At 59.3% G+C, this 112,519-nt stretch carries 110 protein-coding genes, 1 tRNA gene and 7 pseudogenes (1 of these 118 cut by a window edge); 49 read left to right on the top strand and 69 right to left on the bottom strand.

Annotated features, from left to right (window positions below; translation table 11 throughout):
• Both otsB and NDI89_RS10115 read left to right on the top strand, forming a co-directional pair.
• A protein-coding gene (gene otsB / locus NDI89_RS10120; RefSeq protein ID WP_277521435.1) for a trehalose-phosphatase crosses the window boundary here: on the top strand, window positions 1-18 show its 3' portion. It extends 792 nt beyond the left edge of the window; only the last 18 of its 810 coding nucleotides appear in the window; its start codon lies off the left edge, out of view; it ends in the stop codon at window positions 16-18.
• A 225-nt stretch (window positions 19-243) separates the two neighbouring features.
• Window positions 244-594 (top strand): winged helix-turn-helix domain-containing protein, encoded by a 351-nt coding sequence (locus NDI89_RS10115; protein ID WP_226007347.1) that lies wholly within the window; start codon window positions 244-246, stop codon window positions 592-594.
• A 168-nt stretch (window positions 595-762) separates the two neighbouring features.
• Here the strand turns inward: NDI89_RS10115 and NDI89_RS10110 are convergent, their stop codons facing one another.
• The 5 genes from NDI89_RS10110 to NDI89_RS10090 all read right to left on the bottom strand — a co-directional run bounded on the left by NDI89_RS10110 (window position 763) and on the right by NDI89_RS10090 (window position 5,630).
• Window positions 763-1,509 (bottom strand): M10 family metallopeptidase domain-containing protein, encoded by a 747-nt coding sequence (locus NDI89_RS10110; RefSeq protein WP_277521432.1) that lies wholly within the window; start codon window positions 1,507-1,509, stop codon window positions 763-765.
• 53 nt (window positions 1,510-1,562) lie between these two features.
• On the bottom strand, window positions 1,563-1,889 hold the full coding sequence (locus NDI89_RS10105) for a hypothetical protein (RefSeq protein ID WP_277521430.1): 327 nt from the start codon (window positions 1,887-1,889) through the stop codon (window positions 1,563-1,565).
• A gap of 313 nt (window positions 1,890-2,202) precedes the next feature.
• Window positions 2,203-4,317 carry a bacterio-opsin activator domain-containing protein gene (locus NDI89_RS10100; protein ID WP_277521428.1) on the bottom strand — a complete coding sequence of 705 codons (2,115 nt, stop codon included), beginning with the start codon at window positions 4,315-4,317 and terminating at the stop codon, window positions 2,203-2,205.
• Between the two features lie 143 nt (window positions 4,318-4,460).
• Window positions 4,461-4,712, bottom strand: coding sequence for an MTH865 family protein (locus tag NDI89_RS10095; protein ID WP_277521426.1), 252 nt, complete (start codon window positions 4,710-4,712; stop codon window positions 4,461-4,463).
• Window positions 4,713-4,898: 186 nt separating this feature from the next.
• Window positions 4,899-5,630 carry a hypothetical protein gene (locus NDI89_RS10090; protein ID WP_277521425.1) on the bottom strand — a complete coding sequence of 244 codons (732 nt, stop codon included), beginning with the start codon at window positions 5,628-5,630 and terminating at the stop codon, window positions 4,899-4,901.
• A 175-nt stretch (window positions 5,631-5,805) separates the two neighbouring features.
• Between NDI89_RS10090 and NDI89_RS10085 the strand changes: the two genes are divergently transcribed.
• Window positions 5,806-6,195 (top strand): CopG family transcriptional regulator, encoded by a 390-nt coding sequence (locus NDI89_RS10085; protein WP_277521423.1) that lies wholly within the window; start codon window positions 5,806-5,808, stop codon window positions 6,193-6,195.
• Between the two features lie 73 nt (window positions 6,196-6,268).
• Here the strand turns inward: NDI89_RS10085 and NDI89_RS10080 are convergent, their stop codons facing one another.
• Together NDI89_RS10080 and NDI89_RS10075 are read right to left on the bottom strand one after the other, a co-directional pair.
• Window positions 6,269-7,885: a cobyric acid synthase gene (locus NDI89_RS10080; RefSeq protein ID WP_277521421.1), complete on the bottom strand. Its 1,617-nt coding sequence runs from the start codon at window positions 7,883-7,885 to the stop codon at window positions 6,269-6,271.
• A 110-nt stretch (window positions 7,886-7,995) separates the two neighbouring features.
• Entirely contained in the window at window positions 7,996-8,574 is a 579-nt protein-coding gene (locus NDI89_RS10075; protein WP_277521419.1) for a DUF8170 family protein, read from the bottom strand.
• Window positions 8,575-8,693: 119 nt separating this feature from the next.
• Here NDI89_RS10075 and NDI89_RS10070 point away from each other — a divergent pair, with 119 nt between their 5' ends.
• Window positions 8,694-9,104 (top strand): helix-turn-helix domain-containing protein, encoded by a 411-nt coding sequence (locus NDI89_RS10070; protein WP_277521417.1) that lies wholly within the window; start codon window positions 8,694-8,696, stop codon window positions 9,102-9,104.
• A 99-nt stretch (window positions 9,105-9,203) separates the two neighbouring features.
• Here the strand turns inward: NDI89_RS10070 and NDI89_RS10065 are convergent, their stop codons facing one another.
• The 4 genes from NDI89_RS10065 to NDI89_RS10050 all read right to left on the bottom strand — a co-directional run bounded on the left by NDI89_RS10065 (window position 9,204) and on the right by NDI89_RS10050 (window position 13,043).
• Window positions 9,204-9,605: a hypothetical protein gene (locus tag NDI89_RS10065; RefSeq protein ID WP_277521415.1), complete on the bottom strand. Its 402-nt coding sequence runs from the start codon at window positions 9,603-9,605 to the stop codon at window positions 9,204-9,206.
• Window positions 9,606-9,971: 366 nt separating this feature from the next.
• Window positions 9,972-11,492, bottom strand: coding sequence for a hypothetical protein (locus NDI89_RS10060; protein WP_277521413.1), 1,521 nt, complete (start codon window positions 11,490-11,492; stop codon window positions 9,972-9,974).
• Complete coding sequence (locus NDI89_RS10055; RefSeq protein ID WP_277521412.1) at window positions 11,489-12,244, bottom strand: ABC transporter ATP-binding protein; 756 nt, start codon at window positions 12,242-12,244, stop codon at window positions 11,489-11,491. Before NDI89_RS10055 ends, NDI89_RS10060 begins: the two co-directional genes overlap by 4 nt.
• 109 nt (window positions 12,245-12,353) lie before the next feature.
• On the bottom strand, window positions 12,354-13,043 hold the full coding sequence (locus tag NDI89_RS10050) for a cob(I)yrinic acid a,c-diamide adenosyltransferase (RefSeq protein ID WP_277521411.1): 690 nt from the start codon (window positions 13,041-13,043) through the stop codon (window positions 12,354-12,356).
• Window positions 13,044-13,156: 113 nt separating this feature from the next.
• Between NDI89_RS10050 and NDI89_RS10045 the strand changes: the two genes are divergently transcribed.
• Window positions 13,157-13,504 (top strand): winged helix-turn-helix domain-containing protein, encoded by a 348-nt coding sequence (locus tag NDI89_RS10045; protein WP_277521410.1) that lies wholly within the window; start codon window positions 13,157-13,159, stop codon window positions 13,502-13,504.
• Here NDI89_RS10045 and NDI89_RS10040 read toward each other — a convergent pair.
• The 5 genes from NDI89_RS10040 to msrA all read right to left on the bottom strand — a co-directional run bounded on the left by NDI89_RS10040 (window position 13,501) and on the right by msrA (window position 18,089).
• Complete coding sequence (locus NDI89_RS10040) at window positions 13,501-14,448, bottom strand: ADP-ribosylglycohydrolase family protein (RefSeq protein WP_277521409.1); 948 nt, start codon at window positions 14,446-14,448, stop codon at window positions 13,501-13,503. The two genes, NDI89_RS10045 and NDI89_RS10040, sit on opposite strands and share 4 nt — an antisense overlap.
• A 72-nt stretch (window positions 14,449-14,520) precedes the next feature.
• A complete protein-coding gene (locus NDI89_RS10035; protein ID WP_277521408.1) occupies window positions 14,521-15,741 on the bottom strand; it encodes an FAD-dependent oxidoreductase in 1,221 nt (406 codons plus the stop codon).
• A gap of 73 nt (window positions 15,742-15,814) precedes the next feature.
• Entirely contained in the window at window positions 15,815-16,240 is a 426-nt protein-coding gene (locus NDI89_RS10030; RefSeq protein WP_277521407.1) for a CBS domain-containing protein, read from the bottom strand.
• 103 nt (window positions 16,241-16,343) lie between these two features.
• On the bottom strand, window positions 16,344-17,363 hold the full coding sequence (locus NDI89_RS10025; protein ID WP_277521832.1) for a hypothetical protein: 1,020 nt from the start codon (window positions 17,361-17,363) through the stop codon (window positions 16,344-16,346).
• A gap of 195 nt (window positions 17,364-17,558) precedes the next feature.
• Entirely contained in the window at window positions 17,559-18,089 is a 531-nt protein-coding gene (gene msrA / locus NDI89_RS10020; protein ID WP_277521406.1) for a peptide-methionine (S)-S-oxide reductase MsrA, read from the bottom strand.
• Window positions 18,090-18,206: 117 nt separating this feature from the next.
• Here msrA and NDI89_RS10015 point away from each other — a divergent pair, with 117 nt between their 5' ends.
• Window positions 18,207-18,977: an enoyl-CoA hydratase/isomerase family protein gene (locus tag NDI89_RS10015; protein ID WP_277521404.1), complete on the top strand. Its 771-nt coding sequence runs from the start codon at window positions 18,207-18,209 to the stop codon at window positions 18,975-18,977.
• A 24-nt stretch (window positions 18,978-19,001) separates the two neighbouring features.
• Here the strand turns inward: NDI89_RS10015 and NDI89_RS10010 are convergent, their stop codons facing one another.
• Window positions 19,002-19,667 (bottom strand): 2,5-diamino-6-(ribosylamino)-4(3H)-pyrimidinone 5'-phosphate reductase, encoded by a 666-nt coding sequence (locus tag NDI89_RS10010; RefSeq protein WP_277521831.1) that lies wholly within the window; start codon window positions 19,665-19,667, stop codon window positions 19,002-19,004.
• 106 nt (window positions 19,668-19,773) lie between these two features.
• Here NDI89_RS10010 and sp36 point away from each other — a divergent pair, with 106 nt between their 5' ends.
• The 3 genes from sp36 (at window position 19,774) to NDI89_RS09995 (ending at window position 22,126) form a co-directional block, all read left to right on the top strand.
• A complete protein-coding gene (sp36, locus tag NDI89_RS10005) occupies window positions 19,774-19,971 on the top strand; it encodes a Sp36 family protein (protein WP_277521403.1) in 198 nt (65 codons plus the stop codon).
• On the top strand, window positions 19,964-20,959 hold the full coding sequence (locus NDI89_RS10000) for a DUF7972 family membrane protein (protein WP_277521402.1): 996 nt from the start codon (window positions 19,964-19,966) through the stop codon (window positions 20,957-20,959). The genes sp36 and NDI89_RS10000 overlap by 8 nt, the downstream gene beginning before the upstream one ends.
• A gap of 171 nt (window positions 20,960-21,130) precedes the next feature.
• On the top strand, window positions 21,131-22,126 hold the full coding sequence (locus tag NDI89_RS09995; RefSeq protein WP_277521401.1) for a phosphate uptake regulator PhoU: 996 nt from the start codon (window positions 21,131-21,133) through the stop codon (window positions 22,124-22,126).
• Window positions 22,127-22,294: 168 nt separating this feature from the next.
• Here the strand turns inward: NDI89_RS09995 and NDI89_RS09990 are convergent, their stop codons facing one another.
• From NDI89_RS09990 to NDI89_RS09980, 3 genes are all read right to left on the bottom strand, one after another.
• Window positions 22,295-22,666 carry a 30S ribosomal protein S8e gene (locus NDI89_RS09990; protein WP_277521400.1) on the bottom strand — a complete coding sequence of 124 codons (372 nt, stop codon included), beginning with the start codon at window positions 22,664-22,666 and terminating at the stop codon, window positions 22,295-22,297.
• A 113-nt stretch (window positions 22,667-22,779) separates the two neighbouring features.
• On the bottom strand, window positions 22,780-24,216 hold the full coding sequence (locus tag NDI89_RS09985; protein ID WP_277521399.1) for an outer membrane protein assembly factor BamB family protein: 1,437 nt from the start codon (window positions 24,214-24,216) through the stop codon (window positions 22,780-22,782).
• Window positions 24,217-24,220: 4 nt separating this feature from the next.
• Window positions 24,221-26,476 (bottom strand): NADP-dependent malic enzyme, encoded by a 2,256-nt coding sequence (locus tag NDI89_RS09980; protein ID WP_277521398.1) that lies wholly within the window; start codon window positions 26,474-26,476, stop codon window positions 24,221-24,223.
• 148 nt (window positions 26,477-26,624) lie between these two features.
• Here NDI89_RS09980 and NDI89_RS09975 point away from each other — a divergent pair, with 148 nt between their 5' ends.
• The gene (locus tag NDI89_RS09975) at window positions 26,625-27,092 is read left to right on the top strand and encodes a phosphopantetheine adenylyltransferase (RefSeq protein WP_277521397.1); all 468 of its coding nucleotides are present in this window, start codon (window positions 26,625-26,627) and stop codon (window positions 27,090-27,092) included.
• 191 nt (window positions 27,093-27,283) lie between these two features.
• On the opposite strand, the gene NDI89_RS09970 is transcribed toward NDI89_RS09975, so the two are convergent.
• Window positions 27,284-27,592 carry a transcription initiation factor IIB family protein gene (locus NDI89_RS09970; protein ID WP_277521396.1) on the bottom strand — a complete coding sequence of 103 codons (309 nt, stop codon included), beginning with the start codon at window positions 27,590-27,592 and terminating at the stop codon, window positions 27,284-27,286.
• Between the two features lie 229 nt (window positions 27,593-27,821).
• Here NDI89_RS09970 and NDI89_RS09965 point away from each other — a divergent pair, with 229 nt between their 5' ends.
• The 3 genes and pseudogenes from NDI89_RS09965 to NDI89_RS09955 form a co-directional block, all read left to right on the top strand.
• On the top strand, window positions 27,822-27,995 hold the full coding sequence (locus NDI89_RS09965) for a hypothetical protein (protein WP_277521395.1): 174 nt from the start codon (window positions 27,822-27,824) through the stop codon (window positions 27,993-27,995).
• Between the two features lie 125 nt (window positions 27,996-28,120).
• Window positions 28,121-28,205 (top strand) — tRNA-Leu (locus NDI89_RS09960).
• A gap of 256 nt (window positions 28,206-28,461) precedes the next feature.
• Window positions 28,462-28,569: pseudogene (locus tag NDI89_RS09955) on the top strand (hypothetical protein); the annotation flags it as partial.
• A 126-nt stretch (window positions 28,570-28,695) separates the two neighbouring features.
• On the opposite strand, the gene NDI89_RS09950 reads toward NDI89_RS09955, so the two are convergent.
• Window positions 28,696-29,115: a GlcG/HbpS family heme-binding protein gene (locus NDI89_RS09950; protein WP_277521394.1), complete on the bottom strand. Its 420-nt coding sequence runs from the start codon at window positions 29,113-29,115 to the stop codon at window positions 28,696-28,698.
• 198 nt (window positions 29,116-29,313) lie between these two features.
• On the opposite strand from NDI89_RS09950, the gene dacZ reads away from it, so the two are divergent.
• Both dacZ and NDI89_RS09940 read left to right on the top strand, forming a co-directional pair.
• Window positions 29,314-30,126 carry a diadenylate cyclase DacZ gene (gene dacZ / locus NDI89_RS09945; protein ID WP_277521393.1) on the top strand — a complete coding sequence of 271 codons (813 nt, stop codon included), beginning with the start codon at window positions 29,314-29,316 and terminating at the stop codon, window positions 30,124-30,126.
• Between the two features lies 1 nt (window position 30,127).
• Window positions 30,128-30,895 (top strand): mechanosensitive ion channel family protein, encoded by a 768-nt coding sequence (locus tag NDI89_RS09940; RefSeq protein WP_277521392.1) that lies wholly within the window; start codon window positions 30,128-30,130, stop codon window positions 30,893-30,895.
• A gap of 38 nt (window positions 30,896-30,933) precedes the next feature.
• Here the strand turns inward: NDI89_RS09940 and NDI89_RS09935 are convergent, their stop codons facing one another.
• Window positions 30,934-31,755 (bottom strand): nucleoside phosphorylase, encoded by an 822-nt coding sequence (locus tag NDI89_RS09935; RefSeq protein ID WP_277521391.1) that lies wholly within the window; start codon window positions 31,753-31,755, stop codon window positions 30,934-30,936.
• 59 nt (window positions 31,756-31,814) lie between these two features.
• Here NDI89_RS09935 and NDI89_RS09930 point away from each other — a divergent pair, with 59 nt between their 5' ends.
• Complete coding sequence (locus NDI89_RS09930; protein WP_277521390.1) at window positions 31,815-32,249, top strand: DUF488 family protein, N3 subclade; 435 nt, start codon at window positions 31,815-31,817, stop codon at window positions 32,247-32,249.
• Window positions 32,250-32,328: 79 nt separating this feature from the next.
• Here the strand turns inward: NDI89_RS09930 and cdd are convergent, their stop codons facing one another.
• The 7 genes from cdd to NDI89_RS09895 all read right to left on the bottom strand — a co-directional run bounded on the left by cdd (window position 32,329) and on the right by NDI89_RS09895 (window position 40,013).
• Window positions 32,329-32,727, bottom strand: coding sequence for a cytidine deaminase (gene cdd, locus NDI89_RS09925; protein WP_277521389.1), 399 nt, complete (start codon window positions 32,725-32,727; stop codon window positions 32,329-32,331).
• A 70-nt stretch (window positions 32,728-32,797) separates the two neighbouring features.
• On the bottom strand, window positions 32,798-33,862 hold the full coding sequence (locus NDI89_RS09920; RefSeq protein WP_277521388.1) for an ABC transporter permease: 1,065 nt from the start codon (window positions 33,860-33,862) through the stop codon (window positions 32,798-32,800).
• Entirely contained in the window at window positions 33,855-35,090 is a 1,236-nt protein-coding gene (locus NDI89_RS09915; RefSeq protein WP_277521387.1) for an ABC transporter permease, read from the bottom strand. Before NDI89_RS09915 ends, NDI89_RS09920 begins: the two co-directional genes overlap by 8 nt.
• The gene (locus NDI89_RS09910) at window positions 35,087-36,730 is read right to left on the bottom strand and encodes an ABC transporter ATP-binding protein (RefSeq protein WP_277521386.1); all 1,644 of its coding nucleotides are present in this window, start codon (window positions 36,728-36,730) and stop codon (window positions 35,087-35,089) included. The genes NDI89_RS09915 and NDI89_RS09910 overlap by 4 nt, the downstream gene beginning before the upstream one ends.
• A gap of 4 nt (window positions 36,731-36,734) precedes the next feature.
• The gene (locus NDI89_RS09905) at window positions 36,735-37,787 is read right to left on the bottom strand and encodes a BMP family lipoprotein (RefSeq protein WP_277521385.1); all 1,053 of its coding nucleotides are present in this window, start codon (window positions 37,785-37,787) and stop codon (window positions 36,735-36,737) included.
• A gap of 112 nt (window positions 37,788-37,899) precedes the next feature.
• Window positions 37,900-39,294, bottom strand: coding sequence for a phosphohexomutase domain-containing protein (locus tag NDI89_RS09900; protein ID WP_277521384.1), 1,395 nt, complete (start codon window positions 39,292-39,294; stop codon window positions 37,900-37,902).
• Between the two features lie 80 nt (window positions 39,295-39,374).
• Window positions 39,375-40,013, bottom strand: coding sequence for a MaoC family dehydratase (locus NDI89_RS09895; RefSeq protein ID WP_277521383.1), 639 nt, complete (start codon window positions 40,011-40,013; stop codon window positions 39,375-39,377).
• A 267-nt stretch (window positions 40,014-40,280) separates the two neighbouring features.
• On the opposite strand from NDI89_RS09895, the gene NDI89_RS09890 reads away from it, so the two are divergent.
• The 5 genes from NDI89_RS09890 (at window position 40,281) to fabG (ending at window position 44,037) form a co-directional block, all read left to right on the top strand.
• Window positions 40,281-40,601: an AbrB/MazE/SpoVT family DNA-binding domain-containing protein gene (locus tag NDI89_RS09890; protein WP_277521382.1), complete on the top strand. Its 321-nt coding sequence runs from the start codon at window positions 40,281-40,283 to the stop codon at window positions 40,599-40,601.
• A complete protein-coding gene (locus NDI89_RS09885; protein WP_277521381.1) occupies window positions 40,598-41,083 on the top strand; it encodes a hypothetical protein in 486 nt (161 codons plus the stop codon). The genes NDI89_RS09890 and NDI89_RS09885 overlap by 4 nt, the downstream gene beginning before the upstream one ends.
• A 41-nt stretch (window positions 41,084-41,124) precedes the next feature.
• Window positions 41,125-41,673 (top strand): poly(R)-hydroxyalkanoic acid synthase subunit PhaE, encoded by a 549-nt coding sequence (locus NDI89_RS09880; RefSeq protein ID WP_277521380.1) that lies wholly within the window; start codon window positions 41,125-41,127, stop codon window positions 41,671-41,673.
• Entirely contained in the window at window positions 41,670-43,148 is a 1,479-nt protein-coding gene (phaC, locus tag NDI89_RS09875; protein WP_277521379.1) for a class III poly(R)-hydroxyalkanoic acid synthase subunit PhaC, read from the top strand. Before NDI89_RS09880 ends, phaC begins: the two co-directional genes overlap by 4 nt.
• Before the next feature lie 145 nt (window positions 43,149-43,293).
• Window positions 43,294-44,037 carry a 3-oxoacyl-ACP reductase FabG gene (gene fabG, locus NDI89_RS09870; RefSeq protein WP_277521378.1) on the top strand — a complete coding sequence of 248 codons (744 nt, stop codon included), beginning with the start codon at window positions 43,294-43,296 and terminating at the stop codon, window positions 44,035-44,037.
• Between the two features lie 13 nt (window positions 44,038-44,050).
• Here fabG and NDI89_RS09865 read toward each other — a convergent pair whose 3' ends face one another.
• The 5 genes from NDI89_RS09865 to NDI89_RS09845 all read right to left on the bottom strand — a co-directional run bounded on the left by NDI89_RS09865 (window position 44,051) and on the right by NDI89_RS09845 (window position 47,080).
• On the bottom strand, window positions 44,051-44,731 hold the full coding sequence (locus NDI89_RS09865) for a hypothetical protein (protein ID WP_277521377.1): 681 nt from the start codon (window positions 44,729-44,731) through the stop codon (window positions 44,051-44,053).
• A gap of 2 nt (window positions 44,732-44,733) precedes the next feature.
• Window positions 44,734-45,579, bottom strand: a complete 846-nt coding sequence (locus tag NDI89_RS09860; RefSeq protein WP_277521376.1) for a DUF4330 domain-containing protein — start codon at window positions 45,577-45,579, stop codon at window positions 44,734-44,736.
• A 97-nt stretch (window positions 45,580-45,676) separates the two neighbouring features.
• On the bottom strand, window positions 45,677-46,165 hold the full coding sequence (locus NDI89_RS09855) for a metal-dependent hydrolase (RefSeq protein WP_277521375.1): 489 nt from the start codon (window positions 46,163-46,165) through the stop codon (window positions 45,677-45,679).
• Entirely contained in the window at window positions 46,158-46,703 is a 546-nt protein-coding gene (locus tag NDI89_RS09850) for an OB-like fold-containing membrane protein (RefSeq protein WP_277521374.1), read from the bottom strand. The genes NDI89_RS09855 and NDI89_RS09850 overlap by 8 nt, the downstream gene beginning before the upstream one ends.
• A gap of 62 nt (window positions 46,704-46,765) precedes the next feature.
• Window positions 46,766-47,080 (bottom strand): VanZ family protein, encoded by a 315-nt coding sequence (locus tag NDI89_RS09845; protein ID WP_277521373.1) that lies wholly within the window; start codon window positions 47,078-47,080, stop codon window positions 46,766-46,768.
• A gap of 519 nt (window positions 47,081-47,599) precedes the next feature.
• Here NDI89_RS09845 and NDI89_RS09840 point away from each other — a divergent pair.
• From NDI89_RS09840 to NDI89_RS09825, 4 genes and pseudogenes are all read left to right on the top strand, one after another.
• Window positions 47,600-47,764, top strand: a complete 165-nt coding sequence (locus tag NDI89_RS09840) for a UPF0175 family protein (protein ID WP_277521830.1) — start codon at window positions 47,600-47,602, stop codon at window positions 47,762-47,764.
• Between the two features lie 268 nt (window positions 47,765-48,032).
• Entirely contained in the window at window positions 48,033-49,520 is a 1,488-nt protein-coding gene (locus tag NDI89_RS09835; RefSeq protein WP_277521372.1) for a sugar transferase, read from the top strand.
• Window positions 49,517-50,494: an NAD-dependent epimerase/dehydratase family protein gene (locus NDI89_RS09830; protein WP_277521371.1), complete on the top strand. Its 978-nt coding sequence runs from the start codon at window positions 49,517-49,519 to the stop codon at window positions 50,492-50,494. Before NDI89_RS09835 ends, NDI89_RS09830 begins: the two co-directional genes overlap by 4 nt.
• A 125-nt stretch (window positions 50,495-50,619) precedes the next feature.
• Window positions 50,620-50,751, top strand: a pseudogene (locus tag NDI89_RS09825) (IS6 family transposase); the annotation flags it as partial.
• 254 nt (window positions 50,752-51,005) lie between these two features.
• On the opposite strand, the gene NDI89_RS09820 reads toward NDI89_RS09825, so the two are convergent.
• The 3 genes from NDI89_RS09820 to NDI89_RS09810 all read right to left on the bottom strand — a co-directional run bounded on the left by NDI89_RS09820 (window position 51,006) and on the right by NDI89_RS09810 (window position 55,379).
• Window positions 51,006-52,802: an asparagine synthetase B family protein gene (locus tag NDI89_RS09820; RefSeq protein ID WP_277521370.1), complete on the bottom strand. Its 1,797-nt coding sequence runs from the start codon at window positions 52,800-52,802 to the stop codon at window positions 51,006-51,008.
• 318 nt (window positions 52,803-53,120) lie between these two features.
• Entirely contained in the window at window positions 53,121-54,254 is a 1,134-nt protein-coding gene (locus NDI89_RS09815) for a hypothetical protein (protein WP_277521369.1), read from the bottom strand.
• A gap of 273 nt (window positions 54,255-54,527) precedes the next feature.
• Complete coding sequence (locus NDI89_RS09810; protein WP_277521368.1) at window positions 54,528-55,379, bottom strand: glycosyltransferase; 852 nt, start codon at window positions 55,377-55,379, stop codon at window positions 54,528-54,530.
• Between the two features lie 154 nt (window positions 55,380-55,533).
• Between NDI89_RS09810 and NDI89_RS09805 the strand changes: the two genes are divergently transcribed.
• The 3 genes from NDI89_RS09805 (at window position 55,534) to NDI89_RS09795 (ending at window position 59,137) form a co-directional block, all read left to right on the top strand.
• Window positions 55,534-56,826, top strand: coding sequence for a nucleotide sugar dehydrogenase (locus NDI89_RS09805; RefSeq protein ID WP_277521367.1), 1,293 nt, complete (start codon window positions 55,534-55,536; stop codon window positions 56,824-56,826).
• Between the two features lie 133 nt (window positions 56,827-56,959).
• Window positions 56,960-58,168, top strand: a complete 1,209-nt coding sequence (locus NDI89_RS09800) for a sulfatase-like hydrolase/transferase (RefSeq protein WP_277521366.1) — start codon at window positions 56,960-56,962, stop codon at window positions 58,166-58,168.
• Between the two features lie 78 nt (window positions 58,169-58,246).
• Complete coding sequence (locus NDI89_RS09795; protein ID WP_277521365.1) at window positions 58,247-59,137, top strand: glycosyltransferase family 2 protein; 891 nt, start codon at window positions 58,247-58,249, stop codon at window positions 59,135-59,137.
• 14 nt (window positions 59,138-59,151) lie between these two features.
• Here the strand turns inward: NDI89_RS09795 and NDI89_RS09790 are convergent, their stop codons facing one another.
• Complete coding sequence (locus NDI89_RS09790) at window positions 59,152-60,291, bottom strand: hypothetical protein (protein WP_277521364.1); 1,140 nt, start codon at window positions 60,289-60,291, stop codon at window positions 59,152-59,154.
• Between the two features lie 657 nt (window positions 60,292-60,948).
• On the opposite strand from NDI89_RS09790, the gene NDI89_RS09785 reads away from it, so the two are divergent.
• From NDI89_RS09785 to NDI89_RS09775, 3 genes are all read left to right on the top strand, one after another.
• Window positions 60,949-62,010: a GDP-mannose 4,6-dehydratase gene (locus NDI89_RS09785; RefSeq protein ID WP_277521363.1), complete on the top strand. Its 1,062-nt coding sequence runs from the start codon at window positions 60,949-60,951 to the stop codon at window positions 62,008-62,010.
• The gene (locus tag NDI89_RS09780; protein WP_277521362.1) at window positions 62,007-62,972 is read left to right on the top strand and encodes a GDP-L-fucose synthase family protein; all 966 of its coding nucleotides are present in this window, start codon (window positions 62,007-62,009) and stop codon (window positions 62,970-62,972) included. The genes NDI89_RS09785 and NDI89_RS09780 overlap by 4 nt, the downstream gene beginning before the upstream one ends.
• A gap of 687 nt (window positions 62,973-63,659) precedes the next feature.
• Window positions 63,660-64,262 carry a hypothetical protein gene (locus tag NDI89_RS09775; RefSeq protein WP_277521361.1) on the top strand — a complete coding sequence of 201 codons (603 nt, stop codon included), beginning with the start codon at window positions 63,660-63,662 and terminating at the stop codon, window positions 64,260-64,262.
• 12 nt (window positions 64,263-64,274) lie between these two features.
• Here NDI89_RS09775 and NDI89_RS09770 read toward each other — a convergent pair whose 3' ends face one another.
• From NDI89_RS09770 to NDI89_RS09760, 3 genes are all read right to left on the bottom strand, one after another.
• The gene (locus tag NDI89_RS09770; RefSeq protein WP_277521360.1) at window positions 64,275-65,648 is read right to left on the bottom strand and encodes a sulfatase; all 1,374 of its coding nucleotides are present in this window, start codon (window positions 65,646-65,648) and stop codon (window positions 64,275-64,277) included.
• Between the two features lie 94 nt (window positions 65,649-65,742).
• Window positions 65,743-66,498: a CatB-related O-acetyltransferase gene (locus tag NDI89_RS09765; protein ID WP_277521359.1), complete on the bottom strand. Its 756-nt coding sequence runs from the start codon at window positions 66,496-66,498 to the stop codon at window positions 65,743-65,745.
• Between the two features lie 125 nt (window positions 66,499-66,623).
• Window positions 66,624-68,615: a CDP-glycerol glycerophosphotransferase family protein gene (locus tag NDI89_RS09760; protein ID WP_277521358.1), complete on the bottom strand. Its 1,992-nt coding sequence runs from the start codon at window positions 68,613-68,615 to the stop codon at window positions 66,624-66,626.
• Between the two features lie 334 nt (window positions 68,616-68,949).
• On the opposite strand from NDI89_RS09760, the gene NDI89_RS09755 reads away from it, so the two are divergent.
• The 6 genes from NDI89_RS09755 to NDI89_RS09730 all read left to right on the top strand — a co-directional run bounded on the left by NDI89_RS09755 (window position 68,950) and on the right by NDI89_RS09730 (window position 74,843).
• The gene (locus tag NDI89_RS09755) at window positions 68,950-70,086 is read left to right on the top strand and encodes a DegT/DnrJ/EryC1/StrS family aminotransferase (protein WP_277521357.1); all 1,137 of its coding nucleotides are present in this window, start codon (window positions 68,950-68,952) and stop codon (window positions 70,084-70,086) included.
• A 54-nt stretch (window positions 70,087-70,140) separates the two neighbouring features.
• Entirely contained in the window at window positions 70,141-71,166 is a 1,026-nt protein-coding gene (locus NDI89_RS09750; protein WP_277521356.1) for an SDR family NAD(P)-dependent oxidoreductase, read from the top strand.
• A gap of 6 nt (window positions 71,167-71,172) precedes the next feature.
• The gene (locus tag NDI89_RS09745; RefSeq protein ID WP_277521355.1) at window positions 71,173-71,871 is read left to right on the top strand and encodes an acylneuraminate cytidylyltransferase family protein; all 699 of its coding nucleotides are present in this window, start codon (window positions 71,173-71,175) and stop codon (window positions 71,869-71,871) included.
• Window positions 71,872-71,924: 53 nt separating this feature from the next.
• Window positions 71,925-73,088: a UDP-N-acetylglucosamine 2-epimerase gene (gene neuC / locus NDI89_RS09740; RefSeq protein WP_277521354.1), complete on the top strand. Its 1,164-nt coding sequence runs from the start codon at window positions 71,925-71,927 to the stop codon at window positions 73,086-73,088.
• A 184-nt stretch (window positions 73,089-73,272) separates the two neighbouring features.
• Window positions 73,273-74,220 (top strand): methionyl-tRNA formyltransferase, encoded by a 948-nt coding sequence (locus NDI89_RS09735; RefSeq protein ID WP_277521353.1) that lies wholly within the window; start codon window positions 73,273-73,275, stop codon window positions 74,218-74,220.
• Window positions 74,217-74,843: an acetyltransferase gene (locus NDI89_RS09730; RefSeq protein ID WP_277521352.1), complete on the top strand. Its 627-nt coding sequence runs from the start codon at window positions 74,217-74,219 to the stop codon at window positions 74,841-74,843. The genes NDI89_RS09735 and NDI89_RS09730 overlap by 4 nt, the downstream gene beginning before the upstream one ends.
• Window positions 74,844-74,853: 10 nt before the next feature.
• Here the strand turns inward: NDI89_RS09730 and NDI89_RS09725 are convergent, their stop codons facing one another.
• The 5 genes from NDI89_RS09725 to NDI89_RS09705 form a co-directional block, all read right to left on the bottom strand.
• Window positions 74,854-75,522 carry a PIG-L deacetylase family protein gene (locus tag NDI89_RS09725; protein WP_277521351.1) on the bottom strand — a complete coding sequence of 223 codons (669 nt, stop codon included), beginning with the start codon at window positions 75,520-75,522 and terminating at the stop codon, window positions 74,854-74,856.
• Window positions 75,522-76,583: an N-acetylneuraminate synthase gene (neuB, locus tag NDI89_RS09720; RefSeq protein ID WP_277521350.1), complete on the bottom strand. Its 1,062-nt coding sequence runs from the start codon at window positions 76,581-76,583 to the stop codon at window positions 75,522-75,524. Before neuB ends, NDI89_RS09725 begins: the two co-directional genes overlap by 1 nt.
• Window positions 76,584-76,626: 43 nt before the next feature.
• Complete coding sequence (locus tag NDI89_RS09715; protein WP_277521349.1) at window positions 76,627-78,429, bottom strand: ABC transporter ATP-binding protein; 1,803 nt, start codon at window positions 78,427-78,429, stop codon at window positions 76,627-76,629.
• An 840-nt stretch (window positions 78,430-79,269) separates the two neighbouring features.
• Window positions 79,270-81,723 (bottom strand): MFS transporter, encoded by a 2,454-nt coding sequence (locus tag NDI89_RS09710; RefSeq protein WP_277521348.1) that lies wholly within the window; start codon window positions 81,721-81,723, stop codon window positions 79,270-79,272.
• A gap of 398 nt (window positions 81,724-82,121) precedes the next feature.
• Window positions 82,122-82,367 (bottom strand): helix-turn-helix domain-containing protein, encoded by a 246-nt coding sequence (locus NDI89_RS09705; protein WP_277521347.1) that lies wholly within the window; start codon window positions 82,365-82,367, stop codon window positions 82,122-82,124.
• A gap of 158 nt (window positions 82,368-82,525) precedes the next feature.
• On the opposite strand from NDI89_RS09705, the gene NDI89_RS09700 reads away from it, so the two are divergent.
• The gene (locus NDI89_RS09700; protein WP_277521346.1) at window positions 82,526-82,876 is read left to right on the top strand and encodes a hypothetical protein; all 351 of its coding nucleotides are present in this window, start codon (window positions 82,526-82,528) and stop codon (window positions 82,874-82,876) included.
• A 99-nt stretch (window positions 82,877-82,975) separates the two neighbouring features.
• On the opposite strand, the gene NDI89_RS09695 is transcribed toward NDI89_RS09700, so the two are convergent.
• The 3 genes from NDI89_RS09695 to NDI89_RS09685 all read right to left on the bottom strand — a co-directional run bounded on the left by NDI89_RS09695 (window position 82,976) and on the right by NDI89_RS09685 (window position 84,073).
• Complete coding sequence (locus tag NDI89_RS09695) at window positions 82,976-83,416, bottom strand: M48 family metallopeptidase (protein ID WP_277521829.1); 441 nt, start codon at window positions 83,414-83,416, stop codon at window positions 82,976-82,978.
• Window positions 83,410-83,580 carry a hypothetical protein gene (locus tag NDI89_RS09690; protein ID WP_277521345.1) on the bottom strand — a complete coding sequence of 57 codons (171 nt, stop codon included), beginning with the start codon at window positions 83,578-83,580 and terminating at the stop codon, window positions 83,410-83,412. Before NDI89_RS09690 ends, NDI89_RS09695 begins: the two co-directional genes overlap by 7 nt.
• 370 nt (window positions 83,581-83,950) lie before the next feature.
• Complete coding sequence (locus tag NDI89_RS09685; RefSeq protein ID WP_277521344.1) at window positions 83,951-84,073, bottom strand: hypothetical protein; 123 nt, start codon at window positions 84,071-84,073, stop codon at window positions 83,951-83,953.
• A 1,013-nt stretch (window positions 84,074-85,086) separates the two neighbouring features.
• Here NDI89_RS09685 and NDI89_RS09680 point away from each other — a divergent pair.
• The 6 genes and pseudogenes from NDI89_RS09680 to NDI89_RS09655 all read left to right on the top strand — a co-directional run bounded on the left by NDI89_RS09680 (window position 85,087) and on the right by NDI89_RS09655 (window position 91,095).
• On the top strand, window positions 85,087-86,265 hold the full coding sequence (locus tag NDI89_RS09680) for a glycosyltransferase family 39 protein (protein ID WP_277521343.1): 1,179 nt from the start codon (window positions 85,087-85,089) through the stop codon (window positions 86,263-86,265).
• 288 nt (window positions 86,266-86,553) lie between these two features.
• Window positions 86,554-86,691, top strand: a pseudogene (locus NDI89_RS09675) (IS5/IS1182 family transposase); the annotation flags it as partial.
• Between the two features lie 432 nt (window positions 86,692-87,123).
• Complete coding sequence (locus NDI89_RS09670; protein WP_277521342.1) at window positions 87,124-87,549, top strand: hypothetical protein; 426 nt, start codon at window positions 87,124-87,126, stop codon at window positions 87,547-87,549.
• Window positions 87,550-88,013: 464 nt separating this feature from the next.
• Window positions 88,014-88,649 (top strand): IS6 family transposase, encoded by a 636-nt coding sequence (locus NDI89_RS09665; RefSeq protein ID WP_277521341.1) that lies wholly within the window; start codon window positions 88,014-88,016, stop codon window positions 88,647-88,649.
• A 125-nt stretch (window positions 88,650-88,774) separates the two neighbouring features.
• Window positions 88,775-90,088, top strand: coding sequence for a glycosyltransferase family 2 protein (locus NDI89_RS09660; protein WP_277521340.1), 1,314 nt, complete (start codon window positions 88,775-88,777; stop codon window positions 90,086-90,088).
• Window positions 90,085-91,095, top strand: coding sequence for a lysylphosphatidylglycerol synthase transmembrane domain-containing protein (locus NDI89_RS09655; RefSeq protein WP_277521338.1), 1,011 nt, complete (start codon window positions 90,085-90,087; stop codon window positions 91,093-91,095). Before NDI89_RS09660 ends, NDI89_RS09655 begins: the two co-directional genes overlap by 4 nt.
• Window positions 91,096-91,133: 38 nt before the next feature.
• Here NDI89_RS09655 and NDI89_RS09650 read toward each other — a convergent pair whose 3' ends face one another.
• From NDI89_RS09650 to NDI89_RS09580, 16 genes and pseudogenes are all read right to left on the bottom strand, one after another.
• Window positions 91,134-92,906: a carbamoyltransferase family protein gene (locus tag NDI89_RS09650; protein ID WP_277521337.1), complete on the bottom strand. Its 1,773-nt coding sequence runs from the start codon at window positions 92,904-92,906 to the stop codon at window positions 91,134-91,136.
• Between the two features lie 158 nt (window positions 92,907-93,064).
• Entirely contained in the window at window positions 93,065-93,865 is an 801-nt protein-coding gene (locus NDI89_RS09645) for a methionyl-tRNA formyltransferase (protein ID WP_277521336.1), read from the bottom strand.
• Window positions 93,858-94,700, bottom strand: coding sequence for a polysaccharide deacetylase family protein (locus tag NDI89_RS09640; RefSeq protein ID WP_277521335.1), 843 nt, complete (start codon window positions 94,698-94,700; stop codon window positions 93,858-93,860). Before NDI89_RS09640 ends, NDI89_RS09645 begins: the two co-directional genes overlap by 8 nt.
• A gap of 151 nt (window positions 94,701-94,851) precedes the next feature.
• Window positions 94,852-95,486: pseudogene (locus NDI89_RS09635) on the bottom strand (IS6 family transposase).
• A 248-nt stretch (window positions 95,487-95,734) separates the two neighbouring features.
• Window positions 95,735-96,013, bottom strand: a pseudogene (locus NDI89_RS09630) (hypothetical protein).
• Between the two features lie 137 nt (window positions 96,014-96,150).
• The gene (locus tag NDI89_RS23840) at window positions 96,151-96,333 is read right to left on the bottom strand and encodes a hypothetical protein (protein WP_307729346.1); all 183 of its coding nucleotides are present in this window, start codon (window positions 96,331-96,333) and stop codon (window positions 96,151-96,153) included.
• A gap of 8 nt (window positions 96,334-96,341) precedes the next feature.
• Window positions 96,342-97,559 carry a phage NrS-1 polymerase family protein gene (locus NDI89_RS09625; RefSeq protein ID WP_277521334.1) on the bottom strand — a complete coding sequence of 406 codons (1,218 nt, stop codon included), beginning with the start codon at window positions 97,557-97,559 and terminating at the stop codon, window positions 96,342-96,344.
• Between the two features lie 5 nt (window positions 97,560-97,564).
• Window positions 97,565-99,694, bottom strand: a complete 2,130-nt coding sequence (locus NDI89_RS09620) for a VirB4 family type IV secretion system protein (RefSeq protein WP_277521333.1) — start codon at window positions 99,692-99,694, stop codon at window positions 97,565-97,567.
• Window positions 99,691-100,575 (bottom strand): annotated as a pseudogene (locus NDI89_RS09615) (TraC-like domain-containing protein); the annotation flags it as partial. The gene NDI89_RS09620 and the pseudogene NDI89_RS09615, both read right to left, overlap by 4 nt.
• 238 nt (window positions 100,576-100,813) lie before the next feature.
• A complete protein-coding gene (locus tag NDI89_RS09610; RefSeq protein WP_277521332.1) occupies window positions 100,814-100,966 on the bottom strand; it encodes a hypothetical protein in 153 nt (50 codons plus the stop codon).
• Between the two features lie 94 nt (window positions 100,967-101,060).
• Entirely contained in the window at window positions 101,061-101,888 is an 828-nt protein-coding gene (locus tag NDI89_RS09605; RefSeq protein ID WP_277521331.1) for an undecaprenyl-diphosphate phosphatase, read from the bottom strand.
• An 82-nt stretch (window positions 101,889-101,970) separates the two neighbouring features.
• The gene (glmS, locus tag NDI89_RS09600; RefSeq protein WP_277521330.1) at window positions 101,971-103,773 is read right to left on the bottom strand and encodes a glutamine--fructose-6-phosphate transaminase (isomerizing); all 1,803 of its coding nucleotides are present in this window, start codon (window positions 103,771-103,773) and stop codon (window positions 101,971-101,973) included.
• A 2-nt stretch (window positions 103,774-103,775) separates the two neighbouring features.
• Window positions 103,776-104,957, bottom strand: a complete 1,182-nt coding sequence (locus NDI89_RS09595) for a sugar phosphate nucleotidyltransferase (RefSeq protein ID WP_277521329.1) — start codon at window positions 104,955-104,957, stop codon at window positions 103,776-103,778.
• A gap of 162 nt (window positions 104,958-105,119) precedes the next feature.
• The gene (locus NDI89_RS09590) at window positions 105,120-106,169 is read right to left on the bottom strand and encodes an NAD(P)H-dependent flavin oxidoreductase (RefSeq protein ID WP_277521328.1); all 1,050 of its coding nucleotides are present in this window, start codon (window positions 106,167-106,169) and stop codon (window positions 105,120-105,122) included.
• A complete protein-coding gene (gene moaC / locus NDI89_RS09585) occupies window positions 106,166-106,666 on the bottom strand; it encodes a cyclic pyranopterin monophosphate synthase MoaC (RefSeq protein ID WP_277521327.1) in 501 nt (166 codons plus the stop codon). The genes NDI89_RS09590 and moaC overlap by 4 nt, the downstream gene beginning before the upstream one ends.
• Window positions 106,659-108,086, bottom strand: coding sequence for an NAD(P)H-hydrate dehydratase (locus NDI89_RS09580; RefSeq protein WP_277521828.1), 1,428 nt, complete (start codon window positions 108,084-108,086; stop codon window positions 106,659-106,661). The genes moaC and NDI89_RS09580 overlap by 8 nt, the downstream gene beginning before the upstream one ends.
• 155 nt (window positions 108,087-108,241) lie before the next feature.
• Between NDI89_RS09580 and NDI89_RS09575 the strand changes: the two genes are divergently transcribed.
• Both NDI89_RS09575 and NDI89_RS09570 read left to right on the top strand, forming a co-directional pair.
• The gene (locus tag NDI89_RS09575) at window positions 108,242-108,739 is read left to right on the top strand and encodes a hypothetical protein (RefSeq protein WP_277521326.1); all 498 of its coding nucleotides are present in this window, start codon (window positions 108,242-108,244) and stop codon (window positions 108,737-108,739) included.
• A gap of 172 nt (window positions 108,740-108,911) precedes the next feature.
• Complete coding sequence (locus NDI89_RS09570; RefSeq protein WP_277521325.1) at window positions 108,912-109,049, top strand: hypothetical protein; 138 nt, start codon at window positions 108,912-108,914, stop codon at window positions 109,047-109,049.
• A gap of 177 nt (window positions 109,050-109,226) precedes the next feature.
• Here NDI89_RS09570 and NDI89_RS09565 read toward each other — a convergent pair whose 3' ends face one another.
• Entirely contained in the window at window positions 109,227-109,505 is a 279-nt protein-coding gene (locus NDI89_RS09565) for an acylphosphatase (RefSeq protein ID WP_277521324.1), read from the bottom strand.
• Window positions 109,506-109,669: 164 nt separating this feature from the next.
• On the opposite strand from NDI89_RS09565, the gene NDI89_RS09560 reads away from it, so the two are divergent.
• The gene (locus tag NDI89_RS09560) at window positions 109,670-110,680 is read left to right on the top strand and encodes an MBL fold metallo-hydrolase (RefSeq protein ID WP_277521323.1); all 1,011 of its coding nucleotides are present in this window, start codon (window positions 109,670-109,672) and stop codon (window positions 110,678-110,680) included.
• Window positions 110,680-110,928 (top strand): hypothetical protein, encoded by a 249-nt coding sequence (locus NDI89_RS09555; RefSeq protein WP_277521322.1) that lies wholly within the window; start codon window positions 110,680-110,682, stop codon window positions 110,926-110,928. Before NDI89_RS09560 ends, NDI89_RS09555 begins: the two co-directional genes overlap by 1 nt.
• 72 nt (window positions 110,929-111,000) lie before the next feature.
• On the opposite strand, the gene NDI89_RS09550 is transcribed toward NDI89_RS09555, so the two are convergent.
• Together NDI89_RS09550 and NDI89_RS09545 are read right to left on the bottom strand one after the other, a co-directional pair.
• A complete protein-coding gene (locus tag NDI89_RS09550; protein ID WP_277521321.1) occupies window positions 111,001-111,330 on the bottom strand; it encodes a DUF3784 domain-containing protein in 330 nt (109 codons plus the stop codon).
• A gap of 68 nt (window positions 111,331-111,398) precedes the next feature.
• Window positions 111,399-112,280, bottom strand: coding sequence for a DNA-3-methyladenine glycosylase family protein (locus tag NDI89_RS09545; RefSeq protein WP_277521320.1), 882 nt, complete (start codon window positions 112,278-112,280; stop codon window positions 111,399-111,401).
• 165 nt (window positions 112,281-112,445) lie between these two features.
• Here NDI89_RS09545 and NDI89_RS09540 point away from each other — a divergent pair.
• A pseudogene (locus tag NDI89_RS09540) lies at window positions 112,446-112,519 on the top strand (IS6 family transposase); the annotation flags it as partial.

Genomic DNA, 112,519 nt, shown 5'->3' with positions numbered 1-112,519 from the left:
ACCGGACTGGTCGAATGAGTCCTCAGACCGTCACGAAGCGGGATGCGAGGAACACGAAGCGCCGTATCGGGTCGGTCCGACGGGACCGTCCCGGATTCGGCGACAGTCACTCGGTCTCGTCACCAGCACTTGCCCGGACACCATTACATATCGGAGAAAGAAATAACCATAACAAACATCCTGTCTCGAGCCGAAAGTATTAGTTACCACTGGAAATATAGTCCGGTACGAGAGTGAACGAGAGTGAAACTCCGACAACCAACTGACTTCCTGATCCTCGAGGCGCTCGAGGACAAGGGCCGAAACGTCGCAACGAACCTGGCTGCACACACCGGAAAGAGCCGGAAGAACATCAATACCAGACTGCCGGTACTCGAGGATTACGGTCTCGTCAACAAGATCGGGCCCGCCGAACGGTCCGGCCTCTACGAGATCTCCTCCACGGGGAAGGCAGCGCTGGTGTACCAAGACCAGTACGACGAGGTCGACGACTTCGAGGCGCTGATCGAAGGACCGAACGCGGCTGCGGAACAGGAGGGTGACGCCCAAACCAGTTTCGCCCGCGGCGAGAACGACGACGAAGACGACGAGTAACGACGCGCCTCGACCGACTCGTCTCGACGGAAGCGAGACGAGCCCCCGTCGACTGCCGTTCGGCCGCAGCTGTGGCCGTCTGGTAGTCACAACTCTAGCGCTCTTACTGGAGACATCCGTGCGACCGCGAACCGACCACCCGCCGCTCGGCGGCGAGCGGTCTCAGTATCACAGGAGTCCGCCGTCGTACGCCGCGAGCGCGCGGCGCGCACACGACGAAAAGGCGAGACTGAGTTTTCGGTCCCGATCCTTCGATGTCGGAAGCGTCGTCCCGCAGCGAGAGCTGTCGGCACCGTACGCCGGATCCCAGGCGTAGCTACTCAGCATCGGCGTTGCGATCACGGCCCCGCCGTGGTGGAACGCGACGCCGTGTCCGTGATCCAACCCGAGCGCGTGACCGATCTCGTGGACGAGCACCTGTATCGTTCGTGCCGGCGGCGTGTTCGGCACGACCCATCGGGTGCCGCTGACAACTTCGTCGAACGCATCGAGGGACGCGATGTGGCGCGCGCCGCCGACGGATGCAACGTGAGGGATGCCGTATCCGGTCGGTGCCTCCTCCATTCCGCCGTCCGTAACTAGCAGGTTGACGTCCGATACCGGCTCGAGCTCTCGCCGGCCGAGTTCGCCCGCAGCGACGGCCATCGGCCACTCTCCGCGACTCGTCAGGCGAGCGGCGTCCTCCGTCGAGACCGAGACCGTCCCGCCGACGGAGAGGTCGAGCGTCCAGTAGCCGAGCGCGAGCGTCTCCTCGAGGTACTCGCGAATACGGTCGGCGACTCCGTCGTAGGTAGCGGCCGCCTCGGAGAACCAGATTCGAACGGCGAGCGTCTCAGCGGACCCGCGTGTCGCGTACGCGAGCGTGCTGAGCGAGGCGACCGACCCGACCGCCCCGAGAAACGCGCGCCGTCTCATGGGCTACCTGGTGTGACGGGGACCCAGTTCCTGCGGGTGAACATGGACACGCACTATCCGCGGCACGGTCCCGCTTCGGCCCGAGCGGTGTCGGTTTTCGAAACGGTCGCCCCCGTTCCCGTCGAGTTTCCCCGTCTGTCGACGACCCAGGCCTGGCTCTCGAAAACGCGGATCTCGAGCCCGGCCGGCAACTGACACGGCTCGACCGGCGCGAGCGAGAGCAGCGCCCCGTCTTCGGTCTCGACCAGCCATCTGTCCGGCCCGCGCTGTCGCAGACAGAGCGCCCACGCGCCGGTCCGAAGCCGGTGCTCGATCTGCCACTCGGTATAGTAGCGGTCGTCCGCGCCGCGGAAGATCGCTTCGAACGGCTGCGTTACCACGGTGTCCCCACCTGCGATTCAGTGACGTACTGCGGTCTCCGTCTGGTCGTCATTCTCACCTGACCGATCAGCTTTCGAGCGTATTGCCGCTGGGATTCATATAGCGCTCAGTTAAGAAAGAAGGAGAGTCACGGTATCGTGAACGACCGCTGGAAACCGGTCACAGTGGTGCGCCGGTCGAGAGATGCTGTCACTCCCTTCGGTCGAACGCACCTCGTAGCGGAGTGAGTCGGTCACGGTACGAACGTAGCGCATGAAACTCGGCGGGGAAGCGGATGGGACGATCCCCCACCCCGTTACCGTCGGCGGAAACTCAACTGTGCCCGCTTCCCTCGAAGAACTCCTCGAGGATCGCCCGAAGCCCCTTTCGAAGGTGTTGGTGCATCGTCGGCGGCGAGATATCCATCGCCTCGGCGATCTCCTCGCCGGTGCTCTCCCGCGGCCAGTCGAAGAAGCCGCCGTAGTAGGCGAGTCGAAGCGTCGTCAGCTGGCGATCGGTGAGTCGATCGAGGATCCGATTTCGGCGCTGGGCCGCCGTCCGAACCGGTCGATCGACCTCCCGTCTGGCGACGAGTTCGGTGTTCTCGTAGATGACGGTCAACGCTTCCGCGATTTCCCGGACGGCAGCGTTCTGCGACACTTCGACCAGACAGGTCCCGACACCGCTATCGACCGTGACGTCCCGAATCGTCGCGCCGTGATTCTCGAGCGTTCGAACCCCCGACTGCGCGAGGCGAATCTCGATGGTGCAGCTCTCTTCGCCGTCGTGGATGAGCCGACACTCCTCGATAGAGTCGTGGGTCCTCGCGGCCTCCAGAACCGTGTCACCGTCCAGACCGTCGACCGTCACGTACTGAAAGGTTCGCCCGTTCGCCGTGGTACCGGCCCACTCGAGCGAGCAGGTACAGTCGTACTCCTCGGAGAGATCGAACGAGAACGTATCGCCGCCGTCGATCCGGAACTCGAGTTCGACGACGGTGTCGGCGAAGAGCAGCTGCCGATTTTTCACTGCCATGATGGTGAACCCGATGGTCTCGCCGAGCAATCTGAACCCGGCCCGTTCGCGTTCGCTGAACGCGTCGTCTCGGCTCGCGAGAACGGTCAGTACACCGTATGTCGCGTCCTCGTGAGTGATCGGGGCGGCGATCGCTGATCTGACGTCGTCTTCGCTTGCGGCCCCCTGCAACGGCTCGGGAACCGTTTCGTCGTCCAGCAGTCGGTTCGTCGTCCGGATCTCACCGGTCCGTACCGCCTGCGACACCGGCCCGTCGTGGTCGATCGACTCGCGGACGCACTCGAGATAGGTTTCGGCCTCGCCGGCGCCGGTTCGGTAGGAGAGTTGCCCGTCACCCGTTCGCTCGGCGATCCACGAGCCACAGTACAGCTCGGAGTCGACGAGCTGCTCGCAGACCTCGTCTTCGATGGCGTCCCGGGCCGGTGCCTCGACGAGGGTCTCGATCACCTGTCGGACGACCGCGTTGATTCGATTGAGCGTCTCGAGTTGATCCTGTCGCGATCGGAGTTCCCGCTCGCGCTGGGCCCGTTCGGTGATGTCTCGAGCCAGCCAGACGACGGCGCGTCGACCCTGAATTCGCTGATCGAGCGGCACGACGCGCGCTTCGAATCGGCGGCTTCCCTCGGTCGTCTCGGCGTCGTACTCGACGGATCGAACGCCGTCGGTCCCGATCGCCCGATCGATGCAGTCCTGTAGTTTCGCGGCGACCGCATCGGGGAACGCGTCCTCGAGGGTGGTTCCCGGCAGGTCGTCGGGAGCCATCGAGTACAGTTCGGCCGAGTCGGGTCGAACCTTCGCCTCGAGATACGTGCCGTCCTCACCGATGACGAACGCCTCGTCCGGGAGTTCGTCGCCGAGGATCCGTTCGTTTCGACTGTCGGTCTCGTCCGACCGCTCGATGGGCTGCGATCGAACTGTCGTGACGATCCGGTCGATCGGGTCCTCGTCGCGATTCGTCGGCACGTATTCCGTCGCGTCGGCCCGGAGCGCGACCGTCGCGAGCCGTTCGCTTCCCGTTTTCGGTGCGACGATCGTCGGGACGGCCGGCGCCACGGCGTGGACGCGCTGGAGGACGGACTGTATGTCGCCGGGACAGTCGAGTTCGAGAACGACGGCGATCGGAGAAGCGAGGGCGTCCCCGGTGGGAGTTGCCGACTCTGCAGTGTCCGTCGATCGGGAACCACCGTTCGCCGCGGACGTCTCGGTACCGTCCCGATCCCCGTCGGTGACGCCCTCGGCGGCCCCGTCACCCTTCGCGTCCGCCGCGTCGAGCAGTGACTCGAGATCGGCCGGTACCGGAACCGTGCGGACGTCGTGCTCGGTCGCGTTCTCGAGTCGCGCTCGTAGATCGGTCTCCTGGTCTCGAACGTCGGTCACGACGATGATCGGTCTCGATCGATGTGTATCGTTCATCCCTATCTCTCTCTGTTTCGAGTGACTGCAGCCGGATTCATACGCGACCAGACACCGTTCTATCAAGATCGGTTGCGGAATAAAAGCTTGCTGGTCAGCGGTCCGATAGGTTCCAGCAGCGATCGTTCCCGCGGATGAATTAGTTACAGCTCACCGCGGTCACGAAGCTCCTCGAGCAGGTCGCCGACGAGCGATTCGACGTCTTCGTAGGGGAAATCACCGCCGGACGTCTTCGTGTTCAGTTCCATCGCGGTCATCGAGAAATCGCCGGACTCGAACGTCGTACTCGGCCCGTCTGGAAGCGCCGGGATGAGCTCCATCGGACCGGAGACCGGATAGTCCGCGCCCTCGAAGGCGTCGATCAGTTGCGCTCGGAGTTCGGCTTCGTCAGTCATTACGTCTCACGATTCCCGACCATGAATAATAAATCCGCAGGTGGTTCCGGTAGCCGCGCGGATCGGTAGGAGAGACGAGCGGGAGTACGTCGCTCCGGTCGGGACCGGCGTGCCGACGGATGACTGCCGGACCGACCGGACGGACCCGACGGTACCGGACGAGCGGATGCGACGAGAACCGAACGCCTAGAGCCGACGCATGAATTCGGGAAGAATGCCCCGTTCGCTCGAGTCGCCGGCTGCGGCCGGCTCCGCGCCGGGGTGTTCGACCTCCCCGTCGTCGTGGGACTCGTCGAACGGGTCGGGGTCCGAGCCACTGCCGGCCTCGTCCGAGCCGGGGCCGTTGGCCGTGGTAGCGGTGTCTGTCGCTGCGGAGTCGCTCGCCTTCGATCTCCCTTCGGCGGCCGTCTCGGATCGAGTATCGGCTTCGACGGCCGATTCGAACGCGGCTTTCGACTCGGGGCCGAAGTAATAGGGATCGCTGGGGGCCAGGTGCGCCTGTAGCCGCACGTTCGCGTAACCGGCCAGCGCGAGCGCGGGAACGAACAGCGGTTCGATTCCGAACAGCGTCGGGCCGGCCGTCAGGATGACGAGAAAGACCGACAGCGGTGAGTAGACGAAGAACGCGACGAGCCGAAAGGCGTTCCCGACGTAGCCGTCGATCACGTAGGAGTACAGGCCGTACGCACCGACGAACAGACCGAGATCCGCGTAGAGACCGACCAGCAGCCCGACGTCTCCGGCGACGAATCCGTGGATGTGAACCGCGATCGCCCCGGTCAACACCGTCGTTCGGTTGACGTAGGTCTCGTCGAGCGCCATCCCGAACACCAGCACTGCGAGCTGAATCAGGGGGGCCGCGACCCACCACGGGAGGGAACTGAAGAGCACGCCGGAATACACGTCGATTACACCCACACGTTCGAGTGAACCCAGTCCGACCTCTTTAACGTTCGTTCCGTTTCGAGACTCGATACGACGCGCCGAGCAGATCCCGACGGTCGGGCTCGAGTCACCGCATGCTTTCTCTTCCCACGGACAGGTGTGGAAACAGTAGAAACAATAATGAGTCAGTAGCAAGCACTGTCCCTACATGGCGAAAGATACCGTCAGGTATCCCGACGACGTGGTCGAAGAGATCGACACGCTCGTCGAAGACGGTATGTTCGAGAGCAAATCCGAGTTCTACCGGTTCTCCGCGGAGTACGTACTCACGCTGATCGATTCCGACCACGACGTGAAGACGTTCAACTTCGACGAGATCAAATCGGAACTCGACATCAGTGAGGAAGATCACGCGAAAGCGCTCGGGGCCGACGGCGGTACGTTCTTCCTCGACGCCGTGATCAACGTCCGCAAGTACGGGTTGCGCGGCAACTACGAGGCGGCCGAACGATTCATCGATACTCACTACGACGAGACCGACCAGGAGTGTATCATCCTCGAAGAACTGCTCGGAACCTATCGCAGCGAATCGACCTGATCGGGCCATCTCTCCTACCTCGCTTTGAACGACCACCCGCGGCTTCGGCCGTCCGAATTGCTACGTCTGCTCGTCACTCCGACACGAACGGCTCGCCGAGCGCCGCCAGATCGACGTTCTCCTCGACGAGCCGCGCCGCCCGGTCGTACGGCGTCGGCCCGGTAACACCCGTTTCTGCGGACGCTGACGACGCGTCCTCGTCCGTCGGTCGATCGACGTCCGCCGTCGCCGCGACGTGGTCCAGAAACGCCGCTCGGACGGATTCGTTGTCGAACAGGCCGTGTACGTACGTTCCGAGCACCGCTCCGCGAGCCGCACTCGAGTCCCCGAGCGGCCGACTGACGTCCTCGAGCGCCGTCGTTCGCCCGGCGTGAATCTCGTATCCCGCCGCCGGACCGTCGGCACCCGAAAGCAGCGGCGATGCGGTTTCGTCGACGGGAACCGTCGTCTGCTCGAGTCGTTTGGTCCCCTCGAAGCGGGTCTCGACCGGTAACAGACCGAGCCCGTCGACGACGTCGTCCTCGCCGGTCCCCTCGAGCGCGGCGTTGGTGATGCGCTCGCCGAGCATCTGATAGCCGCCGCAGACGCCGACGACCGGTCCGTCGAAGGCCGCGAGCGCGTCGGCGAAGCCGGCCTCGTGGAGCGCCAGGAGATCGTCGACCGTGTTCTTCGTGCCCGGGATGACGACCGCATCGGCGTCGATCCCCTCGAGCGGGTCGGTCGTCCCGTCGCCGTCGACCGGGACGTAGACGACCGAGACACCGGGTTCGTCCGCCAGCGCCTCGAGGTCCGTCGCGTTCGAGAGCCGCGGGAGCCGCGGCACGGCGATCCGAATCCGACGATCGGCCCCGACGCCGTCGTCGTCGCCGACGACGCCCCGTTCCTCGGTCCCGGGAAGCCCGACGCTGTCCTCTTCGGGGAGACCGGGGTCGTCGTAGGGGAGCACGCCCAGGATCGGGACGCCCGTCCGGGATTCGATCTCCTCGATGCCGGGCTCGAGCAGCGAGGGATCGCCGCGGAACTTCGTAATCACCGCGCCGACGATCCGATCCCGAATCTCGTCGGGGACGAGTTCGATCGTGCCGTAGAGGCTGGCGAAGGCGCCGCCGCGTTCGATATCGACCAGGAGGAGGATATCGGCGTCCGCGAAGTCGGCGGTTTCGACGTTCGCGAGGTCCCGGTCGTGCAGGTTGATCTCGCCGATACTGCCCGCGCCCTCGGCGACGATCACGTCGTTGTCGGCCGCCAGTCTGCGGTAGGATTCCTCGGCAGCCGCGAGCACTCGCTCCCAGTACTCCTCGTAGTAGGTGCCGGCGGGCACGTGGTCGTGAGCCGTCCCCTGCAGTACGAGTTGGCTCTCGCCGTCGCCCCGCGGCTTGAGCAGGACCGGGTTGCAGTCCGTCGTCGGAGTGATTCGAGCAGCTCGAGCCTGGACGAACTGGGAGACGCCGATTTCGCCCCACTGGTCGTCGGTGCCGGCGTCTCCGTCGGCGTCGTCTCCTTCCGGGTCGCCATCCTGCCGGCCGTCCGCGTCCGGCCGAACGACGACGCGAGCGTTGTTGCTCATGTTCTGGCCCTTGAACGGCGCGACCGAGACGCCTCGATCCGACAGGAGCCGACAGAGCCCAGCCGCGACCGTCGACTTGCCGACGTGACTCGCAGTTCCGGCGACGAGGAGGGTTCTGGTCATCCGCGTTGGGCGGTAGTCGTGGGGCCGAGAGTATCGTCCTATCGGTTCCGGTCGTACTCGGGTTTCGGCGAGATTCACTGTCGTTCAAATCGTCCGAACAAATCCGACCGTTACCGCAGGGAGTTCGCACAGTCACGCAGTTCCTCCTCGGTTTCCCAGACGCAGAGCCGGTTTGCATCCGAAAGCATGTCGAAAATCGCCGTTTGCATCCCACTGTACGGATTCTCGAGGTCGACGCCCGTGTCGACGTCCGCCGACACCACGTTCTCGTACGTCCGCTTGAAGACGTGCGTCTTCTCGAAGTACTCCTCTATGGCAGTGAAATAGCCCTGCTCGACGAGGAATCCGCCGCCGTCGTGTTCGGCCACACCGACGATGACGTCGGTGTAGTCGGCGAGGAGGCGAAATTTGAGGTAGGTGTTCGTCCACTCGCTTCGGATATCGACCATCAAAAACGCGTAGCTGTCTGCCCGGCGGTTGAGTCGGTCCTTGACGAGCTGGAGGCGATGAATTTCCGGGCGACCGTAGCTGCCGAGAACGAAGTACGTCCTGTCGGTCGTGAGAAGCGGTGACAGCTCCGCGACGCTGTGTTTGAGTGTTTCGTACTCCTCCGGCGTCAGCGACGACTCGTGGAGGTACGATTCGGCTTTGTCGGCGAGCTCGTCGACGGTCACCGGCCCCTCGCTCATCAGCCGAGCGGACGCAGCTTTGACCCTTCAATTTACCGACTAGGTTAGTGGATAGATCGTCCATGACCGATTCGTATTTGAGCGAAACGCTTTTGCACGTATCGGTTGAACTGACGAGTATGAGCACGCCGGATCGGACACCGACCGACCTCGAGACCGTTCGTGAGCGCTTGAACGTCGTCACTCAGGAGACGCGGTTCGCTCTCGTGCAGGACCTCCTCGGCCATCCCGAGGGACTGCCGACGCTGAAGGAACTGGACTACGTCAATCCCAGCAAGAGTCGGACGACGATTCGACAGCACCTCCAGCAACTCATCGATGCGGGGATCGTCAAGGAAGTGACGCTCCCGACGGATCGCCGCCAGAACGATCTGCCGTACAAGTTTTACGGTATCAGCGAGGATGGACGCCAGTTCCTCGAGGCACACGACCTCCTGCGAGCGAAAGAGACGCTCCGTGAAATCTACGCACGGGTGGAGACGACCGACGAAATCGAACGGTACGAGGCCGCACCGCGACCAGAGCAATAGGATCGAACCGGGATCGTAGCGTCTCAAGACCGGCTATTCTACCACTTATAATTTCCGAGCCCGGACGTCACTACGGGCAGATCGATGGACCACCAGTTATTATCGAAGCTCAGCGAGGAATGGTTGGAGCCGAAGCGTCGTCTGTTTGAGCAGGACGACGATCGCGAGGATCAGTCCAAACCCAAATGAAAGAAACGGGCCGATCACTATCCCGCCACCGCGGGGACTGAAGTACATAGCCCACGAGGCGAGAATTCCCAGCAGCATCACCATCGCGACAGCCCCAGTCAGATACGAGCGGACGAACGATTCCGCGAAAATTGCAGAAAGTAGCGAGACGAACGCAAGCGCCAGCGGAAGGAAAAAGAGCCCCCCATAGAGCTCGACCATGTCCCAGAGTTCGCTGTTAGGTGCTACACGAAAGAGGTAGCCAGTATGGAACAGGATGCCGTACCCAAGGATTAGGGTCACTAGTCCAATTTCTGCCTTCTCGAGCCACACATTTTTATTCGAGCTTACCACATTATACCTAAACATCCAAACAATAATAATGTGTGGTTGTTAAATATATCCTACGGTGAGGGGACCCAATCTACCGTCACCTGCAACTATTCCAGCCGACATCATTCTACAAATTAATACTTTGGCATGGTCGGGTTCCGTACTGTGAATTCGATATCTTCACCATTCGTCAATGCTACATTATTGTAGTGAAAATAGTCCTTTGAGAACGGCTGAAGCAGACATCATCTGGCGGTAAAACGAGTCAGAAGATCACTATCTACTCCGTCCGGTCGTCCGCTAGTTCCCTCCTAGTTACACTGAATATAAACGTTCTAGCCTCAATCAAATCGGCGTCAAAGGAGTTCAGTGGCCGTTCCGGTACCGCTGTTCCCAGCGCGGCCCGGCGCGACTCGAGAGGACGACCCCCACGAAACCGAGTCCGACTCCCGCGACCCCGAGTCCGACGGCGAGTTCCGCGGACGGCGGAACGACGACGAAGCCGGCGACGAGCGTCGGCACGAGCGCGACGGCGACGCCGAGGGTAAACGTCGCGAAGCGGACGGCGTCGAAGAGGAACTCGTTGGGATCGAAGCCGGCGATGTAGACGGTGAGGCCGTAGTAGTACAGCGCGTAGCCGGCCAGCAGGACGGCCCCGACGGCGGCGTCGACGAGCGTCGCCTCGAACCAGAGCACGGCCGCGAGGTAGGGGACGGCGACCGTCGGCGCGCCGACCAGGACGAACGCGATCCGCTTGGCTCGGAAGACGTCCGCGATCGAGACGGGGTACGTGAGGTAGGCCTCGAGCGAGTCGAACTGGGTCAGCCAGTTGTACGTCGTAAACGCGGAGAGGCCGAGGACGCCGCCGAAGAAGATCCCCGGCGCTGGCGCGATGCCGGTGATCGTGTCGACGACGCCGACGAGCGCGGCCACGAGCACGAGCAAAATGGTGACCGAGACGAACGGCTTCCAGACGCCGCCCGAGGAGCGAGCGAGGTCGAGCAGCGACTTCGTGACCAGCGGGGCGTCGTCGATGGGAAGCGCGTCACTGATCCGAGCGAACCGATCGGTCGCGGTCCGCGAGGGCCGTCCGTACGTCGGATCGTACAGCAGGAGCGACCCCGCTGCGACGACGAGGGTCCCGACCGCCAGCCCGCCGGCCGCGACCGCGGACCCGCTGATCGGCACGAGGACGCGCCGGAGCGGCTCGAGACTCCCTGTCGCCCAGCCACCGACGATGGCGAGTCCGACCACCAGCCCGATGGCCCACGGTGGCGTGCCGCGCGTGCGGACGGCGATCAGCGCGACGGTGACCGCCATTCCGAACGCGAAGACGAGACAGAGCGAGAGCCAGAACAGGCCGACCGAGACCGGCGTCGCGGCCGACAGCCCGTCGACCGCGACGCTTCCCAGCGCCATCGGCAACACGAACGCGACCGCGTAGAACAGGCCGTCTTTCAGTAAGAACGCCCCCAGCAAGCGCCGCCGCGAGAGCGGGAGCGTCGTCGACGAGGACAGCAGCAGCGACAGCCGTCCGAACACGTTCTCGAGCATGTCAGACCCCGCAAAGCCCGCAGTGCCGCTGTAGAGCCCGAAGCCGAACGCGAGGACGTGCAGCCCGCCGGCGACCGTCGCCGGCGCGGTTCCGGTTTCGACGAGCGCGACCGTCCCGCTCACGCTCAGCAGCGCGATGACGAACGGAAAGAGCGCGAACCGCCAGCCGCCGAAGAGCTGGGTGTGGAGCCGCCACTCCTCACGGAAGAGCACCGCGAGCAGCCGACGAGTCGAGAGCCCGGCACCCGATCGGGTCGCGTCCGCCGCGTTCGCTCCGTCCGCGGTACCTGTCCCAGCCGCGTTCGCTCCGTCCGTGGGATCGGCCCCGGTCATGTCTCCAGCCGCTCGAGCGTCGGCGTGTCTCGCGTCTCCTCGCGCTCGACGCGATCGAGGAACACCTCGAGCAGCGACTCGTCGTCGCCGCCGTCCTCGAGCGAGCGTTCGGTGACGAGCCGGCCGTCGGCGACGATGCCGACGCGGGTGCAGATCTCCTCGGCGACGTCGATGTTGTGCGTCGAGACGAAGACGGCGTTGTCCCCGGCCGCGTAGGAGACGAGGAACCGCTTGACCTGCTCCTGGACGAGCGGGTCGAGGTTCGCCAGCGGCTCGTCGATGAAGACCACGTCGGGTTCGTGGACGAACGCCTGCGCGATCATCACCTTCTGCTGTTGCCCACGCGAGAGATCGGTGTGGAGCGTGTCGAGCTTGCTCTCGAACCCGAGTCGGTCAGCCCACGCGGCCGTCTGCTCGGCGACCCGCTCGGGATCGAGGTCCCGCACTTCGCCGACGAACTCGAGGTACTCGCGGGGCGTGAGAAAACTCGGCGGCGATTCCTGTTCGGGGAGGATGCCGACCCGCCGGCGCGTTTCGATCGGGTCGGCGACCGGATCGGTCTCGAGGACGCGAACGTCGCCCGCATCCGGCTCGATCTGGCCGGTCAACACGCGAATCGTCGTCGTCTTGCCGGCACCGTTCGGCCCGAGAAAACCGTACAGCTCACCCCGATCGACGGTGAATTCCATTCCATCCACGGCGTCGACGGATCCGTACGACTTTCGCAGTCCGTCTACCTGAATCGCTCCCATTGAACGTGAAATCGTTCTCAGGATTTGATAATAACTGTATTGGTAGGGAAATAGTGACAGGTCCCTCGTTCCTCGTTCGCTCGAGACGGATGCCAGTCGCACCCCCTCCTCAGAACTCGGTCCCGCGCCGCGCCCGTTGCCCCTCGTCGATCGGATGTTTCATTTTCCGGACGTTCGTGATCAAATCGGCCCGGTCCTCGAGATACGCGGGTTCGGTGTGACTTCCCGATAGCACCAGCTCGAGGTCGTCGGGCTTCGCGTCGATGAGCTCGTGGACGTCACCCTCCGAGAGCAGGCCGCGATCCGCGGCGTACAGTATCTCGTCGAGAATCAGCATGTGCATTCCCGCCTCCGGCTCCGCGTCGAGATCGATCGGCTCAGCGAGGTCGGCTTCGTCCGCCGCCTCGACCAACTCGCGGGCGCGCTCGAGGCCGGCCTGCGCTTCGGCCTCGTGGTCGGCCTCCTCGCTGCCGTCTTCCATCCCGTGCCAGCCGTAGTGGCCGAGGTTCTCGTAACTGATTCCCGGCAGCGCGGCGATCGCGTTGTACTCGCCCCGAACGGCGTCGACGCTCGAGGCACCGCCCTTCATGAACTGGAGCATGTGGACGCGGTAGCCGTGGCCCGCGGCGCGCATTCCCATCCCGAGGGCGGCCGTCGTCTTCCCTTTTCCGTCGCCCCACCAGACTTGGACGAGGCCGAACTCGTCGGGAGCGGCGGGTTCGATCCGTTCGGCTTCGGGCGTCCGTCCCTGTCCGGGCGTGTTCTCGACCGTGGACTCGGGGGTCCGATCGTCGCTCATACGCGTGCCGTCGGACCGATCGCACATGTAACTGCCCCATCCGTCCGTGTTCGGTCACTGACATTCCCAACCAAACGTGTCTTGAGGCCTCGCTCCTAACGTGGCTGCACCCAATGTCCCTCGAGTTCTCCTCGTCCGACGATACGCTCTCCGTCGAGCGCGTCATCGGCGCGCTCGACGACGAGGCCTGCCGGGAGATCGTCGCCGTTCTCGAGGACCCGATGACGGTCGAGGAAGTCGCAGAGGCCACGGACCGTCCGCTCTCGACCACCTATCGCAAACTCGACCGCCTGACCGACGCCGGACTCGTGGAGGAAGCCGTCGGGATTCGCGAGGGTCGCCACCAGACATCGCGATACGTCGCCACGCTCGGCCGGCTCTCGATCGCGCTCGACGGCGACAACGAGTTGCGCGCCGATATCGACCGCGCGAGGGGTCACAGTATCTGGTCGGATCGCTAGCGGGGTTCTCGGACCGACTCGTGCTCCGTACTCGGCTCGAGGTCGACGAGTCGATCCGCGAGTTCTGCACGCTCCGCGCGTCCCTCGACGGTCGACAGCCATCGCTCTGGCAGCGCGTTCGCACCGAACCGCGCCCCGGCGACCGCACCGGCCACCGCACCGATCGTGTCCGCGTCTCCGCCCTCGCCGACCGCCCCGACGATCGCCGTCTCGAGATCCGACGCGGTCAGCGCGTGGAAAAGTGCCGTCCGTAGCGTCTCGACGGCATCGTTGGCCGGAACCAGCGACTCGGAAGTGACGCGGTCCGGGACCGGCTCGAGGCGGTCGACCAATTCGTCCGGTGCGTCCTCCGGAAGGGTGACGAGCGCGGCCGCCAGTGGCCGCTCGCTCCCCTCGAGCGCGGCGGCGATTGTCAGGGTCAGCGCGGCACAGCCGTGGACGCAGCGCGGATCCGCGTGGGTCACGCGCGAGGAATCCCGGCTCGCCCGCTGGAGCGCCTCGAGATCGTCCGCGTAGGCGATCGCCAGCGGCGCACAGCGCATTACACTGCCGTTCGTGGCCTTCTCGCCCGGCGGTTTCGCCTCCCTCGCGGCCTCGGCCGCCTCGAGCGGCGGCGCGCCCTCGGCGATCCGACGGAGCGCGTCCGTCGTCGTGCCGCCGATACCGAACGGCCGGCGGTCGTACCAGTCGACCAGCCGCGAGGCGAAGTCGTCCCGATCGAAGCCCTCGTACGCGAGGAGGCTCCGGGCGAGTCTCGTCGCGAGCTGCGTGTCGTCGGTGACTGTCCCCGGCGGCTTGCCGTGGGTGCCGTCGCCAGCGAACGACTCGAGGGTTCCATACTCCCGGTCGATTCGCTCGGCCGACCACCCCTCGACGGGACGACCGAGGGCGTCGCCACAGGACAGGCCGAGGAGAACTCCCTCGGCGCGATCCCGATCGACCATACTCGTGGTACATCGGCCGCCGTCTTCAGGACTGCCCCGACGCCGACGCTCGATCGCGTCGACCGAAGCGGACTAGCGACCGACGAGATCCGCGTCGGTCGGCCCCTGTCCATCGAACTGTCGGACGAACTCGTCGAGCCGCGCCGGTTCCGACGCGCCCGGTAGTCGCTCGTCGGCCGTGGAACACTCGACGTCCACGCCCAGCCGGTCGCAGACGAGATCCGCGGTCGCCTCGGCCATCCGCCGGTAGGTCGTCAGCTTGCCGCCGACGATACTACAGCAGTTCGCGACGCCCTCGTCGGCGTGATCGAGCAGATGGAATCCCCTCGAAATCCCCCGCCCGCCGCGGGCGGCTTCGTCGGGCTCGTACAGCGGCCGGACGCCCCACCACGTCCGAACGCGCTCGGCGTCGGCGACCGGGGGGAGCATCGACGCACACTCCCGAACCGTCTCCTCGACCTCCCAGTCGGCCCGCTCGTAGTCGTCCGGGTCGTCGACCGCCACGCTCGTCGTGCCGAGGACGACCTCGCCGTCGTGTGGAACGACGATATCGCCGTCGTCGGGCTCGCGACAGCGGTTCAAGACCGGCTCGAGGCCGTCGTGTGCCACCGACACCATGACGCCGCGGGTCGGCCGCATCTGGACGGAAACGCCCGCCATGTCACCGACCCGCCCGGCGTGCGGCCCGGTCGCGTTTACGACGAACTCCGGTCGAACGGTGTCGTCGACGTCCCCACCGAGCGCGACCGACGCGACCCGTCCGCTATCGACGGTCATCGACGTGACGGGCGCGCGGGTCAGTATTCGCGCGCCGTGATCCCGAGCGTCGGCCGCGTTGGCGGCGACGAGTCGGGACGGAACGAGGACGCCGTCCGGGACTCGCATCGCGCGGTCGACGTCGTCAGCGAGGCCCGGAACCGTCTCGCGGGCCGTCTCCCCGTCGACGACTTCGGTCGGAATTCCCACCTCCGCGCAGGCGTCGCGCTTCGCCTCGAAGTAGGCCGGATCGTCGCCGGTCAGGTGGACGAACAGTCCTCCCGTCTCCCGGATGCAAGCACCACCGATCCGACGCAGGATGCGGTTCTCCTCGAGACAGGCTCGCGCCTCCGGCCCGTCGGCTTCCGCGTACCGCGCGCCGCTGTGGAGGAGCCCGTGCGAGCGGCCCGACGTCCCCGCTGAGAGTCCGTCGCGTTCGACGAGCGTGACGTCGACGCCCCTGCGCGCGAGGTCCCTGGCGATTCCCGTCCCGGTCGCACCGCCGCCGATCACGAGGACGTCCGTTCGGCTGTCCATGGGAGGGATACGGATTCCAGACGGACGTACCTTTCACCACACGGCGGGACCGGAGAGGATGTCAGTCGGGGAGTTAGGGGCTGTAACTGGGCGACTGGGACTCGATCGTCTCGGCGACGTTCTCGAGTTCCTCGCCGATCGTCGCGACGAGATCGTCCAGCGTCGCGATCCCGGCCAGATCGCCGTCCTCGTCGACGACCGGGAACCGGCGGACGTTGTTGTCGCGGATCGCCTCCGAGATCGCGAGCGGGTCGTCGTCCTCGTGGACCGTCACCGGGTTGTCCGTCATGACCTCCTCGACCGAAACGGATCCGACGTCGTCGTGTTCGTGGATCGCGAGCGCGACGTCCCGGTCGGTGACCATCCCGACTGGCTCGTCGTCTTCCGTGACGACGATCGAGCCCACGTTCTCTTCGTCCAGCACCTCCGCGATCTCCTCGAGGTCGCTGTCCGGACTGGTCGTGACGACGTTCTGGGGGCCGAGTTTGCCGATAGACATGGTTCGTTCGAACGACTGCAGGAGCGGTATTCAATCGGAACCTTTCATACGAAACCGACGGGATCAGGCTGCCAACCGCGATCGGCTGGTGGACGACGCCTCCCTAGCGATATCCCAGCACGCGGAGCTTCTCCGTCACCTCCTCCTCGTCCATCCGAACGGACTCGATCGGCGCGTCTTCGACGACCCGCCGTCGGTCGCCCGAGTCGACGACGTGCCAGGGGACCCGTCGCAACGACTCCGTCGCCAGATACTCGAAGTGGCCGTACTTTCGGCTCGTGAACGGCAGCAGTCGCTCGCCGAGTAATTCCCCGTGATCGGCGGAGATCACGGATCGCCCGTCCAGTTCCCCAATCAATCGATCCGCGTAGGGAAGGACGATCTCGAGGTTCTCCGCGTAGGCCTGCCGCAGATCGGTGACGTCGATATCGAACGCGTCGTCCTCGACGATCTCGTAGAGCTGCACGTTCAGCGCACCGAAGCGATCGCCGCGGCCGCCGCGCGAAAGCGACGAGAGATCGCTCCGGGCCGCGATCCGCTGGTAAATCTCGAGGCCGGTTTCACCCACGAGCGGAACGTGGGGTTGCAGGAAGTGGACGATCAGCCGCTTGTGCGGGTGTCGCTCGCGGGCCTCGAGCGCCGTCTCGACGACGGTCTCCGGATCGATCACGTAGCTGTCTTCCAGGAGATCGGGATCCAGGACGTCGTCCGCGTCGACGGCCGCCGACTCCGCGACCGGCTCCGGCGGCACCGGATAGATGGCGTGAAACACGTCGTCGCCGATATCGGCGGTGAACGCGTTCCCGCTGACGTAGACGGTGTCGTGGTGCTCTCTCCCCGCGAAGTTCGCGTCGATCCATCCCGGGCTGCTCGAGCCGGCGGACAGCCGGGACTCGAGCGTCCCGTCGATCCAGTTCATATCGGCGAAGAAATCGTATCGACAGGCGTCGAGGACGACGAGCGTGTCCCAGTCCTCGTCCATGACGTCGATGCCGCTGCCGTGGCGCAACTCGAAGACCTCTCGGTGGGCCGACCAGAGGTACTTGCAGAGCTCCGTCCAGACGAGCCCCGGCTCCCGGATCCCGTTTCGAACGCTCTCCAGCGAGTACTTCGTGAACGGCATTCCCACGCTAGAATGCGGCGGGAGAATTACATATAAAACGGGGGCGGGCTGCTGCTGGCGAGAATCTCGCTCGAGTGTGCTCGAGGGGATCGATCTCGCTCGTCGAAGCACGCCCTCGGCGTGGTGGTCCGCGCTGAATCGTCGCAAGAGGCGTCACTGACTGATCTGTACCCGGTAATCGCGATGATCGACCCGCTACTGCTTCGCCGCGACGATCTCGCCGAACTTCTCCCGGACCTTCTCGACTTTCGGGGCCGCGTGCATGGTGCAGTACGCGTCGTTGGGGTTCTTCTCGAAGTAGTCCTGATGCTTCTCCTCGGCGCGGTAGAACGTCTCGAGGGCCTCCAGTTCGGTCACCACGTCGTCGTCGTACTCCCCGTCGAGGGCCTCGATGTAGGCCTCGGCCTGTGTTCGTTGCTCGTCGTCGTGGTACAGCACGATGGAGCGGTACTGCGTCCCGACGTCGGGTCCCTGTCTGTTCAGCTGGGTCGGATCGTGGGTGGCGAAGAACACCTCGAGCAGTTCGTCGTATCCGATCGCGTCGGGATCGTACTCGACCTGCACGACCTCCGCGTGGCCGGTGTTCCCGGAGCAGACTTCGCGATAGGAGGGGTCCTCGGTGTGGCCGCCGGCGTAGCCGGAGGTCACCGACGCCACGCCCTCGAGTTCCTTCATCGCCGCTTCCGTACACCAGAAACAACCGCCGCCGAACGTGGCTCGTTCCATACCCCGCTGTAGGACGCGACCGAGGAAAGATGTGACGGGTGCTCGCGTGTGGCGGCCCCGCCCTGGGACCCGAATCGCGTGCGAAACGATATGGCGATGGCTGACAAACGCCGGTGCATGTCCTGGGACACAGTCCGACTCGAGTGGGACGACGACGTCGCAACGCTGACCGTCGATCGACCCGACGCGCTCAACGCGTTGAACGTCGAGACGCTGGAAGCGATGGGCGAGGCCATCGAGGAAGCCGCCGAGGAGGAGGCTCGAACACTCGTCCTGACGGGGGCCGGCGACGCGTTCATCGCCGGCGCGGACATCAAGTATATGCGAGATCTCTCCCCCGAAGCCGCTCAGGCGTGGGGCGAACTCGGCCACGACGTGGCCGACGCGCTCGAGGCGTTCCCAGCGCCGACGATCGCGGCGGTCAACGGCTACGCGTTCGGCGGCGGCTGCGAGATGGCGATAGCCTGTGACCTCCGCGTCGCGAGCGAGTCGGCGCTGATCGGCAACACCGAGATCGACCTCGGGATCATCCCCGGCTGGGGCGCTACCCAGCGGCTGCCGCGACTGGTCGGCGACGAGACCGCCCGCAGGATGATCTTCCTCGGCGAACGCCTCGACGCCGACAGCGCCGCGGAGGCGGGCCTGTTCGGCGAGGTCGTCCCCGACGACGACCTCGAGGACGTCGTCACCGAGCTGGCCGATCGGCTGGCCGCGAAGCCGGCCTTCGCGATGCAGACTGCGAAGCAGGCGATCAACCAGGGCCACGCCGGATCGCAGGAGAGCGGCCTCGCGTACGAGAAACGCGCCTTCGCGAGCCTCTTCGGGACGCACGACCAGCGCGAGGGGATGGCGGCGTTCGTCGAGGACCGAGAGCCGGAGTTCGAGTAACGCGACCACCGAGTCGCGTTCCGGCTACCGCTCGTCGACGGCCCACGTGAGCAAGACGCCGTCGTCGAGGCGATCGACCTCCTCGAGTTCGAGCGTCGGAAACTCCGCGAGGAACCCCTCGCCGTCGGCCAGTGTCGGGGCGTCGCGACCACCGATGATTTTCGGACCGACGAAGACCCGTAGCTCGTCGACCAGTCCGGCCTCGAACAGCGAGAAAATGAGTTCGCCCCCGCCCTCGACCATGACTCGCTCGAGGCCCGCGTCCTGCAGCGCCGCGAACGCGCGCAGGAGGTCGACCCGCTCCTCGCCCGCGGTAACCAGCTCGGCGTGATCGGCGAGCGTCATCCGCCGATCGACGGGGGCGGCTTCGCTCAGACAGACGTAAGTCGCCGCCGCGTCGTCGAGGATCGCCGCGTCCGCCGGCGTTCGGCCGCTCGAGTCGACGACGACCCGCGCGGGGTTCGTTGACCGGCCGTCCGCTCGACGCTGGTCCCGGAGGTCGTCGCCCTTGACGGTCAGATGCGGATCGTCCGCGAGGACGGTTCCGACGCCGACCACGACGGCGTCGCTGGCCGCCCGAAGTCGATCGACGCGTTCGAAGTCGGCCTCGCCGCTGATCGCGATCTGTTCGCGACGGTGCGAGGACAGTTTCCCGTCCGCACTCATCGCGGCGTTGACGACGACGTGCATACCCGTGCTCTCGTCGCGCTGGTAAAGAAATCCCATGTCTCGGTATCCGGTGTGTCCTGTATTCACCCTGCAGCAGAATCATCATCGTGAGCGCCGATATCAACTCATGGGTACCGAAATGCACCAGCAATGGGAATACAAAACGCTCGAACCGCCAAAGGGGTTGACCAAGCGAGAGACGGTCGATCCGACAGACGAACTCAACCGCCTCGGTGCAGAGGGCTGGGAACTCGCAGAGACGATCAGCTACGACGGTGGCGGCACGAAACTACTGCTGTTCAAACGCCCAGTCACTCATGAGTGACCTCTCGACGGACAACACGCTCCGTGAGCGGACGGACATCAATAAGTACTGGTTCTGGTTGCTGCTCGACGCCAACCGGTGGGTCGTCGCCGGCGGGCTCGCTTTCCTGATCTTCCTCGTGTTCATGAGCTGGGGCGTCATGAAGCCGGTGTCGTTGCGGTCGACCATGCATTCGAGCGACATGGTCGAAACGGTATTCGCCGGTCTCGTCGGCGCGATCATCACCGGGACGACGCTCGTCGTGACGATCAATCAGCTCGTCCTCTCCCAGGAAATCGGCTCGCTCGGGAACCAGCGTAGTCGGATGGACGTGACGATGGATTTCCGCCAGAACACCGATAGCCTCCTCGCGATGACGACGCCCGCCGACCCAGCGGCCTACCTCCATGCGCTTATCGAAACCAGCGAACAGCGAGCAAAGACACTGCGAGACACGCTCTCCGAGACTGAAAATCAGGAGATCTACGAGAAAGTGGACGAGTACGTCACCGACTTGTTGGAGAACGCCGACAACGCACGCAACCACCTCGAAGACACGGATTTCGGCACCTTCGGCGTCTTATCGCCCGCGCTCGATTACAACTACGATCGGAAGATGCACGACGTTCGCCGGCTCGGAATGGCGTACGAAGACTCTCTCACCGACGAGGAACGAAGCGCGTTCAGAAATTTGCTCGAGGCGCTCACGATGTACGGGGTGGTTCGCGAGTACGTCAAGGACCTCTACATCCAGTGGGCGCTGGTGAAACTCTCACGAGCCATCCTGTACGCCGCAGTGATTGCACTCACCGTCGCTGGCGGGATGGTCGTCTTCGTCGACCCGACGACGTTCCCCGGCACGTTCCTCGGCATCGAGAGCGTGCTCTGGGTCGTTAGCGCCGCGTTCGCCATCTCAGCGCTACCATTTCTCCTGTTCACATCCTACATCCTGCGGCTCGCGACGCTCGCCAAACAGACTCTTTCGATGGGACCGCTCATGCTCAGCTAACCGATTACCAGACTCAATATATTACTATATAGTTCAACCATAATCGACGTATAGCTACCAAGACGTTGGTAGCACAAATACCGCAAAACTGCATTTTAGGTGGTTTAAAACGCTAATTCTCGTACTCTATAGACTAGTGTATTTATATTGTTGCGGTCAAAAGCGGTTCGTATGGAGACGCGAAAAGTGCAGGTGACTGGTGGGTCGACGTTCACCGTCTCGTTGCCGAAGACCTGGGCGACCGACAACGACGTCAGCAGCGGAACCACGGTCGAATTCTATCCCGACGGGGACGAGCTCCTCCTGACGCCCGAACGCGAGAGCCGACGCCAGGAAGGGGCGCTGGACGTCTCCGGACTCGAGGGCGAAGAGCTGATGCGGGCCGTCATGACGATGTACGTCAGCGGCTTCGACGTCATCTCGCTCGAGGCGGGCCGGATCACGACCGAGCAGCGGAGCGCGATCCGGGACGCCACCCAGCGACTCGTCGGCGTCGAAGTGCTCGAGGAGACGGGCGACAGCGTGGTCATTCAGGACCTGCTCGACTCGTCGGAGCTGTCGATCGTCAACGCCGTCACGCGCATGCGCCTGATCGCCCAGTCGATGCTCGAGGACGCGGTCACCGCGCTGATCGAGAACGACGACGCGATCGCTCGCGACGTGGTCGATCGCGACGACGACGTCGACCGGCTCTGGCTGGTCGTCTCGCGCATCTTCCGCGCGACGCTGCGGTCGCCTCGCGCGGTCGAGGAGCTCGGCGTCTCCCGCGAGGACTGCTTCGACTACCACTCCAGCGCCCGACAGCTCGAGCGGATCGCCGACCACGCCGTCAAGATCAGCAACATCGCGCTCAAACTGGACGAGTTGCCCGCCGACGTCGCCGACGCCCTCCACGGGCTCCACGGCGAGGCCGCGACGGTCTTCGAGGGGTCGATGGACGCCCTGTTCGCCGAGGACCCCGAGGAGGCGACCCGGCTCGGTCACGACGCGATCGCGGCCGTCCTCGAGATCGACCACCACACGCGACGGATCGACGACATGCTCCGCGACCTCGAGCCCGCACAGGCCCAATCGCTGGGACTGATCGTCGACTCGCTGTCCAGAAGCGCCGACTACGGCGGTAACATCGCCGAAACGGCGTTACAGAAGGCGGCACCGCGGCCCTGAATCTCGAGGGGAGGTTCGGCCGTTCGAAATCGAGAGGGGCCGACTCGCGACTCGTCTTTCGTGGGACGAGAACTCGGGGATCCCCGCTATGGCGACGACCGCGAGAGGAAATACGACGCGCTCATGGATGGCGCTGTACGGGCCGCGACGAACTGAAACGGAATTCCGTTACTCGAGAAGAACGGCGTTGACCTGACCGGTCTGGCCGGGACGGGAGGTGACGCGGGCCTGGCCCTCGCTCGTGTCGATGACCGCGCCCTTCGTGATGATGTTTCGGCGGATGTAGTTCGGGTTGGCGTCGTTCTCGACGACGTCTTCGATCTCCGCGGACACCGTTTCGTCGCCCTTGTTGACGCTCGCCACGTTGGTCGCCAGCGCTCGCGTCTTCGTCCCGTTCCCGCGGACGTCGATGGTCCGGAATCGCGGTTCGCCGACCTCCGTCTCGGTCGGCAGTCGACCGAGCTCGTCCTTGCGTCGGTTTCGAACGTTCTTCAGTCGGCCGCCGGTTCGCTTGCGCGTAGAGCGTCCCTGATCTTGCATACACACAACCAGTCCCGGCGCATATTTATATGCAACGAGACGCGCCCCGTTCGCGGGCCGACCGGTCGCGAGGTCGATGAGCGAGGGGGCCGCTCGGGTCGCATACCAGTCCGTCAGTCGTCGGGTACCAAGCAGTACGCCTGACCCATTTCCTCGAGCACCGTCTCCTCGGTATCGTCGTAGTAGTTCGAGAAGACGCCGCGCTCGGCGTAGTAGATCCGGTCCCCGCGGGGGATCGCGCCGCTAGTCACGTGGCCGCGGTTTTCGACCCGCCAGCGCCGCTCACCCGTTTCCCTGTCGAGGGCGTACAGGTGCGCGTCGTAGGAGCCGACGAGGATCGATTCGGCGGTCGCCGTGATCGATCCGATGACGCGACCGCCGACATCGGCCGACCACAGTTCCTCGCCCGTCTCGGCGTCGAGCGCGTAGACGAAGTTGTCGTCGCTCCCCATGTAGACCACTCCCGCCTCCGGATCGATCGCCGGGTTCGACATGATGACCCGCCCGGTCTCGAACGACCACTCCTCGGTGCCGTCCGCGAGGTCGAGCCGGTAGAACCGCCCGTCCCAGGAGCCGACGAACGCCGCCCCGTCGTAGGTCGGGATCGTCCCCTTGATCTGGGCACCGAGGTTGAATCGGCCGCCGGCCTTCGAGTCGCCGTCGGGACCGCCCTCGCCGCCGGCCTGAAACGACCAGGCGAACTCGAGGGAGGGAAACTCCCAGCAGTAGACCACGCCGTCGTTCGAACCGGTGACGAGCCGCCCGGTCTCGCAGTCGATCGCGGGCGAGGGATGGGGCATCCCCCAGAGGCGGTCGTCGCTCCAGGTCGGCGTCCCGGTTTCGGCGTCGACCTCCCAGAGCGCGCCGCTGTCCGGGTTCTTGTACTCCGCGAGGAGGTACAGATTACCGTCGATATAGGCCGGGCTCGAGCCGATCGCGATGGCCCCGCCGAACTCGCGGGCTCCCGTTCGCCAGCGGACGTCACCGGTGTCGACGTCGATCGCGTAGCAATCGCCGTCGTAGCCGCCGATGTAGGCGGTTTGGTCGACGATCGCCGGCGTTCCGTGAAAGCCGAGGCTCCGCGAGGCACCCGTCTCGATACCCCAGCGCTGGTCGCCCGTCGGCGTATACGCGTCGATCCGTCCGGTGTCGCTCGCGATCAGGATCGTCTCGCCGTCCGGCGTCGGCCGCGGCGTCGGCTTGGCCGCCGTGTGGCCGATCCCGTTGGTCGGGACCGACCAGTCGACGCGAACGGCTGAGGGAACGGTCTCCTCGGGGTAGTAGCCGTACCGGCGCAGGCCGCGACGAAACATGGAGATTCCGTCGTCCGCCGGGAGCGGCGCGTACTCTCCCGCGGATTCCGCGGCGGCCGCGACGGGGGAACAGTCCGGTGGCGACCGATACCGTCGCCCGGTGCAGCCGGCGAGCCCGACCGTTCCCGCGGCCCCCGCGGAGCAGAGCAGCTGTCGTCGGGTGATCCGAGTACCGCCGACTGTCTCGGCGTCGCGATCGGACTCGACGATCCGATGATCGGCGGTTCGCTCGGTCACGCGTTCACTCCTGTTGGGCGTCGACGACCGCCACGCCGGCCAGGTTCACGATGTCCTTGACCTCGTCGCCCCGCTGGAGGACGTGGACCGGCTCGTCCATCCCGACCAGCATCGGGCCGATGGCGTCCGCGCCGCCGAGTCGCTGGAGCAGCTTGTACCCGATGTTCCCCGACTCGAGGTTCGGGAAGACGAGGACGTTGGCCGGCTCCTCGAGGTCCGAAAAGCCGTACGTTCCCTGGAGGATGTCTTCGACGACGGCGGTGTCGGCCTGCATCTCGCCGTCGACGGGGAAGTCGACCTCGGGGTCGTCCTGGAGCATCGAGGCCGCCTTGCGGGGTTTGCGCGTCCCTTCGTTGTCGACGCTGCCGAAGTTCGAGTAGGAGAGCAAGGCGGCGCGCGGTTCGATGTTGAACCGGCGTGCGAGCTTGCCCGTCTGTCTGGTGACCTCGGCGAGGACCTCCTCGTCGGGGGCCTGGTTGACCGTCGCGTCCGCCACGAAGATCACGCGGTTCTTGAACGTCAGCATGTAGACGCCGGCCGCGTAGTCGACGTCGTCGTCGGTGCCGATCACCTGCAGCGGTGGTCGGAGTGCGGACGGATAGTGGTGAGAGAGCCCGGTCAGCAAGGCGTCGGCGTCGCCCTGTTCGACCATCACGCTGCCGAAGTAGTTCGAGTCGCCTTCGACGAGCTCGCCGGCCTCGCTGCGCGTGATTCCCTTGCGGGCGCGAAGCTCGTGGAGTCGCTCGGCGTACTCCTCGTAGTCGCCCACGGACGGATCGGCGACGGTCGGATCGAAGTCGAGACCGAGGTTCGCGGCCGTCCCCCTGATCTCGTCCTCGTCGCCGATCAGGATCGGCAGGGCGATCCCCTGCTCCTGGATCTGATAGGCGGCCCGGATCATCTTCTCGTTCTCGCCCTCCGCGAGGGCGACCGTCTTCGGGTCGCTCTTCGCCTTGTTGAGGACGACGCGCATCATCTCGCGGGACTTGCCCAGCCGGGCCTCGAGTTCCTCCTCGTAGGCCTCGAGATCGATCTCGGTGCGAGCGGCACCGGACTCCATCGCGGCCTCGGCGATCGCCGGCGCGACGCGGAAGAGCACGCGCGGGTCGACGGGCTTCGGAATGATGTAGTCGGGGCCGTACTGAATCGGCTCGTCGCCGTACGCCTTGACGACCGCGTCGGGGACGTCCTGGCGGGCGAGCTCGGCCAGCGCCTCGGCGCAGGCGACCTTCATCTCTTCGTTGATCTCGGTGGCGCGCACGTCGAGCGCGCCGCGGAAGATGAAGGGGAACCCGAGCACGTTGTTGACCTGATTGGGGTAGTCCGAGCGACCGGTCGCCATGATCACATCGTCGTCCCGGGCGTCCTTGGCCTCCTCGTAGCCGATCTCCGGATCGGGGTTCGCCATCGCGAAGACGATCGGGTTGTCGTTCATGGACTGGACCATCTCCTGGGAGACGATCCCGCCGATCGAGAGCCCCACGAAGACGTCCGCGCCCTCCATCGCGTCCGCGAGCCCGCCTTCGGGGACGTCGCGGGCGAACTGCTGTTTGTACTCGTTGACGTCTTCGGCCGCCGCGCGCTCCTCGGTGATGATCCCCGAGGAGTCACACATCGTGATGTTCTCCTTCTTGCAACCCAGCGAGACGTAGAACCGCGCCGTCGCGATGGCGCTCGCGCCCGCACCCGAGAACGCGATCTCGAGTTCGTCGAGCGATTTCCCCGCGACGTCGGCGGCGTTGATGAGCGCGGCACCGGAGATGATGGCGGTCCCGTGCTGGTCGTCGTGGAAGACCGGAATGTCGATCTCCTCCCGGAGTCGCTCCTCGACGGTGAAACACTCGGGCGCTTTGATGTCCTCGAGGTTGACCCCGCCGAAGGTCGGCTCCATCATCTTGACGGCCTCGACGAGCTTGTCGGGGTCCTCCTCGTCGAGCTCGATGTCGAAGACGTCGATGTCGGCGAAGCGCTTGAACAGGACGCCCTTCCCCTCCATGACGGGTTTCGACGCCTGCGCGCCGATGTCGCCGAGCCCGAGCACGGCCGACCCGTTCGAGACCACGCCGACGAGGTTCCCCTTCGCCGTGTAGCTGTAGGCCTCGGTTTCGTTCTCGTCGATCTCGAGACACGGCGCGGCGACGCCCGGCGAGTACGCGAGCGAGAGGTCACGCTGCGTATTCGTCGGTTTCGTGGTCGATATCTCTATTTTCCCCGGCGGATCGGTTCGGTGATACTCCAGTGCGTCCTCGTCTAATCCCATATCGGGGACACTGCAGGGGACTACTAAAAACAATGCGAAGGGGAGTTTCGTCGACTGTCGAAAACCGGCGGAAACGAACGCTCCGAGTCGCCGCGAAAAAATATGTTGATTCGACCGTTTTATACGCACCGCGCAACTGAACTGCGGTATGGACGTCGCGCTTGGTGGGACCTTCGACCCCGTTCACGACGGTCACCGACGGCTGTTCGAACGGGCGTTCGAACTCGGAGACGTGACAGTCGGCTTGACCAGCGACGAACTCGCGCCGAAAACACGAGACGTCGACCGGCGGGTCCGGTCGTACGACGAACGGAAAGCCGCGCTCGAGTCCGAGCTCGAATCGATCGCGGCCGACTACGACCGCGAGTTCGAGGTGCGGACGCTCGAGTCGCCGACGGGAATCGCGACGGAACCGCAGTTCGACTTCCTCGTCGTCTCCCCCGAGACGCGCGAGGGCGGCGAGCGAATCAACGAGATCCGTCGTGAGGAGGGACACGACCCGCTGGAGGTCGTCGTCGTGCCGCACGTCCGCGCCGACGACGGCGATATCATCTCGAGTACGCGGATCGTCATGGGCGAGATCGACGAGCACGGAACCGTGCTGGACGGCGACTGACCCGGCGGAGTCCGACGCCTCGATCCCCCGAGAGGGGCCGACACGAACCGCGACGGATCCCGCGATGAATCCGACGAGGAGTGCTGCCCGCGAACCGGCTGTCGAACGGCCCTTCGAGTTCGGTCACGTGTCTGGTTTGTCTCTGAGTGCAATCCGCCACTGGCCCCGTGAACGGTCGGTGTACGACACTGTTACCAGCGCGGCGGCTCGAGCCCCGCCGCCTCGAGTAACTCCTTCCACCGGGACTGGATCGAGAGCCGAGAGACGTCAGCGGCGTCGGCCACCGCGCCCTGCGTGCGGCCGTCACCGGCGACGAGCGAGCCGGCGTAGATGCTCGCCGCCAGGACCGCCTGCTTCGATCGGTCGGAATCGGGAACGTCAGCGAGAAAGAGGTCCATCGCGCACGACCGCGCCTCGGCACAGAGGTCCAGCCGATCGGCCACGGTCTCGAGGTCCTCGAGCCACGGTTCGTACTCGACCCGATCCCTGGCGCTGTGCATACGTGCGGATATCGGACCGGTCGACATAAACGTACGGTCCGGACGCTGTGCAGTGTCCCGGGACCGGGCCCGTTCCGATCACCAATACGATACTACGGAACGCAACGTACAGATACGAATACGTCGGTAAACCGGCCGTTCTCCCTGTTTTTCACTAGGAGACAACTACTAAACTGGTCGCCGACCGAAGCACGGAGACAGCCGTCGGTGGGGCGGTCCGACCCTCGCTATGAAAGAACCAACGTGCAAACTCGTCTGTACCGGCTGCGGGCTCGAGATGCCGTACCGAGACCGGGCGCTGGCCGAGCAGGCCGCAGAGCTCCACCAACTCCGCGATCCGGAGCACGTGACGTTCATCGTCCCGCCGGACTGGTCACCGGAGGAGCCAGTAAAGCGCTGTTAGTCGCCATCGGGACGTCGGCTACCGGGTCGAATCCGTCGGGCGGCGGTCCGGCGGGAATTCGATCCGGGGACGACGCCCGCCCGGACCGACAGGTACTTACTCGATTCGTGAAAACTCGGGTGTGAGCGCGGGTAGCCAAGCTAGGCCAACGGCGCAGCGCTTAGGACGCTGTCCCGTAGGGGTCCGCCGGTTCGAATCCGGTCCCGCGCATTCTCCGCGAACAACTTCGTGAGCGGAGAATGTGGTCAGCGGATTCGAACGAGGGAAGACGCGCGCAGCGAAGCGAGCACGTCTTGACGTTGTTCGAATCCGGTCCCGCGCTCTACCATCTATTTCGCGTCGTGTGGGTTCGCACCGACTAATCGTCGGCGGTGATCCATCTCTTGACAGGGTTTTGTATCGGCCGATAGAAAGAAATCGTGATTTCAGAAATCACGATTTCTGAAATCGAAAACTCCGTTCAATCTTGGATACTACACGGTTCTTGAAGCACTTCGTTGATCGGGAATCCGAGCTCAATCAACTCACGGACTGTTACGAGTCCGAGACGGCAGAGTTCGTCGTGATCTATGGACGCCATCGTCTCGGCGAAAGCGAACTCGTTCGTCGATCGAGTCGTCGACTCGAACGGGCGGGCCGAATCGACTCGACTGAGTCGACTCGAGAGTGGCCGATGCGTGTCCGAAGCGGCGGTGACGAGCTACGACACGAGTTCGTCGAATTCGTCGACACCGGTCTGTGCGACGTCCATATCCTGTTCGACGGCACCGCCGCTGACGCCGATCGTACCGACGATCTCGCCGTCTCGCCGGAGCGGGTAGCCGCCGCCGAAGATCACGATTCGGCCCTGATCAGTCGTCTGCAGTCCGTACAGCGATTCGCCGGGGGCCGACGGTTCGGCCAGTTCGTGGGTCGGCGTTTCCAGTGCGGCCGCCGTGTACGCCTTATTCCGCGAGATCTCGACCGAAGCGAGCCACGATCCGTCCATCCTGTGCTGGGCGACGAGATTCCCCTCGGGGTTGGCGACCGCGATCACCATCGGATTGTCGATCGTTTCCGCTCGCTCCTCGGCCGCGCCGATGATCGCTTTCGCCGTTTCGAGGCTGATTGAATCGTTCACGATGTATCACGGTCATCGACAGGGAAGTGTTCGCGGTCGGCGACTGCGTGTTGGGACCCGGACGAGGCGAGAGGGTCTCGCTATCGTCGACTCTGACGACCGACGGTGGCTCGTCCGTCCGGTCGAATCGACGAAATCGAAAGACGCGCGTCAGACGTCCCATAACGCTTATTCGCGCAGGACCGAGTTGTAGTATCAATGGCCGGGTTAGACGACGTGTTCGGGGACATCTTCGCGAGTGTCGATGCTGTCGTGCTCTTTTCGCCCAGTGGTTCGTACTACGAACGATTCTCCGCCGTCGATGATCTCGACGTGGTCGTCGTCGGCACGGAAAACGCCGTGGGTGCGGAGACGTTCGTCGAGTTGCCCCTCGAGTTCGAGAACATCACCGACCGGATCCGGTTCGGTCTCGAGGGGGCCCTCGAACAGGGCGTGATCGACGACGGCGACGACCTCGCCTGTGCGACGAGCGTTTTCGGCGACGGGATCGATACGGTCTCCCGCGTCCGTGCGGACGCGGAGACGCAGACGGGGATCTACGACCTGTTCGTCAAGTCCCGGGCGGACCCGGAGGTGGTCAAGTCGGTCCTCGAGCTGGCGATCGAACTGGGCAAGAAGGGCCAGAAGGGGAAGCCGGTCGGCGCGCTGTTCGTCGTCGGCGACGCCGGGAAGGTGATGAACAAGTCCCGACCGCTCTCCTACAACCCATTCGAGAAGTCTCACGTCCACGTGGGCGACCCGATCGTGAACGTCATGCTGAAGGAGTTCTCCCGGCTCGACGGCGCGTTCATCATTTCGGACGCGGGCAAGATCGTCTCCGCGTACCGCTACCTCGAGCCGTCGGCGGAGGGCGTCGACATCCCGAAAGGACTCGGCGCGCGGCACATGGCCGGCGGTGCGATCACGCGAGACACCAACGCGATTTCGATCGTGCTGTCGGAGAGCGACGGACTCGTGCGGGCGTTCAAGGCCGGTGAACTCATACTGGAGGTCGATCCGGAGGCGTACTGATATGGTACAGTGGCAGTCGTTCGTCAACGAACCGGCCGTCATAGCGGCGGCCGTGCTGGTGCTCGGCCTCGTCGTCGGCTACCTCGTCGGTCGGCTCAACGAGGAGTTGCTGTCCGCATCTGGCGTGCCGGACGCCGTCGAAGGGACGCCGTTCGAGCGGACCGCACAGTCGATCGGGACGTCGACCGTCGAGATCGTCGCCCGGCTGAGTTCGTGGTTCATCTACGGGATCGCGGTGCTCACCGCGATCCACATCGCACAGTTGCTCGATACGGACGCCTTCTGGCTTCGCGTCACGGAGTTCATCCCGCAGCTGTTTATCGCCGTTCTCGTCCTCATTCTGGGCTTCGTCGTCGCGGACAAGTCGGAACTGATCGTCAGCGAGTATCTCCGGGGCGTCAAGCTCCCCGAAGTCTCGGTCATCCCGAAGCTGGTCAAGTACTCCGTGCTGTACGTGACGTTCCTCATCGCTCTTGGCCAGGTCGGCGTTCACGTCACGGCGCTCCTGATCCTGCTGACAGTGTACGCCGTCGGCATCGTCGTCGTCGGCACCGTCGCGTTCAAGGACTTCCTCGTCTCGAGCGCGGCGGGGATCTACCTGCTGCTCAACCAGCCCTACGGGATCGGCGACGAGATCCGGATCGGCGACCAGACCGGCATCGTCCAGGAGGTGGATCTGTTCGTCACTAAAATCGAGGACGACTCCGAGGAGTACATCGTCCCGAACCGGAAGGTCTTCGAGAACGGCATCGTCCGAATCCGAGACTGAGAAGCGGTCGGTTTCGACGGCGACAGCGGAACTGTTCGCTACTCGAGCGACAACCCGGCGTGCCAGCGGTCGACGCCGGCCTCGCGTTTGACGGCGTCCATCCGGGCCAGGAGGTGCGTCGCGAGGGACGCGGTTTCGGCGGCGCGGGATTCGCCTTCGGTTCGGAACTCGCCGGTTTCGCGGTTGGCGTAGACGGTACAGACGGCACCGGCGCGGAGGCCGTACAGGGTCGCGATCGTCAGGATGGCGCTGGCCTCCATCTCGATGTTCTTGACGTTCGCCGCTTTGAGTTCCTCGACCAGTTCGTCCGCGCTGGCGGCCTCGAAGCCGTCGAAGCCGGGGCGACCCTGGCCGGCGTAGAACGAGTCCGAACTCATCGTGACGCCGGTGTGGTAGTCGTAGCCGAGTCGCTCGGCGGCGGCGATCAGCGCCGAGACGACCTCGTGATCCGCCGCGGCCGGGTAGTCCTCGCGGACGTACTCGTCGCTCGTCCCCTCCTGCCGGACCGCGCCGGTCGTGATCACGAGATCGCCGACGTCCATCTCGGACTGGATCGCCCCGCACGAACCGACCCGGATGAACGTGTCCACGCCGACTCGAGCCAGTTCCTCGACCGCGATCGCGGCCGACGGACTGCCGATGCCAGTCGAGGTGACCGAGATCGGCGTCTCGTCGTACGTCCCCGTCGCCGTCCGGTACTCGCGGTGGTGGGCCCGGATCTCGTGATCGTCCCAGAAGTCGACGATCTTCTCGAGGCGTTCGGGATTGCCCGGCAGAAGCACGGTGTCGGCCACGTCGTCCGGTCCGACCTCGAGGTGGTACTGTACGTCGTCGTTCGGATCTTCGCTGTCGCGGGTCATCGAATAGCGGGGGTTCGAGCCGGCGCGGTATATAAATGCGGGGCCTCCGTAGCGAGCGTATGGCACGGGGAACGCTCGCGGACACCTACGTCGCGGCGATTCAACACGACCTCGCCGACCTGCCGGCGGACGCGACGCGCGTCGGCGTCGTCCGGCAACCGACGTCGTGGTTTCACGCGGCCGTCGACGAGAACTCTCCCGAACTCGGCCCGCCCGCGGACCTGCTCGAGTCGATGCGCGACGCCGCGGAGGACATGAAGATGCAGGGGCTCTGCGAGGAGGGGGCCCACAACGCCGCGTGGGAGCAGGTCGGGTTCGGCGAGACGTATCGGGAGCACCTCGAGGAGTCCGACGAGGCACAGGCGGCGCTCGCGGCGCTGAAAGATCGGCTGGCCTCCGGCGAGTCGCTGGCGCTGGTCTGTTATGAAAACACCGAGAAGAAGCGGTGTCACCGGACGATCCTCCGAGAGCGACTCGAGGACGCGGAGTCGTAGCTTCCGCGGCTCTCGAGACGGCGCTCACCCCGCTTTCGAAAAAGCGTTCACCGCAGCGCGAGCACTGACCCGGCGGTCGTCACTCGAGCGTGTCCTGCGTGATCGTATTCGGCAGAAGCTCCCCGAGCGTGTACTCGGTCGGCTCCTCTCCCTCGCCTTCGTCACAGAGCACGACGAGATCGTCGTCGCAGAACTCGGTGAGGGTCTGCCGGCACATCCCGCAGGGCGTGACGCCGTCCCGACGATCGGAGCTGACGGCGAGGCGCGAGAACTCGCGGTGGCCGTTCTTGACCGCTTCGGCGACGGCGACCTCCTCGGCGTGGAGGCTGTTGCTGAAATTGGCGTTCTCGAGGTTGCAGCCGACGAAGACTTCGCCGTCGTCGGTCTCGAGCGCCGCGCCGACTCGATACTCGGAATAGGGCACGTGGGCCTCGTCCTGAACGTCGCGAGCGGCGTCGATGAGAGGGTTGTCTGTCACGGCAGGAGATAGCTCGAGCGGACGCAAGAAGGCATCGAACGGACGAAATCGCGCAGAGCGACAAAGCGACTCAGTCTTCGCCGGACTCGTAGTCCTCACCGGCGGCCTCGGGCAGTCGGGTGCGGCCGACGAACACGAGGACGACGATCACCGTCGCGTAGGGGATCGTTCGGATGAGTTCCGTCGGGATGGCGTACCCGGCGGCCTGCAGCCCGTTCTGCATCGAGTTGAGTCCCGCGAAGAGGAAGGATCCGAGCAAGGCACCGATCGGGTGGTAGTTCGCGAGCAGGTAGGTGGCGATCGCGATGAACCCGCGGCCGGCGATGTCGGTCTGGCCGCCGCCGGCGAAGGTTCCGAGCTGGCCGAGCGCGAAGCCCGCGCCGCCGAGGCCGGCGAAGACGCCCGAGAGGAGGACCGCGGCGTAGCGGACCTTCCGGACGTCGACGCCGGCCGTGTCGAGCGCCTTCGGATTCTCGCCGCTGGCGACGACCCAACGGCCGAAGCTCGTCCGGAAGAGCAGGTACCAGCCCGCCACCGCTCCGAACAGCATGAGATACACCTGCGGCGGCGTATCGAACAGCAGGTAGCCGAGGATCGGAATCTCCGACAGCACCGGGACTGTGACGGGTTTGAACGTCCCCATGGTGGTGGCGTTCGGACTCCCGAAGACGATCCGGGAGACGAACGGTGCGAGACCCAGGGCGATGAGCCAGACCGCGAGCCCGGCGATGATCTGATCGGCCTTGAACTCGATGCAAACGACAGCGAAGAGCAGCGCGAACAGGACGCTGATGAGGACGCCGACGACGAGTCCCCACCAGTGGTTCGACAGCCCCAGCGTCGTGCTCCCGGAACCGAGCCAGTAGGTGGCGACGATAGAGCTGAACCCCGAGACGATGAGCAGCCCCTCGATCCCGATGTTGATGACGCCGCTCTTCTCGGCGAAGATGCCGCCGATCGCGGCGAGTGCGATCGGTACGGCGAGCCGGAGCGTCGCCGTGTGCGTGTTCGGACTGGCGGCGATCGAGAGCAAAACCCCGGGCCACGAGTCGGGCGCGAGCAGTCCGACGACGATCCAGACGACAGTGAGCGCCGCGGCCGCCCCGGCGGTTCGCTTCGAGACCAGGTCACTCATCGACGTCACCCCCCTCACCGCCGTCCGCGCGAGCGGGCTGTGAGGTCCCCGCGGGGCGGAAACGCAGTCCGAGCATCCGGAAGAACTCCGGCATCGCGACGAAGAGGATGATGAGTCCCGACAGGATGCCGACCAGCTCCGGCGGCACGTCCGTTCCCGTCCCGATCGAGCGCGAGCCGCTCTGGAGCACCCCGAACAGGAACGCCGCCGCGCCGACGCCGACCGGACTGTTGCCGGCCAGCACCGACACGGCGATCCCGTCGAAGCCCAGCGAGGGCACGTTCTCGAGCCAGCGCCCGTGGACCATGAGCACCCAGAACGCGCCGCCGATGCCGCCAAGCGCGCCCGAGAGAGTCATACTCGCGACGGTCATGCGGCGCTCGTCGACCCCGCCGTAGGCGGCGGCCTCGGGCTGGAGGCCGCTCGTCCGGAGTTCGTAGCCGAACGAGGTTCGAGCGAACAGCCAGGCGATCCCGATCATGAGCGCGACGGCGAAGGCGAGCGCGAGCAGCGAGAAGTCCATCCGACCGCTGAACCCGATCAGGGGGAGGTTCGGAATCTCCGCGTACTCGGGGACGGGTCTCGTCTGGGGGTTGTTACTGTTCGGGTCCTGAAACTGCCAGGACAGGATCGTCGCCGTGACGCCGGTCGCGACGAAATTGAGCATGATCGTCGTGATGACCTCGTTGGCGTCGCCGTACGCCTTCAGCACCCCCGGAATAGCGCCGTAGAACCCGCCGACGACTGCGCCCGCGAACACGCCCAGCGGGATGAGAACGACCGTTCCGATGAACCCGCCGGGGACGATCGCCGCCGCGTAGACGACGGTGACGGCGGTCGCCAGCCCGCCGACGACCAGCTGTCCCTGCGTTCCGATGTTGAGCAGGCCGGCGCGGAACGCCACCGCGACTGACAGCCCCGCGAAGATCAGCAGCGTCGTCCGCTGGAGGGTCGTCGCGAGGCCGAAATTGGTGAGCTGCCAGCCCCCCTCGAGCGGGTGACCGAGCGCGCCGAGGAACAGCTCGTAGTAGACCTGCATCGGGTTATAACAGAACGTCCAGCCGGCCAGATCGAGGCCGGTCCGGCAAGTGGCGAATCCGCCGGAGACGAACACGAGCACGCCGCCGACGAGGACGGCGGCGAACAGCGCCGCGACGCTGATGAGGACTCGTTCGAGGGCCGACGCGCCGACGAGGCGATCGAGGACCTCCGCGAGTCGGTCCCTCATCGGTCGTCACCTCCGACGGAGCCGGCCGCGTCGCGCTGGTCCGGCCGCTGGCCGGCCATGAGCAAGCCGAGTTCCTCTTCGGTCACGTCCTCGGGGGTCGTGACGTCGATGAATTCGCCCTCGTAGATCACTGCCAGCCGGTCGGAGAGGGCCTGCACTTCCTCGAGGTTCGAGGAGACGAGCAGTATCGCGACGCCCTCCCGGCGAAGGTCGAGCAGGCGCTCGTGGATGAATTCGGTCGAGCCGATGTCGACCCCGCGAGTGGGGTGGGTCGCGACGACGAGCGACGGATCGCGTTCGAACTCGCGGCCGACGATGAACTTCTGTTGATTCCCGCCCGAGAGCGACTGCGCGTCGGCGTCGGCGTCCGGCGGTCGGACGTCGTAGGTCTCGATGATCTCCTCGGTGTGATCGCGAACCCCGGGCCAGTCGATCCGGCCACTGGTGGCGAACCGCGGTGAGCGCTGGCTGCCGAGGACGCCGTTTTCGACGAGGTCGAAGGGCATGACGAGCCCGCGCTCGTGGCGGTCCTCCGGAATGTAGGCCATCCCCTGTTCGATCCGCTGGCGGCGAGACCACTCCGTGATGTCCGTTCCGTCGTAGGTGATCGTGCCCTCGTCGGGCGTCTCGAGACCGGTGATCGCTTCGACAAGCTCGGCCTGTCCGTTGCCGTCGACGCCCGCGATACCGAGGATTTCGCCCGCGCGCACGTCGAGGTCGATCTCCGAAACGACCTCGATATCGCGGGCGTCCCTGACGGTGACGTCGTCGGCCGAGAGGACGACGTCGCCGGCCTCGGCCGGCTCGGATTCGGCCTCGAGGAGCACTTCCCGGCCGACCATGCGCTCGGCCAGCTCTTTTCGGCTCGTGCCGCCCGGATCGACCGTCCCGACGGACTTCCCGTCCCGGAGGACGGTGATCGCGTCGGCGGCGTGGGTCGCTTCCTCGAGTTTGTGCGTGATGAAGATGATCGTCTTCCCCTGGTCGGTGAGTTCCTCGAGGACCTCGTAGAGGCCCTCGACCTCCTGGGGCGTGAGGACGGCGGTCGGCTCGTCGAGGATGAGCACTTCGGCACCGCGGAACAGCGCCTTGAGGATCTCGACGCGCTGCTGGACGCCGACGCTGACGTCTTCGATCGTCGCGTCGGGATCGACGTCGAAGCCGTACCTGTCACAGAGGTCGCGAATCTCGCGGTCGATACGCTCGCGATCGACCGCCATGCCGAACCACTTCGTGGGTTCGTTTCCCAGCGCGATGTTCTCGGCGACCGTCATCGGGTCGACCAGCATGAAGTGCTGGTGGATCATCCCGATGCCGGCGTCGATGGCGTCTCGAGGCGAGCCGAACGACCGGTCCTCGCCGTCGACGACGACGCGGCCCTCCTCGGGCTCGTAGAGTCCGTAGAGGACGTTCATCAGCGTCGTCTTCCCGGCTCCGTTCTCGCCGAGCAGGGCGTGGACGGTTCCCCGTTCGACGCGGAGGTCGACGTCGTCGTTCGCGACGACGCCGGGGAACCGCTTGGTGATGCCATCGAGGTGGACTGCGAGGTCGCTACCCGTACTCTTTCGATCAGCAGTTCCCGCGTCCACCCCGGTCTTCGGTCCCGTCCCGTCAGTCGTTCCCGCTCCGGAATCGCTCATTCGATTACAGTTCGCTCGGGACGTCGATCTCGCCGTCGATGATCGCCTGCCGGGACTCCGCGACCTGATCCTTCACGTCCTGGGGGATCTCGTCGCCGAGTTCGTCGCCGTAGACGTTGGCGACGCCCTCTTCCTCGAGGCCGAGGGTTTCGGTCTCGCCGCCGGCGAAATTATCGTTGACGACCGACTCGATCGCGGAGTAGACCGCGGTGTCGACGCGCTTGACCATACTCGCGAGGATGACGTCGGCGAAGTCCGGGTTCGAGACCGACTGGTCGTCGTCGACGCCGATCGCGAACCGGCCTTCGTCCTGTGCCGCCTGAAAGACGCCGATCCCGGTTCGGCCGGCCGCGTGGAACACGATGTCGGCGTTCTGGTCCTGGTACATCGCTCGAGCGGCCGACTGGCCGCCCGCAGTGTCGTTGAAGCCGCCGACGTACGACGAGACGACCTCGGCGTCCTCGTTGGCGTACTCGACGCCGGCCTCGAACCCGGCCTGGAACGATTCGATCAGCGGCGATTCGACACCGCCGACGAAGCCGACCACGCTCTCGTCGGGATTCGTTTCGCCGGCTCCGGCCGCGAACTCCTGGTCCGTCAACAGGCCCGCGAGGTGGCCGACCTGGAACGAGCCCTCGGGTTCCCCGAACACGTAGCTCCGGACGTTGTCTTCCTCGACGACCGAGTCGATGATCATGAAGTTCTGCTCGGGATACTCGGGCGCGTTCCCCGAGAGGGCGTCGGCTTGGGCGAACCCGACGCAGGTGATCAGGTCGTAGTCGCCGGATTCCGCGAAGTCTCGCTGTGCTCCATCGAACTCGCTTGCGCTCCCCGGTTCGGTCTCATTGAACGAGAGGTCGAAGTCTTCGCGCGCGTTGACGACCCCCTGTCTGGCCATGTCGTTGAACGAGTCGTCGCCGAGGCCGCCGGTCGCGTACACCATTCCGACCCGTACGTCCGAGCTCCCCTCGTCGCCGAACCCGCCAACGCAGCCGGCGATGCCGGCGAGTCCAGCGGCAGCCGTACCCTGCAGAAATCGTCGTCGATCTCGTACCATAGGGCCGACTAGCGTAAACCTCCGGTATATAGTCGTCGAAAACGCTAACGGTTGCGGATATAATCGCCGCTCGTCTCGTCGTATAAAACCACCCTCCGATCCCCGGTCGGAGCTAGGCCTCCTCGGCGACTGCCGATTCGATGACCTCGCGTGCGCTCGCGACGAGCGTCTCGACGTCGTCGCTCTCGGCGTAGAGCCGGACGTACGGCTCCGTTCCGCTGGGTCGGACGAGAATCCAGGCGGCGTCCGGGAACTCCAGTCGGACGCCGTACTCGGTCCCGACGCTGGCCTCGGGGAAGGCATCGGGGAGGGCGGTCTCGAGGGCGGCCATAACGCCCGCTTTCGCGTCGTCCGGGCACTCGACGCTGACCTTTCGGTAGGGCCGTTCGGTAATGGGTTCGCGGAGCGCTTCGGTGTCACCGGCGTCGACGACGAGCGCGGCGACGACCGCGGCACTGGCGACGCCGTCGATCCAGCCGCCGAACGCGGTGTGGATGTGTTTCCACGGCTCCGCGGCGAAGACGATCTCGGTTCCCTCGGTACCCTGTGCACGTTCGCGCGCGATTCCCTCGTGAAGCGATCCCAGCCGGACGCGTTCGACGCGGCCGCCGGCCGCGCGGACCCGTTCGTCGATGCGCGCCGAGGCGTTGGGCGTGGTGACGACGACGGGATCGTCGGCGTCGCTCTCGGTCGTGTAGTGCGCCGCGACGGCGGCGAGGACCGTATCCTCGTGGATCACGTCGCCGTCGGGGCCGAGGACGACGAGCCGGTCGGCGTCGCCGTCGTGAGCGAACCCGAGGTCGAACGCACCGTCCAGCAGGAACTCGGTGAACTCCGAGAGCGTCTCCGGCGTGGGTTTGCTCTCGCGGCCGGGGAAGTGGCCGTCGACGGACGCGTTGACGGCGACGACCGTCGCGCCGAGTCGCTCGAGGACCTGCGGGGTCGCGAGCGCGCCGACGCCGTTCCCGCAGTCGACGGCGATCCGGAGGCCCGAGAGGGGGCCGCTCGAGGGGGATTCTCCCCCTCGAGCCCGCTCGCCGAACTGCTCGTGAACGTAGCCTTCGACGGCTGACCGGTACCGGTCGAGCACCGCGAGACCCTCGGAGTCGCCCCATTCGTCCCAGCGGGCGAGCCGCGACTCGTCGCTCGCGACCCGGTCGTCGATGGTCCGTTCGGCGTCGCCGTCGTACTCGACGCCGTCCGCGAAGAGTTTGATGCCGTTGTCCTCGGGCGGGTTGTGGCTCGCGGTGAGCATCACGCCCCGCCGTCCGCGCGAGGCGAACGCGAGTGCGGGCGTCGGTACCCGTCCCAGCCGACGCACGTCGGCACCGGCGCTCTCGAGCCCGGCTTCCATCGCCGCTGCGAGCGCCGGACCGGTCTCCCGGCCGTCCCGGCCGACGACGAACGTTTCTCCGGCCTCACCGGCGGCCTGTCCGACGGCGAGCGCCAGCGACGGCGAGACGTCTTCGATCGGGCCTCGGATCCCTGCGGTTCCAAAGAGAGTCATACGGGCCGATTCCGCGAGGAGCTACTTAGCGACGTTGCAACTCGTCGTGCCACCGACCGGCCGCGAGCTGACGAAAACAGTTACTCGTCGGGCATGTCGTCGATCAGGACGACGGCTTCGCCGTCGATGACGGTCGCATCGTCGTCCTCGTCGCGGACGACCGTCTCGAGGCGGTACTGGTCGTTCCCGAGGTCTTCGACGATTTCGACGCGAGCGGACACGCGGTCGCCGATTCCGACCGGGCCGCTGAACTCGAGGTCCTGAGAGAGGTAGATGGTGAGTCCGGGGAGCCGGGCCAGCGCGGAGCTGATGAGTCCGGAGACGAGCGTTCCGTGGACGATGCGTTCGCCGAAGCGGGTGTCGGACGCGAAGTCCTCGTCGAGGTGGAGACGGTTCGTGTCGCCGCTGACTGCGGCGAACGCCCGGACGTCCTCGTCGGTCAGCGCCTTCTCGAAGGTGACGGTATCGCCGACGCTGATGCGGTCCGGATCGTCGACGGTGCGATCGAACTGCCAGTCGAGATCGGAGTACTCGACCGACGGAATCGGCGGCGCGATTCGGCCGCTGTCCGTGCCGTTCTCGGTATCCACGGACGGGATCATCGCGGACACTGCCGCACGGTTCGCGGCGGTCGCGGTTCGAAGAAAGCCTCGCGTCATCGCCGACCACGCGTTCGTCATGGCCGCGAGGTTGTCTTCGCCAGCGTTCTGGTGGGACATCTACTGGCGGCTAGGCGTGGGGTGCATATGACTTCTTTGGCTTGACCAAGCCCGTTTTACCGATTCGATCATGTAGTAATTTCTCCTTAGGGCGTCCCTTCCGGCCGATTCCGGCGTTCAAATTGAACTGTCACGACCGCGGTTCAGTCGACGCCGCCGTTCATCGTACCCCGGACTCCGGTGTTATGATCCAGACGATACCAACTCATGGTATCAGATGGTATCTAGTGGAAAGGCTTATTATGTCCGGGAGCCAATGTACTGTTGATGACGGACGACTCCGACCGATCGAGCTGGTTCCCGCCTGCGATGTTCACGGAACAGATGCAGGAAGCGGGCGAACAGGTCGCCGAATCCCAGCAGGAGATGATGAAACAGTTGCTGCAGGCCACGTCGGCGAACCCGCTCGAGAACACGTCCGCCTTCGGGCCCATGAACATGGGCACGGCGACGTTCAAGGCCCGCGTCCAGAGCGGCGGTCGGATCAGCATTCCCGGACCCGAACGGGAGGCCCTCGACATCGAGGAGGGCGATATCGTCCAGACGATCGTCGTCCCCGTCAAACGCGACCGAGAAGATCAATCATGACACAGAACCCATTCACCGCAGTCTTCGACGCACAGCGCACCGCAATCGAACAGAGCCAGACCCTGACCCACGACGCCCTCGAGGCACAGCAGACCTCGATCAGCGCCTTCGCCGACGCCGTCGAGACCTCGAGCTCGCTCGTGGAGTCCAACGCAGAGCTGACCAAGGGCGCAATCCACGCCTACTTCGACGCCCTCGAGGCGTCGCTGCCCGAGGAGGCCGCCGACTTCGGCGAGCTCCGCGAGCTCGTCGACGAAGGCTTCGACTCGGCCACCGAGGCCCAGTCGCAGTCGATCGACGCCTACCTCGAAGCGCTCGAGGAGTCGGAAGTCGCCTACGAGGAGTTCGCCCGCAGCTACTCCGAGGTCGTCGACACGTCGTTCGACGCCGCCCTCGAAGCCCACGAGCAGGTCGAGGAGAACGTCGGCGCCGTCGCCGACAACGTCGAAGAGGCCGCCGACGAGTTCGACGTCTCGGCGTAACTCGGGGAACCGCTTTTCACAATCCACGTTAATTTTTACCTATGTCAGATTCACAACCCCCAGTAGAAGACTGGAACGCGTTCGCCGAGCAGTGGAACGAACAGTTCCTCGAGGCCCTCGAGGACAACATGGAAGCACAGGCCCAGTTCGTCGAGAGCTGGTCGGAAACCGTCGGCGAGGTCAGCGAGGACACCGAATTCTCCGACGGGGTCGAGGGGTACGCCCGCGCGTACGAGACGTGGATGAACGCCTCCCAGCAGATGGTCGACCGGATGAACGACCAGCTCGAGGGCGAGGACGTCGACGTCGAGGAGTTCCGCGACATCTGGCTCAACACGGCCAACGAGGCGTTCAAAGACGTCATGTCGACGACCGCGTTCGCCAAGATGACCGGCGAGACCGTCGGCGACGTCCTCGAGCTTCAGGAACAGGCCGACGAGGCGTCCCAGGAGACGCTGCGGGCCCTCGGCTTCGCGACCAAGGACGACGTCCTCGAGATCGGTGACCGCCTCGTCGAACTCGAACGCCGCCAGCACGCCGTCGAGACCAAACTCGACCGCGTCCTCGAGCACCTCGAGACCGAGCAATGAACAACCCCTTCGCAACCGCGCTGAACATGCAACGCCAGGCCTGGGAGGCGACCGCAGACCTCGCCGAGAAGACCCGTGTCGCCCCCGAGCGCACCGAAACAGTCGAGAACATCGACGTCGGGCAGACGCCCAGCGAGGTCGTCTACGAGGAGAACAAGCTCGAGCTCCTCCACTACGAGCCGATGACGGAGGAGCAACACGACATCCCCATCCTCATCGTCTACGCGCTGATCAACAAGCCCTACATCCTCGACCTCCAGCCCGACCGCTCGGTCGTCCAGACGCTGCTCGAGGCCGGCTTCGACGTCTACCTCATCGACTGGGGCGAGCCGTCCAAGCTGGACCGGTCGCTGTCCATCGACGACTACGTCAACCGGTACATCGACAACTGCGTCGACGTCGTCCGGGAGCGCTCCGGGCGAGACTCGATCAACATCCTCGGCTACTGTATGGGCGGCACGAAGTCGGCCATGTACGCGGCGCTGCATCCCGAGAAGGTCGAAAACCTGGCACTGATGGCCGCTGGCCTCTGCTTCGACGGCTCCGGCGGCGTCCTCGAACTCTGGGGCGGCGACGAGTACTACGACCCGGAAGCGGTCACCGACGCGTACGACAACGTCCCTGCGGGATTCCTGGACGTCGGCTTCGCGCTGATGGATCCCGTCGCGAACAACGTGACGAAGTACGTCCGGTTCTACGACAACATGGAGGACGAGGACTTCGTCGAGAACTTCGCCCGCATGGAGCGCTGGCTCGACGAGGGAATCGATATGGCCGGCGTCGCCTACGAGGAGTTCATCAACGACATCTACCAGGAGAACGCGCTCTACGAGAACGAGTTCCACCTGAACGGCGAGCACGTCGATCTCACGGACATCGACATGCCCGTCCTCCAGATCGTCGCCGAGTACGACCACCTCATTCCGCCGGAGGCCTCCAAACCGTTCAACGACGTCATCAGTTCCGAGGACACCGAGATCCTCGAGTTCGCGACGGGCCACATCGGGATGTCCGTCTCCTCGCGGAGCCACGAGGAACTCTGGCCGGAGGTCTGTGAGTGGTTCGAGGATCGTTCGAACGGTACCGACGTCGAGACCGGCGACGGGACGGACGCCGACACTGACCTCGACGCCGAGACGAGCGACCTTCACGGCGAGGACCGCTCGGACGAAGAGATCGTCGAACGAGGGGACGATGACGTGCAGGAAGAGCCCGCAGAGCCGGGCGAGATGAGCGTCGACGAAGACGTCGTCGAGGAAGTCGCGGGCGAGGACGCCGCGTCCGAAATCGAGTCGGCGGAAGACGATCTCACCGAGCTCACCGGCGTCGGCCAGGCCTACGCCGAGGACCTCACCGCAGCCGGGATCGACACCTTCGATCAGCTCGCCGAGGCCGACGTGGCCGACCTCGCGGCCGAGACCGGTATCGCACCGAGCCGGCTCGAGGACTGGATCGAACAGGCCCGCGAGCGCTAGTTCGGCGGAGTTTCGCTCCGGCAATCACCTCGAGATCCGCTCGAGTGGCCGGCACCGCCTCATCGCTCCGTGGGGTTATTATCTACCAACAGTGATTGATAACTAACAGGTCGTTATTTACCATCGGCCGTTGAATGTGTCACTTATGTCCATGGATGACCGCACCTGTGTAATCACGGGCTCGGCAAAAGGGATCGGTCGCGGGATCGCCGAATACCTCGGTGAAGAGGGGGCGAACGTGGTTATCAACTACCGCTCGTCGGAGGGGGCGGCACACGAGGCCGTCGAGGCCATCGAATCGTCGGGCGGCTCCGCCGTCGCGGCCAGAGCCGACGTCGCAGACCGCGCGGAGGTCGAGCACATGCGGGAGGTCTGTCACGAGGCCTTTGGCTCCTGTGACGTCCTGGTGAACAACGCCGGTATCACCGCCGACAAGCAGTTCACCGAGATGTCCCGCGAGGAGTGGGACCGCGTGATGGACGTCAACCTCGGTGGCATGTTCAACTGCACCCAGTTGTTCTACGACGACATCTGGAACGCCGACGAGGGCCGCCTGATCAACATCTCGAGCGTCGTCGGGAAACAGGGGAACTTCGGGCAGGCCAACTACGCGACCGCCAAAAGTGGTATGTTCGGGTTCACGCGAACGATCGCCCTCGAGCTCGCCAAGGGCGGCTCGACGGCCAACTGCGTCGCGCCCGGGTTCACCGCCACCGATATGCTCGCGAGCGTCCCCGAGGAGGTGCTCGACCGAATCATCGCGGGCATCCCGCTCGAGCGGCTGGCCGAGGTCGAGGACATCGCCGCAGTCGTCCGTTTCCTCGCGAGCAAAGACTCGTCGTACGTGACGGGCGAAGTGATCGACGTCAACGGCGGGATGGACCTCTGAAAAACGGGATTCGCTACTCGCGCTTGTCGCTATTTTCGGTCCGTTCTCCTTCCGTTTCGGACGGCTCCGCACTCTCGGTGCGTTCCGTCGACGGCGCGGCGGGGTCCGGGTTTCCGCTCTCTCGAGCCGGTTCGCGTCGCGAGTCCGGTGGCTCCGGCGGCTCGAACGCGGCTGCGAGCACCGATACCGGGCGACTCTCGAGGACGTCCGCGAGCGAGTGCGTCGACCGAAGGCCGGCCGCACAGAGCACCGCGACGACCAGATGGCCGACGAACAGCATCGTCGAAAGCGCTCCGGTTACCGTGAGGGCGAGCAGGGAACCGGGAACGAGAGCGAGTCCGACGGCCCCCACGGTTTGGATCGGTCGGGCTCGAAGCACCTCTGCAGTCTCGGAGGCGACAGTCGCGATCCGTGATCCGTCGTATCCGTCTCCGAGTCCGTCCAGCACTGACTCGAGGACTGGAATGATGGGTCCAACGGTGTAGGTTTCCCTGAGATCGATCACGATGACGTCCGGGTCGGGTTCGGCGGTCAGCCACCGGTAGCAATACGACGCCCGAACGGCGCTGACAACTCCGTCGCTGAGGTCACGGAGCCGACTCTCTTCGAGTGCACCCTCGACACGCTGGACTCGGTCGGGAAGCGACTCGAGGATTCTGGCGACTGTCGATCGCTCGAGTGCAGCGTCCAGCATGATCACTCGGTCTCGTCGATCGGTTCCGATTCTCCGCGACGAACGATCTCGCCGTGGAAATCATAGGTATCCGTTCGGAAGACGAGCTGAGAGCCGGTCTCGAGCGAGTTACGGCCGAACGTTCGCGTCCCGGCTCGGTTGAACGTCACGAGGTCGGCCTCGAGTTCGACGGCGACCTTCGAGGAGTTCTCCAGGTCGCTCGTCGTGACCTCGGTCACGGTCGCGACTGTTCGGCCGGCGAACCGATACTCGTCGCCTGACTCGATCGCATCGGCGGTTGTTTCCGAGACGTTCGACTCGAGAGAGACTGGCGTCCGTTCCGTCTCGAGGGATTCGCCCTCGGTCTCGAATCGCTGGACGGTGCCCGTCCGCTGGTAGTCGGCCGTGTCGATCGTCATCTCGCTGCCGATCCGGACAGACGTGTTGTCGAACCGGAACGCCGTCGTCGAGTCACCGGCCGGCGGATACTCCCCATCGATTCGGGTCCGAACGACGACGTGGCCGTTGTTCCCGCTGTTCGTCGGCGACGTGTACACATCGGTGATCGTCAAATTGTGTCCCTCGACGGCGACGGCGGCCTCGTCACCCTCCTCGATTGCCTCGATGACGTAATCGGGCTGGAGACCGAGATCGACCGTCGCGTAGCGCGTCGCGGGCTCGCTCTGGTTACCGTCCGATACCGTGTTGTTGGAATCGCCAGAATCCATCTCTGGCTCGGCCGATTCGCCGCCGAGGACACCGACAACCGCGACGCCGGCGATCAGTACGGCGACGACAAGACAAACTGCGAGCGCGTCGATGACGTTGACGACGCCGAAGAGGTTCCCCTCGTCGTCGATCAGCGGCATGGACTCCTCCCGATGTTCATGGGAGAGAAAGTCAGTTCCGGGACCATAGGTATTGTCATGTCGGCGCTCTCTCGGGGTTTCGGTTTCGGGTGAGGCCTCACTGCGTTCGAATCGCGTACCGGTCGACCGCGAGGACGAGGAGGGTGACCGAGACGGCGACTGCGAGAACTGCCGGATCGGACGAGACGTAGAGACTCGGCGTCGGATGGCGAACCCACGTGACAGGATACAGCCACGCGCCCGCCGCCCCGTCGGCGTAGGCTTTGACCCCGTCGACGAGCAGGTGTGAGAGCGCGCCCGCGAACAGGGCTGCGAACGTCCGTCGATGCCTGTCGCGAACGACCATCGCACCGATAGCCGCGAGGACGATACTGCCGCCGAGCGTGGAAATCGCATCCACATTGAACGGTATTCCGAGGGTTGCCTCGAGGGTTCCGTTCGCAACGAGCAGCGTGATCCGATTGAGATCCGGCAGGATCGAACCGATCATCGCGACGGCGATCCAGCGATCCGGTATCGGCCGGTACCAACTCGCGATCGTACAGCACGCGTAGACGAGCAGCACGTGCGAGAGGAGGTCAGCCACGCTGGCGCACCTCCGCCGGTTCGGTCTCGGGTTCAGATTCGAGTTCGGAGTCGGAGATTCTCGGCTCGAAAGCGAGCCCTCGGACGTCGAATCGCCACTGCTGGAGGAAGTAGCCCACCGCAAGTAGGAGGCCGACGACGGACGTGACGAGTTTGTACGTCGTCGCCGACGGATCACGATTGACGACGACCGTTCGATCCGCATCCATCACTGCTCCGGACTCGAGGACGCCGTACACCTGTACGACGCCGCCGGGCGCTACCTGGTCGTCGACGCCTCGGACCTCGAGCTCGGCGGCAACCTCGTCGTTGTCGTCTACGACGTGGATCGTGATCGTCTCGGCGTCGCCATTGACCGCTCGAACCTCGCCGAAGAGGAGTACGCGATCGCCGGTGAACGACTCGAGGCCCTCCTGCTGGATCTGATCGCCAGTCGGATGCGGCCAGTTGTCGTCGTACGTCGCGCCGTAGTGGACACAGAGTCCACCGAGGGCAGTGAGTAGCACGGCGGCGATCGCAACTCTCCTCGCGAGACGCATTCGTCATCGTGCTTGGACGGGGGCATCTTGATGGTATCGATGCACGGGGCGGTTCGTCGCTATCACTCACTCGAGAAGAACGGGTCGTCGTAAATTCGCTTCTCGAGACCAGGGAGAGCGAGTCCCGCGCCGGCCCCGACCGCGTTGCTCGCAGCGTCGGCCATCGAGGCGACCCGATCCGGTCGGAACAGCTGGCCGATTTCCATCAGGACGCCGTATCCGACCGTGGCGGCGAACACGAGTAGGGCCACGTGGATCACAGTTAGCTCGCGATCCGCGAGGGCGTACTCGAGACTACACGCGAGCACTGCATAGGCGATCCCGTGCCGGCGGTCGAACCACTCGAATTCGATCGGTGGGATGACCGCTACTTGCATACTGTTGTGGAAAGTGTTCGCTCCCTCGAGCGAGACCGCGATCGACGGCGGCGACGCGACGACCGACCAGTAGCAAATGAGGGTGGCTACGAGGATGGTCGGAGCCCACCGAGCGGTCGATCGAGAACGTGATACTCGAGGTGGCACCGAGAATGGACTTTCTGCTAACGGGGATAGTAAGTCAGCGACTGTCGTTCGAACAGGAACTGGTTACTCTCAGCCGACCGTCAGCATTTGCGATATCGCAGCAGGTGTCTCGCTTGCGTTCAGGGCTTCATCATGCTCGAGTTCAAAAACCGAGTTCGATCTGTTCGTCGATGTCCGTCGTGAAGGCACGACTATGGACCACTCGATCTTCCGTTGTGGATTCCGGCCTCGGAGCTGGCATCTTTGAGCCACCGAAGCACTTTGTATTAGTCGCACGGATGTTCTCCTATGGGAACGATCGAAGTTCCATCGGACGTCTACGACGCCCTCAACGTCCCGGACGACGAGCGGGACGACGTTTAACGCCATGAGCTGGCTGTTTCGCTGTACCGCGAAGGAATCCTCTCGTTCGGAAAGGCGCGAGAAATCGCGGACCTCTCTCGCCGAGAGTTCCACCAGTTGCTGGGCGACCAGCAAATAGAGCGACACTACACGAGTGACGATCTCGAAGCAAATAGAGCGACACTACACGAGTGACGATCTCGATGCCGACCTCGAGTACGCGCGACGATGACCTCGCCGCCTCGGATGCGTCTCCGCCTCTCACCCTCGCGTAGTTCTTGGACTCGAGTCGCCGCTGACTTTGGTTCCTCACACCTCCGCTTGTAACTGACTCTCGACAGATCGAGACCGGACTCCGCGACTCCATCTTGGCACGGATCGGCCGTAATCGATATATGGAGGCCTATCACCATACTGGTGCTTCCAAAGAGTATTTTACTGTGTAGACCACTCGGATTAGTCAATGCTTACTGGATGGCGATATCGGATCGCAAGCGCGACTGGGACGGCCTGTCTCGTCGTCGCTGCGGTCCTCGTCGCCAATCATCCGTTCTCGCAATCCCTCTTTACCACGGTCGTTCCGCTCTTTGATCGACTGCAGCCGATCGTCCTCGGCAGGTCGTCGCTTCGATGGGCGGTGACGCTGAGCGTCCTCACAGTCGCGGGGGCAGTCTGGCCCCTGTACAAGCCACGGCCTCGGCGCATTCTGGACACCGTCTTTTTGGTTCAAAAACGGGTCCTCGTCGGCGGGCTCGGACTGGCCACGCTCGGCTACTTCCAGTGGTCCCACCGACTCCCGCGGGCGACGCTCGTGATGTCGATCGGGTTGCTCACGGTCATCCTCCCTGCCTGGTTCCTCCTGATTCGGGCGCAACCGGCCGGTTCCGACGGCCGTACGCTGATCGTCGGCGACGACCCCGCACAGATCGACCGCGTCGCGCCAGCCGTCGACGCACCCGTAATCGGCTATCTCTGTCCGACGATCACCCAGGCTCGAAACGAGTTGCGTAACCGGATGGGGACTGAATCGGACGCGGTCGCCGACGGCGGCGTCGAGCTCCGGCACGACGACGAGCTCGAGGTGGATTCGGATCAGAAGAAGGCGATCACCGGACTCACACGGCTCGGCGGCCTCTCCCGACTCGAGGACGTGCTCGTCGAGTACGACATCGACACCGTCGTGTTGGCGTTCGGGCAAGCCGACCGTGCGGAGTTCTTCGGCGCGCTCGATGCGTGTCACGAGCATGGTGTTCAGGCGAAGGTCCACCGGGAGTACGCTGATAGTGTACTGGTTTCGGAGGGTGACGTGGGTGAGTTAGTTGATGTGGACCTCGAGCCTTGGGATCCGCTAGATCACCTGTTTAAGCGGACGTTCGACGTGGTGTTTGCGGCGACAGCCCTCTTGACGCTCGCGCCGCTGATGGCCATCATTGCGGTTGCGATCAAACTCGACAGCTCCGGGTCGGTGCTGTACAGTCAAGATCGGACGGCGGTGTTCGGCGAATCCTTTGCCGTGTACAAGTTCCGAAGTATGGTCGAGAACGCCGAATCTGAGACGGGTGCGACGATTAGTGACGAGGATGCAGGCGAGGTTGATCCACGCGTGACGCGCGTCGGCCGCATGCTCCGGCAAACCCATCTCGACGAGATTCCTCAGCTGTGGTCGATCCTCATCGGAGACATGAGCGTCGTCGGTCCCCGACCAGAACGGCCGGAGCTCGACTCCGAAATCCAACGCGACGGAGTCGACTGGGAAAAACGCTGGTTCGTGAAGCCCGGACTGACTGGATTGGCCCAGATTAACGACGTTACCGGACACGAACCCGCGACGAAGCTTCGGTATGATCTCGAGTACGTTCGTCGACAATCCTTCTGGTTTGATATAAAAATCGTTATCCGACAGGTCTGGAAAGTCTTATCCGATCTCAAAGAGTTCGCTTCTGACGAATGAATTCCCAGGACGATTTTCGACCGATCTCCGGTAACCGAATCCTCGTTACGGGGGGTGCAGGATTCATTGGGAGTACTATCGTAGAGGCACTTGTTCCAGAAAACGACGTTCGAATTCTCGACAACCTCTCGAGTGGCTCTCGGTCAAACGTACCGGACAAAGCGACGCTAATCGAGGGTGATATTCGGGATGAGACTGCCCTTGAGCGGGCGACTAACGGCGTCGACGTGATTTTTCATCAGGCGGCGTTGATCAGCGTTGAGGGGTCGGTGCGCCGTCCGAAGCTAACCCACGATGTCAACGTCACTGCGACCGTGAAACTGCTAGAGCGCGCACGTGAGGAATCTGCACGATTTGTGTTCGCTTCGAGCGCAGCCGTGTACGGCCATCCGAAATCCGTTCCGATCTCTGAGGAGGCTCCAACTGAACCCACGTCCCCGTACGGACTCTCTAAGCTCGCTGCTGAGCGATATGTACGGCTATACGCTGACTTGTATGATGTATCGACCATCTCCCTTCGATATTTCAACGTCTACGGACCGGGGCAGATGTCCGGTGATTATAGCGCCGTCATTAGCGTCTTCGCTGAACAGGCGTTGAACGGTAAGCCCATTACCGTCGAAGGGGATGGGTCGCAGACTCGAGACTTCGTGCACGTTCGAGATGTAATGGAGGCAAACTTACTGGCAGCAAGTGCTGATGTGACTGGTGTATTTAATGTTGGAACTGGCAATAGCGTATCGATTCTCGAGTTGGCGGAGACTGTGCGCAATGTCGCTGCTTCGGATCTGGAGATCGTACACGTTGAGGATCGTCCCGGGGATATCGACCAAAGCCAGGCAGATGTGTCCCGGCTCAAATCAGAACTCGGGTTCGAGCCCTCGATTTCGCTTGCGGATGGATTGGAGACCGTTGTTGGAGACACTGAATCGGAGGCATTGGAACCGTCTGGCGTCGACTCGAGTCGCTCCTAACACATGAAGATATAATGCGTTTCACAAATTGTCTGCTCGGATACCTAGGATAGGGCCCACTGTCTAGTTGAGCCAGTTTGAGAAGTGAGAAGATCGTAAATTGTGTTGGAGAGCGACTCGTAGAACTGCTCAATGGAATTCATGAGGCGAGTTTAGAAGAATTTTGGAAAAACGAACGGACGGCGACGTCCGTCAGGGCGTTCGCCGTCCGCCTCCATCAGACCGGTTATTCGCTTTGGGAGACAATAACGATTCTCGTTGAATTAGCGTTAAACGTACTCATGATCAAATGTAAGTTGTTTTATCATATCTGTCACCCTACGCGACCCGCTGACGCGTCACCGTCGTAGGGTGCTGGTGAGGAAACTGTTATCAAGATCGACGGTGAGTGAGTTTGACCCTATATTCTATTATATAAAGTAAATTACCAAAGACGCCATCAGTCTCCCAATCGAAAAGTGCTAGCCGGGGAAGTTCTGAAGTACACAGTACAGTATTATTTGTTGTATAATTATTCTACTTTGTCGCCATTACGTTCGTCAGTCAACCTCTCAATCCCGTATAGTGTGAGATAGAGGTTATTCATAATCACATTTGGCTTAGACTCTGGCAGATTTAGATTCAAAGAAACATCTAGATCTTCTATTTTTGATTCGTAGAAATCGTTTATACGGTCTCGCTCTTCGTCTGAATAGTGTCCCATTATGTCATCCTTGTACTGGATCTTACCAGTAGCATGGTAGTATCCGTACCGGATGAGATACTCGAGAGGTGTTGGAACCTGTTTGATCCATTCGCCTAAATTGAACTTGTCGATCAATTGTTTCGACTTTGCTGGATCATTTGCAACCCGGTTCCCAGAATGAAGAGGGATGTCAAGAAGCTCATCCTGAAGATATGAGATAACCTCCAACTGAAACCGTTGCTCAGAGCGGAATTCGCTTGGGAAATTATATAGTGGTTCTTGGAGGTGAAGGGTCAGAAGTGGACTAAATAGGTATGTGAACTCATTCAAGAATGTAACAAACCTTCCGGGTGAATAGTTCCGGAGTTTGTAGTGTGTATTTAATAATTCACTGCCTGTCATAGTTTCTCCGACATTGATGTCGTTTCGGGACAAAATTGCGTCGGCTAAATACTCACGAAAACCCTCTTCGTTATCAACTACACTCAAGTCAAAGTTCGCTAAGTCATCTATGAGCGCCTGAATGTTGTATTCTGATTGTTCGTCAAATTTATTCCAGGGATTACTATTCGTGAACTGAGTCCCATATCCTAACATCATAACATCTGGATATGGTGAAATGCCGCCTTCCAACTCCTCAAAAACATTTGCTGATCCTCCTCGATATGTGTAGTGGAACCCATACCGCTGGAAATTCTCCTCTCGTGACTCATCGTCAACTGATAGTGGGTCATGGTTCCAATTAATTGAATACTGGTCGAGAGAGTACTTATCGGCAATCATCATATTTATTTCCAGATCTCTATCACTCGCGTCGAAGGGGGTATGGCCCCGACCACACATCACAGTAGGTCGAACATCGTTAGCAAATAAGCCAGCCAATAGGGTTCTGGAATCCGACCCTCCAGTTAGTGTTAGACCAATATTGCAATTCGACTTTGCCACATCTGACATTACCTCATTAATCCGCGCGGCGTACTTTTCGACGGCATCATCGAATGAATCGTACGAGATTGTCTGTGATCGAACGCCAACGTTTTCGGTCGAGAGGGTATCCTCAAGAGATAATACCGTTGCGCCGTCCAGCTTGTACACATCTTCAAACGGCGTCATATTGCTTAAATTCGTCAGAAACAGCATATTCTCGAGGAGGCCATTCCTGTCCACGCTGATATTGTCCGTGCAACGCGCAATCAGATCCAGTGAGTTGCTAACAAAGAACTCACTGTCTGTTGCGTGGTAATATACGGAGTAGGTTCCGAGCGGATCCACGCGGACACGGACAGACCCTCCATCGTTCTCAATCAATGCATAGTGGCCAAACAGCTCTTCATCATGATCTGAGAGATCTCCGGCTGTCTGATATAGGTCGGCTACGGGGCCCACACCAAATTCGCCAGTAGCTAATGGTGCGCCCACTGCAGCGACCTCCCTGCCATCTTCAAGTTCTCTAAAATTATCGACAGACTTGACCCTTTTATCATATATTGCTCCCTTTACTGTCGGCTCGGAGATGACGCCATTTTCCTCGAAGCCAGCGTTCAAATTGACTTCTTTTGCAGTCTCAAATACGTCCTCGTTATTGGTCAGGAAGAATCGGCCCATGAGTTGGTCTTTTAACATCGAGAGTCCATATTAAAAGTATCGAGTTATAGACGGGTGGCACCAGATAAGGAGATCTGACCGGCAGGAAAACGATCTGAGGCGCTCATTATGAGTTGGCTATTATCCGTTGGAGAATGGTTTGAAAACAGAAGGTTCGGATGTGAAATGGAGACTGTGCCGAGAACGTGTGTCGGGAAGTGGCGTCGCTTGATCGACGAGAAATACAGTGTCAGTGGTGTCGTGATTCTCGAGTAGAAAGCGGAGAGGTAATAGCAAAAGAGAAATCTGGATTCTCAGTCGCCAACGAATCCGCCGTACTCGTCGGTGTAATCCTCTCTAATCGTCAGCGTAATACTTCTGAACTTTCTCGTCGCTAAGCACCTGATCGTCGAGAACGAATCGCACCTTCCGTGCGAACGCTTTCACTGAGTCTGGGACACCTACCACGTTATAAATAAGCGTTCCAACAATCAGTGCGAGGATGACTTGCCATCGTACACTCGCATAGAACGACCAGATACCAGTTAATCCCATATCTGCAAGCAAGTGGAACGACAGCACTGCAGCGAGAGTGAGAATTGTCCCACCACTTGCAGGCAGGTAGAAACGTTGGCTGATGTACTGGAGCAATGCGCTTCCGGAATCGGCTGTACTCGTAGCAACTGCAAGAGCCCCAATTACGAGGAACGCGCTTTGCCACACGTCACCAGTGAATACGAAAGCAGCAGGGGCGACGACGAGCATGAAGGCAGTGAAGATAGCACTCCCCCATAACGATGCTTTGAACTGGTCGTCTCGATCGGGTAGCGTCTCCATGCGCTGCCACTGCATCCCGGATGCAGTCGCCCCGAAAATGAACCCCATCGAGGCAGTAATCATGAAGCTCTGTTGATCGAGGCCCATCTCAAAGGACGGGCTGTAACCGTTCGCGAGGCCTACTACAAGAATACCGATGGCACCCACGAACTGAAGGCTCAGTTGGCCGACATCAGTAAGCACCGAACCGCGAAGACCGTACACGCCGATAATCCACGTAATTGCCAGTCCGATGGCAATGGTGGTGTATAGCGCATAGGTTTCCGTCATGAATCCCGTTGCCGGGATATCCATGTTCCCACCCAAAACCGCAAGAATGGTATTTAGATTCATGACGATTGCAAAGTACCCGATAAATCCCCACATGAGGAGCATCGGAAGGAGAGTCTTCCACCTCGAAACATTCGGGATATATCGATAGTACAGGCCAAAGAGGCCGATACTGAGGCAGTTGAATGTCACCCACACGACGAAGGGTGCGATCCCCATCGTATGGAGGACTGAAATCGCAACAGCGATCGCCGCACCCCAGCTCCATGTCGCGGCCATTGAGAGGCCTATACGCCAGGGAGCCGCTCCTTCGAGATAGTCGGCGTCGGGGCTCCGCTTGAAAACTTTTGAGAACAGTGAATTAGTGTTAGTGTCAGTACTCATAATTGAACTTCCGTGTTAGAATCCTGCATGGTGTCAAGGTAGTCGTTAACTCCCGGAATTTGTTCCAATATCAGTTCGGTATAACTTGTGTGTTTCAATATCATGTTAAGCACCTTGCTTCTGGTAGCAACTCTAAGACTAAGCTTTAGCGCAATAATAGTTGTGGGTAAAATGACCACATAGTGAAGTGTGGTCACATATATAGTATTATTTACACTATATGGATTAGAGTTTGAGGAGTGAGTAAAATCAGATTAGACGAGCGCCAAATAGTCACACTCTATCGGGGTCAGCACGGGCGAAACGCTGATATATATCGCCGCGAACGGAGTTAGGAACCAAGCGAAGCGCTGCCCTGGACGCCGCGTTGAACAGACAGCGTGGCAGTGACGAAATTCCCCACCGGTATAGATCACGTTGGAGACAAAGCTCTTTTCGGGCGTACTTCCAACCGCCGCGTCGCTTGTATAACTCGTCGCCGGCCCGTACCTTCACTAGTGGGTCTGCAACATTGGCGAAAGTCGCACCGTCCCGTAGCATGCGAGCCCACAGCCAATAATCTTCCATAGGATCCTCTGCGTTATGGTAGTTACCGGCGTTGAGGACCGCCTCGCGCCGGAACATCACTGTTACGTGGTTCATCGGATTCCGATGACGGGCGTATGCGCGGATGTCGTCGTGGTCTAGTGGGACTGTACGGACTGCCGCCACTTTTTCGGGCTTTTCCGAGAACTCCTGGATGTATCCACCGACGATGTCGACCTCAGGATGACGCCGGAGGTACAATAGCTGTGTCTCGAAGCGGTTTGAGTAGCTAATGTCGTCGGCGTCCATACGTGCAACGAACTCCGAGGAACAGTGTTCGACACCAACTCGGAGGGCATTGCCGAGACCTTGGTTCTTTGGAATTTCATGGTGATTAATAATTTCTGGCTGACATTCACACCAGTTTGTGATGACCTGCTCTATGGACTCGTTGACCGGGCCGTCTTGAACGAGTACCACCTCATCCGGGTTTCGTGTTTGTTCAATTACGCTCTTTATTGCCGAATCCAAATGAGTAGATTCGTCACCGGAGTACACCGGAAGGACAACGGAAAGAGACCCCTTAGACGTGTCATCCATCGGATTTTACCACCGGAAGATCGGGCGATGAAAATTGTCGTATCGCAGAACCCATATCAAATTAATAGATGACGACCTAAATGACTCCTTTGGAAACACCGCCAACAGTTCTAAGAAGCATCTTTTATTGGTGAGTGTGAGAAACACCCCGAAAATGGATGGATCGACGGTCGCTGTTATTGGACTTGGATACGTTGGCGCACCCGTCCTTGAGCGATGTCTAGCAGCCGAATACTCTGTTATCGGAGCAGATATCGAAGAGGACAATGTGAACGACGTCCAAGCGGGAATAAACCCACTCACGGGCGATCCGCTGCCATCACCGGCTATGGTGAGTTCTGAAGCGACGACAAGAAACCGTACGGCCGTAGAAGCTGCCAATATTATCGTCATTACGGTGCCGACGCCAGTTGATGACCGAAAACGGCCCGATTTTACCGCGTTGAAATCTGTCATGCGTGACGTCGCTGCAGGGGCACAGGGTGGCGAACTTGTTATTGTTGAATCGACGATTCCGCCCGGCACGACTGAGTCTGTTCTCAAACCGATACTCGAAGAAGAGGGCTTCGAATGTGGTGAGGATATTTACCTTGCTCACTCACCAGAGCGGATAGACCCAAACAACGAAAGCTGGCCACTTGAGGCGATTCCGCGCGTCGTCGGCGCGTGGAGCGACAAGGGGCGCAAGCAGGCGATCGAATTCTATGACACGATTCTTGAGAGCGATGTCTATCCTGCTTCGGCCATCGAGATAGCCGAGGCCTCGAAGATTCTAGAGAACACGTTCCGGGATGTGAATATCGCATTCGTCAACGAAATAGCACGAACGTTCGATAATTTCGGAATTGATATCCACGAGGTTATTGATCTCGCTGCTACCAAGCCCTATGGGTTCATGCCATTCTACCCGGGGGCAGGTGTCGGCGGCCATTGCATCCCGGTCGATCCCTATCTTTTGTTGAACGGAAATAAGTACCGGGATATCGATCAAGAGTTCCTCAGGAAGGCAAGAAGCGTTAACGAACAGATGCCGCGGTATCTGGTTGAACAGACCAAAAACCTTGCAGCTGATCTCCAACTCGGAAGCGACCGCTCAGCATTGATCCTCGGCGTATCGTTCAAATCCGATATCGAAGACGTTAGGGGTTCGCCGTATTTCCCTATACGGGACGGCCTAGTCGATGCAGGGTTCAGCGTAGAGACTTACGACCCGTGGGTCCCTGAACAGTCAACCGTTGATGCGCCTTATATAAATGCGGACCTCGTTATACTGGTCACCAGTCATGAGGTGTTCAAATCGCTTGAAATTGACCGTCTCGCAGAGGAAGGTGTAAAAGGAATTGTTGACGGACGTGATCAATTTAACAGAGAAGAAATCCTAGATTATGGAATGGCATATTTCGGTATTGGGAAGGGGAAATATCTACTAGAGAATCCTATTTCCTAGGTGCGTGAAAATTGAGAACCTTTCGCCCATTAAATCCTGAAAATTTAGCGGATAGTTCTCCAAACAAACATATGCGAGCTGTTAGGTCCTCACCACTCATAAGATATTTTACCACAGAGAAGAACGATTCAATATGGAGAAGGGAGCCACACTTTCAAGCCTCACAGAGTTATCTGCTGTAGATAACGTTGTTATATATATTTCTGACAGTCTTCGATTTGATGCAGTCCCTCAGAGGGTTTCCGACACGGGTATTTTCGCAAAGGCAGTAGCTCCAAGTACGTACACGGGATCAAGTGTTCCAAGTTTAATGACCGGAGTATATCCGGCCCAACATCGCATATGGGGGTTTGACAACCAACTTTCATCAACACCTGGCCTTCTCGATCGAAAGAATTCAGCCTATGATGTCAATGACATCTGGGATTGGCCGCTTGAAATGCTCGGGATCGATGATAGACCTACATTTGAGGAACTCAAAAAGGAGCGACGCTTAGCCGATCTCAACGAGCCGTTCGTATACGTTTTGCACGATAAAGGAGGACATCTACCGTATGGTTACCACCCAACCGAATTCGAGTCAATAAAAGAATATTTACGAGAGTTCAATGATCCGGACGAGCTCAGGAATTTATACCATAGTAGTGTAGAAAAGAGTGTAGATATGTTCAATGAGATAGTAGAAACGCTTAAAGACAGAAATATTTACCAAAACACATTAGTTATATTCACCAGCGATCACGGCGAACTATTGGGGGAGTATGGAGGCCGCTGGGGCCATGGATCACCCATGGTTCCAGAACTTGTAGAAGTCCCGATCCTATTCTGTGGCGCAGGTCTACCTACAGACGAGTCAGTTGATACACTCATCTCTGGAACCGATATCGTGCCTACATCGTTGAGTGCCTTGGGAGAAAACAAACCGGTAGCAACGGATGGCTGTGATTTGTGGAGCAGTTGGCCGGAAGAACGAGCGATCAGAAGCGATGTATGGTTAGGTTCGTCTTCGGGGAGACTGGGTGCACAGTATGTTGCAACGTCTGCTTGGGACCGAGGTGGTGGATATGTTTTCCACCGAAAACCATTACGCAGCTTCCTCAAGACAGTTGGGAGTCAATATCTTGGTGCTACAGCACCGGTTAGTCGTACGTATTCACTTGGCGGTCTACTATCGACGATGCGGCCACTAATCCAATCACCATTTAAATACAAACAGCCGAATATGTCTGTCTCAGATGTCGAAGAAATCATCCCAAATATGTTTGAGACTGGTCAATACGATCCTGAGCAAAGAGCAGAGCCGGACAAAGAGCAACTACGCAAGCTCGGTTACCTGTCATAGTATGTCACTCTATACAGGGTAGTCTTTAGATCAGTTTGTTACAAACTATAACTAATAATAAAAATTATTAAATAACGAATGAAAAAAGTAACAGTAATCATACCAGCATATAATCGCCGTTCCGATCTATCTATTGCAATTGATAGCGTGTTAAATCAGAGCTATTCAAATTTGGAGCTCATTGTAGTCGACGATGCTTCAGAAGAAGATGTCAAAGGCTTGGTCAAAAATATTGAGGATAGCCGGATTAAATATATTGCCCACGATGAAAACCAAGGTGGTGCCGCTGCACGAAACACTGGAATAAAACACGCGAATGCTGATCTCGTAGCTTTTCTTGATTCGGATGACTACTGGCTTCCAAAAAAGCTAGAGCAACAAGTCGCAGAGATGGAGCAACTACCGAGTGAATACGTAGGAACTTACTGCAATATTAGCTCTGGCCGAGATAATTGGGTTACAAAGAAAATAGGGAGACTCATTGAAAAAGATTATAGACCTGAAGGAGATAATGAAATAATTTCTGCATTAGTATTTCCAAATACAAGCCTAGGATTTGGGTCAACGTTATTAGTTAATAGGCAGACTGCCGTGGAAGTAGGTGGATTTGACGAGTCATTGGACCGCCACCAAGACATCCAATTTGGTATCTCAGTTGCTCTAGAGGGAAAATTATCAGCAATTGAAGAAACATTGGTGCATCGAGGCGACTCTGCAATACCATCTATAGAGGCAGTGAGAAATAGTAAGGAGCATCTATACGCTCTTTTTGAGGAAGAATTGAATGGAATGCCAGTCGATGTGGACTCTGCAATCATGTCCCACGAATTCCAATTGGGAAGACTACACATTTCGCATGGACATTTTATTCAAGGTTTCAACAGAATGTCTCGTGGGAGTCCTCATACGTACAAACAATACGTGAGATTAGCCTATTCGATATTCAAAGGAGTCCAAAACAAAATATAGTCTCTCGAGAGGCCTTATGGTAGATCACCCGCAAAGAATGACCGAATATGGTTAGAATAGAATTTACCAATTCTTTGAGTATTTGTTTTAGCTATCCTATTTAATTTCCCGACATCTACTTCATCTTGTTCAATCTGACCGAACAACTCGGCGAGTTCTTCGTTATCGGAATATGTGAGGCTACACTCCGGCAGCAACCAACTGAGTTCAAACCAATCCGGGACCAACAGAGGTTTGCTGTGTCGGAGTGCATGTCCAATAATTGCGCTTCCTTTGGTTCGACCATATATTTCCGTGTTGAGTGAAGATGCGGTGACTTCACTGCGGAACGGAGAACAGATGATATCGGCACTGGCTATACCACGCTCGAAATCGGTATCATCTATCCAGTTAGAGTGGGTCACAACCTCATATCCCTCCCTCCGGAGCTCACGGCAGCGGGTAATGATGTGTTCTCCGTATTCATCGCGTGGGCGACCAAGTAGTTCCAGCGAGACGCGCCCATCAGTCTGTTCAAATGCATCAAGCAAGGAATCATAGTCTCGACGATGGGATTGCACGTTACCGGGGACGACGACATGAATATCTCCTGGAGAAGGTGCTGACTCGTACTGTGCGGTGTCGAACAGTATCGGGATAGTGGATACAGAACCCGAGTATGTCGTCTCAGTCTTGATGAACTGCTTCATCGGCGGGTACTCGACCACTACGCCATCGAGTTTCCGGCGGAACAACTGTCGCGGCACGTGACAGAGGTTGACGTAGCCAAACGAACGTAGGTTTCTAATTTCTAACGTCGGGTTGAACCAGGTTCTTGAATTGAATATCCGCGCGTAGAGCTGACAATCGGGGTCGAAACCGACATAGGATAGATACCTCCCAAGCGAGTACCCGACTGTGTTGATGTACAGCAGATCAAGGTCGGCCGTTGCGAACTCCTCGACCCTATCAAGGAACGACCGGGTGGACTCATTGCTAGGTTTGAGCAGCGTCTTGAGATTTTTTGTTTCGCATCCGCGGACTCTAAGGTTCTCAAAGTTATCTTCGGTTGTACAGACGGTAAGTTCCACCTCGTCTACCGAAAATAGCTCGCACATCGCGTGGAGGATGTGACGGTGGCCCGGATCTATCCCTAGGATGCCGACCCTTGTCATGTACCCGTAGTTACCAACTGGGGTATTTGCTCCTTTTGGTTGTGCTGATGAGATAGTCTAGTCAGTCCAGCGAATTAGTACGAAATGAATTTCAGACGTATGAATGTATCTCCCATGTACTCGGTTCTGTTAGGTAACGACCAGTCAAAGCCACTATCCTGCTATCTCGATTGATACCTAGTTAATCGTATTCGAAAATCAAGAAATCAGTCGTATTGTTCGTGAACGGCTCGTCTAACGTTGTCTCGACTTCTCTGGTGGAATTTCCAAAACCGAACCCCGAGTCAATATGCATATCTGGAAGCTTCAACATAGTATCCGCGGGGTACGTGAGTTTTCACTGCCTGTGGCTAGTCGAGTCTCCGCGAGGTGATTAGAAAGATTGTATAGCTCAGATTCGAAGTTACAAGCGTGGCGTATTTTCATTTTCGAATTGATGGTAACTTCTGTCCTGCAGAGTTAATTATGATATGGAATGTTATTTTTGAATTTTGAAATTAGGTTGCTATTAATACAGAATCCGGGCCCCAAATGAGGTTTGCAGACGGCTCCAATAGAAATCAGACATTATAATAAATTGATTCAGTTTTGATAGAAACCGGTATGAGATTCTCAAGCTTTTTAACAAAGAGGGAAGGATTACTCTGATAAGCACATATGAATCTCGAGACCCAGTTGTCCGAACGAGCAGTCTTCGTTACCGGTGCCGACGGCTTCGTCGGATCCCACCTCGTTGACACGCTCGTTGAGTATGGCGCGGACGTACACGCGTTTGTTCGTGCCACATCCAGCGGCGAGCTAAACAATATTCGACATCAAGCGGATTCGATCACGGTGCATAAGGGTGACTTACGGGACAGTCATTCGGTTAGGAAAGCGCTGTCACCTCTTAAAGACACGAGTGAAGCACTCATCATCCATCTGGGCGCACAGGCACACGTCGGCGAGTCGTGGGATCGGCCGTATGAGACCGTAGACACGAATGTGCGGGGAACATTGAACTTGTTACAGGCCGTCGTCGATCTCGATCTCGACATCGCGAAATTCGACACTGCCGGTACTAGCGAGGAATACGGTAATGTAGTTGAGGAGGTCCGTGAAAACCATGAGTTCGATGATAACGGCAGAGTCATCCTCAGCGAACGGTCACCGGTCAATCCGAAGAGTGTCTACGCCACCTCAAAACTAGCAGCTGACTTCCTGACGATGAATTACTATGACGCCTATAAAATCCCGACCGTGACCACACGGATGTTCAACAACTACGGCCCACGGCAGAACCCCCGTTATATAACCGGTACGATAATCACCCAAGCGCTGGAGCGCGACATCATCGAATTGGGTAATCTCCAGCCAAAGCGGGATATGTGCTACGTCCAAGACGGAGTTAGAGGCCATCTCCACGTCGCGTTAGAAGGGAATCCCGGTGAACAATATGTCTACGGCTATGGCGAAAACATCTCTATGCGTGACTGGACAAACCTAATTCTGGAAGTAGGGGCCGAACACGGCTACTGGGAAGATCCTCAAATCGTCCAGTCCGATGACCGCTACCGGCCCGGTGACAGCGACGTGGAGGAACTACGAGTCGGCCACGAGAAACTCACCGAGAAAACTGGATGGGAACCACGGACTACGTGGCGAGAGGGGCTTAGCCGGACTATCGAATGGTACGCTCAGAATAAACAGAAATGGTACGGGAGAGTCGATTGGAGATGAGTGAGACAACGACGTTCTGGGACGACCAAACAGTGATGGTCACTGGCGGTGCAGGCTTTCTCGGAAGTCATCTCGTCAGGGAATTGCGTGCTCGAAGCACCGATGTTGACATCTTCGTCCCGCGAAGTTCGAACTATGATCTCCGTGAAAAGTCTGATGTCGTCCGTGCTTTTGAGGACTCGGGGGCAGACATAGTCATCCATTTGGCCGCAACGGTCGGAGGTATCGGCGCAAATCAAGACAACCCAGGGACATACTTTTACGACAATGCGGTAATGGGTATAGAACTACTCGAACAAGCCCGCCGTTTCGACGTTAAGAAGTTCACCATTCTAGGAACGGTTTGTTCCTATCCAAAACATGCCTCCATCCCGTTCACTGAAGACGATCTATTTGATGGTTACCCTGAGGAAACGAACGCGCCGTACGGTATCGCGAAGAAAGCGCTTCTTACACAATCAAAGGCCTATCGTAAGGAGTTCGACTTCAATAGCATTTACCTGATGCCGGTGAACCTCTATGGTCCCCGCGACGACTTCGATCTTGAAACGTCGCACGTAATTCCAGCAATAATCAAAAAGGCTATTGAAGCACGTGAGAGCGATGCTGACTCGATCACTGCTTGGGGTACCGGCGAACCAACTCGAGAGTTTCTCTACGTTTCCGACGCCGCTGATGGTATTTTGACTGCCACTGAACGTTACAATAAGAGTGAACCGATCAATCTTGGCAGCGGGATGGAGATAAATATACAAGAACTGGTAGAGATGATAACCGATCTTGTCGACTTTGATGGTAAGGTAGAATGGGATACTAGTAAACCTGACGGACAGCCACGCAGACGACTTGATGTCTCAAGAGCAAAGCGTGAGTTCGGCTGGGAAGCGAGCACTCCGTTCGAAGAAGGACTACGAAAGACAATAGAGTGGTATGAGGACCATCGGTCCAACATAGTCCAGTAGTCTGTTCGTGTCGACGACTCACAATAAGAAAAGACACCACATATGGAGCAAAATCCGTTATTGGACGTCGAATCGAATTCTCATCTGGGAGCAGTGCTGCTGGTCTGTGCCAGTATCTTACTCGTGTTCTGTCAGGTGGTGACAGCCGCGGCGGAAATCCCTATTCTAATCGGCGGATTCGGAATCATATTATGGGCACTCTCGCGGCGGTTAAATATCAGGTTCGTATGGACCCTTATCCCGTTCGCATTGTCTGCTGGTCTTGCATTTCTCAACTTTTATATAATACAAGCTTACACACCCGACGAGCGGCTTTATTACGACCTATCCATGACTACCGTCCGGTCGTGGCAGGCGTTTAATCCGAGCCCAGTGTCGAATGCGATACAGGTGATGACGTATGTAAAGTACGCTGCTGCTGTCCACCTCGTCTTCGGAAAGAGCCCGTTGATGATCGCTCTGTTCAACGCGGGATTGTGGTCGCTCGCGGTACTTATTTGGCTCCGTATGACTGCGGTTCACTTTGGGCGACGGTACATTCCTCATGTTGTGTTAACACTAAGTTTCTCGCCGGCTCTGTGGCTGTTCACCTCTAAGAATCTGCGCGAATCGCCAACAATACTGTGTCTCACGCTCTTGTTTTATGCTTATCTTTATCCCGATGAACTACGGAACAGGTATCGATACGTGATGCTTGTCATCGCCACGCTGCTGACGGCGATGCTACGCCCTGAGATAGCGATTTTCTTCTGGATCTCAGCCAGTATCGGATATGCGCTTGGCCAAGACATAAAGAAGTCTCTCGTCTCCATAGGGGTTTTAGTTGGGATAATAAGTATTCTTCCGGCGCGGCTGAACCCGCTCAGTGTCTCGACGTTAGAGAGGATACGACGGGGTCGAATGCGACATGGACTCTCCTTTCTCACCGATCTCTCCTATGATAGTTGGCTAGATGTGTTTATCTATTTGCCAGCTCGACTATTTTATTTCACTTATAGCCCCTTTCCGTGGGTTCGCGAGTATTACTCTATGTTTATTTTGACGTTTGATTCAATATACATGATTCCCGTCACTGTCGGTGCAGCAATAACGGTTCTGTCAGGAAACGTAAAATTCAACCATAGAACTGTTTTCTTTATTGTTTTTTCTATGTGTGTACTGGGGGGGTACGCGGTAGTCATTTCATTGGTCGGTGTACCTGCTAGACGTCGGATGTATGCGCTGCCGATATACATCCTTGCAGCAAAATTTGTTGCGGACCAAATCGTAACGCGAGTGACGATCGAATGAGTGACGGCGTGTTCACTCGCTGTAGCCGAGCAGTCGAAGCTGCTCTTTGCGCTCGGCGGTGATGTCTGCTTGTTCTTGCTCGTCAGAAACTGAGGCTCTTTCTAAAGTGCAACGCATATCATCAAATTCCTCAGCCAAGGCAGTGGTCTTGGTTCGTTCGCGAGAATTAAGGTTCGTCTGTTCGTTTGGGTCATCTTCCAGGTTGTAAAGTCGTGTTTGAGGTTCCCACAGGCGACGAACTAAACTCCGCGAGAAATTCGCTATACCATCTCCAGTCAACAGAGGTTTGTCAATTTTAATATATTTGTATTTCCCCTGACGAATTGCCCCAGAGTAAATACTGGAAGGTGTTATTTGAGACTCCACGAAGATAGGTCGATCAACGGCTATATCTGATTTATAGAGGGAATGCCCAGACAAGTTATTTGCTTGAATAGACTCGTCAAGTACATCCAAAACTGTTGGATAAATATCTGTTATCTGGACTGGCTGATCAATTGTTTGACCTCTTGCGTAACCGTTTGGGTATTTTACCATCATCGGAATGCGGATACATTCTTCGTATACGATATCCGTGTGACCAAAAATGGGATAGCCTGGGAACTTGCTGTGATCACCGAACGACTCTCCATGGTCGGCAATAGTGATGATGAGCGAGTCGTCGTACATTCCTTCCTCACGAAGGTACGAGATGAAATTACCGAATTGCTCATCGTTGTACCTAATCATGTCTCTATACAAGTCCTTCACATGATCCATATTTGACTTATCTATATCTTTTTCGAAAATAAAGTCGGATTTGTCGTTCCCATTATATGATGATTCTCCTCGGACGAAATAAGGTCCGTGAGTGTCGATAGACCACAATAAAAAAAACTCGTCCGCTTGCTTCCCGATCGCATCTTTAACTCTGGCATGAATATCTTCAGAGAGAGGTACAATCATATCGTCGACTCCTACTTCTTCGAGCATCTGTTTTTCCTGTTTTCCAGGGTCTTTCAGTGACTTGCGACGCCCATGGAGAGACTGATCATATTGCAATACATCTATCGAATCGAAATCACCGAAACCAAATTGTTCGCTTACGAATAAATTTGAACTAATGCAGTGAGTTTCATATCCTGCAGCAGATAATTCAGACGGTAGTGTGAACTCAAAATCAGGAAACGCATCGAGCTGGTGTATTGTTCCTGTCTCGCGAGGGTATCGACCTGTTAGTAGGCTCGCGGCCGCAGGTTTCGTCCACGTAGTGGTTGAGTAGGCGTTTTCGAATTTCGTTGCATCTTGACAGAATTCTTTTAGGTTCGGGGATGTGGTTTCAGCAGGGTTGTAACAAGATAGATAGTCAGGACGCAGTGCATCCATGACGTATAAAAACACCTTCATACGACTACTGGATACCGTTGCGTCAATATTCTTTCGGAAGTCGCTGTTCAGCGCATTTAGGGTGAAATGCCTTGTCGATCAACAGAAAATACTTTTACGCGACTATCAGTTCTTGGATTGTAGTTTCCTCTGTGAGATCTGTTTGGAAAAATTTGTTATTCCGTTGAATTCGTTCGGTTGACCAGTTCCACCACTGTAGTTCGAGTAATTCTTCACGGATCGGTTTGGGAAACCGCCAATTGATTCGCTTTGCAGGATTTCCACCGACGACGGCATACGGTTCAACGTCTGAGGCGACAACGGCACCGGCGCCGATAGTTGCACCATGGCCTACTTTCACCCCAGATAAGATAGTCGCTTTCTCACCCACCCAGACATCGTGGCCGATATCAACAGGTCCCTCAGACTTATGCCCATCACCGTTTTCAAACCTAGCTGCCAACCGAGTCCCCTGGCTCGGCAGTCGTATATTGTGGTTTCTCTCCCACACAGAGCTCATCGGACCGAACGCGCAGTAACGACCAATATTGATATTACCGTACAGATTGTTATCTCCACTGAAATAGGTGAAATCCCCAACATCTATATCTCCAGACAATATGCTATTATCGTTCCGAATCTCTACACTAGTAGATAACATAACTTTCCCTGAGACTTTGTTTCCAGGCGCTATCGAAACACTCTCCCCGAGCGATATTTCTCCAGAAAGTGATACATTTGGGGATATATCGGCTTTCTCGTCAATGTGTAGTGTAGTATTTGTTGGCGATTTGTTTATCAATTTTATCAGAAATCGAGGATATGTAGAGTACGAAGATATTTTAAGACCTAATTTCTTCCACCAACTCATATCTATAGCTAATCAGTGAGAGAGTATAAATACTTGGCCGTAGCTTTAGAGCCCCCCTTGATTGGTTAGTAAGTATTCCTGAAAGACGATAAATAATCGACGCGGGAACGGTCGCCATTAATCGGTCACTCGTCGATCGAGTCGACACGCTGTTCTATTGCTGTTGCCATTAGTTCGGTTGCCGCGCTCTGAGAATGGGCGGAAATTTCTGCGAGGAATTCCTTGCGAGCAATAGATTGGTCCGGGAGCTGCTCGCGACCAATGAGAATATTCTCGAAAAATGAATACAACTGATCCGTTGAGCTCACTCGTTCGGCAACATCGCCAAATATATCCTGGAACCTCGTCTCGCCGTCTAGAGCAACTGAAACGACTGGACGGTCAAACAGCATAGCCTCGATACCGACCGTTGAATACTTTGTTACGACGATATCTGCAGCGTTGAGACAGTGAAACGGAGACGAATCTTCGACGAATTCAACATTATCATTTTCTATCTTTTTGAGTATTTTTCTCGTCGGATCAGGGTTACCGCTTGGATGGGGTTTTACCAGAAGAATACACGAAGGGAAGTTGTTAGCCACCGAAACTAGTGTATCAACGGTTTGAATTTTCTCAACTGTACTGCAGAGTCCTGCGATATCGCTTTGATTCGCCAAAAAAATACATAGACGTTGGTCAGAATCTATACCAAGATGTGTCCGCGAATCTTCTTGAGAGTGATCACGTCTGAAGGCATTGATCCCATCGTAACGGCTGTGGCCAGCGACTACGATATCACTTGGCGTAACACCATGCTCAATATACCATTCCTTTTCCCTATCTCCATTTGCAATATAAAAGTCGAGCTTATTTTGGAAGTACGGCTGTTCCGTAACAACTCCGAGGTTATAGTGGAACGTCACTGGTTTACAGACTCTCTCGGCAACATTGTGACTGATCTTGCCGTATTCAAGTGCCCCCATTCCCCACGGCTTCAGAGCTGCTGGGCGACGTGTACCGAAATACTGCTCACTGGCCCACTGTATTACGAGTCGTCTGGGGATTCCCGGAACTACAACTGAGCGCAAATCCGGCCAGAGATGCGGAGCTAGTTCAATTCCTCGATAGGTAAAATCCGGGTTTTCAAAAAGCTGATTTTTATGACGGTATCCAGCGGCCATAACCTGAACAATTTCGAGAAGTAGTTCACCCACACGTCGGAGTGGAAACGCATCGGTTAGGTTGACAACCTCATAGCCGGAATTTCGTAGCGTTTTGGCGCCGCTTTTTGCATTCCAAGAAAGTGCGACCGGATGGACGCGCCCTCGTTCCTGAAGTTCGCTCATTACGCCGGTAATGTTGTCTATATGCTTTTCATCCGAGCTAGATAGCTGGAATGTAACTTCAGGATTGTTGACCTCGGAGCTCGAAAAACTTGACCTGTCCCACAACAAATCGATGAAGATGTAAATAGTCCGCACGAAGTCAATCACTTGTTTCGGAACTGGAAGTTTCACGGTTGTCTCTCCGATGACGACTGAACGGGTCTCAAACTCCAACATCGTCTTGAGACGATACGAAAAGGGCCGTTCTTCGATTACAGGTATTCCTTGGCTGTCCGCAACAGCAACGAGAATGTCATCCTTCCAGTCAGATTGGGGATTTCTATGTAAATAGACAGTCTTAATATTATGATCTTTAATTATTTTCTGATATGATTCAATCAGTAACAGTAATTCTTGGACCCGACCAATTTCACTTCCCTCTGGCGTTTTTTGGGTGAATAAGACTTCAGTAGAAACCCCAGCGTCGTCACCGATGTCCACGAGCCACTCGTCGATGGTTTCGGCGATATCAAGTACATCCTCTGCAACCTCGTAGAACGAGATAGCGTGTTGTAAAAATGTAGTCTCAAATTGTGTTTCCTCGTGTGCTGCAGCATGGATATCTGGGTCATTTGAACCAATTACGACATCGCTTTGGTCGTTGCTCGACTCGATTCGGTCCAAATCTTCTTGTGTGCGACAGACGCAGAGCGTCGGTCCATCGTTACGTCGAGAACCGTTAGATCGCGGCATCACCCGCTCAATGATGCCAGACAGTTTTATTAAAATATTGATAATAAAATCAATCATCGGTTGAATTCGACGAGTTTTAATTTTATAAACCTACTGAAAATGTATCCTGCTTTCGTATCTGATGCCAATCAGCGTTAATTCTCACGGCTTTTGAAAATAGCGGTGGGGAATCATCGTCGAGACAGAGGTCTATTTGAAAGACGAGCCGATCTACGAGTGACGTATTCAAATCAGCTCTGCGAGGGGATTATATCTCGAGCTGGCCTAACTGGGACGTGAGTCGAGGTAGAGAATAAGATGAGGTACATGTCTTAGCCCTAACATACAAAGACAAAGTGAACAAGACAGCGATACACCCAGTCACTATGACCCCTGAGATCCTCTCTTCAATATGGAGGTAAAACAAGAGCCGATCCCGTTGTTCGAAATCGACTGGGACCAGTCGGATATTTCGAATGCGATCGAGTCAATAACTCGAGGTAGCTATTGGGCAAAGGGTCCGTTTGTCTCTGAATTCGAATCGAGGCTTGAGAAAGTTCTCGACGTAAAGAATGCACTTGTTGTCAATTCTGGAACGACTGCACTCGTAGCTGCTCTCAAGGCACTTGGAATTGGTCGAGGTGACGAAGTGATCGTTCCGTCTTTCACGTTTATCGCAACGGCGAATGCTGTCAGACTTGTTGAGGCCGAGCCAGTGTTTGCAGATATCGAACCGAATACCTACGGTTTAGATCCGAACCATGTCCGCACGCAAATCACCGACGATACCGCGGCAATTCTTCCGGTCCACTGTTACGGGACTAGTTGTCAGATAGACGAGCTTTGTGAGATCGCCGACGAGCACGACCTCAGTCTAGTAGAGGATGCTGCCGAAGCACTTGGCGCAGAGTTTCGTGGACAGAAACTGGGGACATTCGGAGATGTAGCTGCATTGAGCTTTTGTCAAAACAAGATCGTCGCGACCGGCGAAGGGGGAGCAGTCATTACCGACGATGACGACCTCGCTCGACGCGTCCGCCTGTACCGTTCCCACGGTCGTACCTCCGAGAACTACTTCGATAGTTCGACATCTGGTCAGTACATTGACGTAGGGACGAACATCCGAATGGGTGATCTCCCTGCGGCAATTGGGTGTTCGCAAATGGACCGTCTTGATGACCTCATCACCGGTCGTCAACAAGCGGCATCACGGCTCACCGAGAGCTTTAGAGAAATTCAAGGGTTGCAACCACATACACCGATGGAAGAGGCAACTCATGTTTATCAATTGTACACAATCGAACTCGAGAGTAGGATCAATAGATCCAACGTGATAGACACACTCGCAGAACATGAAATCGCCTCCAAGATTTACTGGGACCCAGCCATTCATGAGACCTCGTATTACAGGAAATCCAAAACGAAGATTCCTACTTTACCCGTCACTGAAGATATTTCGCGACGGGTCCTCTCTCTACCGATGCACCCGAACCTATCGCCATATGAAATTGCCAGAATTGTCGATGCAGTCACGGAAGCAGTCCACTAGCTCGAAGAGAGATACTCCGAAAAGGGTTTACTCATATAGTATAGCTAAACGTCTATGACCTCTCTCACTGGAAAGCAGGTTCTCATTACTGGAGGGTGTGGATCTATCGGCTCACACCTTGTTCATGAAGTTCTCTCCGAAGACCCCGAAGTGGTCAGGGTGCTCGACACAAATGAAAAAGGACTATTTGACCTTCAAAAATCTCTCGCAGACGAAGCTCCAGTTCGGTATCTTCTAGGAGATGTACGCGACCAGAATCGACTCAAACTTGCGATGGAAAACATCGATGTCGTCTTTCACGCTGCCGCATTGAAACACGTCACGTTGAATGAGTATAATCCATTCGAGACGGTACAAACGAACGTTGAGGGCACCCAGAACGTAATTCAGGCAGCTCTTGATGAAGAGATCGAATCGTTCGTCGCCGTGAGTACCGACAAAGCGTCGAATCCGACGTCAGTCATGGGAGCAACGAAGTTACTGTCAGAACGGCTCGTCATCGCGGCGAACACTTACAAAGGCGAACGCGAAACACGGTTTGGTTGTGTTCGATTTGGAAACGTGTTGGCATCCAGCGGGTCGGTTGTTCCACTGTTCATGGACCAGATTCGGTCGGGCGGCCCAGTAACGGTGACAAATCCGGAGATGACTCGGTTTATTATGCCAATCAGCGAAGCAGCGGAGCTGGTTCTTGACGCTCACGAACGGATGACGAGCGGAGAAGTGTTCGTTCTAAAGATGCCGGCACTCCAGATCGGAACACTCGCTAGAGCGATGATAGAGGAATATGCACCTAAATACGGCTATAACAACTCAGATATTGAAATCGACATAATCGGAGCGCGTCCAGGGGAACGTGTCCACGAAAAACTGATCTCCACTGATGAAAGTTCAGGAACTAGAGAATTAGACGATATGTTCGTGATCCTTCCCCAAATAGACGCAGCTGGATATGACGCTGTTAATTATACTGACGCTGAACAAGTAAGTGGGGAATACACCTCCGCTGATACGACACTGCTCTCAGAGAATGAAATCATCGACCTCATTGAATCTGTCGAGGGCTTTCCTGAGGAGTGATTGAGGATGGCTCACCAGACTCTCGCTATTATTCCTGCTCGCGGTGGATCGAAACGTGTTCCGCGCAAGAACGTTCGTGAGGTGGCTGGAAAACCACTTATTGCACATACGATCGAGGATGCTTCCTCTGCGAGTCGAATCGATCGTACTATCGTTTCGACCGATGATGAGAAAATAGCGAAGGTGGCCGAGGAGCACGGGGCAGATGTTCCGTTCATTCGACCCGAGGAACTCGCGACTGACACAGCAACGTTATCAGACACCGTTACTCATGCGGTCAACAATTCACAACAAGAGGGACCCAAATATGACCGGATTTGTATACTTCAGGTCACTTCGCCCCTTCGAACTCCAGAAGACATTGATGGAACACTTGCTAAGCTTGACGAGACCGAAGCCGATTCGTGTCTTACTATCTCCGAGTACGTTACACCGCCCCAATGGGCCGTGGCAAGAGGCGAGAACGAGTCGTTATACGAATTCTTCGACTTCGATATACTCTGGACTGACGAGCCAGCTCGAACCCAGGACATACCGGAGTTTTATCATCCAAACGGTGCTGTGTTCGCAACATCTATTGAGGCTTGGGAAACGTACAAATCATTCTACACACCGCACACAGTTGGCTACGAGATGCCGCCAGAACGGTCGTTCGACGTCGATGAACCCTGGGAGCTTGAGCTCGTCCGCTGCCTTCTTGAGTAGCGACCCCAATACTAAGTGAGGGAATTAATATAGACATAAACTACTCATCCTGTATGACTAGCACCCAAAGAAAAGTTCTCGTTTTAACTGGGACAAGAGCTGAGTACGGTCTCCTGCGGTCTTCGATGGAAGCAATACAAAATCACGACAAACTCACTCTTTCTATTGTCGCGACAGGGATGCATCTCTCCCCTCAGCACGGCATGACCGTGGAAGAGATTCGTCAAGACGGATTTTCGGTTGATCGCGAGGTTCTGATGCAACTCTCTGGAGACTCCGGAACCGCGATGGCAAAATCTCTAGGAATTGGGACTGCAAGTCTTGCCGACGCGTTCGAAAGTCTTGATCCTGATATCGTGCTTCTGTTAGGTGACCGCGACGAAGCGCTTGCAGGAGCACTTGCGGCATCTCATATGAACATTCCTGTAGCCCACGTGCATGGTGGAGACTCAATGCATGGCGCAGTGATTGACGATAGTATCAGACATGCGATTACGAAGTTTGCACACATCCACTTCCCAGCCTCGGAACGGAGTGCTCGCCGGATCAAAAAACTTGGCGAAGAGGAGTGGTGTATAACGGTTGCGGGCGCGCCGGGATTAGACGACATACTTACCGGGAGGTACAAACAACCCGAAGCGGTCTATGAGCAATACGATCTTGAAACCGACCGAAAACTGGTTCTTGTCGTTCAGCATCCAGTGACGACACAGTCAAATCAAGCGGGTGAACAGATGGCATCAACCCTTGATGCCGTTGAGTCGGTTGACGCACAGGTCGTCTTGATTTATCCCAACTCCGATGCTGGCGGTGATCGGATGATCGCCGAGATTGAATCACGGACCCTCGGTACGGACGTGTTGACGTTCCAGAGCCTTCCACGACGGGATTTTCTTGGAATTATGGCTGCCGCGGACGCGATGGTTGGTAACTCCTCCAGCGGTATTATCGAATCGCCGTCGTTTGACTTGCCGGTCGTAGATATCGGACCTCGGCAGGACGGTCGCGAGCGATCAGAAAACACCGTATCGGTGCCGCATGAGACCGACGAGATACGAGAGGCAGTCAAGTATTGCCTAACCGACGAAATATTCCGCAAACAAGTTATAAACTGTGAGAACCCTTACGACTACGGCGGCTCAGGGACCAGAATATGCGAACGACTTGCCGACATCCAGATTGACGATTCGCTTCTCAGGAAGCGTCTGACCTACTGATACCTCTGCAGGTTTTAATTGACAGAAATCATATCATGTGTTATTCTTTAGCCACACCTAAGTTATACCCAATAGTATGATGGGTTTACCGCGTATTGCGGTGACTAACTCAACTGGCTGCGTGTCAGGGGACATTCCACTATATTTCACTATACCTTTAGTAGGAGGCCGCACTATAGAGAATATGCGAATCGTCTTCGTGACACACAACAAGTTGGGATTAGCATGTTTGGAAGAATTAGCCAAACTCGGTGCCAACATTAAGACGGTGTACACACAACCCCAACGAGAGGAACTCTCTGATCAGATCAATTTCAAGTCCTTTACCAATGAACACGGTATCCCACTCCACCGAGTGGAAACGGTAAACGACCCAAAAACGGTCGAGGAGATCAAATCTTACGAGCCCGACCTGCTATTCGTCGTCGGGTGGTCGCGACTCGTTGATACTGAGGTGCTTGCAATCCCTTCAGTCACAGCGTTAGGAATGCATCCGGCACCGCTCCCACGAGGTCGTGGGCGGGCTCCGATCGCTTGGTCAATCATTAAAGGATTGGATACTACAGCACTGTCGTTCTTCCATCTTGTTGAGGAGGCGGATGCGGGTGACATTGTCGGACAAGAACCGATTCCGATTGAAACCGAAGACGATGCCACGACCCTATATGAGAAAGTCATTGACGCTGGGCGGGAACTAATAAGAAAATACTATCCCAAGTTCACGGCAGGCGAGGTACCGCGGACGCCACAAAATAAAGAGGCGGCTACTTGGTGGCCGAAAAGAGACCCGCAGCAAGGGCTGATCGACTGGACCAGACCACCCGAGGAACTATACAATTGGATTAGGGGACTGACCCGGCCATATCCGGGAGCCTTTTCTTATTTAGAGGGGCAAAAAATCACGATTTGGTCAGCTAACCCGCCATCGGGGGATCGCAGTTTTGTCCGTCCTGGTGAAATCGCGTATTGTGAGGGTGGCGCACTGGGCGTCGGTGCTTGGGAGGGGATCATCGAACTTACTGAACTGGAAATCTCAGACCGAGGCCCTATGTCCCCTGAAGCACTCCTCTCAAACACTGATTTCGAAGTTGGAGATAGTTTTACTAACATCCGTAACCGACTCAATAAATGAGTATGAAAGTGATTTATTGCGCCGGGGAGCAGGGGCGAGTTGTGTTAGATATACTCCATTCAACTGGCAATTATGAGGAAGTTGTCTTCGCTGACGACGAAGAACGATTGCATGGCACAGAAATTAATCAAACAGAAGTCATTGGAGGACTGGACGCAGTAGCAGAAATGGGTCGTGACGCGCAGGTTCTCGTTGCTTTTGGTGACCAGCAGACGACTCGTATAAAACTCGCTGAAAAACTTGCCGCCGAAGGATTTGGCTTTTTCAATGCAGTTCATGAGTCTGCGACGGTCTCGGACACAGCTAGTATTGGTACTGGAACTATGATCAATGGTCAGTCCTATGTTGGACCTAGTAGCGAACTCAACGATCACGTTCTCGTCGACAGCTGTGTCAGTATATCACACGATTCGAAAGTGAAAAAAGGAGGTACAGTCACACCGGGAGTAACGCTGGCTGGCGGAGTTGAACTGGGATCGGATGTCTACGTCGGTCCCGGAGCGACGGTACTTGAAGAAGTGACTGTAGGAAAGGGTGCAATAATCGGAGCAGGGTCAGTTGTAACAGAAGATATCCCAGCAGAGACTACTGTTATTGGCTCACCTGCGAAACCTCTCAAATAGTATCAGTGCGTTATCGGTACATCCGAAGCACATCGAATGCTTCGGCGAACTCGAAGCCACTACTTGCCCCGCGTGCACGTGCGATCGCGCGAAGCGCCTCTGGAGAACGTGGATGAGGATACTCCCGGATCTCAGTTTTATAAGCGTTGAAAGCATCAATTTTGCACTCTATCTGGTCAGAAATATCGACGAACATATTGGGTTCAAACCCGTCTAAATCCGGAGAGAAATCCGTTGATGATGGTGTCTCATATGAGAGAACCGTCGAAACGCCTGAACCTGGTCGGGTCGCGACTAGCGTTGAGTCGTGAACGGCGACGTGATCTCGGTTGACTTCGCGCCGTGAGTGCGTGTAGACAACATCTGGATTGATGTCTGCACAAACCGACTCAATAGTTTCGTTGATATCGACATGGGCAATATCGCTTAGTCTCATGTCGGGCAATCCGCCAAAGTGGACTGCTGACGCCCCAAGCCGGTCAGCACAAGTGTGTGCATGTTCGCGTTTCTCCACAATCAAATCGGGGTCGTCGTACTGCTGTGTGGAGCCCTCCGAGACAATAAGGATGTGTACATCATCATCTGCATTGCTGTGCTTCGCAATTGCTCCACCGGCCCCAAGCACTTCGTCATCGGGATGTGCACCAATGACTAGTACCGTGTTATCGTTCCCGAACATTAGTCATCCTCCTTCGATTCGATGTCGATATTTGCAGTAGTAAGCGGGTCACCAGCGTCAATTACATCTGTTGTTCGTCGTCCGAGAACTGAGTCATACTGCTGCGGGGATAGACCTACCGCTGGGCGCATTATGTCGATGTGAGCCTTGGTGATCCGCGTGTCAGCCGGGATATCTGTAGCAGCGTACAACCCCTTACGGATCTGCTCAAGATTTTCCAGTTCGTTAGCGGTCGGTTCCTTAGTTGGACCCCCTCGGGCAGCCGAGGCCTGCTTAACCAGAGCAACAGCGCGGCAAAGTTCATCGGGCTCGAGTGACGCTTCGTGATCTGGACCGGGAAGTGTCGAATCAACAGTGAAATGTTTCTCCACAATACACGCGCCGGCAGCGACAGCCAACGCAGTAGTTTCCGGCATCGTTGTGTGATCAGAGAACCCGACCGGTAATGGAAACTCTTCACTCATCGTTTCCATCGCACGGAGATTTACGTCCGTAATCGGTGTTGGATACGCTGAGGTACAGTGAAGAAACGATATGTCTATATCAGAACTGACCGACCTGACCGCATTATGCGCCTTTCGTACTTCACTCATCGTTCCCATTCCCGTACTCACAACCATTGGCAAACCATACTCTGCAATGTGAGTCAAGAGTGGGTGGTTATCCAGTTCACCGGATCCAATTTTGAACGCACTAACACCGAGATCAGCTAGCATGTCTGCACTCTCTGGATCGAAGGGTGTAGAGAGAAACGTAATATCTTGCTCGGAGCAGTAGTCGAATAATTTTCTGTGTTTTGCTCTGTCAATCTCGTATTGTTTTAACATCTCGTGCTGATCCGTTTCGCCGGTAGCTGATTCTTGATACCTCGCAGTTGACGCATCTGGAGTTACCAGCCGATCTGCGCTAAACGTCTGGAACTTCACTGCATCTGCTCCAGCATCCGCTGCGACATCGATCAATTTCTTGGCCCTGTCTAGTGAGCCGTTGTGGTTGACTCCGGCTTCAGCAATAAAAAACGGATCATGATTGGAGCCGATACAAGTTCCATCAATCTTCATGGACTACCTATATGATGGAGGTATTTAGAATTCTTTCTCTCTATCATCGAGATTGAATCGCGTACAAATCGGAATACTGCCCCCCGTCATCGATCAGCTCACCGTGCGTTCCCGTCTCGACGATTTTACCCTCATCGACAGTATAGATCCGATCTGCATTTTCGACAGTCGACAGTCGGTGAGCGATCGCGATCATTGCGTAATCGCGATCCATGTCCTCGATCGCAGCCTGCACTTCCTGCTCGAGGTTCGAGTCCAGATCGCTCGTTGCCTCATCCAAGACCAACAGATCAGCATCTTGCAATAGTGCCCGGGCAAGCGCGACACGTTGCTTTTGTCCGCCAGAGAGACGGGTCCCATCGTCACCGAGCTTCGTCTCGTAGCCGTCCGGCAAGTGGTCGAAGAACTCGTCGACTTTCGAAATCTCACAGGCACGATCCAGTTCCGCTTGCGTCACGTCCCGGTTCCCAATCGTGAGGTTGTACTCGAGGGTGTCGTTAAAAATAAACGGATTCTGTCGAACGACAGCGATCCGTTCACGCCATTCATCGATATCCATCTCATCGATCGGAACATCGTTCGCCCTGATCTCGCCATCGTCGAGTTCGTAGAGCCGCGCCAACACAGAGACGATTGTCGATTTACCGGCCCCCGACTGGCCGACGAAGGCGACGAACTCTCCTTTTTTAACCTCGAAGTCAATCCCGTTCAAAATCTCCTCCTCTTCATCGTAGGAGAAGTGGACGTTATCGAACTCAACGTGGTCGACAACGTCGGGTACGTCTCGAGTGGGGTCGTTCGGCTCTTCTCGAGACTCAAGGTCGTCGATAAATTCTTGTGTCCGAACCAGGTGCGGGAGATCGTTTTCAACATTGTAGAGTAGACTGTTTATTTGGCTTACTTTCGGCCCCAGCTGGAACATCGCAAAGAGGAACATACCGAGGGAACTGATCGAGAGATTCGCGAACGTCAATGCGAGATAAATAAGCACGAATACCGAGACAGCGACGCCGAGATTGTAGAAATTATTGATCGCGGCCTCGTTGCGTCGAAGCGTAATTCGTGCACTAGTGAACTGGTCGATCGCGTCGAGAAAATCCTGTCGAAGCTCGTCCGCTAATCCGAAGATACGGACGTCTCGAATTCCCTGTGTTCCCGCTTGTGCGGCCTCTTGGCGCTGTTCGTTGGCGTCGGCAACGATATCCCCGACTTCGTAACCTGGTTCCACGACGCGACGAAGGAAGACTGTTAAAAATCCGAGCACACCTCCTGCAAAGATGGTGAGGAAGGGTGAGATTATGAAGGCGATCAGTAGGTATATCACCGAGAGAAAGACATTCTCGAAGAGTTGTACGACACGCTGAATGACCCGGCCCGCATAGTTGGTCTGTGTGACGATTGCATTCAGAATATCGTCAGATCCCTCCTCGTCGAAGTAGGCGACACGCGCGTCAAGTGCGCTATCGTATGCCCGAATCTGGAGGTCGCGAATGTAGTAGGTTCGGAGGGCCTCACGGAACCAGGCAACGACGAAACTCGTTGTATATCGAACCGTCATGACGGTTGCAACACCAACGACAACGTAACCGAGTGTGAACGGAATCCCGAGAAGATCGTAGGCAGTCACGAACACACGCATTAGCCCCTCTGCTTCAGTTGTGGGATCGTCCAGTTGGACGATCTCAATAATTGGTACAATGAAACTCAACCCGACTCCCTCGAGGACTGCTGCAGCAAGACCCAAAACAACGATCAGAACGGTGAATTTCGGATTGAACCGTGCGACATCGAGCAATGCATCGATCTTTTCTCGCCGCGAGACATCTTCAGATTCAGTAGAGGACATATCGATAGCTGACTACACGATACTCGCCAACAGACTGTTATAATCTCGTCGGTACGAGAATTGTTGAACGCTTAGGGAAGCGTTCCCTGGTGTGATTTAGTACCATCACTTCTGACTGCTAATAGAATTATGTGATGAGATACGAACAGGATTTCCTGGCTTGTTGGAACTGGCCAATCAAACAACCGCCGGTGGGACTGAAAAAGGCGACTGGCTCGATCTGTGAGACGACCCAAGCACCGCAACGGAGTGAGATGCGAAGCCAGCGAGGGGTCGAAGATCCCTCGAACAGTCGGCGCGAAGCGCCGACGACTTCGAGCCAGACGGGGCTTTCTGGAGTGTAATCGACACGAGGAACCTACCAGTAAGACCAACTCTATCGATCGTCCTCAAGCCCACTGGCATCGAGCTCACCGTCAAGATACGCATTACCTGACTCGGTGAGAACATAGAACCCTCGAGATGGACGATCAACTAGCCCGTACGAAGCGAGCATCCGACATCGAGTACCGATGTAGTCGTTGTTCCGCTCGATTTCGTCCGCAATAGATTTCGGTGTGCCAGCACCGTGGGTTTCGAGATACTCGAGGATCTCATCGTCGGCCCGCGTCATCCACTCGGCTCGCTTTCGCATCTGTAGAGCACTGCTGAAGGGAGTTGCATCAAAGCATGCTATAGCACATTTTCAACCACCTATTCCATCACTATAGATATGCGAAGCATAGTTTTATGCTAGATGAAATTATAATATCGTTCTGCGGGACGGAAAACGGATCCAAGAACAAGGACCTTCTCGAGTTGTGGATCGCTGGCAACAGTGAGTGTAACCTCCGTGGACCATTACTCTTCGAGCGCCACCGACTGCCCGTTCAACACGTCCGCCTCCTCCACGGTCGCCGTCCGATCGCCGACCGTGTACTCGCCGGCGTAGGGGACCCTGACCGTGGCTCGGCCGTTGGCGCCCACCGCAACCACCCGCTCGTAGGTGAACGTCTCACCCGACACGGACACCTCGGTGGTGACGGTGACGTTCTCTCCAGCCGATCCACGTACCGGGACTTTCGCCCCGGGAACCACTGCGAACGCCACCGCATCGTCCGCGATCGAAATCGCCTGATAGTGTGCGAGGCCGTCAGTTCCGTTCCCGCCTGCGCCGTACTCCTCGAGCAACAGGGCCTGCGCGCTGTCGGCGGGGACGTCTCCCTCGGTGGCGGTTACGACGACGTATCCCCTTCGATTGCCGAGTTTGTTATACCAGCCGTCCGGCTCGGTACTCGTCCGGAACTCGTCGTAATTGCTCTGCGCATATCCATACCTCCGGGATTCACCGTTCACCAAGTGATTGTACATCCGATTGTCGCCCCACTCGCTGAGCACGTAGTTCCCGGGATAGCTCCGGTTCGCCGATTCGTTGTGGTCGTCGATCGCACTCACTGCCTGGACCTGTCCATCACTGTAGGTCGTGTCAGCCGTCAATCCGGGCACGTAGATGAGACTCAGCCCGAATACGAGGAGCCCGACCCCGAGCACGTAGCCGACTTTTCGGCCGTCAGGGATCGAAATCGCGGGCTCGAGGTTCCCGCCACCGTCTGTCGCAACCGACGCACCACCTCGAGACCCACCCTCGAGGGACGACTCCGAGTCACGGAACGGAACCGGCGTCCGGGCCAGATCGACGACTGCGAGCAAATGCACCAGCCCGAATCCGGTGAGGACGGCCAGCGGGATCGCGAGCTGACCGGCGAAGCGGACCTGAATCCCGGCCAGCACGAGCAGATACCCGGTATACGTCCCGACGAGCAACCAGCCGGGTTCGTACCGACGGAACGCGACCCACGCGACCCAGCCGAGCACAACGAGCCCGAGATAGAATCCCATCCCGAGCTGGTACATCGGCCCGAAGAAGACGGCGTACTCCGTAGCGAACAGCGAGGCCGTCTCGGTGGCCCCTTCGCGGAAAAACAGGTCGTCGACGCGGGTCATCGCTTCCGCCCAGTCCTCTGGCTGGAGCCGCTGGAAGGCGTAGAGACCGCCGGCTCCAACGAGGGCTTCGAGCGCGAGCAACCCACCGAGATGAGCGTCGAGCCGCCGCCACAGTTCGCCGAGCGCGACCACGGCGATCGACCCGCCGAGTACAAGCGCCGGCGTGGTCGAAACGAACTCGGCGTGCCAGCCCCAGCGGTGGTGGAGGGCCAGCGAGAGCGCACTCCCGAGTACCAGACCAGCGAGCAGCGGCAGATTCGCACGCGCCGGCGAGACGCCAGCTCGAGCGTCCACCGCAACCCGGAGCGCGACGTACGCCGCGAGCGGGATCAGCAACAACGGCGAGCCGCCCCAACTGTGTATTCCGGCCGCGACTGAGAGGCCGAAGACGACGGCGACTGCCCACGTTGCAGACGACTGGAGGTGTTCCCGAACGGCTGCGGCCTCGCTCAGTCCACCCTCGAGTCGCCGCTGTAAATCGACGGCGAGCCACGTCAGCGTCAGGAGCGTGATCCCGAGCCAGAGGTACTGGTGGAGCTGATGATCGATGAATCCGAGCCCGGTGTAGACGGCGTGAATCGGCGTCACTGCGAAGACGAGGACCGACGCGATCCCGACGCGAACGTCTCGAGTGAGCAAGACGGTACACTTGTAGACGACAACGCCGAGTACGACCGAGGCGACGACTGGGAGCCACGCCGCGACCGTATCGGCGGCGGCCTGCCCGCCCCCGAGGAGTTCGGCGAGGAACCAATTGGTCGCGTGTGCGAGCGGTCGCGTCCCGAAGAGCCCACCCGACGACTCCGTGAGAACACCGACGTCCGTCGGTCCCGACGATTTCGCGAGCAGGTCTTCCATCCAGTACCGGAAGTAGTAGGGATCGTTCCCCGGAGAGACCACGTAGCCCTGCTGGAACACCGACCGAAAGGCCGTCATCCGAGCCGCTGCGACTACCAGTAGGGCTCCCAGAAGTGCCGTGAAAGTCCGGAGATCGACGCCGTTCCAGAACTGATCGAAATCGATCGCGGGCCCGGTATCGTCCACGGGGGCCTCGAGATCCTCGCCTGTTAGCACCGATTCGACGACTGCTGGCTCCGCGACCTGATACGCACCGTCGACCTTCGTGACGATGCCACGCGAGACGAGTTCCCCGAACGTTCCCGAATCGAGATCGACGTCGTCGAAGGTCCATGTCTTATGTTCAGCGTCAACCTCCAAGACGACCTCGAGCACGCAGTCGCCGTCATCCCGTTCCTCAAGGAACAATGTCGTCGCGTCTGCGATATCGCCCGAGTCGCCGTCAGTAGACATCGTCCGTCACGTAAGTGCAGGGAATTATCATGCTTTCGTTCCGAACAGGTAATCACCCTGCAAACCACATTTTGTCTGTGATCTATGAATCAGTATTTCCTATAGATCACGATGTATTTCCTTCATAATTGGTCCTGTGGAGTCGTCTTCTGTTTAGACAGATATAGAAAGTGAAAATACAAATTGCTTTGTTAACACAACTACATTATAGGGAATACATCGACTGCGATATTGATCACCAGCTCCTGTCAGATGAGGCGGCTGGCGAGAATCCAGTGAAAGACCTCCTGGTTCACCTACTGTGCCTAGCACTTTCAGTTCAATAGGACTTCTTGATTCCAGCGCGTCGCTGAGACTATTTTTGTACTACCGTTTAACGGGATCAAATTCGTCGACCCTTACTCTACTTCTTCGCGTGGATCGTCCACGAGTTCATAGAGTCCCTCATACACTTTGACCGCGTTGCCGTGTTCCACGAGCCGGCCGAGACGGTCACGAACATACTGCAAGCTATATCCAGTCTCTTCAGCGACAAAAGGCGCAGTGACACGCCCCTCATTCAGCATATCAAGCAACTTCTCGTCGGCCGGCCCGAGATCTTCTTCGTCAAGCATTGAATCTCGGTTGGTAGTTATCACGCTCATGTCTAAATGGACGATGGCCTTGTATTTGACCCTTACTCCACAAACCATAGGTCCTAAGGGTTAAGTGGTGGCGGCACATACTGTCGAATGAGCACGGGACGCCTCAGAGAATCTGAGGCCGGTGTTACAGCACCGACCCCGTGCTGGAGCAACCAGCAATGTCAACTACGACTACTACACACGAAACGATTTCGGATGCACAACAGGACGACATCGTCCTCAAGCAATCAGGAAGCTACTACGTCTATCTCGGAACAGACGGCAAGGGATACCACCATCATGTCGATGAGGCCACGAACACCGTCTACGTGACACCAGGCCACGCTGAGCGATTCCTTCCCGACAATGCAGGACTGTACTGGTTTCGCGTTCGCGGTGACCTCGATCACATAGAAGACATCGAGCAAGACAAGGACCGCAAAATGGAATCTCGAGCCCATATAAAGAGCGACCGATCGGAGTTGGTGGCCGGCGTGATCGTCACGACGATCGTCCCGGCTCGGGGTTGATTTTGCACACCCCGACTCGAAATCGGTGTGCAAAATCCGGGATCAGATTTTGTCGACGTTCGACCCCTGGAGGACATGGGACAGAGCAGATTGCAACCCTTAGAGATCTTCGTGAGAGAAGATGAGTTTGGTACTGCTCTCTTCCAGCCACTCGGCATGTTCTTCGTAGCTGGGGTCATGTTCAGCGACGAATGACCAGAATGCGCTTGTATGACTCTGTTCCCGCAGGTGAGCGAGTTCGTGGATAACGATGTAGTCAATCACATCTGGTGGGGCCATCATCAGCCGACAATTGAGACCGAGTGCCCCCGTCGTTGAGCAACTGCCCCGTTTGGTGCGTTGATTTCGAACCTCGATTTCCTCGTACTCGATGTCCATCTCAGCCACATAATGGTCCGCTTGTTCCTCGAATATCTGGCGGGCTTTCCGTTGATAGAGTGTCTCGAGACCGCGCTTCACCGACGTTTGCTCGACATGATGCTCGGCAAGGCAGAACCCGCCGTCAGTAACTTCTGAGCTGGGTCGCTGTTCGACTACGATTTCATGAGGTCGTCCATATAAGGAAACGTCTCCCCGACTTCGAAGCGACGGTCAGGAACCTGCTCACGATACCTTTCGTATTTCTGTTTCTTCTCGAGGACCCATGCTGCGTTCTCGACGGGTAGCGTTTCGGGATTGTCCGACGAATCGTCTGGAAGCACCACCCTCACACCACGGATATCGACGTCGATCCGCGGCTCGGTAGCTTCCTTACTCCGGCAGACCTCATAGCTAACTGAATCATCGAGCAGGTCGACTTCGCCGGTAAGCGTTTCAGCATGATTTTCGAGCAGATAGCCACGGACGGCGTCGATGAACTGATCATCATCGCTAATCAGTACGCCAAGATCATACTCGACGACCAGAGTGTCCAGTAGAATACGCTCGATCTCACTGACAGTGCGCTGGTTCGTTTTCCACCCCAGGTAGTCACGATCGACTCGTTCGTCAAACGCTTCAACGATGTCCTCGGCGTTTCGATAGTGTCGGGAGTTTCCTCGGTCAAGTGTGTGTAGATGGCGAACTCAGCCTTGTTCATCCCCGCTCTTCAGTCTCACTTTCGACTTGGAGGAGGTCCTCTTTGGCTCGCTTGAGGGCCTCGAGCGCCTCTGGATCGGTTCGATTGCCCTGTTGCCAATCTTCGACAATATCAGTCACATGCTCGCTCAGGCGTTTGCACCTGGGGTTCTGATCCATCAGCCGGTGGGGTGATCCTGTGTCGCATGAGCGACCTGTGAGGCCTTCACGACGGGTTTTCGACCCCATCGACGTCTTCCAGATATTCTTCACCGAGCCTATAGGTGGGGAAAATCTCGTTTTATCTCGCCAATGTCGACGTGTTCTGCGAGGATATTGCGAGTCTTCTCGCGCATCTGTTCTTCGGGATCGTCCGTACCGCCAGACGTGCACTTGAATCCGACGTGAATCCGACTCAGCCGCTTGTACTCGTTCTGTATCCCCTCGGTGATGAACCGGCCGTCGGGAGCCACCGACTCGTAGAGGTTTTGCAGACGGCCGAAATGCTGCTTGAACTCACGGCGTTCCGGGTGAGTGCTGATACGCTCAATTGCCTCACTGGTAGCATGGGAATTGCCGCTCGCCCTGGTTATCCAGATTATTGTGTTATCGTATGTCTTATCCGATTGGCATCAACTACGAGAAGCCTCACAATTTCTCGTTCTGACTGTCTTCTAGTATATACCCGCGACTGACCGGTGGCAGTCTCAACTGGAGGAGATTAGAATTCGGATGGGTGATGACCTGATAGAAACAACAAGTATAATTATATAAGTTGTCCGGTTAGTATTTGAGGAATCGCCGCTGTTGATTGAGAGTTTTCATTGGACTTGGGCTTTTTATTTGCAATCTTCTCTTGTTGATGATTATGCGAACCTTGTTGAGGAGTCTGGTCTGTAAGAGCAAGCCCAGGGGATCTCCTGATGTTTGACCAAAAATAGCAGACTTGATCAGACAGGCGGCAAAGTAACCGTTCTCTGAGAGCGCTGTCTCATAGCTACACTCCAGATAGAGTGTCAGATAGGACGTTTCAAGCTAAGCATCGGTCAACTCTCAAGCATTGATATCCAAAAGTATAAAATAAATATCACCTCAGAGTGAGGTGCGACTATTCAGCCGAAGTTATAAATAGCACATCGCAAAAAGCAAATGTAGTGGTGGAACCCATTCGAAACCGATACGTATCAACTATCATAGCCCATGCTAGTGTTTTTATCATCGCACTCGTGATTAATCTCGTCCATTGGCTCGTTCCATCTATAAGAAACGGGTCGTTAGTATACTTTACACCACCGGACACCTCAAAATATCTGAGCATTTGCCAGACCGGTCCGGAGCACTTGGGTACACTGATCTATAAAATCGGGTTTCTGGTGCCGTTTTGTCTAACCGAAATACTCCCGGGTCATGTCGGGCCGGCGTGGGTTGCTGTCCAAATTCTGCTGGTGTCACTCGCCTCGGTATTGGTGTTCGATACAGCACGGCGAGTCTTTGACTTGCGGACGGCACTCGTAGCTGGACTGTCGTTTGCACTGCTGTATGATACGTTTCGATGGACGCGGACGGTCCTGTCTGATATCCTGTTCGTATTCATCCTTACGCTAGCTCTGTGGGCGCTTGTACGGTTCCAGCAGAACCCGACACGACGCACTCGACTGGCCGTCTACGGAGCGTGTCTTTGGCTCGCAGTAACGCGCCCGTTCGGTGCGCCGATTGTCGCCGGTTGGTTGTTGTACGATATGGTTTCGTTCGGCCGTTACGAGCGGTTCGATCTCGTCCCGAGTCGGCGTCTCAGTGTTGGCCTGTTTTTGCTGCTCGGTGCCGTCGTCCTGTTGAGTGTCGAAAACTGGTTCCCACTTGTCCGGGGACTGTACGCGCAAGGAGCGGTGTTCAGCCCCCCACAAAACGCTCCCTATCCAATTCAGCATGAGTACGCCGTCGTGGAGTCGTCGTCCAGTCTCATGTTTATTCTACGGAATTTCGAACATATAGTCATCATCACGTTCCTCCGAGTTGGTGCATTCTTTATTCCAGTTATAGAGGGTGCCTTCCAGAGTGAGTGGAAAGTCTGGAACACGATGTGGCTGACGGTGTTGCTCGTCGGCAGCGTGGTCGGTTGTCTCCGTCTCTACCGACAGCGAATCGTGTTGTTCCAGATGTGGGTGACGCCGCTCGTAATGATCGTAGCAGTCTGTGCGGTGACGTTCGTTGATGCCAGCTTCAGATACCGAGCACCGGCCGGGCCGGTGTTTGCGTTATTGTTCAGTTACAGCGTCAGCGGCGAACAACTGGCCGCGGTGGCAAACCGTCTCCCAGGAGTCGAGACGGACTAACGCCGAGATTTACGCTGCCTTAGAGCTGGCACGAGCGAAGCGCCGGTACATAATACTGTGGATCGCGCTGTGCAGCAGTTGGAGCGGCGTCTGCGACGCTACATTCAGTACTTCACAAAGTCTGTTAGTTGAGAGATATGCTTACTGAAGTGTGTACAAACACTGGAGATTATCGTTGGTCTCCACCTGCGGCCCTACTACGGTGACATAGACGAGACAGATGAGCTATACTACAATGAAGAGCATGCTATAGAAGCCTCCCGTGGAAGGCCACAGGGTTTGGAAATTGTGTCTAGCAGTACCAACGCCCTGTAAGACGTAGCTTCGGTAGACAACTTCCTGAATGTCGCGGCTACCGAGACAATACCGCTGTTTGAGCATCTCTTCTTCGAGTTTCTACTTGATTACGACGTGTTCGCCCCCGCCCTCGGCGTTATCTCTCGGTTCTCATCTTAAGTGAAGACAGATGGAGTCTCACCGTTTCTCCGTGTAGAATCACGAAAAACTCGCTTATTTCATTCTTCCTGAGTTGTATCTCGCAATTCAGCAGTCCCTCAAACAATCCAATTGACGAATTGATCGACTATCCGAAGCTAAAGTAATAATAGTTGCCTCCAAGGGTAACTTCATTCTGGTGGACGACAGCAGATTTCACATCGAGATATGTGACATATATTTAATAGTCCCGGTCGACGAGTTGATAGTCGGCAGAGGTGCGTTCGGGGCGGAAAATCTAGTACTTACGATATTATTCTGTTCGTTCCGTCCCGTGGCGGAATCGATACTGGCGTGGATTCTCTTCCAGGTCCTGTTGTCGTCAGTAACGACGGTCGTCGTCTTCTACACCGTGAGACAGGTGTGGGGACGGCCGGAAATCTCATCGCGGGGGGGACGCTGGCCATCTTCTACGAGGTGTTTCGGTTCACCCAGTGGGTGATGTCCAAGACGACGTTCACGTTTGCGCTGGCAGTCGTGTTGTTCGTGCTGACGTACAACTACACCCATTCCGACAGGCAGTACCGGTGGCTGGCTTGGGCGGCAGTGGTGTGGATGACAATCACACGTCCTGTCGGACCGCTCATCCTCTTTCTGTGGCTGGTTCACGACGTGGTCCGGTCCGACGCTCCCAGGCGGGTACTCGTCATTGCCAGCCGGAGGCGTGCAATCGCTGTTTTCCTCATCACCGTTGCTGTCTGGGCGTACTCCAGTCAGTGTGCTGGGAATTCGGCCATCAGAACCGTGTGGGAACAGGGAGTATCTACTCAGGTGGGACAAGGAGCCTAGCCTTACGACCCCCGCCCCGGCGGACAGCATCTGGATGTTTGCGCTCGTGAATGCCGACCACCTTGTCCTCCACGTAATCGTCAAGATAAGGGTGTTTTTCCTCCCGTTTATCACGACTCACTGTCTGATCGGGTCAGACATACCTTCGCGTTCCTCAACATCTTCGTCACGTGTCGGTGTTCCTGCTGAGCGGGTACGCGGCGGCCAAGCTCAGCCGGGCGGACGACGGGCTCTTTGCAATCTGGCTGACACCGCTGGCCGGTATGCTGTTCGTGACAGTAGTCACTTTCGTCCCGGACAACATGCGCTACCGGGCGCCCTGGCAAGCGTCTTCACGCTCTTGTTTGCCTACGCGCTTGTCGGGCACGGTATCGTTTCGACGGTACTTAAGTGTTTCACGCCCCGTCTCGGGCGCTGTTCAGATTAGAGTTTGAAGGAACGAGGCGGTGGAATTCGCGGTGTCCATGCCCGAATTCAGCCGCCTCACGCTACCTAGTAGCAACATTCAGTTAGAATTTGTGGAGCGCGAGCAGACACCGCGCGAGCTGATGCGGCTCAGTATCCACCTCCATCTCGCCGGTCTCTCGCTTTCGGATACTGTTCATGTCTTAGAGAGGTTTGGTGTCGACCGTGCTCGGTCAACCGTCCATAATTGGATACAAAAAGCAGAGTTACAGCCCGAGAGCGACAAATCACCGGATCACGTGGCGGTTGATGAGACTGCGATCCAGCTCACTGACGATCGGTACTGGCTGTTTGCAGCGGTTGATCCAGAGACAAACGAATTCCTCCACGTTCGGCTGTTTCCGACGAGAAATACAGGGCTTACGGGAATCTTCCTCGACGAACTAAGCAAGAAACATGACGTCGATGACGCTGTGTTTCTCGTCGATTCTGCAGATTGGCTGAAAGCCGCGCTCCACCGCCGTGGCTACGAGTATCAGTACGAACGCCACGGTCAACGTAACAGCATCGAACGTGTCTTCAAGGAAGTAAAACGACGAACGTACCAGTTTGGAAATTGCTTCAGAAACGCCGATCCAGAAACGGCCGAAACATGGCTGCAGAGTCTCGCGTACTGCTGGAACAAGCTAATCTGAACAATGCCCCCGTCTCGAGGGGCTTGGAATCAAGGTCGGCGAGTCCGTTCAGCGACCTCACAGGCCGCCGGGGCGTCACGGTCTGATAATCACGCTTTTGTAGTACAGTATTAATACTCGAGCAAATGCAGGCTTCAGATGACGTCGGCGACGTCCCCGACGGTGCTGCAACCGACCAACCGGCCGTCGGAATAGTCGTGGGACGGGACACCGTCGATTCGGTCCTCGGGGTCACGGTCCGGGCGCGAACCCGGGGATACGACGTGCTGGTGGTCCCGCCACTGGGCGCGGACAGTTCTCTCGTCGATGCAGCGGTCGATGCCGGCGCCGAAGTGGTCGTGACGACGGAAGAGAAGTCGTCGTTGACCGGTCCACGCGAACGACTCGGCTCGGCTGCCCGGGAGCGGGGGTACCCAGGGATGGTCTTTGTCGATCCTGTTCAGTCGGTCCCGGACATCGAAGAGAGCGTGGCCCGAGCGAGGGAGAGCGACGAGTACGCTGTCAACGCCGTTCCGGGAGCGTCGCTGGCCCGGGATGGCGTCCTCGTCGGCATCCCCGCGTACAACGAGGCGGAAGTCATTGGAACGGTCGTTCGAGAGGCGGCCGAACACACCGACGGGGTCCTCGTAGTCGACGACGGGAGCGACGACGAAACGGCCCGGCGTGCCCGAGAAGCCGGCGCCTTCGTTGTATCACACGGAACCAACAGGGGCTACGGGGCAGCACTGAAACGGATCTTCGACCTCGCGGACCGGTGGCAGGTCAACAGCCTCGTTCTCATCGACGGCGATGGTCAACACGACCCGGGCGACATCCCGGCACTGCTGGGGCGTCTCGATAGCGAGGCATGTAACGTGGTGATCGGGAGTCGGTTCGGCGGTGAGAGTCGTCACTCCGTTCCGCTGTTGCGCCGCATCGGCCTGGGCGTGATCAACACGCTGACGAACGTCGTCTTGCGGACGTTCAACGGTCAGCGGTGGCTCTCCGACACGCAGAGCGGGTTTCGAGCGTACGACCGCACCGCGGTCGAACTCCTCGCGAACGAGTACAGCCTCGGCGACGGCATGGAAATAAGCATCGACTCCCTGTTTCACGTCTCAAAGGCGCACATGACCCTCGAGGAATTGCCGACCAAGATCGATTACGACGTCGATAGCGCGAGCACTCACCACCCGGTCATCCATGGGACCGGGCTCGTGAACAACCTGCTTCGTATCATCGAAACCGAGCGGCCGATTACGTTCGTCGGACTGCCGGGATCGCTCTCACTGTTAGTGGGTCTCAGTTTCGGATACTGGACTGTCTTCGACTACATCCGGACCCCCGACTTCGCGCTCGGTCTTTCGGTGACTGCCACCTTCTTTACGCTCCTGGGCGTGTTCATGGTGTTTACGAGTATTATCCTCCACGCACTGAACAGCCAGCGAGCGAGGCGATGACTTCCGAAGACGCAGGGTCGACCGGAGAGCGCTCGCTCGTCGAACGGATTCCGCTACGACGCCTCGGCGGTCTGGCAGTCGGGGTCGGACTTGTTACGATCCTGGTCGTCGTGGCCGACCCCGGAGCAGTCGCCCGAGAGCTCGCCACCACCCAGATTCGCTGGTATCTCTTGGGCGGCGCCTGTTTTCTCGGCGGATACCTGCCGGCGACGCTGCGCTGGAACCATCTTCAGCGAACGGCGGGATACCCGTCGGACAACATGGTCGCCTTCGAAGTGCTCGCGGTCTCTTACGCTCTGAATCAGTTGCTGCCGGTAAACGCCGGTGACGTCACGCGGACGGCGCTCGTCGACAGATACTACGAGGTGAGGAGCCACTCCGAGCTCGCGGGGCTGGTCGTCGTCGAGCGAGCGGTCGACCTCTGTGTCGTCCTGGGACTGCTCGGCGCCGGATCCATCGCCGTTGCGTCGGAACTCGTGCCAGTGAAAACGTTCGCCACCGGAGCGGTCCTCATCGGTGGTCTGGCGGTTGCACTTGCCGGTCTCCGCTGGCGAGCCGGGACCGGCCCCGATTTTGCTGGGTGGCTGGAATCAGTCGAGTGGGTCCCGTCGGCCGTCGCGGGGCCGGTCGACGAGTTCACGGCCGCCGTCGGCCGGCCTCCGGTCCGGATGCTCGGAGTCGTGAGCATCCTCGGCGTAGTCCGCTGGCTGTTTGTTGTCGTCGGGTTTCTCCTGCTAGGACGCGCCGTCGGGACGTCGGTCGGCCCGGCGCTGGCCGGCGCATTGGTCGGCGGCATGAGTCTCACGTCGGTGCTTCCGCTGACGCCCGGTGGTGTCGGCCCGGGGGAGACCATCGGCGTCAGCGTCCTGGTCGTAGGCGGCGTTGACGAACCGGCTGCCGTCGTCCTCGTGTTCCTCCAGCGCAGTTTCGGCCTTCTCTGGATGGCACCGCTGGGTGTCCTCGTGTATCTGGTCCGTGCTGTCAGTGGTCACCCGGATCGTCGGTAGACTTTCCAGTAGACGACTCGCGGGGACGAGGACGGCCCCTATCGGTCGATGGATTCCTTGCGGACTACGTAGTCACCGAGACAGAGGACGTCCATCCCGCAGGACAGGAACGTATCGATGGCCGTTCCCGGGTCGCGGTTGATCGGGTCGCCGGCCAGGTTGTAGGAGGTGTTGAGAACCGCCGGGATGCCCGTCTCGGCCTCGAACCGGGTCAGGAGGTCATAGTAGCGCTCGTTCGTGTCCGGTGTCACCGTCTGTGGTCTGGCGGTGGCATCCACGTGACAGGCTGCCGGAATCTCTCCTGTCGCCTCCTCCTCGACGTCAAACGACAGTATCATGAAGGGAGACGGGCCGGCGTCTTCGAACAGCCTTTCGACGTTTTCAGCGGGCAGCGACGGCGCAAACGGTCGCCACAGTTCGCGGCGTTTGACCTTTGCATTGACCGTATCTTTCATCGCTTCGCGCGAAGGATTGGCCAGGATACTCCGGTTGCCCAGCGCGCGTGGCCCGAACTCCATGCGCCCCTGGAACCAGCCGACAACCTGGTCGTCGGCTAGCGCGGAGACAGCCGCCCCGACCGGGTCGGACGGTCGTTCGTATGCGAGTCCGCGCGTCTCCAGCGCACGCTCTATCACCTCGTCTTCGTACTCCGGTCCCCAGTAGACGTCCTCCATAACGGTCGTTGGCCGTTCGCCGTGTTCGTAGGAGACTTCCAGCGCTGCGCCAAGCGCCGTTCCGGCGTCGTGTGCCGCCGGCTGGATGAAAAGCTCGTCGACGTACTCGCTCGCCCGGATCTTCTTGTTCAGGACGCAATTGAGCGCGACGCCACCGGCGAAACAGAATTTCCCACACCCGGTCCGCTTCGCCAGGTCCTCGACGAGTCCGAGTACCTCCCGTTCGACGCGGCGTTGCACCGATGCGGCAAGGTTTTTGTGTGTCTCGGTGAGCGCCTCGCCTGCCCCGTTGTAGAAGGGGTCATCGAACAGTCGCTCGCTGAGCGACCGGTTGATCTCGGTGGGGAGAACGGCGTTTATCGCCCCCGTCGCTAGCGGCGTCTTCGGGTACTTGCCCGCCACGGAGAGTCGTCGCACCGGTCGGAGGCCATCGTAGACGGACGCGAGCGTCTCGAAGTCCAGCGGAACCTTCGCCAGTCCCATTCGCTGGATCAGGTTCAGCATCTGTCGGGAAGACCTCGCGTTCGGAATATCGAATGTTGGCTGACCGTAACTCGCCAGACCCATCACTTTACCTTCGTCCCGGTGTCTCCGGAACCCGAGATACTCGGTGGCCTCCTCGTAGAGATGCCCGAGGCTCTGCGAGATGGAGACGTGTTCAAACGCTTGAATATCCCCGTCAGCGTAGCCCAGAAGGCCCGCGTACCGCTCACCGTTACCGTCGAGGGTGATCACGTTGGCCTCGTCGAACCCGGAGACGCGATACGCACTTGCGGCGTGAGCACGCTGGTGATTAACGTACGTGACGCGGTCGGTAATTCCCGGGTCCCGGTCCGCGAGGGTCGACAGGAACTCCGGCATCAGCGTTCGATGTGCACGGTGTAAAGGTCCGTGAAGGTCGGATGTGAGCGGTGCCTCGGGTGCAACCCCCCACCCGACGGCGAGGTGGTCGATGTCTTCGAGTCCGATTCCCGCCCGTTCCAGACAGTAGGTGACCGCGTTAACCGGCGGCGTGAATCTGGCATGTTTGTTCCGCGTGAAACGCTCCTCCTCAGCGGCTGCGAGCAGTTCGCCGTCCCCGACCAGCGTCGCTGCGTTGTTGGCCACTGCAGGAGATGTTACGCCGAGACTGTACATACAATCTCCTTTCAGACTACGTGTTTATCTGCTTTGGTTGTTCTCCTACGAGGTTTCGAGTTCGGGACGCCACTCGTGGTGGGCGGCACCACTGGTGATCGGTATCGGAGAGAACACCTCTGTCCCCCGGACCTACGGGGCGGCCCTGGGGTCACCTCTCAATAAAACTGGTTGCCCGAGCGTAGGAAGTCCCGCACGTCCTCCCGGTCGGGCAGCGAGTAGTACGATCCCCCGTCGACATCCATCGGTTCCGGGTCGACCATCCCGTCGCGGATCGCCCCGATGGCGTCGAGCAATACCTCCGACCCGCGCTCGGCGACGCGGCGATTCAGCGAGTGGAGCGTGTCGTCGTCCTCGATGGGTAGCGACTGTTGGCGGACGATGTCACCGCCGTCTATCTGCTCGTTCATATAGTGTGCGGTGACCCCGGTCTCGGATTCGTCGTGCAGGAGCGTCCAGAAGCTCGGCGAAACCCCGCGGTACTCTGGCAACAGCGAAGAATGGAGGTTGATTGCGCCCACCTCGGGGATGGCAAGTAGGTCCCCGTCGAACCGCTGAGTCGCCGCAACCGAGGCCACGAGCATCGGTTCCAGCGACTCGACATACGAGCGAAAGGACTCGCTGGAGACGTCGGTCACGTGCCGGTGAGGGATGCCGTGGCGACGGGCGAGGGTACTGGCCGAGTAGGCGTGTCCACGGCCGGTGTAGCGGGCGAAGCAGTCACGGAGCGCGTACTTGCCAAAAAACCGGACGTGTTTCGCGAAGACTCGCGGTCCGAACCGCCGGAACAACCCCGCCGCAAACCTGACCGTGTTCTCACTCCCCAGCGTCGGCGGCATTGTCACGACGCCACAGACCTCGAACCCGTCACTCTCCAGCACCGGTCGCAAGAAGAGTGGGATGTAGTAGTACTCTTGGATGGTGATGATCAGCACGCGAAACGGACGCTCGTTACTCACGGCCGACCCCCGAATGATCGGACATCGTCGCCACGTCGTGGTACAACGTCGAGAGCAGCTCGAACTCGTAGCCACGCCCTGCGAGCGAGTCAAGCAGGCGACGGAGGTAGTCTGGACCTTGATCCCGGTTGCATCCGTAGACGAACCGGTAGGTTGCTGACAACTCATTCGTCTCCGGGGTAACGAGGTCGTGCATGTGCATGTCGAAGACGATCGTCTCGGGTGGATTCCAAGTCACCGCCGACTCGAAGGGTCGACCGAGGAGCTTGAGATACGACAGGGAGACCGGGACCGGCAGGTACTGCGAGTAAATGCTGAAGGGGATCTCGACGAGCCCGGAGTCGTGGACGAACGGCGTCCGGGGGGACCTGAGGTTGTTGAATCGACCGGGGAATAGCGACGGGAACACACTGGCGTCGAAATCGACGCCGGCCCCCGAGAGGATCCGATAGTCTCCGTCGGCTATCGTCCCGTCGGGAAAGCGATAGCCCAGCGGGTCCGTCTCGAACGTCTTGCGGACCCGTTCGACGCTCGTCTCGACTTCCCACCGGACGTCTGCGTTCTCCCTCCGGGGGTGGGTCTCCGAGTGAGCGTGGACCTCAACCGGGACAGACGCCGATACTAGCGTCTCGACGACTTCCGGAACCTCATCTAGCACTTCCGTCTGGAGAAAGACCGTCAGCGGCACGTCTCGGGGTTCGAGCAATCCCAGCAGCGCGTCGAGTCGCCTCGCCGCCTCGTAACTGTTCACCTCCAGCGCCGTCCCGAAATCACACTCTAGATCCAGCGTGAGAAAGAACGTCGCCTCGCGTCTGACATTCGCCGAAGGACTCACGGTATCTATCAGATATCCTCGGGTGCAATTAGTTTTTATTTCTGGGTCGGATTCACGGCCGGTTTCGTGCATAAGCGTCGCCGTATAGAGCCGACCTGTATCTTAATTTTCAGGAACATGTAAAATATATCTCTATTTTATACGACATTGTTCAGATTAGCTGGTTCCAGCAGTATGCAGAGCTCTGCAACCATGGTTCAGCGGTTGCTGGATCGGCGTTTCTGAAATAATTTCTAAACTGAGTAGTGCGCCATTTTATCTCTTTGAATAGATATTCGGCGGCATTCCGGGTTCCATGTTTTTCATATCGAAATCGGAGCCACGGTGATGGAGTGCAGCTTTGAGCCATGGATCTGAATCGACGAGAAACACGGCATCGTCTAGGTCATGTTTCTCAGTGAGTTCCTGCAAGAACCGTTCTACCAAAGCGGTTGTAGTGGTCGAGTAGAGCCGTATATGGAGGGTTTTGTTCGTTTGCGGATCAACAGCAGTGTACAGCCAATAGCGATGTTGATCAAGCTGAATCACTGTCTCGTCGAGCGTGACGTGATTCAGATTCTCATCGACTGCCGGCTGTAGATAACACTTGTGAACCCGAACGTGAACTGCCTTCCGACTGCGTTTGACACCAAGCTTCTCCAATTGTCAAACAGTATTCGAAAGCGGTAGTCCAGCAAGATGGAGTCGAATACCGAGCTCCATCAGCTGACGTGGTCTCCGCTCTCGCTCCACAAATCTCAAATCGGCCCAGTCGTTAGACCCACTGAAGCGGTCGGTTTTTGGCATAGAGCACCACAAAATCGTGCCGCCTCACTTTTCACGCTTAACGAAACAGCACCCTCGGTGTCGTCACGACATTCATGATCTCCACAGAGTTACGTACCCGAACTAACCTCACAGATACGGCCCCCCACATCTCGTCGCACTGAACGTGTCACTGCTCCTTCTCTTGTCTGTCACCGTGACAAGTAGCTGATTCAGCCCTATTACGCCCACTAATCAGATTGCCAGAATATCCAAGAGAAAGACGATCACTACTCGCTCTGAAGTGAATCCGCGACAGATTTGAGCTCGTTCTTGCGGAAAGGACCCTCTGTGTTATCTGATTATCTTCATATAGCACGCCTATCTTCCAGAGAATCCCTGCCCGCATCTGTGACTTGGGAGGAAGACGGTTTGGCTCAATCTCGTAGTCCACGGCGTCACAGATTGCAGCGAGAGCTTCTTTGGTAAAGGCGGTGGATTCCTGACGTTCCGTATCTACTCACGGCCAGCCGAATCTCGTTCCGAAGGTCATCCACAGTCGGTGACATACTGGCAATAAGGAGGAGACTCGTCCTGTATATTTCGGCGTGTATCACGCTCCTTGCTGCCTAGCGCGACGAAAATGCTACTCGAGCAGAAACCCCGTCTGGGTGGGTATTCGTCGACTACCACTGCGATCAATTCATTACTTCAGATTGAACGTCTGCTCTCCAGTCGCATCGCAGCTGGGACAGACGTGCCGATACACGAGCTTCCTGCGGGCCGTCTGGCTCACCCAATTACCTTCCTCGTCCACATACCCATAGTCTGGACACTTCTTGTCCGTCGTTTCGTAACGCCGTCGAACGTGCTCGAGTACTGTTGTCATGTGTTACACTACCATGGGTGCAAGTAAAATAAGGTTTTACTTATCACCCCGCTTCCTCTGCAATCATCCGAAAACACCCCATAACCGCCGAAGAAAAGATTTCTGCCGCGTCTCTCTCTCTCTCTCGAGGGATCAGACGTCTGCTCTCGAATCGGAGATCGACCTTCATATGTCTCGAGACGGCGCTCGAGCCGTTCGATACGCGCGGTCTTTTCGGCCAGTTGTGTCTCGAGGGCCATCGTCTGTTTTCGAAGCAGCGAACCCCGCTCTTCGAGATAGATCTGCTCACGATCTCGCGAGAACTCTACACTTGGAGCCGTTACTTCACTCTGTCTCGGTTCGGATGGCTCGTAGAACTCGGAGGTGTGCTCAATCGCTCGAGCGATCGTCTTCTCACCATACGTCGACCCATCCGCATAGTGTACCTCTCCCCATTTCGGACGGTCCAATTTGGATCGCCGAAACAATCGATCTATCTGGACGGCATGGCCACCTGTCCAGAACGCGAGCAAACAATACAACGCCATATCCGCCTCCGACTGACTCGTATAGCCAACAGTCGACCCGTTCCAGAGACGGTCGAATTTATCGCCATTTGACGCGTTTCGTGCTTTCTCGAGTAATTCGTCGTCCGAGAGGGAAAGTGACGAACCTGACTCCGGCGTAGAATCCTCAGGAACGCCGTCATCGCTCTCACGAACGTACGTCGCATGAACCTCTTCGAGTTCGCGTTGCCGATACTCGATTTGCGTTGGTGTTCCCGAGACGAGATCGCCGGTAACAGTAAAATATCGGGCGTGGTCGTACATCTCGACGTGGCCACATCGATTACGACCCTCGGGAAGCTCACCACGTACCAGAACGTGATAGCCAGTCCCTGATGGCGAGACTTCCGTATACGAGTCTAACTGACCGACTATCGTCTTTGCTTGCTCCGTTGGCCGTCCAGTGTCCGGGTCACGACAGTCGTCCAGGTCCACTCCGACAAGCGAATCAGACTTCGTGAACACGAACCCGAGTCCATCGACTGGCGTCGAACCCGACTCCACACACTCGAGAGCGCTCTCGAAATTGCTCCACGTTCCTTCATCCGTTGTCGATGCGAACCCCGCTGTCTGTGGATCGATCGGGATCTTGGTCGTCTCGCCGTTGCGCTTGGTTTCCTTCCAGCATATCCACTGGTCTCGAGTACGCAGCCTCTCCGGGACAGTTATTTCGTCATTCATAGCTCTCAGTCAGAGTGCCCGAGGGAACGCTGACCGCCACCCGTCGTGCGGTCAGAAACATCACCACTATCCTCAGACTGGCCGGGCAACTCCGACCGAGACTGTGACTTGGGTTCGAAGTCGATCACTGCCGTCTCGTCTTCCATCGCTCGGACTTCGATTCCACGCCACTCACCGTCGACGCCGACGAGCGCTTCAGAATAGCCCGTTCGGTCATTGCCAGGCACAGCCTCTTGGATGAACCGCATCTGTGCGGAATTGAGTCCGAACTCGTCGGCCCACTCGCAATCCATGCCATCGAGATGATGAAACTGTTTGATCGCACATTGATCGATAATCGCCTCTGATTCTGGATGCTGGAAGAACTCGTCGACGGTCTGCGTCACAAGTCGAATCGAGAGGTCGTGATGACGGTGGTGCCGAAAGACGATCTCAAGGTACTCGAGACTCGCTGCATCCTGCATGATGTAGCGAGCCTCGTCGATGACGAAGACGACCTCTTTGTCCGTCTCTTTTGCGCGCTCGTAGACCAGCGAGATCAGCAGTTGCATAATCAAACTCGTACTCCCACCGAGACTCCCCTCTTGCTGGGCGAGGTCGAGATAAATCACCTTCTCGTCGCGAATATCGAACGCCGTCTCACGACCCAGGTTCTCGTAGCGACCGTCTTCTGCGAACGGCCGTAACTGGTCGATAAGCCACGTCGCATCATCTCGAATCTTCGTCGCCTCTTCGTCCGTCCGGACGACGTATTCGGTCGGCGTCTCGACCATCTCCTCAAGGATATCGAGGACGTCTCGCATCGTCGGACTCTCCTTGTGGTGAGTCGCGATATCGTCGGTGATGCCATTCCTGCCGTATGCCTTCTCGATCGCCGTCTCCAACGTGGTACGCCGATCCCCAAGTGAAATCCCACGGAGCGCGAAGTAATTCGACAGGAAGCTCATCACGCTATCGAGCTTTTCCCGGTACGGACTCGCGTCCTCACCCATTGCCTGCTGGACGCGTTCGGGCGTGGGTTTGATCTCGAGCGGATTCAGTCCCATATCCCCGCCGATCGTAACCCGTTCACCACCGAGTGCTTCGGCGACACCGGCCCAGTTGTTCAGCGGCTCGAGAATGATCCCGATTCGGTCCTCGCTTTGCTCGATCGACCGAATGAAGTTCTGTTTCGAGCCGAACGATTTGCCAGATCCCGGATCGCCGATCGTGAACATCGCATAGCCGTTCTCTCGAGCGAACGGGTCGATCGCGACCGGGCTCTGATTCTTCCAGTGAGCGCCGAATTCGACGCCACCGTCCTCGAGAATCGTCGCGTTGTGCGGCGAGGCAAGCAGTGCACCAATCGCCCCACCCAACGCAGTGGCCTCCCGACCGAACGGATTTGCGCCAATCGGGGCTGCAGCCTGAATTGCCAGATCCTGCTTACAAATCGCCGTCTTCGGCGAGAGCCCGGCTGGTTGTTCACGAAGCCGACTGCGAATGACGCGAACGTCCTCGCGCAACTCCTCACGAGAATCCGCACGCACCGTAATGAACATCCCCTGATCGAACACGCGGCTCCCGTTCTCGACGCTTTTGTACGTCGACAGCGCCTCGTTGGCTCGCTCTTGGAGATAGCTGCCACGGACAGTGCGCTCGAGATCTGCATCGGCCTGAAGATCGTCCGCAACTCGCTGGAGTTCGTCTCGAGCTTGCTGTTGGCTCTTCGGTGTGACGTGAACCGTCAGATCGAACTCGATATCCGTAAGCTCGAAGAGGTCGGTCAGATAGCCATCCTTCGGATAGTCGGGATAATCGGCGATGTAGAGCGTTGATGTCCACTGATCGCCAACACGAGCGGTCCGCGTATCCCACTCGATCGCTGCGGGTGCGATAACGTGCTGGTGCTGCTCCGCGATTTCGTCGAGGACCTCACCTTCCTCACTTCCATCGTTCAGGGTCGTCTCCTCGAGGAGATCCGCGAGTTCGACCTCCGCAACGTCCTCCGCTCGCCAGTAGTCCCATGCAATCGCTACAAGAAGCGTGACCAGTGCCGTTGCTCCAATATAGAACGCAAGTCCGGCCTGGGTCCCCGAATCAGGAAGCGAACCCTGCAGTTGATCGACGATCGAAAGCATACGCATCGAGATCATTGATCGGCCCTCCGCTGGTGATCGATCGTCGGATGATCGCGAATCGCATCCTCTCCGTCGTCGTATTCATGTTTCTCACTGTTCCAGAAGTCCATCGAGAGGACGAACAGTTCGACCGTCGTGAGTCGATGTGCCGACCACCCCGGTACCTTCTGGACGAACTCCGTCTGGAGGATGCGACATCGGTTCTCGAGTTTCTCGAACATGGCCGCACGGATCTCCGCGTCGGCCATATCGTTCCGACGAGTCACGAACGGATTGACGAGAAAGCCGACCATCGGGAATGAGGTGAGCTTCTCTGCAGGAGATTGTTCGTCCTGATAGCGGTCGTAGACTTCGAACGGATCGACTTGAACACCGATGAAGTATCGAATCTGCTGGGTTCCCGCGAGCTCTCGAGGACGTTGCTCGCGATATTCCTCGAGTAACTCCCTGAAAACCGGATTCTGCTTCACGTCACTGTCGGCGAGCCGTCCGTCAATTCGATCGATCAGCTTTGCGACCGGGAACGGGCGAGTCGTCGCGTGGAACGTGAGAGTGAAATCGAGTTCTTTGTTCGCGAATTCTTCCCCAAGACGCTGTATCTGTGCCCAGTCACCGGACATCGCGAAGTCCATGTTTCCGGGATCGATCTCAAGATACGCTTCCATCGTGCCATCCGAACGCTCAATCGCACCCGTACCGGGCCACGCACGCCTGATATTGGTGAGATCCTGTGTTCGCTCGTCCAGTTTGAACGGCGTATAATTCACGAGCCCACCATCGGTACTCGACTCGGTGGACTCGGCCGTCGCCGCTGTACTGTACGTGAACCGGGGGCGTTTGCAGTAGTAGCGATAGACATCTCCAAGCCACGTCGAGGCTGGCAGATGACTCGGCGACCAGGAACACCTTACGGAGGATAGAGGCGATTATGGACACCTGGATCACGGCGAGAAACAATGTAAGAGGGCTGTGATTAGGTTTCAGAGAAAGAATCTTATTATATATAGAACTTAGTGGCGATCGATACCTACGTGACGGTTCTCCTCGAGAAACGATATGGTCGCGTTGACAACGTCGCTTGAGTCACGGTCGATGGTATCGGTCAGTCGTAAACGATCGTATCGACGAAGAACCTCATGTCTTTTCGCGGAGTTCACGAACCTCAGCAACGGAATCGATATCCAGTTGCGAGGCCATCCCACGGAGTCGCTCACCGAACGGCGGCCGCTCGTCGTCCTCGTCAGGGGAGCGAGCGAACTCGGTTGCCTCGTCGGCATAGACGCCCATATGATGGGAGAGGAACACCACTCGTAAAATAGGTTGCCAGAAGTGCTACCGTAATAGGAGCTGATATCCTGAAAGGAGTGCCAGCCGCAACTGATCACACGACGACGGAGACGATTCCCCCGCCGACGATTGCGAGTCCGCCGAGCCCGAAACAGACGGCCCAGAACGGGACCCGATCGACGACGCGCATGAGGGCGTCGATGGTGAGGTAGCCGACGATTGCACTGCAACCCAGCGCAACCGTAGCAGGAGCCGGCTCGATCCCGGGAAGCCCACCGGCACCCGCGATGGTGAGCGCGGCCGCACCGAGACTCGCCGGAATCGATAGCAGGAACGAGAGCCGAAACGCCGCCGGCGGATCGTAGCTGCGAAACAACAATGCGCTCGTCGTCACTCCCGACCGGGAGATCCCGGGCAGGATCGCGACGCCCTGCACGGCACCGACCAGAACCGAGTCCAGCAGGGTCGGTGCCTCGCGAAACGCCGTCGAGACCGACTCGGAGGCGAGCTGGAGGACCCCCGTCAGGACCAGCAGGACGCCGATGGCCGCGATGAAGACGCCGCCGGTGAGCCGCCCGGCGAGGTCGACCGCGTACACGTACAGTGGGATTCCCACGAGGCCGGTCATCGTCGAGGCGACGACGACGTACGACGCGATCGCGTTCTCGCCGGTGTACGCGCTCGCGGGTCGCCAGCCGGGCACCGCGCGAAGGGCCGCGGTAATGTCGTCGCGGAAGTAGACCGCCGCCGAGAGCGTCGTGCCGACCTGCAAGAACAGCGCCAGCTGGACCGCAACGGCGGGGTCGGTACCGACGGCCGTCAGGAACAGCGCCAGGTTGCCCTGACTCGAGACGGGCAGCCACTCGACGATCCCCTGGACGATTCCGGCCAGTATCGCGACGACGAATTCCGCGCGGGTCACTGGTGATAGTGGACGAGCACGACCACTTAAATACGCGCGATTTGAACCGATCGTAGGGTGTTCCAACGGGACGACGGACCGGTCATTCGACAGTCACGCTCTTGGCGAGGTTTCGCGGCTTGTCGATCGATCGGCCCAGCAGGTTGGCGACCCAGTAGGCGACCAGCTGGAGCTGAACGTTCGCGAGGACGGAGGCCCCGAGGTCGTCGATCGCGGGGATCTCGAGGACGTGATCCGCGTAGCGCGTCGCGTCGGATTCACCGTCGGTGATCGTCACGACGGGGGCGTCGCGCGCTTCGACTTCCTTGACGTTCCCGATTGTCTTCCGCGCGGTCTCGCCGTCGCCGGTGACGATCGCGAACACCGGCGTGTTCTCGGTCACGAGCGCGAGCGGGCCGTGTTTCAGCTCGCCGGCGGCGAACCCCTCGGCGTGGCGGTAGGTGATCTCCTTCATCTTCAGCGCGCCCTCGAGCGCGACCGGGTAGTGGTACCCTCGGCCGATGAAGAAGTAGGCGTCCGCGTCGACGAACGCTTCGGCCACCGATCGAGCGTTCGTCGTCTCGAGGATCGTCTGGACCTGGCCGGGAATGTCCCGAAGCGCCTCGAGTTCCGCACGCGTCGGGTCGTCGCCGAGTTCGAACGCCAGCAGCGCGAGCGCGAGTTGCTGGCTCGCGAACGTCTTCGTCGCGGCGACGCCGATCTCGGGGCCGGCCCTGATGTAGAGCACGTGATCGCACTCGCGCGCGGCCGAACTGCCGACCGTGTTGGTCACTGCCAGCGTCGTCGCCCCGGCGCGGTCGGCCTCGCGCAGGGCGCGAAGCGTGTCGGCGGTCTCGCCGCTCTGGGTGACGCCGATCACGAGCGTGGACTCGTCGACGGGGACGCGATCGCTCGCGTACTCGCTGGCGAGGAACGCCTGTGCGCTCACGCCGGCCGTTCGGAGCCGCTCCGCACCGAACATCGCCGCGTGGTACGAAGTGCCACAGGCGACGAACTGGATCGGGCCCGTGTGGTCGAGATCGTCGAGTTCCTCGAGATCGACCGTCCCCTCGAGTTCGTCGATCCGGCCGCGGAGACACTGTCTCAGGGAGGTCGGCTGCTCGTGGATCTCCTTGAGCATGTAGTGGTCGTAGCCGCTCTTCTCCGCGTCTTCGGGGTCCCACGCGATCGTTTCCGTCGGCCGATCGACGCGGTGTCCCTCGCCGTCAGTGACCACGACGCCGTCGGCAGAGAGCCGAGCGAAGTCGCCGTCCTCGAGGTAGCAGACCCGATCGGTGTGCTCGACGAACGCGGGGACGTCGCTCGCGAGATACGTGCCCGTCTCTCCGAGGCCGACGACCAGCGGCGAATCCCGCCGCGCCGCGTACACCGTCTCCGAGCCCTCGAAGACCGCTGCGATCGCGTAACTGCCCTCGAGCTGATCGATCGCCAGCCGAAACGCCTCTTCGGGGCCCGCGCCGCGGTCGAGGTAGCGCCCGATCAGGTGCGGGACGACTTCGGTGTCCGTTTCGCTCCGGAACGCGACGCCGCTCTCGACGAGATCGTCGCGCAACCGCTGGTAGTTCTCGATGATACCGTTGTGAACGACCGCGACCCGTTCCCGCTCGTCGCAGTGGGGGTGGGCGTTGGCGTCGGACGGCGCGCCGTGCGTGCTCCAGCGCGTGTGGCCGATCCCGGTCGCTTCGCCCGCGAGCTCCCGGCGCGAGACGATTCCCTCGAGGGCCGATAGCTCGCCGGCGGCCTTGGAGACCGTCATCGACGGCGTCGGGACGGCCAGGCCGGCGGAGTCGTAGCCGCGATACTCGAGCGACGACAGCCCGTCGAGGACGACGTCGACGGCGTCTTCACCCGCCGCTGTGCCGACGTAGCCGACGATTCCGCACACCGCTACTGCACCTCCGTTTCGTGGTCGATCGTCCCGCGAACGGTCGCCCCCGCGCGGAGGACGGCGTCGGAGCCGACGATCGTTCCCGGCGCGTAGGTGACGCCACCGCCGTCGCGGACGCGATCCGCGAGCAACGCGCCCAGCTGTTCGTTCTCGTGGACGCGATTACCGACGCGGACGTCACCCGGTCCGCCGACGACGGTCGAGCCGGTGCCGACCCGGACGTTGCGCCCGGTGACGCAGTCGACGAGCGTCGCCCCTGAACCGACGCGCGTGTCGGCGTCGACGACGCTGTGTTCGACGACCGCGTTCGCCCCGACCGTCACGTTGTCACCGAGTACGGCGTTCGGTCCGACAACGGATCCGGGGCCGACGACGCAGTCCGCCGAAATCACGACCGGTTCGACTATCGTCGCCGACTCGTGAATTCGAGCGTCCGGCGACACCGTACTCTCGACGCCGTCTGCGCGTTCGAGAAGCGCCTCCGAGACGTCGAGCAGGTCCCACGGATAGGTCGCGTCGATCCAGACGCCGTCGGACGTAACGCCCCGGACGGTCTCCCCGGCGGTGATCGCGTTCGCGATGCCGTCGACGAGCGAGTACTCGTTCAGCTGCGGGTCCGGTCCCCGCAGATACTCGAACAGCTCCGGCTCGAACGCGTAGACGCCCGCGTTGAGCTGGTAGGTGCGGTCGTCGCCGGGATGTTCGACGATCTCCGTGACGCGGCCGTCGCCGTCACAGATCACGCCGCCGTACTCGTCGACGTCTTCGTGGCGAATGAGTCCGAGCGTGGCGATCGCGTCGTCGCCGTCGTCGTAGGCGGCGAGCACGTCCTCGACGATCCGCTGTGCCACGAGCTGATCGCCGTTGAGGACGAGTCGGGGCTCCGAAACGTCCGGTTCGGCGGCTAACAGCGCGTGCCCGCTCCCGAGCTGTTTGTCCTGTACGACGTACTCGAGCGCGGCGTCGCGATACGTCGATCCGAAATGAGACTGGACGTGGGTCCGACCGTAGCCGACGACGACGGTGATCTCCGTGATTCCGGCGTCGACGAGCGCATCGAACACGTGCTCGAGAATGGGTTTGGTGGCCGCGGGAAGCATCGGCTTGGGCCGATGTTTCGTCAGCGGCCGCAGACGGGCACCCTCACCCGCTGCGAGAACTACCGCAGAACGAATAGGCATTGTTGGTGTGACAGTAACCAACTATTATTAGTTTTGTGGCTCGCGGTATCGCCTGTTAGTGCCACTCAAGGGCGTCTCGAGCGTAAACGAAATGTTCGGTCGATGTGTAATAAAAGAGTGATTACCCGATCTTTGTCCGTTCGTTCGGCCGTCTCGGTCTTCCTATCTATCCGCCCGGTGTGACGGCCCCGAGACGGTCGAAACCGCGGTCCGTGTTTCCGCGACGAGTTCCTTGAGCAGACCGCCCGCCGATCGGACCTCGTCGGTCAAACCGACGCTCTGGCCGGCGAACAGCGCCATCTCGTCGATATCACCGTCGACGTCCGGCGTCGCGAGGGCCTCGGCGTAGCGCTCGATCCCCCCTCCCGCCTCGGTAGTCGCGATGATATCGTCCTCGCCCGGACGATCGCCGGCAGCGGGACGACCCGCCCCCTCCCAGCGCTCGAGCGTCTCGTTTCGCAGGACTCGGTGGGGAGTTCCAGGCCACCCCTTGTCGAAGACGGTCGTGTGGACGATGTCGGTCTCGTCGCCTTCGGTGAGCCGGCGTCGGTACTCGTCGTGAACGGCCGCCTCGTCGGTCGCGACGAACCGCGTCCCGAGCCACGCGCCATCAGCGCCGAGCGCGAGTACCGCCGCGATCCCTCGGCCGTCGGCGATCCCGCCGGCCGCGACGATCGGGACCTCGTCTCCCACGGCGTCCGCAACGCGGGGGACGAGCGCCATCGTCGTCACCCCGCTCTGGACGTGTCCGCCGGCCTCGAGCCCCTGCGTGACGACGAGGTCGACACCGGCAGCGACGGCATCGCGGGCTCCCGCGGCGCTGCCAACTGTCTGCGACACGACTGCACCCGCGTCGTGAATCCGCTCGACATAGGGTTCGGCATCCCCGAACGAGAGCGTCACGACGTCGACACCGGCTTCGAGAACGGTCTCGAGGTGCTCGTCCGTGTCTACAACCGTCGTCGCCTCGTCGAGCACGAGGTTGACAGCGAACGGGTCGTCGGTCAGGTCGCGCGTCTCGCGGATCGCCCGGCGCGTTTCCGCGAGATCGCGCCACGTGACGGCGAGATGACCGAGCCCGCCGGCGTTCGAGACTGCGGCCGCCAGTTCGGGAGTCGTCGCGCTCCCGATCGGTGCCTGCACGATCGGGTACTCGATCCCGAGGGTCGAACAGAGCGGTGTTCGGAGCGCCGGCTCTCCGTTCTCGCTCATGACCGGTGCTTCTCCTTCGCGAGCACCCGCACGTTCTCGATTCCCGTGTCGGGATACTGTCCGTCCTCGTCTTTCTCGATCGCTTTGACCATATCCCAGACGACGTTCAGCCCGGTGGTGACGCCCTCGAGCGCCTCCATCTCACAGCCCGTCTTGCCGGTGGTTTCGACCGCGACCCGTAGCTCGATCCGATCGTCCCCGAGCGAAAAGTCGGTGTCGACGTTCGTGATCGGGATCTGGTGACACATCGGGATCGTCTCCCAGGTGTGCTTGACGGCCTGGATCGCGCCGACGCGGGCGGTCGCGAGCACGTCGCCCTTGCCGACCTCGTCGTCCCGGATCGCTGCGATCGTCGACGGCTGGAGGCGGATCTCCCCGGCCGCGACCGCGCGGCGTTCGCTGTCGGGCTTGTCGCCGACGTCGACCATCTGGACGTCGCCCTCGTCCGTCGTATGCGTGAGGTCGTCTGCTCCCGACGCGTCGTCGTCCTCACTCATCCGAACCACCCCACAGGGCCGCGGGGAGTTCGCGCAACATATCGGACGCGAGGAAGCCGTGTTCGTCCTCCTCGGCCAGCCGTTCGCCGGCGAGGCCGTTGACGTGTGCGGCCGCGGCGGCCGCGTCGAGTGGCTCGGCACTCTCGAGCAACGCCGCGACGAGGCCGGCGAGCGTGTCGCCGGTCCCGCCGACTTTCATCCCGACGGTGCCGGATCGGCTGATTCGGGTTCGCTCGCCGTCAGTGACGACGTCGGTGGCACCCTTCGCGAGGACGACGTGCCCCAACTCCGCCGCGAACGATTCGATCTCGTCGGCTGCTGCGGCCAGGTCGTCCGTATCGGGCCCCCCCATCCGCGCGAGTTCGCCGCGGTTCGGCGTACAGACCAGCGTCGCGTCCGTCTCGAGTTCCGGCACGACCTCGAGAGCGTCTGCATCGACGACCGCCCGGCCGGTGTAGGACCCGAGGAACTGCCGGACGGCCTCGAGGGTCTCGTCGGCGGTGCCGATGCCGGGACCGATGACGACGACGTTGTCGTATCGTTCGGCCGTCTCGAGGAGGCCGTCGGCGACGTCGGGCGTGAGAACATCGCTGTCGTAGGCCTGCACGATGAGGTCCTCGCTGTAGCCCTGGATCTCGCCGGCGACGGAGTCGGGTACCGCGACGAAGGAGAGCTCCGCACCGCCTCGTAGCGCGGCCTGGGCAGCGAGCGCCGGCGCACCGGTGTAGGGCCCGCCGCCGATGATGTAGGGTCGTCCCTCGCGGCCGTCGGGACGAGCGAGGCGAACGTCGCCGGGGCCGACGAACCGCTCCGCCGCGGCCGGGATGCCGATGTCCGCGACGGTCACTTCGGCGTCGATGGCCTCGAGTCCCGGTTTCGCGTCGTGGAACGTGACGACGCGATCGGCTTCGACGCCGTTGTCCGCGCGGTCGCCCGCGTCGGCGTCGAAGCCCGACGGGACGTCGACCGCGACGACCGTCGCGTCGGCCTCGTTGATCGCCGCGGCCGCGGTCGCCGCGGGCTCCCGAAGCTCCCCGCTGATTCCGGTTCCGAGCATCGCGTCGACGACGACGTCCGCCTCCGGGAGGGCGACCCCGCTCGAGTCGGTCACCTCCCGCGTGTCGTAGTCGGCTCGCTCGAGGGCGTCCCAGTTCTCGCGGGCGATCTCGGTGCCGATCAGCTCCGCGCGGCCGAGCAACAGGGTCGTGACGTCGTACTCGTCCAGGAAGCGAGCGGCCACGAACGCGTCGCCGCCGTTGTTTCCGCGGCCGGCGACGACGACCACTCGAGCGCCCGGATCGGCGATCGCTCGGACCTCGCGGGCGACCGCGTGCCCGCTCGACTCCATCAACTGCTTTCGCGGTACGCCCAGCGCCGCGGCGTTTTCGTCGACTGCGGCCATTCGCTCGCCTGTAATCATGCGCGAGGGTTCGACCGGCCGACCGTTGAAGATTGCGGAGAACAGCGCCGGTTCGAGCATCGATCCGGGGCTCGAGAGAGGGACGTGAGCTCGATCGGGTGTCGGTCGAACAGCGTCGGCGATACGCACAAGTCCGTCGGCTCCCGAGAGTCCCCGTGAACGTCTTCTGGCTCGACGAGGATCCGCGACTCGCGGCCCGCTATCACTGCGATCAGCACGTGAACAAGCTGTTGCTCGAGGCCGCGCAAGTGCTGTGTACCGCGGCTCGCGAGAACGGCTACGAGGCGGACTTTCTCTACGGCTCGACCCACGTCGACCACCCCGTAACGAAGTGGGCGACGGAATCGCGCGCCAACTGGCTCCGCCTTCGAGATCACGCCGACGCCCTCAACGCGGAGTTCGTGGACCGTTACGACAAGGCGGACGATCACGCGAGCTGGACGGTCATCGACCGCATCGATCCCGATCGCATCTCGTTCCCCTCCGAGGAACCGACGCCGCGTCCGCAGGCGATGCCCGACGAGTACGAACGCCCCGACGATCCGGTCGCCGCGTATCGAGCCTACTACGCCGGGGAGAAAGCCGACTGGGCGGAGTGGAACCACACGGACGAGCCGCCGTGGCTAGAGGCCCGACTGGCCGCGCTCGACTGATGGGACCCGTTCGAAATCGATCGTCTCGCTGGGTTCGCCGGCTCAAGCGTCCGTCACCGAGATCTCCGCAGATAGTTCGCGTCGTGCGAACTTGTCACTATAACGATCATTGGTTTTTGATTCCGAAACTATATTTGCGAATATATAAATCCGCTCGGTCCCGAGACGGTACATGCAACGGACCGAACACAGCGAGCTCTTCGAGACCGATCCGATCCGACAGCCCGACGTCGAAGTATACATGCCCGGGACGCCGACCAGGTCGTTCCTGGAATACGTCGAGGTGGCCGCCGACGTACTGTTCCGATAACCCTCTTCGTAGTCCGGTGACTGTCTTCGTAGCGCGTCACTCCTGAACGGCGAACGCGAGGATTTTCCGCCTTTCGGGTACCGAACTGAAGCGGGCCACTCCGTTCGAGTCGATCCCGATATCGCTGGCTCGAGCCGGTACGCTCGACTCGACGTCTCGGTTCCGAACGCGGTCGTCTCAGTACCGAATTTCGAACCCGTCTTCGCCCTGTGGCTCCTCGTATTCCGCTTCGACGTCGTCGACCTGAGCGGCCGGACTGCCCGTGTGACACCACTCGATCATCGACTCGACGGCCTCCTCGGGTCCTTCGAAAACCGCCTCGACTCGGCCGTCCTCGAGGTTCTTCACCCAGCCGTCGACGCCCTTCACCCGTGCCGTATCGCGGGTGGTCGCGCGATAGTAGACGCCCTGTACCGTGCCCGAAACGTAGACGTGTGCGCGGGTTCGGTCTGCCATGTGCGAGCACTCGACGGCAACGGACAAAAATCCGGCTCCGTCGGTCCGGCAGCGATCGATACACGGCGCAATTCGATCTCGAGCGGGTGGGTTTCGAGATTGACTCCTTCAAATCGCGCCGAGAAGCGACAAGCCGAGGTACCTCGAGCCCGTATTCCGTTCCAGTGACGGTTCGGCATCGAGACGGGATCCATTTCGAAGACGGGACCGGCGAACCGCGAGTCGTGGCGGACGCCCGGAGCGCCGCCGGCGCGGTCAACGTGGTGAGCCACGCCCACGCGGATCACACGTTCCGGACGACGCCGGAGACCGTCGTCTGCTCGGCAGAAACGGCCGCGATCGCCAAAGCCCGATCCGGAACCGGCTTCGAGTACGCGGAACGCGTACCCGGCATCGAACTCGTCCCCGCCGGGCACGTCGTCGGCTCGCGGGCGGCGATCATCGACATCGCAGAGGCGACCGGAGGGAGCCTCTCGGGACGCTACTGCTACACCGGCGACTTCTCCGTCCGGGATCGGTGCTACCTCGACGGGTTCGATCCCCGCGCCGTCGACGCGGACGCGCTGATCATGGAGACGACCTACGGCCTGCCGAAGTACAAGTTCTCTCCGCAGGACGAGCTCGAGGCCGCGATCGCCGACTGGCTGTGCGACAACGACGACCGGCCGCTCTTTCTGTTCGGCTACTCGCTGGGCAGATCGCAAAAACTCCAGTGGCTCGCTCGCGAGGCGACGGGCGGTCGCGAGATTCTGGTTTCGGAGTCGATTCGCGACGTGAATCGGGCCATCGAAGCGGCGACCGATCTCGAGTTCCCGGGCGAACGCTACGACTCGCTTCGCGGGCTGACCGACGAGATCGTGGTGCTCCCGTCGAATCAGGCCCGGGCCGACTGGGTCGAGACGGCCGTGGAGCGCGAGGACGGACTGAAGGCGGGCTTTTCGGGCTGGGCAGTCGACGACTCCTTCCGCTATCGGGGCGGCTACGACGTCACGTTCCCGCTCACGGACCACTGCGACTTCGACGAACTCCTCGAGACGGTTCGCGCCGTCGACCCCGAGATCGTCTACACGACCCACGGGTTCGACGAGGCGTTCGCGGACCGCCTCGCGACGGAGCACGGCTATCGGGCACAGCCCCTGAAGCGAAACCAGACCACGCTCGAGGAATTTCACTGATGGGCATCATCGATCGCTTCGAAGACGAGTATTTGGCCGTCTCGAGCGAGCGCGCGTCGGTTCGAGAGCTGCTCGAGTTGTTCGTCGGAGCGGTGTTGTTCGTCCTCGGCGCGAGCGCACTGGCCTATTACCTGCTCGGCCAGCGGATCGCACTCTGGGTCGCCGCGGCCCTCGTCGTCGTCTTCGGCATCACGCTCCTCTCGCAGGCCTACTGGGCCGTGACCGGTCGTGAGGATTACGACGAGTAGTTTCTTCGCCTTCCGATCGGGATCGCCTCACGAGTCCGACAGCCCGTTCTGACGCCGGTAGTGAGCCCGAGATCAGCGTCGCGTTGAGGCTGGCTCTTCGTAGCGGCGAGCGCCCAGGATCAGTCGGGCAGCGAGTCCACTGACTCCCACGACGAACACGATCCAGATGGCGTCGGAGCCGTCGAAGAGACCCGTGTACTCGACCAGTGCGACGACCGAGATGAGCACCGCGACGTACAACGTATTCGTTCCGACGAAATCCGCCAGTCCTTCCTCATCGGCGACCCGGTCCGGGTCGTAGCCCGCGATCAACCGGACCATGCCGAAATACTTGATCAGGATGCCGAGCGTTCCGACGAAGACCGCAGTCCCGATCAGGGAGACGACTGTTCCGCTTGCCATACCAAATACGTGGCAACTGGTTCACAAAACTGTTCCGAGCGACTCGAAGCGGCCGGCGAACTGGGACCTCAATCGCCGGTTCGCAGGTGGTGAAAGATGTACGTCTGGGCGTACCCGGCATACTCCCCGCCGAGCCGTTCGCGAAGCGCTCGAGAGGTGTCCGCGTACGAGCCGTGATCGCAGTCCGGATAGTACTCCTCGATCGCCGATTTGATCCACGTGTCGAGCGGGACCGCCTCGTCGAAGCTCAGCGAGAAGAGGAGGACGCAGTCGGCGACCTTGTCGCCGACGCCGACGAACTGCGTCAGATACTCCCGCGCCGCCTCGTACTCGAGGCCGCGCGCGTCTTCCGGGTGAGCCTCGCCGCCGGCGACCATCTCGGCGGTTCGAACGACGTAGGGCGCGCGGTATCCCAGCCCGAGCTCGCGGAGTTCGGCTTCGGTTGCGGTCGCGAGCTGTGCGGGCGTCGGGAACGCGTGGTAGGTCTCGTCCTCGAAGACGATCTCCTCGCCGTACTCGCGGGCCAGCGTCGAGACCATGGTGTGGATGCGACTGACCCGCATCTGGGCCGAGCAGATGAACGAGATCAGCGTTCCGAAGGCCGGATCCTGCACCAGCCGCATCCCGCGATGGGCCTCGTAGGCCTCCCGGAGCAGCGGATCGTCCGGCCCGGCGGTGACGATCGCCTCGAGGTCGTCGTCCAAGCGCAACAGCCGACGAACGACCGGTTCGGCGTCGGTCGTCGACTCCCACTCGAGAACGCCGTCGTGGGTCCGAACCCGGATCACCTCGCCCTCGACGACCGTCGAGTACCACGCGTCGGGCGCTCGTGTGTCGCTGTACATTTCGCTGTCCTCGCGACGCCAGAGGTAGCTCTGGCCGCTCTCGAGGGTCCGATACAGGTCGAATCCGCCGGCGAGGTCGTCGATTGGGATGGTCCCCGTCACCATTCGTTCGAGCCTTCGGTGGCTCGGCTATCTGCCTTTCGGACCGGTGGGCGATGTGCCACGCCCTGTGCCATCGACCGGTGACCAGTCCGCGGGGCCATTGGCCACCCGCAGTGGCGCTGTTTCGTTAAGCGTGAAAAGTGAGGCGGCACGATTTTGTGGTGCTCTATGCCAAAAATCAGCCGCCTCAGTGGGTGTAGCGACTGGATCGATTTGAGTTTTGTGGAGCGAGAGCGGACACC

The sequence above is a fragment of the Natrinema salsiterrestre genome, from assembly GCF_029502005.1.
Classification (GTDB): Archaea; Halobacteriota; Halobacteria; order Halobacteriales; family Natrialbaceae; genus Natrinema; species Natrinema salsiterrestre.
The sequence above is the reverse complement of the archived record's forward strand: the minus strand, read 5'-3'. Positions and strand labels throughout refer to the sequence as shown.

What these genes read in the sequence shown, in the direction of transcription:
- NDI89_RS10110 (WP_277521432.1), bottom strand. Translation starts at nt 1,509, where the DNA reads ATGAGACGGCGCGCGTTTCTCGGGGCGGTCGGGTCGGTCGCCTCGCTC.
- NDI89_RS10100 (WP_277521428.1), bottom strand. Translation starts at nt 4,317, where the DNA reads ATGAACGATACACATCGATCGAGACCGATCATCGTCGTGACCGACGTT.
- NDI89_RS10095 (WP_277521426.1), bottom strand. Translation starts at nt 4,712, where the DNA reads ATGACTGACGAAGCCGAACTCCGAGCGCAACTGATCGACGCCTTCGAG.
- NDI89_RS10085 (WP_277521423.1), top strand. Translation starts at nt 5,806, where the DNA reads ATGGCGAAAGATACCGTCAGGTATCCCGACGACGTGGTCGAAGAGATC.
- NDI89_RS10080 (WP_277521421.1), bottom strand. Translation starts at nt 7,885, where the DNA reads ATGACCAGAACCCTCCTCGTCGCCGGAACTGCGAGTCACGTCGGCAAG.
- NDI89_RS10075 (WP_277521419.1), bottom strand. Translation starts at nt 8,574, where the DNA reads ATGAGCGAGGGGCCGGTGACCGTCGACGAGCTCGCCGACAAAGCCGAA.
- NDI89_RS10070 (WP_277521417.1), top strand. Translation starts at nt 8,694, where the DNA reads ATGAGCACGCCGGATCGGACACCGACCGACCTCGAGACCGTTCGTGAG.
- NDI89_RS10060 (WP_277521413.1), bottom strand. Translation starts at nt 11,492, where the DNA reads ATGACCGGGGCCGATCCCACGGACGGAGCGAACGCGGCTGGGACAGGT.
- NDI89_RS10055 (WP_277521412.1), bottom strand. Translation starts at nt 12,244, where the DNA reads ATGGGAGCGATTCAGGTAGACGGACTGCGAAAGTCGTACGGATCCGTC.
- NDI89_RS10050 (WP_277521411.1), bottom strand. Translation starts at nt 13,043, where the DNA reads ATGAGCGACGATCGGACCCCCGAGTCCACGGTCGAGAACACGCCCGGA.
- NDI89_RS10045 (WP_277521410.1), top strand. Translation starts at nt 13,157, where the DNA reads ATGTCCCTCGAGTTCTCCTCGTCCGACGATACGCTCTCCGTCGAGCGC.
- NDI89_RS10040 (WP_277521409.1), bottom strand. Translation starts at nt 14,448, where the DNA reads ATGGTCGATCGGGATCGCGCCGAGGGAGTTCTCCTCGGCCTGTCCTGT.
- NDI89_RS10035 (WP_277521408.1), bottom strand. Translation starts at nt 15,741, where the DNA reads ATGGACAGCCGAACGGACGTCCTCGTGATCGGCGGCGGTGCGACCGGG.
- NDI89_RS10030 (WP_277521407.1), bottom strand. Translation starts at nt 16,240, where the DNA reads ATGTCTATCGGCAAACTCGGCCCCCAGAACGTCGTCACGACCAGTCCG.
- NDI89_RS10025 (WP_277521832.1), bottom strand. Translation starts at nt 17,363, where the DNA reads ATGCCGTTCACGAAGTACTCGCTGGAGAGCGTTCGAAACGGGATCCGG.
- msrA (WP_277521406.1), bottom strand. Translation starts at nt 18,089, where the DNA reads ATGGAACGAGCCACGTTCGGCGGCGGTTGTTTCTGGTGTACGGAAGCG.
- NDI89_RS10015 (WP_277521404.1), top strand. Translation starts at nt 18,207, where the DNA reads ATGTCCTGGGACACAGTCCGACTCGAGTGGGACGACGACGTCGCAACG.
- NDI89_RS10010 (WP_277521831.1), bottom strand. Translation starts at nt 19,667, where the DNA reads ATGCACGTCGTCGTCAACGCCGCGATGAGTGCGGACGGGAAACTGTCC.
- sp36 (WP_277521403.1), top strand. Translation starts at nt 19,774, where the DNA reads ATGGGTACCGAAATGCACCAGCAATGGGAATACAAAACGCTCGAACCG.
- NDI89_RS10000 (WP_277521402.1), top strand. Translation starts at nt 19,964, where the DNA reads ATGAGTGACCTCTCGACGGACAACACGCTCCGTGAGCGGACGGACATC.
- NDI89_RS09995 (WP_277521401.1), top strand. Translation starts at nt 21,131, where the DNA reads ATGGAGACGCGAAAAGTGCAGGTGACTGGTGGGTCGACGTTCACCGTC.
- NDI89_RS09990 (WP_277521400.1), bottom strand. Translation starts at nt 22,666, where the DNA reads ATGCAAGATCAGGGACGCTCTACGCGCAAGCGAACCGGCGGCCGACTG.
- NDI89_RS09980 (WP_277521398.1), bottom strand. Translation starts at nt 26,476, where the DNA reads ATGGGATTAGACGAGGACGCACTGGAGTATCACCGAACCGATCCGCCG.
- NDI89_RS09975 (WP_277521397.1), top strand. Translation starts at nt 26,625, where the DNA reads ATGGACGTCGCGCTTGGTGGGACCTTCGACCCCGTTCACGACGGTCAC.
- NDI89_RS09970 (WP_277521396.1), bottom strand. Translation starts at nt 27,592, where the DNA reads ATGCACAGCGCCAGGGATCGGGTCGAGTACGAACCGTGGCTCGAGGAC.
- NDI89_RS09965 (WP_277521395.1), top strand. Translation starts at nt 27,822, where the DNA reads ATGAAAGAACCAACGTGCAAACTCGTCTGTACCGGCTGCGGGCTCGAG.
- dacZ (WP_277521393.1), top strand. Translation starts at nt 29,314, where the DNA reads ATGGCCGGGTTAGACGACGTGTTCGGGGACATCTTCGCGAGTGTCGAT.
- NDI89_RS09940 (WP_277521392.1), top strand. Translation starts at nt 30,128, where the DNA reads ATGGTACAGTGGCAGTCGTTCGTCAACGAACCGGCCGTCATAGCGGCG.
- NDI89_RS09935 (WP_277521391.1), bottom strand. Translation starts at nt 31,755, where the DNA reads ATGACCCGCGACAGCGAAGATCCGAACGACGACGTACAGTACCACCTC.
- NDI89_RS09930 (WP_277521390.1), top strand. Translation starts at nt 31,815, where the DNA reads ATGGCACGGGGAACGCTCGCGGACACCTACGTCGCGGCGATTCAACAC.
- NDI89_RS09920 (WP_277521388.1), bottom strand. Translation starts at nt 33,862, where the DNA reads ATGAGTGACCTGGTCTCGAAGCGAACCGCCGGGGCGGCCGCGGCGCTC.
- NDI89_RS09915 (WP_277521387.1), bottom strand. Translation starts at nt 35,090, where the DNA reads ATGAGGGACCGACTCGCGGAGGTCCTCGATCGCCTCGTCGGCGCGTCG.
- NDI89_RS09910 (WP_277521386.1), bottom strand. Translation starts at nt 36,730, where the DNA reads ATGAGCGATTCCGGAGCGGGAACGACTGACGGGACGGGACCGAAGACC.
- NDI89_RS09905 (WP_277521385.1), bottom strand. Translation starts at nt 37,787, where the DNA reads ATGGTACGAGATCGACGACGATTTCTGCAGGGTACGGCTGCCGCTGGA.
- NDI89_RS09900 (WP_277521384.1), bottom strand. Translation starts at nt 39,294, where the DNA reads ATGACTCTCTTTGGAACCGCAGGGATCCGAGGCCCGATCGAAGACGTC.
- NDI89_RS09895 (WP_277521383.1), bottom strand. Translation starts at nt 40,013, where the DNA reads ATGTCCCACCAGAACGCTGGCGAAGACAACCTCGCGGCCATGACGAAC.
- NDI89_RS09890 (WP_277521382.1), top strand. Translation starts at nt 40,281, where the DNA reads ATGACGGACGACTCCGACCGATCGAGCTGGTTCCCGCCTGCGATGTTC.
- NDI89_RS09885 (WP_277521381.1), top strand. Translation starts at nt 40,598, where the DNA reads ATGACACAGAACCCATTCACCGCAGTCTTCGACGCACAGCGCACCGCA.
- NDI89_RS09880 (WP_277521380.1), top strand. Translation starts at nt 41,125, where the DNA reads ATGTCAGATTCACAACCCCCAGTAGAAGACTGGAACGCGTTCGCCGAG.
- phaC (WP_277521379.1), top strand. Translation starts at nt 41,670, where the DNA reads ATGAACAACCCCTTCGCAACCGCGCTGAACATGCAACGCCAGGCCTGG.
- fabG (WP_277521378.1), top strand. Translation starts at nt 43,294, where the DNA reads ATGTCCATGGATGACCGCACCTGTGTAATCACGGGCTCGGCAAAAGGG.
- NDI89_RS09865 (WP_277521377.1), bottom strand. Translation starts at nt 44,731, where the DNA reads ATGCTGGACGCTGCACTCGAGCGATCGACAGTCGCCAGAATCCTCGAG.
- NDI89_RS09860 (WP_277521376.1), bottom strand. Translation starts at nt 45,579, where the DNA reads ATGCCGCTGATCGACGACGAGGGGAACCTCTTCGGCGTCGTCAACGTC.
- NDI89_RS09850 (WP_277521374.1), bottom strand. Translation starts at nt 46,703, where the DNA reads ATGCGTCTCGCGAGGAGAGTTGCGATCGCCGCCGTGCTACTCACTGCC.
- NDI89_RS09845 (WP_277521373.1), bottom strand. Translation starts at nt 47,080, where the DNA reads ATGCAAGTAGCGGTCATCCCACCGATCGAATTCGAGTGGTTCGACCGC.
- NDI89_RS09835 (WP_277521372.1), top strand. Translation starts at nt 48,033, where the DNA reads ATGCTTACTGGATGGCGATATCGGATCGCAAGCGCGACTGGGACGGCC.
- NDI89_RS09830 (WP_277521371.1), top strand. Translation starts at nt 49,517, where the DNA reads ATGAATTCCCAGGACGATTTTCGACCGATCTCCGGTAACCGAATCCTC.
- NDI89_RS09820 (WP_277521370.1), bottom strand. Translation starts at nt 52,802, where the DNA reads ATGTTAAAAGACCAACTCATGGGCCGATTCTTCCTGACCAATAACGAG.
- NDI89_RS09815 (WP_277521369.1), bottom strand. Translation starts at nt 54,254, where the DNA reads ATGAGTACTGACACTAACACTAATTCACTGTTCTCAAAAGTTTTCAAG.
- NDI89_RS09810 (WP_277521368.1), bottom strand. Translation starts at nt 55,379, where the DNA reads ATGGATGACACGTCTAAGGGGTCTCTTTCCGTTGTCCTTCCGGTGTAC.
- NDI89_RS09805 (WP_277521367.1), top strand. Translation starts at nt 55,534, where the DNA reads ATGGATGGATCGACGGTCGCTGTTATTGGACTTGGATACGTTGGCGCA.
- NDI89_RS09800 (WP_277521366.1), top strand. Translation starts at nt 56,960, where the DNA reads ATGGAGAAGGGAGCCACACTTTCAAGCCTCACAGAGTTATCTGCTGTA.
- NDI89_RS09795 (WP_277521365.1), top strand. Translation starts at nt 58,247, where the DNA reads ATGAAAAAAGTAACAGTAATCATACCAGCATATAATCGCCGTTCCGAT.
- NDI89_RS09790 (WP_277521364.1), bottom strand. Translation starts at nt 60,291, where the DNA reads ATGACAAGGGTCGGCATCCTAGGGATAGATCCGGGCCACCGTCACATC.
- NDI89_RS09785 (WP_277521363.1), top strand. Translation starts at nt 60,949, where the DNA reads ATGAATCTCGAGACCCAGTTGTCCGAACGAGCAGTCTTCGTTACCGGT.
- NDI89_RS09780 (WP_277521362.1), top strand. Translation starts at nt 62,007, where the DNA reads ATGAGTGAGACAACGACGTTCTGGGACGACCAAACAGTGATGGTCACT.
- NDI89_RS09770 (WP_277521360.1), bottom strand. Translation starts at nt 65,648, where the DNA reads ATGAAGGTGTTTTTATACGTCATGGATGCACTGCGTCCTGACTATCTA.
- NDI89_RS09765 (WP_277521359.1), bottom strand. Translation starts at nt 66,498, where the DNA reads ATGAGTTGGTGGAAGAAATTAGGTCTTAAAATATCTTCGTACTCTACA.
- NDI89_RS09760 (WP_277521358.1), bottom strand. Translation starts at nt 68,615, where the DNA reads ATGATTGATTTTATTATCAATATTTTAATAAAACTGTCTGGCATCATT.
- NDI89_RS09755 (WP_277521357.1), top strand. Translation starts at nt 68,950, where the DNA reads ATGGAGGTAAAACAAGAGCCGATCCCGTTGTTCGAAATCGACTGGGAC.
- NDI89_RS09750 (WP_277521356.1), top strand. Translation starts at nt 70,141, where the DNA reads ATGACCTCTCTCACTGGAAAGCAGGTTCTCATTACTGGAGGGTGTGGA.
- NDI89_RS09745 (WP_277521355.1), top strand. Translation starts at nt 71,173, where the DNA reads ATGGCTCACCAGACTCTCGCTATTATTCCTGCTCGCGGTGGATCGAAA.
- neuC (WP_277521354.1), top strand. Translation starts at nt 71,925, where the DNA reads ATGACTAGCACCCAAAGAAAAGTTCTCGTTTTAACTGGGACAAGAGCT.
- NDI89_RS09735 (WP_277521353.1), top strand. Translation starts at nt 73,273, where the DNA reads ATGCGAATCGTCTTCGTGACACACAACAAGTTGGGATTAGCATGTTTG.
- NDI89_RS09730 (WP_277521352.1), top strand. Translation starts at nt 74,217, where the DNA reads ATGAGTATGAAAGTGATTTATTGCGCCGGGGAGCAGGGGCGAGTTGTG.
- NDI89_RS09725 (WP_277521351.1), bottom strand. Translation starts at nt 75,522, where the DNA reads ATGTTCGGGAACGATAACACGGTACTAGTCATTGGTGCACATCCCGAT.
- neuB (WP_277521350.1), bottom strand. Translation starts at nt 76,583, where the DNA reads ATGAAGATTGATGGAACTTGTATCGGCTCCAATCATGATCCGTTTTTT.
- NDI89_RS09715 (WP_277521349.1), bottom strand. Translation starts at nt 78,429, where the DNA reads ATGTCCTCTACTGAATCTGAAGATGTCTCGCGGCGAGAAAAGATCGAT.
- NDI89_RS09710 (WP_277521348.1), bottom strand. Translation starts at nt 81,723, where the DNA reads ATGTCTACTGACGGCGACTCGGGCGATATCGCAGACGCGACGACATTG.
- NDI89_RS09705 (WP_277521347.1), bottom strand. Translation starts at nt 82,367, where the DNA reads ATGAGCGTGATAACTACCAACCGAGATTCAATGCTTGACGAAGAAGAT.
- NDI89_RS09700 (WP_277521346.1), top strand. Translation starts at nt 82,526, where the DNA reads ATGTCAACTACGACTACTACACACGAAACGATTTCGGATGCACAACAG.
- NDI89_RS09665 (WP_277521341.1), top strand. Translation starts at nt 88,014, where the DNA reads ATGCCCGAATTCAGCCGCCTCACGCTACCTAGTAGCAACATTCAGTTA.
- NDI89_RS09660 (WP_277521340.1), top strand. Translation starts at nt 88,775, where the DNA reads ATGCAGGCTTCAGATGACGTCGGCGACGTCCCCGACGGTGCTGCAACC.
- NDI89_RS09655 (WP_277521338.1), top strand. Translation starts at nt 90,085, where the DNA reads ATGACTTCCGAAGACGCAGGGTCGACCGGAGAGCGCTCGCTCGTCGAA.
- NDI89_RS09650 (WP_277521337.1), bottom strand. Translation starts at nt 92,906, where the DNA reads ATGTACAGTCTCGGCGTAACATCTCCTGCAGTGGCCAACAACGCAGCG.
- NDI89_RS23840 (WP_307729346.1), bottom strand. Translation starts at nt 96,333, where the DNA reads ATGACAACAGTACTCGAGCACGTTCGACGGCGTTACGAAACGACGGAC.
- NDI89_RS09625 (WP_277521334.1), bottom strand. Translation starts at nt 97,559, where the DNA reads ATGAATGACGAAATAACTGTCCCGGAGAGGCTGCGTACTCGAGACCAG.
- NDI89_RS09620 (WP_277521333.1), bottom strand. Translation starts at nt 99,694, where the DNA reads ATGATCTCGATGCGTATGCTTTCGATCGTCGATCAACTGCAGGGTTCG.
- NDI89_RS09610 (WP_277521332.1), bottom strand. Translation starts at nt 100,966, where the DNA reads ATGGGCGTCTATGCCGACGAGGCAACCGAGTTCGCTCGCTCCCCTGAC.
- NDI89_RS09595 (WP_277521329.1), bottom strand. Translation starts at nt 104,957, where the DNA reads ATGCCTATTCGTTCTGCGGTAGTTCTCGCAGCGGGTGAGGGTGCCCGT.
- NDI89_RS09590 (WP_277521328.1), bottom strand. Translation starts at nt 106,169, where the DNA reads ATGAGCGAGAACGGAGAGCCGGCGCTCCGAACACCGCTCTGTTCGACC.
- moaC (WP_277521327.1), bottom strand. Translation starts at nt 106,666, where the DNA reads ATGAGTGAGGACGACGACGCGTCGGGAGCAGACGACCTCACGCATACG.
- NDI89_RS09580 (WP_277521828.1), bottom strand. Translation starts at nt 108,086, where the DNA reads ATGATTACAGGCGAGCGAATGGCCGCAGTCGACGAAAACGCCGCGGCG.
- NDI89_RS09570 (WP_277521325.1), top strand. Translation starts at nt 108,912, where the DNA reads ATGCAACGGACCGAACACAGCGAGCTCTTCGAGACCGATCCGATCCGA.
- NDI89_RS09565 (WP_277521324.1), bottom strand. Translation starts at nt 109,505, where the DNA reads ATGGCAGACCGAACCCGCGCACACGTCTACGTTTCGGGCACGGTACAG.
- NDI89_RS09555 (WP_277521322.1), top strand. Translation starts at nt 110,680, where the DNA reads ATGGGCATCATCGATCGCTTCGAAGACGAGTATTTGGCCGTCTCGAGC.
- NDI89_RS09550 (WP_277521321.1), bottom strand. Translation starts at nt 111,330, where the DNA reads ATGGCAAGCGGAACAGTCGTCTCCCTGATCGGGACTGCGGTCTTCGTC.
- NDI89_RS09545 (WP_277521320.1), bottom strand. Translation starts at nt 112,280, where the DNA reads ATGGTGACGGGGACCATCCCAATCGACGACCTCGCCGGCGGATTCGAC.